Genomic DNA, 111989 nt, shown 5'->3' on the forward strand with positions numbered 1-111989 from the left:
GAGGGTCGCCATTGCGACGCCGCGTGCTCTAAAAACATCCCAAGAGAAAAGAATAGGAACAAAAACGAGAACAAAACATAAACACTTTTTGCAAAACGGCTGTCTAAACCGCCCGTAAATGTATATTAGAGATTGCTGTAAGATATTGATTTTAATGGTGCCCAGGGGCGGAATCGAACCACCGACACTGCGATTTTCAGTCGCATGCTCTACCAACTGAGCTACCTGGGCGCGCGCGAAGCGCGTGGGCAGGCTTATAGAAAGCGCGTCGCCTCTTGTCCAGCGGGGGCGCGCAACTTTTCTCCTTGGCTTGCCGGCGGCCCCCGCATCGCCTAAACCCGCCCCCGGAAAATGGAGGCGTCATGAGCGATATTCGAAGAATCGGCGCGGGTCCGCGCATGAGCAAGGCGGTCGTGCGCGGCAACGCCGTCTATACGGCGGGCCAAGTGGCGGAAAGGACCAAGGGCGGCCCGGTGGCCGATCAGACCCGCGAGATCCTCGGCCTCATCGACGAACTGCTGGCGGAAGCCGGCAGCGACAAGTCGAAAATCCTCTCGGCGACCATCTATCTGAGCGACATCTCCACTTTCGCCGAGATGAATAGCGTCTGGGACGTCTGGGTGGACAAGGAAAACCCGCCCGCTCGCGCCACCGTCGAGGCGAAACTCGTAACGGCCGACTACAAGGTCGAGATCGCCGTCATCGCCGCGAAGTGACGCCGGAGAGGGGGTTGTCCGGATCCCAGGCGTAGCGCAGCGTCTCGAAGCGCATCGCAAGGGCGTCGACGAGGAGGAGGCGACCCACGAGCCCCTCGCCGAAACCGACGATCTCGCGCACGACCTCGAGCGCCATCATCGCCCCGGCGACCCCCGCGAGCGCGCCGAGAATCCCCGCCTCCTCGCAACTCGGCACGGTCCCGGCCGGCGGCGGCTCCGGGAACAGGCAGCGATAGGTGGGGTTGGGCCTGCCGTCCGGCCCGGCCTCGAAGGGGCGCAGCGTCGTCAGCGAAGCGTCGAAGCCGCCGATCGCCGCGGTGACGAGCGGCTTCTGCTCATGAAAACAGGCGTCCGACACGAGATAGCGCGTGGCGAAATTGTCCGAGCCGTCCGCGACGAGGTCATAGCGGGCAACGAGCGCGCGGGCGTTGGCGTCCGTCAGGCGCAGCGGATGCGGTTCAACCCGCACATTCGGATTGAGCCGGGCGATGGCGTCCCTCGCGCTCTCGACCTTCGGACGGCCGACGCCGGGCGTGTCGTGGATCACCTGCCGCTGGAGGTTGGAAAGGGACACGGCGTCGTCGTCCACGACCCCGATGGCGCCCACGCCGGCGGCCGCGAGATATTGCAGGAGGGGCGCGCCGAGCCCGCCGGCGCCGACGACCAGGACTCGCGCGGCCTTCAATTTCTGCTGGCCGGGACCGCCGATTTCGCGCAGCACGAGGTGGCGGGCGTAACGTTCGATCTCCTCAGGCGTGAGGCTCATCCGGTCTCCGGCTCTTGCATTGCGCGACAGGCGCGCGATGCTGCGGCTCGCGCTGATTCGCGCGGCACAGCAGGGCGGCTCATTTCATGACCATAGCGGCTCCGCCGCCCGGTCTCCAGCCGGAGGATTACGAAGAGATCGAGGCGGCCGTCTTGGAGACGGCCCGCGGCCGCTGGTTTCTCGCCGAATATGCGCGGCGTCTGCGCAGCGCCGAGAGCGCGCGCCTGCACGCCGCGCTGGAGCGGCTGGAGAGACGGCTGGAGGCCCGGCAGGCGCCCGCGGACGCTTTCTCCGTCGCCGAGCGTCTGATGGAGCTTTCTTGGTCGCTGCGCGAGCGCGGCGTCGAGGATTTCGTATGCGGCAGGATCGAGGCGCTGGCCCGGGAATTCGACGGCGGCCGCGGCGCGCCACAGGCCGCGCCTCCCGCCGGAACTCTTTGCGACCGACCGGACCTGTTGGCGCGCCACGCCATAACGGTCGAGGCCGCCCCCGTCCAGGCGCCGCAGGCCGAGCCGCCGCGCGCCGCTACGCTGGCCCGTCTTGTTACGATCGCGCCGGAACCGCAGGCGGCTCCGGCGGCCGACCCGCGTCTCGCGCCGCTCTCATGGCTGGACCGGCTGCCGCTTGTCGACCGGCTCGCGCTTTTCTCCTGAGCCGCGCAACGCCTCCATCCCCACGCCGCCGAGCGAGGCGGCCCCGCGCGCATAGGCGATGTTGTCGAGGAACTGGCGCGCGCACGACTCCCAACTGAAGGTCAGCGCATGGGCTCGCGCCGCCTCGCGCGGAATGTCGAGGGCGGCGAGCGCGGCGGCGCGCAGATCTTCGTCGAGCGCGCCGGCGCCGCTCGCGCCCACGACGTCGAGCGGCCCGGTCACGGGAAAGGCCGCCACGGGGAGGCCGCAGGCCATGGCTTCGAGCAGCACCATGCCGAAAGTGTCGGTGCGGCTCGGAAAAACGAAGACATCGGCGGCGGCGTAGAGCGCCGCAAGCTCCGCGGGCGTCTTCACGCCGAGGAAGCGCGCCTCGGGAAAGCGCGCCTCGAGCGCCGCCCGCGCCGGTCCGTCCCCGGCCACGAGCTTCGTCCCCGGCAGGTCGAGCGCAAGAAACGCCTCGAGATTTTTCTCGACCGCCAGCCGTCCGGCGCTGAGGAAGATCGGGCGCGGAAAATCCAGCGGCGCGCGGGCCGCTGGCGAGAAGAGCGCATGGTCGACGCCGCGCGACCACCGCAGCAGTCGGCGAAACCCCCGCGCGTCGAGCTCCCGCGCGAGGCTCGGCGTCGCAACCATGACCCCGGCCCCGGCGTTGTGGAACCGCCGCAGGGCCGCGTAGGAGACGCAGAGCGGCAGGCCGGTGCGCGCCTTCACATATTCCGGGAAGCGCGTGTGAAAGCTCGTGGTGAAGCAGCGGCCGGCGCGCAAGCAGACGGCGCGCGCCGCGAGCCCGATCGGACCTTCGGTCGCGATATGCACATGGTCGTAACCGGCGTCGAGGCGGCGGCGGACCGCGCCGGGCGTGGCGAGCGCAAGGGAAATCTCCCGATACGTCGGCATCGGAAAGGAGACGAAATCCTGCGGCGTCAAAAAGTCAATCTCGGCCCCGAGCTGGCGCGCGGCGGCGGCCATGGATTCCAGCGACCGCACGACCCCATTGACCTGCGGACGCCAGGCGTCGGTCGCGACGAGTATGCGCATCAGGCGGCCGCCGCCCGCGGGGCCGGCGGCGCCGTCACCCGCCGGGACGCCGCCGCTTCGCGCTCCGCCGCCGTGGTGCGCCAGTGGAGAACCTCGAAACTGCCGTCCTCGTGTTCGGCGACCGCCGTGCAGCTTTCGACGAAATCCCCGGTGTTCACATAGAGAACGCCGTCGATCGTCCTGATCGTCGCATGGTGGATATGGCCGCAAACGACGCCGTCGACGCCCCGGCGCCGCGCTTCGTCGGCCAGCGTCTTCTCGTAGTCGCCGATGAAGTTGACGGCGTTCTTGACCTTGTATTTCGCCCAGGCCGACAACGACCAGTAGCCGACGCCGAACAGGCGGCGAGCGTGGTTGAACCAGGCGTTGACGGCGATCGCCGCGTCATAGGCCCAGTCGCCGAGATGGGCGAGCCAGCGGGCGTTGCGCACCACGATGTCGAACTGATCGCCGTGAATGACGAGCATCTTCTTTCCGGCCGCCGTCTCATGCACGGCGTGATCGACGACCTCCACGCCGCCGAAGGTCAGGCCCGTGTATTCGCGCGCGAATTCGTCGTGATTGCCGGGCACATAGATCACCCGCGCGCCCTTGCGGGCCTTTCGCAGCATTTTCTGAACGACGTCATTGTGCGCCTGCGGCCAGTGCCAGCCCTTGCGCAACTTCCAGCCGTCGACGATGTCGCCGACGAGATAGATCGTCTCCGCGTCGTTGTGCCTGAGGAAATCGAGGAGAAGCTCCGCCTGCGCGGCCCTGGCCCCGAGATGCAGGTCAGACAGGAAAATCGTCCGATACCGCCGGGGTTCGACATCCGCCGACGCGGCGGCGGGCATGTTCGCAATCGTGTTTTCGGGCATGGGTTCGAGGCCTCCCCCGTCGACGCCGCCACTGGTTTCAACAGGATTCACGTTGCAATCCGATGACAGGCGGCGTCCGGCCCGGGAGAAAAGAGCCTGTTCGTTTTTTCGAACGAATTCGGTTATTATGCCGCCCGAATCTTGATCGGGAGAGCGGGCGCCGTGGGCGTCGAGGGCAGAGACAAACAGAAGATCCTGGAAGCTGGCGCGCTGGCGCTGTCCGGCCAGCTCGGCGCGACCATCCAGCGGCTGCGCAAAGCCTATAATCTGTCGCTGTCGGAGCTCTCGCAGCAGTCGGGCGTCGCGAAGTCGATCATCAGCCAGATCGAGCGCAACGAAACCAATCCCACGCTCGCGACCATCTGGCGGCTGGCGCAGGCGCTGGACGTGTCGATCGAGCGCGTGCTCCAGACGACGGAGGACGAGCCCTTCCTCGAAAAGACGAGCAAGGCCGACACGCCGATCCTCGTATCCGACGACGGCAAATGCCGTCTCGCGATCATTGGCTGGATCAAGACGGTCGAATGGCTGCAGGCGTACGAACTCTCAGCCGATCCGGGCGGGGTTCTGGAATCCGACCCGCATCAGCGGGGCTCGGTGGAAAGCCTCTCGGTGCGCGAAGGCGAACTCGAGGTCGAGGTCGCGGGGATCAAGGAGACGGTGCGGGCGGGGGAGACCTTGCGCTACCGTTGCGACCGGCCGCACGTGATCCGCAACCTCGGCGGCGCGCAGGCGCAGGCGACCATGGTCTGCATCCTCAAGGCGGCGGTGATGGAATAGGCCGGCGATGAAGGCCGACGGCGAAGACGACGCGCAGCGGCGCCTCTCCCTGCTCACCGCCGCGCTTTACGCCATCGGCGGCGTTCAGGTCGCCTTTTTTCCCTTGTGGCTCGGCGCGCGCGGCCTCACCGGGGCGGAAATCGCGACGGTCCTCGCCGCCTGCCCGGCGATTCGCATTCTCTCCAATCTCCTCGGCGCGCGGCTCGGCGATTTGCGCGGCGACTATGCGCGGCTCATCCTGCTCTACGCCGCCGCCTCGGCCGGGATTTTCGTCGCGCTCGGTTTTGCGCGCGGCTTTTACGTCCTGCTCGCCGGCGCGATCGCGCTCTCTTTCGCCCAGGCGCCGATCTCCGTCCTCAATGACGGGCTCGTTCTGGGCGAAGCGCGCCGGCGGCGCGAGAAGGGGCTGACGCCGCTCAATTTCTCGGCCGTGCGCGGCTGGGGATCGGCCTCCGTGCTCGTCTTCATGCTGGGCAGCGGCCCGATCGCCCGCGCGACGCCCGCGGACGCGCTGATCTGGATCATGACGGCGATCGCGTTTTTCTCGACGATCGCAGGCTTCTTCCTCGTGCGCGGCTTCGAGGCGGGCCGCGCCGTGGAGAAGGAGCCGCCCGCGGCGCCGGGCGCGCCGCTCCAGCGCCCGCTGCTCGTCGCGACGATCATCGCCTGCGCGGCGATGGTTCAGGGCAGTCACGGCTTTCTCACGGTCTTCGCCTCGCTGCATTGGGCGGCGCGGGGCTTCGACGCGACGTTCATCTCTTTCGCCTGGGCGGCGGCCATGGCGGCGGAGGTCGCCTTTTTCCTCGCGGCCGGGCGCTGGTTCGGCGGCGAGACGCGAGCCGCGCCCTTCCTGATGGTCGGCGCGGCGGGCGCGATCCTGCGCTGGGCGATCTATGCGGGCGATCCGCCCGCGTGGGGCGTGGTCGCGGCGCAATTGCTCACGCCGCTCTCGGCGTCCGCGATCGCGCTCGGCGCGGCCTATCTCATCGCAGAACTGGGCGGCAAGGCCTATACGGCGCGGGTCCATGGCTGGCTCGCCGCCGCCAATGGCGCGACGCTCAGCGCGGCGCTCTACGTCTCGGGGCCGCTCGAGGCCGCCTTCGGCCAGCGCGGATATGCCGCCATGGCGGCGATGGCCGGCGTCGGGCTCGCGCTGTCCTTCGTCGTTGCGGCGGCGACGCGCGAGGGCGTCATCAAAAGAGAAGGGCAGACGGCGTCCGCCGCCTGCCCGGAACCGGAAAATACGGCCTGATGGAGCGTCAGGACAGATCGCCCATGTGCTTCTGGGCGTAGAGCTGGACGCCGAGCTGCTTGATCAGCTCCTGCTGCGTCTCGAGAAAGTCGATATGTCCTTCCTCGCTCTTGATGATGCTCTCGAAGAGCTCCATCGACACGCGGTCGTTGACGGAGTCGCAGTAGACCGCCGCCTCGATATACATGGCGCGGGCGTCGATCTCGGTGGCGAGGTCGGCGGCGATGATTTCCTCGACGGTCTGGCCGATGCGCAGCGGATCGAGAACCTGCATGTTGGGGAAGCCCTCGAGGAACAGGATCCGCGCGGCGAAGTGGTCCGCGTGACGCATTTCCTCGATCGATTCTTCACGCCACTTCTTGGCGAGCTCCTTGAAACCCCAATTGTCGAAAATGCGGTAATGCAGCCAATATTGATTGACCGCCGTTAGTTCCGCGCGCAGCCCGCGATTGAGATATTCGATGACCTTCGCGTCGCCGCGCATGTGCAATTCCTTTCCATTGTCGTGATCACGCCGCCAGACCGTCGGCGCGGCAGCTGTCACAATCGCCGCTTCCCGCGCATTCGTCCAGCCTTGACGCCGCATGCTGGTCCACGATCGCGACGATGCTGCGCACGCAGCGCCCGCATTTCGCTTCGCAGCCCATGTTGCGGAAAACCGACGCCACCGACGGCCGATCAGGGCGCGACCGCAGCGTTTCGCGCACATCGCGGTCGGAGAGGACGTTGCAGGAACAGACGATCATCGCTTCGCCTAGTTTGGAAAGATTGCAAACTACCTTTTACTTCAGTAGGTTACAACATTCCCCGAAATTTGCAACCGCGCCTTTGTCGCAGATGCGACATCGGACTGGCCGCGCGGGGCCTTCACGCAAGGGCCGTGCCGAACAGGGGTCCGGCGCGCGCCGCCCAAGACGCGAAAAAGCCGCGGCGCGACGCCGCGGCGGGTTTCTCTCCGCTTGCGCGGGGCGCCTCACCAGCCCCAGCCGCCGCCCCACGGGTTGCCGCCCCAGCCGTAACCGCCGCCCCAGCCGCCGTAGTAGCGGGGACGCCAGCCGTAGCCGCGCCAATAGCCGGGATAACCGTATCCGCCCCAATAGCGAGGCCGTCCATACCCATAACCGTAGCCGCCCCAGTAGCGGCAGCCGTAGGGGCCGCACCAGACCTTCTCGGCCCCTGCGAGCTGGCGCGCGGCGAGGCCGGGATCGGCGCCCGGCAGGGCGCGCGCCGGCAGGACGGCGAAAGCCCAGGCGCCGGCGGCGACGAGCGCGGCGAGGGAGGTTTTGACGGCGGCGTTTGTCATGGCGCATTCTCCGAACCAATTGACGCTGAGGAGAATGACGGTCTCGCCGTGAACCCGCGCTGAAGGCCTCGTTCATCGACCAGCAATGTTTCGAAAGGCGCCCCATGCCCCAGTTCGTCGGCGCGATCGATCAGGGCACGACCAGCACCCGCTTCGTGGTCATCGACGCGGCGGGCGACATCGTCGCCCTCGACCAGCGTGAACACGCGCAGATTTATCCCCGCCCCGGCTGGGTGGAGCACGACGCCCTCGAAATTCTCGACAATGCGCGCGCGGCCATGGCGGGCGCGCTCGCCAAAGCGGGGATTTCGATCCGCGATCTCGCCGCCGTGGGCGTCACGAACCAGCGCGAGACCTGTCTGCTGTGGGACCGCAGGACGGGCGCGCCGCTCCACAACGCCCTTGTCTGGATGGATGTGCGCACGCAGCCGCTGGTCGACCGTTTCTTGGCGGCAGGGGCGGGCGACATCGCGCGCATTGCGACCGGGCTGCCGCTCGCGACCTATTTCTCGGCGCTCAAACTCGTCTGGTTTTTGGAGAACATTCCCGAGGCGCGCGAAAAGGCGGCGCGCGGCGAGGCTCTCTTCGGCACGATCGACAGCTGGCTCCTCTGGAATCTGACAGGCGGACCGAAAGGCGGCCGTCATGTCACGGACGCGACGAACGCCGCGCGCACGCAGCTCATGAATCTCGTGACCCTCGCCTGGGACGAGCAGTTGCTCGCATTGTTCGGCGTCCCGCGCGCCTGCCTTCCGGAGATTCTCTCGTCGAGCGAAATCTACGGCGCGGGCGCCGGCGCGCTTGCGGGCGTCCCGGTCGCCGGCGCGCTCGGCGATCAGCACGCGGCGCTGCTCGGCCAGGCCTGTCTCCAGCCCGGCGACGCCAAGAATACCTATGGCACCGGCTGCTTCCTGCTGATGAACACCGGCGCGACGCCGCATGTCTCGACCGCCGGGCTGCTGACCACGCTCGCCTTCAAGCTCGGAGCGGCGCCGCCGGCTTATGCGCTCGAAGGCTCGGTTGCGATCGCTGGCGCGCTGGTGCAATGGCTGCGGGACAACCTCGGCCTCATCGAGAACAGCCACGAGATCGAGGCGCTGGCCCGCACGGTTCCCGACAATGGCGACGTCTATTTCGTGCCCGCTTTTTCGGGCCTTTACGCGCCGCGCTGGCGCGGCGACGCGCGCGGAATCCTCGCGGGTCTCACGCGCTTCTCCAACAAGGGCCACATCGCCCGCGCGGCGCTCGAAGCCGCCGCCTATCAGACCCGCGAGGTGATCGCGGCGATGGTCGCGGATTCGGGCGTCGCGCTCTCGGAGCTCAAGGTCGACGGCGGCATGGCGGCGAACGATCTGCTCATGCAGTTCCAGGCCGACATTCTCGACGTTCCGGTCGTGCGCCCGCGCCATCTGGAGACGACCGCGCTCGGCGCCGCTTACGCGGCGGGGCTTGCAGTCGGATTCTTCGCGAGTCTCGACGAGGTCGCCGCGCATTGGCGCGCCTCGCGCCGTTTCGCGCCCGCGATGAGGGAGGCCGAGCGCGCGCGGCTCCTCGCGTCCTGGGAGAAGGCGGTGGAGCGGTCGCTGGGCTGGACGGCGTGAGGCGTCGAGCCCATTCCCCGCCCGCTTCGGCGGAAAGCGCTCTAATCAAAATCCACCGTGAGGCCGTGCTTCGCCAACTCCTTCTCGACCGCATCGAGGATTTTCTGCAAATCCTCGATGTCGATCTCCTGATCCTGGTCGGGCGCGTCCCAATGGTCGATCTCGTCGAGCCGGACTACGAAATCCGTATCCTCGCCGGAGTCTTCGTCGGGGGCGCCGGCGTGGATCGTGAGCGTGCGGGCGCCCTGATGAACGCGGATCGCGCCCTCGGTCATCTCAACCTTGATTTTCGCCCGCGCCATATTCGCCTCTTTCAGTCGTCGAAGAGCCCGGCGAGCGCGGCGGCCTTGCGCATCAGCGTGGGCAATCCTTCCTTATCCAGATTTGTCCGCGCCGCCCAGCGGCAATCGGGCGGCGGCGTCTCGACGCTTCCGCTTCGCGCCACGAGAACCGCCGCCGTGAGCGAAAAGTGCGTGAAGACATGCGCGACGGGTTCGGCGAGCGGGCGCCAGCGCGCCGCGCAGGGCGCGAAGCGCGCCCACGCCTCGGGCGCGACGTCCTCGGTGAAGGGCGTCGCGGGAAAGGCGCTCATGCCGCCGAAAAGACCCTCCGGCGGACGGCGGCGCAGCAGCACCTCCTCGCCCCGGCGCAGGATGAAAATGGCGCCCCGCCGCCCTGGCTTTGCCGTCTTCTTCTCCTTGACGGGATAGCGCTCCTGCGCGCCCGCCCGAAAGGCGGCGCAAGCGAAGGAGAGCGGGCAGGCGGCGCAGTTCGGACGCCGCGGCGTGCAGACCGTCGCGCCCAAATCCATCAGCGCCTGTGCGAAGTCGCCCGCGCGGGCGGCGGGCAGCAGCGCCTCGGCCTTTTCGCGGACCAGGGATTTCGCCTGGCGTATCGGCGTCTCGATCGCGTAGAGCCGCGTTATGACGCGCTCCACATTGCCGTCGACCGCGGCGCATGGCGCATCATAGGCGATGGCCGCCACGGCCGCCGCCGTATAGGGGCCGACGCCGGGGAGCGCGCGCAACTCGCTCTCGCGCGCCGGAAAACGGCCGCCGAAGTCGCGCGCGATTCTCTGCGCGCAGGCGTGGAGATTGCGCGCCCGGGCGTAATAGCCGAGCCCAGCCCATTCGGCGAGAACCGCGTCGAGCGGCGCCGCCGCCAGCGCCTCGACAGTCGGCCAGCGCGCGAGAAAGCGCTCGAAATAGCCCCTCACCGTCGCGACGGTCGTCTGCTGGAGCATGATCTCGGAGAGCCAGACGGCGTAAGGATCCGCCCGCACGCCCGGCGGCGCGCGCCAGGGCAGGTCGCGGCGATGCGCGTCGTACCAGGCGAGAAGCGCGGAGGCGCGCTTTCGCCGCTGTGCCGTAGGCTCTATCATGCGCGGGGAGCTTTAGGGCGCGCGGGCGCGCGCAGGCAAGGCAGGAGAGAGCGCCATGGGCTTTTCTGGCGTTTCGCCGCGGACGAAAGGCGTTTTTGCGCGGCCCCTCGCCGAATATGCGCTGCGCCAGATCGACCCGCTGGTCGCCAAACAGGGCTTCGGCGAGGCCTCGCTGCTGATGCGCTGGCGGGAGATCGTGGGCGCCCGCATCGCTGACATTTGCGCGCCGGAAAAGCTGCAATGGCCGCCGCGCGCCCGAAGGGCCGCGCCCGAAAAGCCGCAGGAGCCCGCGACGCTGATTCTGCGCGTCGAGCCCGGCTTCGGCCTCGAGATCCAGCATATGGCGCCGGCGATCGTCGAGCGCGTCAACGCGCATCTGGGCTGGCGTTGCGTTTCCCGCGTGACCTTGCGGCAGCTGCCGCTGACGCGGCGGGAAGAGCGGAAGGCCCCGCGCCCGCCGCGCGTCGATCCCGAGACCCACGCCCGCGCCGAAGCGGCGACCGAAGGCGTCGCCGAGGTATCGCTGCGGGCGGCGCTGGTGCGGCTCGGCGAAAACGCCCTCGCGCCGCGCCCGAAACGCCCGTGAGCGCGCCCGCGTCGCATCGTCTTTCGGGAACGCTTGCAATCCTTCGCGCATGCGAATAATTTCGCCGCGCTTTGGGCCGCCATAGCTCAGTTGGTTAGAGCACCAGATTGTGGATCTGGGGGTCCCCCGTTCGAGCCGGGGTGGCGGTACCATTCATGCGTTGTCGCCGTTGCGCCGTCAGGGTGGGCGCCCCCTGCTTCATCTCTTTTCCGGGTCGATTGACGAATGCGCGCGTCCTCCACGTCGGCGAGACGCCCGCCTGTCGTCTTTCCACTCGACGCGATCGCCCCGGACGCAGATCGGCGAGATCGAAATTTGCAAAGACCGGCGTGAAAGGGCCCGATCGCGCTTCTCGGGCGCCGCCGCAGCCTTCGGTTGTCGGGTCTGGGAACCGGTCGAGGTTTTCCTGGGCGCGCCGCATTTCTCATGCGGCGCAGCGCGACATCCCCTTTTGGACAACTTGGCGCCATCTTTCGATTATGGTTAATTTTCTCTCAACGGTTGCACAGCTGTTGCTGAACAATACCCCGGTGGCGGGAAAAGGAGCCTGAGGCGGAACGTCGGCTCCCGGAGGGGCGACCATGAAACGCAATCGCCAAGATGCTTTTCGAGTTTGCGCCCTGCTGTTCGCGGCGGAAGTCGGGTTCGCGCCGTGTCGAACGCTAGCCCAAACAATGAGCGACGTTCTGCGCCTCGGACAGGAAGCCTCGAAACTCCAGGAGGAGGGCCGTCTACAGGACGCCGAGGCGGCGCTGAAGCAGTCCGTCGCGATCAGCGAACAGGCCCTCGGACCTCGGCATCTCTATATCGCGACCCAACTGAGCAATCTCGCGGCGTTCTACCGGGCGCATGGCGATCCCGCCGAGGCCGAAAGCCTCCTCTTGCGGGCGCTGGAAATTCGACAACGGCTTCTCGGCCCGAACCATCCGGACATCGCGAAGAATCAGAAAGCCCTCGCCCGGCTGAGGGAGGCGGCGGAGGACGGCGCGGCGCGCGCCGCAAACGCCAACCCGGAACAGCTGATCCGCGGGGCGAAGCCGATTCTGGCCGACACGCGCTTCATCGGCGGTCGGTGAGGCGGCTTCCGGCGCACGCCATTTTCGATAGTCGACGCGACTTGTTGCCATTCGTTAAGCAATCGTTAAAGCTATCGCGACGTTTCGGTTGCGTTTCAGGAGAGTGGTCCGTGCACAGGAATTTTCTCGCTTCGTGGGGCCTCGCCGCCGGGACAGTCTGCGTGTCGTCCGCCGCCTTTGCTTACATGGCGGCCATGCCGGTTCCCATTCCCGCGGCCTTCGAACGGCCGATGAGCCCCTATGCGGCCTGCGCCGCCGAGGCGCAGGAGCGGTTTCTTTCGGGCGCGGCCTATGACAGCTTCGTGCGCAAGTGCGGACAGGCGGGGGCGGAAAATCTCTGCAAGGACATCGCGGCCGCCAGAAAAATTCCCGGAAAGGCGCGCACGGCCTTCGCCAGAAAATGCGTGGCGGAAATCGAGGAGGCCGAGCGCTGAGCGCGCGCGGCTCTCTCGGTCCTCATCGGCGGCCTTGCCCGCCGCCGCCCACGAGGCTCGCCAGAAGAACTGAAACGACTCCCGTGATGAATATGCCGTCGAAAGTGCCGGCGCCGCCGATGGACAGGACCGGCGTGCCGAGGCCGTGAAACTTGTCCCAGTTGAGCAGATCGGCGCCGATCAAAACGCCGAGGCTGCCGCCGGCGTAAGCGAGCGGCGCGGCGTTGCGCCAGGAGACGGCGAGCGCGGCGAGCGTCGCGGCGAGCGGGGGCACGAAGACGGGGAGCGCGATGCCGACGCCCCGCACCGGCTCGGCGAGCGCGTGACAAACGGCCGACACGAGGACGGTCGCGACGAGTCCCCTGCCCCAGATCGCGTTTTTCGACAGGAGATAGAGCGACAGCGCCGTCGGAATGAGCGCGCCGCCGACATTGACCGCGAGCACCACGCCGCCCGCAGAGACGATCTTGGGCACGACATAGGGCACGCCGAAATAGACGATGATTTTTTCCGTCACCACGGGTTCGGCCCCGAGCACGGCGATCGGAATGTTGACGTAGCTCCCGAGAAGCGAGGCGAACAGCAGAAAGACCGCCGCCCCTGGACTGACGCCGAGCTGAAGATAGGCGTAACGCAAGACGCGCAGCTGAACGAGAATCAGCAAGGCCGCGAGCGCGCCCGCGAGCAGATAATAGACGGGCGGCGCAAAGGGCAGATAATTCGTATCGCCGATTTGCATGGCGCGTTTTCCTCCCCGGGCAGGGTTACAAGTCCGGCCCCGCATTGAAATATAAGGCGGGGTGCGCCCCGGCGCGCCTGTGGCGCAATCCTTCAACGAGAGTTCGCCCGACCGTGCCGCGCCATTTCGATCCCGCGCTCGTCAATGATCCCTTCGACGACCCCGGTCTTTATGTCGATCTCATCTTCGAGAAGCGCGCCCTGCTGTTCGATCTCGGCGACCTCGGGCGGCTCGCGCCGCGCAAGCTGCTGCGCGTCAGCGACGTCTTCGTCACCCATCGACACATGGATCATTTCGTGGGATTTGACCAGTTCCTGCGGCGCACGCTCGGTCGCGAGAAGACCGTGAGCGTCTATGGCCCGCCCGGCATGATCGACGCGGTCGAACACCAGTTGCGCGCCTACTCGTGGAACCTCATCGCGGATTTCGAGGAGAGCCTCACTTTCCGCGTGACGGAAATGGAGGCCGACGGCCGATCGACCTGCGCGCAATTTTCCGGGCGGCGGCGTTTCGCGCGCGGCGCGGAAGTCGCGCGCCAATGCGCGCGCGGCTGTCTGCTCGAGGAGCCCGGGTTCCGCGTCCGCGCGACGACGCTCGATCACGGCCTTCCGGTCCTCGCCTTCGCGCTGGAGGAGCGCGCCCGGATCAATATCTGGCGCGAAAAGGTCGACGCCATGGGGCTCGCCGTCGGACCCTGGCTCTCGGGGTTCAAGGACGCAATCCTGCGCGGCGCCGACGAGGCGACGCCGATCCCGGTCGCATGGCGCGAGCCGGGACACGCCGGCCCCGCCGCGCTTCCGCTCGGCCGGCTGAAAAACGAGATCATGAAAATCACGGGGGGACGGAAAATCGCTTATGTCGCGGATTGCGCCTTCACAGACGCGAATTGCGAGAACGTCCGAAGCCTCGCGGAAGGCGCCGACATCCTCTTCATCGAGGCGGGATTCCTGCATCAGGATGCGGCGGCCGCCGCCGCGCGGCGTCATCTGACCGCGCGTCAGGCGGGGCTGATCGGACGGCTCGCCGGCGTGAAGCGCCTCGCGCCGTTTCACTTCTCGCCCCGCTACAAAGGACAGGGGCAACTGCTGGAACAGGAAGCGCGCGAAGCCTTTCTGCGCGGCTGACCGCGCCGCGGCTCAGCGCGACGCCTTCGCGTCGAAATCGAAAATCTCCTTCGTGTAGGTCTCATGCACCTCGGAGAAGGGAGTCTGATCGGCGCCGTAAAGAATGGCGCGATGTTCGAATATCTCGTGCGGAATCGCGACCTCGCCCTGGCCCTTCCCCGCATCCGTCTCCGGCGCGCGCAATTCCCATCCCTCCGGCAAGGGCGACCAGCGCGTCTTCGTCTCGAAAGTCCGGCGGAAGGGCTGCAAGGCCTGTACGGCCTTCCCGAAAGGCGTGTCCGTCGTCTCGAGAAGGCGATTCATCTCCGGAGACAGGCGGCCCGGCACATACCAATTGTCGGCCTCGGAGAGCACATGGTCGCCGCAGGACAGTTCGACGCGGCGATATTTGATCTCCCCGGGCGATTCGACCCGCAGCCGTTGACGAGTCTCCTCGCTCGCGGCTTTCTGCGCGCCGGAGACGAGCCGCGCGACGATTTTCGGCGCCGCGGACATTTTGTGCGACGCGCACCAGTTCTCGAGCGTCGCGGTCGCGCTGCGGCTCGCGAGCAGCGAGGCGTTCAGCGTCTGCATCAGCGCAAGGAGTTCGACGCGGGACAAAAAGGCGTCGGGCCAGACCGCGCGCTGCTCTGCCGCTGCGGGAAACGATCCCGGCAAGAACGCGAACGCCGCGACGATCGCTCCAATATGGCCCGTCTTTCTGGACATTTTCCGTTCCGCTCCCTCTATGTCGCCGGACGTTTTCTCGGCCGGCCTACATGGTCATCCAGGCGTTGTAGGACGCCACATGCTCCAGCGCGCCGAAGGTCATCACGACATTCAGGACTTCCGTCAGCAGCGCGACGGCGACGCCGCCGAAGACCCCCAGACCGAAGAAGGTTTTCATGGCCTGTTCCCTTCCGTTTGCGACGGGACGTTACGGCCTTCTCCGCGCCGCCGATGCGCCCCGGCGCACAGCGCGGACCCGCCGCAAGGCGCGGCCGCGCGCTCAAGCGCCTTCCGCAAAAATCGACAGACTTGTGCAAGCGGGAAGCGACCTAGCGATGGTAGAGGCCCGTGAAGGTCACTCCCATGCCGCCGCAGTTTCCATTGTCTTCGACGAGAAGGAACCGGTCGATCCGGCTCATGCGAACGGCGCACTCGCCTTCTTCCGCCCTTTCGTAAGGCTTCGCCCCGCCGTCGACGAAGGCGAGCGGAGCGCGCGGCGCGAGCTTCGACGCAGAGAAGGAGCCGGAGCGGACGTTCTCGCGCGTGACCGCATAGGTCGCCTCGCCCTTGATCGAAAGAAATCCCTCCTTCTCGCGCGCAATCGAAATATCGGCCTGCATCGCTCCGCGGCGGCTGCGCCATTTTCCGAGCCATTCGCCGAGCAGCGGCGCGGCGATCGGCGCGCGGCGCTCGAGCGCCGTGGAAGCGATCCAGCCGTTCGTCTCCGCGTCGGCGGCGTTCACATAGGACACGCAGGCGAAGGCGCCGGCGCTTCGCCCGACGAGAACCACGTCTCCCGGCCGCAGATAGGCCGACCGTTCGCAGGCGGGCGTCGCCGCAGGGCAGTTCTTCTCGTCCGTCTGATTTTTGAGGAAATGAACTTCGCGCTGGGGCGAAATGATCTTCGCGACGGCGACCGGCTTTCCTTTTTCATAATCCAGAGAGGAACAGTCGACCGGCTGTTCTTCCGCGCGGACGGACGCCGCCGTCAACGACATCAACGCCGCCACCGCCGCGCGATTTCTGCACATATGCCTCGCCCCTCGAGCAAATCGCTGCCAGAATGGCCGAGGCGCGACGATCGGGCAAGCGGCGTCTTCCCGACGGGATCAGCGGCTCGCGTCGGACCCGAGAAACAGCGACAGTTGGCCCCCGCGCGGCATTTCGCAGCGCCGCACGACTTCATCGGCCGCGCGACGCGCCGCCGGTTGCCCCGTGACGAGCATCATGCCTCCTCCGGCCAGGACCGAAAAGAGGATCGAATAAATAACCGCATTCGAGACCTGGGGACGGATCATGGGTCCACGTTGGGCGACCGGGCCGCCCGTGGCAACCCACCACATTGACGCACCCGTGCGGCGCATTCGCGCGCTGGCGCGAGATGTGCATAGAACGCGACCCCCGCGCCGGGCGATTCGAGCGAGGAGGCAACTCATGGCGGCAAGATCGAACATCGGCGATCAGGCTCCCGCGAACGCGGAGCCGGCGGCGGCCAAGCTGAAGGGCCGGAACGCGCAAACCTCTGGCGTCGCGGCCATTGCCTCGGAGGCGGACGCGGTCTGGCGGCGCAAGCGACGGGCGGCCTGTCAGATCGATCTCGAGCGCCGCGCCCGCTTTTCGCGCATCGAGCCTCTTTGACCGCCGGGCCTGCGGCGCCTGACTCGTGAGCGCTGCGCGGCCATTTTCTGGGCGCCTGCGGACGCGCTCAATCCAGGATCGCCGTCTCCAGATGCTCGGGCGCGCGGCAGGGCCAGCCGAGTTCGTCCTGAATTCGGCGCCTGAGCGCGTCGGATGCGGCCGGCTCGCCATGCGTGATGAACGTCATGCGCGGCGGACGGCCGAAATTGCGCAGCCAGCGCATGATTTCGTCAGCGTCGGCGTGCGCCGACAGCATGTCGAGATTCTCGACCTCCGCTTCGATCGGCACATATTCGCCGTGCATCTTGACGTTTTTCGCGCCCGCGACCATCGCCGCGCCGCGCGTTCCGGCGGCCTGGAAGCCCGCGAAGAGAATCGTGTTGCGCGGATCCGGCCCGAATTTCTTCAGGTGGTGGAGCACGCGCCCGCCCGTCGCCATGCCGCTGGCGGAGATGATGATCTTCGGCCGGCTGTCCTCGTTCAGCGCCTTGGATTCCTCCACCGTCTCGACATGTTTCGCGACCGACACCGCGCGCCGGCGCTCTTCGTCCGTCAGGCGTTGCCGTTCGTCGGTATGCCGGCAGAACATGTCGCTCGCTTCGATGGCCATCGGACTGTTGAGATAGATCGGCGCCTGGCCGAGACGCCCCGACGATTTCAACCGCTCCAGATAGTAGAGCAGCGTCTGCGCGCGGCCGACGGCGAAGGCTGGAATGACGACCGTTCCGCCGCGCGCGATCGTGCGCTCGATGACGCTGCCGAGCGCCTCCTCGGGAGCGCGGCGCTGATGGGCGCGGTCGCCGTAGGTCGATTCGACGACGAGATAATGCGCGTCTGCGACAGGCTCGGGCGCAATCATCGTCGGATCGTCGTAGCGGCCGAGATCGCCGGAGAAGACGATCTTTCTGCCCTTCCAGTTCAGTTCGACGGACGCCGCGCCCAGAATGTGTCCCGCGCGTCGCAGACGCAGCGTCGGGCCCTCGCGCAGCTCATGGCGGCGATCGAACGCGAGCGACGAAAAGAGCCGCAAGGCGCGTTTCGCGTCGGTCGAATCATAAAGGGGCAACGCCGGCTTGTGCTTGGAGAAGCCGCGGCGATTGGCGTAATCGGCGTCCTGCTCCTGAATGCGCGCCGCGTCGGGAAGAAGGATCGTGCAAAGATCGCGCGTTCCTTTCGAACAATAGATCGGACCGTCGAAGCCGTCGCGCACGAGCGCCGGCGCATAGCCGGAATGATCGAGATGCGCGTGAGTCAAAATCACCGCGGAAATGCTCTTCGGCTTTGCCGGAAACGGCGCCCAGTTGCGCAGGCGCAGATTCTTGAGGCCTTGAAACAGCCCGCAATCGACGAGAATGCGCTCGCCCTTGCTCTCGAGAAGATAACGCGAGCCCGTGACCGTGCCGGCGGCCCCGAGGAAATGAAGCTTCATCGCCGCACTTCCATTTTTGCGCGAGACGAAGGGGATCGCGGCCGCAAACGAAGGCGCGCGCGCGGGGAAGGACTGGCGTCGTCGCGCTGGCCAAAAAAGAGGAGCCGCGAAGCGGCGCCCGCAATTCTTCGGGCGATGAAAGGGGACAACATGGTGAACTCCCGGCGGCGACGGAGAGGAGCTTAACCCGCGCGCGACGGGTTAGAAAACCGCGAAACCGCCCGCCGGATCGTGACTCGACGCAAGCTGAGCCGGGCGGCGCGCCCGCGACGGGGACGTGACCCGCCTGTTCCGCAAAGGACCGAAGGAGCAAAGGTGGCGGCAGGATCGCGCGCGCATTTGCGCTCCCCCGAGGCGTATCCCGGGAGAGCGCGCCGCATTTCTGCCGATGCGCGGGATCCGGACGTCGCCGGACCCGCGCTTTTCTTCTCGCTCTCAGAACTTGGTGCTAGCCCTGTAGCCTTCCGCCGCATCGCCGGGGAAGGGCTGAATCGACTTGATGCAATTGAAAGAGCCGGAAGTCGACATCGTGCCGTTCGGGCCGCAGACGAAGACGCTGTTGATCGTTACGGTTCTCGCGGCCATGCGCCGGGGCGCGCCGCCGCAGGAGGTCGAATCCTTCGCCCTGAACGCGACGCCGCCAATGATACGGAATCCGTAGGCTCCGCTGTTCGCAGCCGTTCCCGGTCCCGGGTTGGTCGGCCGGAAAAAGCTTTGGTAAGTGCCCGGCGTATTGTATTTGGCCTTCAGCGGATATTCGTCGGTGATCGGGCGAGTGGCTCTGAGCCCCGCTGCGGCGGGCAAGTCTCTGCCGTTGACGCCCGTGGGCGGAACGGCGGTGTTCATGTAGAGCGCCACCACCTTCAGGCTAACAAAATCGCCGGCGGCCGTATCGATCGGCGCGGTGATATGCGGATGATTGGCGTGCGCCGGTCCCGGCCCGGCCATGGGGCATTCGCCGTCATCGGCCTTGAGGATCACGTCGACGCCATTGAACGTGTCTTCGAAGGCCGGTTCGCTGCTGAAGCCAACCGTCAAATTGACCGAATTCGTGGACGCCGGAAGCATGCGCGATTCATGGGCGACCGAAGCGGTCATTACGGCCTGCGATACGAGGGCGGACATCACGAGCGTCGGATAAAGAGTCTTTTTCACCTTAACTTCTCCCTTAGTTCGATTCTTATTTGGGCATGCCTCGATTTCATCGGGACACGCCACGACGATCGGCCGACGCCCTCGCGTGATGAGGGCGCGGCAGATTCCTGACGTCGGGCCGACATGGCGCGACAGCCTGAGACTGTTCGATTATTTTCGAGATTGTTCAGAAATCAGCGGCGCATCGGTTCACGAAGCGGCTGATTCGATCGCCGGTCTCAGCCGGCCGGAGGCGCTTGGGCCGACCAGTTGCTGCCCCAGCCTGTTCCAGGATGGATGGAAACGACGTTTGTGAGGGCGACGCCGCCAGCTTCCGGCGGAAGCGGCGCGAACAGATCTATCGCAACCGCGACAAGCGCGGCCAAAAGCCAGGATTGATCAGTGGCGCTCGCCGCGCACGAGAGGCAACATCCGCAGTCGTCGCCTTGATTTTGCGCGGGCGCGTTTTGGCCTTTGTCGCCGAGGCAGTGCTCATGGCTGACGGCGAAGCCCTGTGCGTCGAGGACGATCCCGGCGTCTGCGGTGGCGGCAAACGAGGATTTGACGAATGCTAAACCCTGGAGAAGGACCAGACAAACGATGAGGGCCGCGCGCATTGCGCGGCCAGACTCCCGCCAATTTCGCCCTCTCTCCGCCATAATCCCAACATTATTCGAATTTGTTGCGGTGTCAAACGTGAATCGCAACAAAACGATAATCGAATTCAACGGATTGAAGACGCATCACAAAAAGATGACGCCCCTTGTTATTTCATGCGGAGGCGGCGGGGAATAGTCTCGCAACGCCGGAACCAGCGCCGCCCCGCGAAGGAGCGGCCGTAAATCGTCGCCTTGCGACAGCCCCGCCGCCATTTCGAGCGTCAGCGCATTCCGTGGTCGGGGCGGACGAACCAGTAGAAGAGGCCGATGAATGTGAAGGCCGCGCCGACCCAGGCGACGACGTCGCCGATCATTTCATCCTGCATGCTGCGGCTGAACATGACGATCAGCAGCCCTGCGATGGCGAACCAGAGAGGTCCCTGGCTGCGTTCGTCGGATTTCTGCGGCGCGCGTCTCTTCGACACATTCTGCATGGCGGCGGCTCCCTTTCTCCCGGCGTTCTAGCGCCGACGAATTCAAACCGGATCCTCGTAGCAGGAAAAGGCGCGGGCTCCCGCGCAGCCATCCGCCGTTCGTCGGCGAAATTTCGCCAGTGGCGCAGGACAATGGCGGCGCGCCGGCCGACCGCTATGTCAAATATCGAGGTCGCGATAGACGGCGATTTCGCGTTCGCGCGCGATGCGGGCGTCTTCGCCCGAACGCACGCCGCGCCAGATGTCGAAGGCCATCACGAGCGTCGTGAACAAGCCGGTGATTTTCCCGATGATGAAACCGAAGGGAAAGATCAGACGCTCGAGCGGAACGACGAATTGGCCGCCGAGAAAAATCGCGGCGGCGTTGAGGAAATAGGCGGGGCGATAGAGCGACTTTTCCTTCCAGGCGCTGCGCGCGTAGTGGCGCGAGTTTTTTTTCACCGCCCGATTATATTCCGGATTTGGAAACATGCCGAAGAAGCGCCGCTTCGGCGGAAGCGCGTTGGGCCCGGCGATCAGCGCCCTGAGAAGCGACCGCAACTCCGAATGCGCGACGAGCGCCAGCAGCAGATTGGCGCCGACCAGCGCCAGTTTCAGCTGCGGCAGGGAAATGTAGAGCTGCGCGGCGAGATCGACGAAGAGAAGCTGCGTCGCCGCGTTCAGCACGAAGGCCGAGCGGTGATAGGCGGCGCGATTCATGTTCTGGATCTTCTCGTCGAAGAAAGCCGCGCCCGGCTTCGTCCGCACGAGAATGTGCAGCGTCAGACGCTCCTCTTCGTCGAGCGACATGCGCTTGCCGAGTTCGTCGATCGTCTCCCCGGGCGATGCGCCTTTGGGGATCCTGAACGTCGCCTTGCCGACGAAGGCGGAGATCCTCGACAGCAGCCCGCGCGCCGCCGCGTAATGGGAGGTGACCTGGCCAAGCAAATTTTCAGGCTCCGACGACATGACGCCCTTTCCTCGCGACGCGCGGACGCCCCGCCGCCGGGCGCGATTCAGCGAGTCGCACGAGAATTATGCGGCTTTAAAACGCGTCGGCAAGAGCGGGTCGGAGATCGATACGGCCCTTCGCCCTTCGCTCCTCCGGCGCCGCGAACCCTCACGCCACGCGCGACGCCTTGCGCTCGAAGAACAGCGCCTGGCTGATCGTGGCCTTCACCGTGTCCACCTTGTAGGGTTTGCTGATGAGGAAAGCCGGCTCGGGACGCTCGCCCGTCAGCAGCCGCTCCGGGAACGCCGTGATGAAAATAACGGGGCAGTCGAACTCCTGAAGCAGTTCGTTGACCGCATTGAGGCCCGAGCTGCCGTCGGCGAGCTGGATGTCGGCGAGAATCAGCCCCGGCCGCTTCTCCCTGGCGAGTTCGACGGCTTCCTTGTGGGTGCGCGCGACGCCGATCACCCGATGCCCGAGATCGCCCGCGATGAATTCGATATCCTGCGCGATCAGGGCTTCATCCTCGATGATGAGCACGTCCGTCGCCACGCGCCCTGCAATCTCGCGGCCCGCTTCGGCGATCAGATCCTCGACCTCCGGCGCGGAAAGCGACAGGATGTCGGCGACCTCCTTCGTCGAGAAGGCCTCGACGGTTCGTAGCAGGAACGCCTGCCGCGAACGCGGCGTCAGCAGGCTGACGTTGCGCTGGCCCGGAGACGATTCGTCGTCTGGCGTTTCGTCGACGTTGAGCGAGATGGACGACCAGCAGACCATGAACAGATGGTAGAGGCCGACCTTGGGCGACATGTTCTGCGGGAAAGCGTCGAGATCGGCGACCAGCGCCTCGAGCGTGGCGACGACATAGGCGTCTCCGCTCTTCTGCGATCCGCACAAAGCGCGCGCGAAACGGCGCAGATAGGGGAGATGCGGAGCGATCTCGCGGGAGATGTTCATTGCCACGCCCTATGTCCTTCGAAAATTGTTGCCGGCGTTGAGTCCTACGTTGCGACGGGATAGAAATCCACTCCCTCGCGCCTGGAACGATCGCGGTTCGGCGGAGTTGCATAAACGGGCCCCCGAAGCCGAGGCGAGCCCGTTGCGGCGCTCGACGAGGATGAACCAGGGTTTTCGGGGCGGTTGATGAACCAGGGGAACGAACGCGAGGAAGGAAAGTCGATGCGATCTGCGGGAGTCGGCGAGCCGCCCCGCCTCGCCGACGAGGAGGACGGCGCGGAGTCGGCGCTTCTGGAGCCGCACATCCAGGAACAATTGGGCCGCGTCCTGCGCTCTTTTTGCGACGACCTGATCCACCAGCCAATTCCCGACAAATTCGTCGTGCTGCTCGCCCAGCTCGAAGCCAAACAGCGCGAGAAGAAATGACCGACGCGTCGTTCGGAGAGCTGATGGTGGCGCAGATACCCCATTTGCGCGCCTTCGCCATTTCGCTGTCCGGCTCATATAGCGTCGCGGACGATCTCGTCCAGGACACGCTCGTGAAGGCCTGGTCGCACGCCGACAGTTTCCAGCCGGGAACGAATTTTCGCGCCTGGCTCGTCACCATCCTGCGCAACACCTATTTCTCGCAATATCGCAAGCGTCAGCGCGAGGTTCAGGACAGCGACCATCTCGTCGCCGAGCAGATTCCCGTGAAGGGGGGGCAGGAATCGAACGTGACGATGCGGGACGTGCAGAAGGCGTTGAACCAGCTCGCGCCCGAGCACCGCGAAATCTTGTTGATGATCGGCATCGCGGAACTCTCCTACGAGGAGGCGGCGCAGGCCTGCAACATCGCCGTCGGCACGGTGAAGAGCCGTCTGAACCGCGCGCGCGCGAAGCTCGCGGAACATCTCGGCCTCAATGGCGCGCATGAAATCGGCTACGACCCGACGGTCACCGGCCTCGCCGCGCGCAAGAGCGCGAAAGCGCTCTGAAAGCGTTCGGAATTTGTTCACGAAAATTCGCGCGCCGGCCCGTTTTCCATGGAACATGGCGAAGACCTTGCTGGTTGCAAAATCGGCCCCGGCTTGGGCCCGCTCGGCCGCCCCCGCAGGGCGGAAAGGGGCGTTTGTTCGGAGACAACGGCGTGGCGGGGTAATTCAGGTGCCAGGAAAAAGCCTTGCGCGAATTCTTGTCGGACCGGTCTCGCAGGGGCTTCTCCTTTCCGCCGCCGCTGGCGCCGCGGCAGGGGCCGCGCCGACGCCTCTGGCGGGATGCGGAGTCGGTCCCCAGGCACTGGACCCGATTTCCATCGCTCTGGCGATCGCGCTCGCGGGAACGCTCGCCGCCATCGCCTGGCTGGAGGCCGGGCGCCGCAAGACGATCGCGGCGACGCGTAAGCTCGTGGCGCTGACGCAGCGTCTCGGAGCGGGAGAGGCTCCCGCATGGCGCGCGACCGGCGTCGCGGACGTCGACCGCATCGCGGCAGCGCTCGAGGCGTTCGACCATCGCCTGCGGCGCAAGCGCTCGATGCTGACGCGGCTCAATGAGGAGCTGATCCGAGGCGGCAACGACAGGCCGCGCGGCTTCAACAATCAGCTGCGCGCCATCATCGACGCCCTTCCCGTCGGCGTCCTCGTGGCGGAAGCGCCAAGCGGACGCATTCTCGAAGGCAACAGGGCGCTCGAAGCGATCCGCCGCGGTCCGCTCGTCTATTCCGAGACCGCCTGTCTCGGCGGCCATTGGACCGCCGTGCACGAGAATGGCGAGCCCGTTCAGTCGAGCGAATATCCGCTCGTCCGCGCGCTCTCGGGCGAGGAGCGTCCGGCGCTGGAATGCCGTCACCAGCGCGCCGACGGAACCTGGGGATGGATCAGCATCGTCGGGGCGCCGGTCCGCAACGAACAGGACGAGATCATCGCGGCCATCGTCGCCGTCACGGACATCGACGAAATCAAGTCGGCGGAGGAGCACCGCCGGCACATGAATCTCGAACTTCACCATCGCGTGAACAATTCGCTCGCGATGATCCAGGGCGTGGCCAACATAACCGCGCGCACGGCGACCGACTTCGCCTGTTTCCGCACCGGTTTTTCCGAGCGCATCCAGTGTCTCAGCCGCCTCTCGACGCTGATCGTCAAAAAGTCCTGGGCGCAGACGCCCATGAAGGAGCTGGCGGCGGCGGCGCTCGCCTGCGACTGCGCCGACATGCGCGACAGAATATCGATGTGCGGCGACGACGTGGACTTGCGGTCGGAGGTCGCGCTGGCGCTGGGAATGGCGCTGCACGAACTCTTCTCCAACGCGGCCCATCACGGCGCATTGTCGACGGACGAAGGCGCGGTTTCGGTCGAGTGGCGGGTCACCGACAGCGAGGGACGCTGTCTTCAGGTGAACTGGAAGGAGTCCGGAGGGCCGCCCGTCGAAAACCCGCAGCGGACGGGCGTCGGCCAGTATCTGATGAAATCCGTGCTGGCGCGCCAGTTTTGCGGCGAGATCGACATTTCCTTCGAACCGGTCGGCGTGCGCGCGACGATCAGGGCGGAAATTTGAGCGCGCTCGCGCAAAAGATCAGGCGGCGACGCTTTCCTGCGGGGTCACGCGCAGCGCCGTCACGCGATTTCTGATCTTGCGCATCACCTCGAAACGGAAGCCGTGGAAGGTGAATACCTGCCCGGCCTCGGGAATCGCGCCGGCTTCGTGAATGACGAGGCCGGCGATCGTCGTGGCTTCGTCGTCCGGCAGGCTCCACCCCATGACGCGGTTGAGGTCGCGAACCGGCACGGTTCCGTCCACGAGCACCGAGCCGTCCGGCTGCGGGCGCACGCCCTGCACGGCGAGATCGTGCTCGTCGCGAATGTCGCCGACGATCTCCTCGAGAATGTCCTCCAGAGTGACGAGGCCCATCACCTCGCCGTATTCGTCGACGACGAGCGCGAAATGCGTTTTGCGCTTGAGAAAGGCTTCTAGCTGATCTTCGAGCGTCGTCGCTTCCGGCACGAACCAGGGCGCGAACATCACGTCGTCGATATCGATCTTCGAGGCGTCGCCGCCCGCGGCGTCCAGCGCGCGCAACAAATCTTTCGAATGCAGCACCCCCACGAAATTGTCCGGCCGCTCGCGCCAGAGAGGCAGGCGGGTAAAGGGGGACGAAAGCACCTCGCGCACGATCTGCACCGGCGGCAGGTCGGCGTTGATCGTGCGCATCTTTGTGCGGTGGATCATCACGTCGGCGACATGCAGGACCTGAAGATCGAGGACGCCGCCGAACATGTCGCGCGCGGCGCGTTCGACATTGCCCTCCTCGTGCAGTATGTCGACCGCGCCCTTGAGCTCCTCATAAGGCGACAAGACCGTGCGGCCATGGCCAAGCTCGACGCCCGCGAGCCGCAGGACGGAGCGCACGATCCATTCCACCGCCGCGAGCAAGGGTCCAAAGATCGATACGAAGGGCGTGATGAATTTCGCCACATGAAGCGACATCGCATCGGGATGATTGATCGCCAGCGTTTTCGGCAACACCTCGGCGAAGACCAGCAAAAGGACAGTCATCAGGATCGTCGCGTAGATCGCGCCCTTGTCGCCCGCGATGACGGTGAGAACGCTCGTCGTGAAAGCGGAGCCGCCGATATTGACGAGCGTGTTGCCAAGCAGCAGCGCGGCGATCATGCGGTTGCGCTGGCGCAGCAGGCGATTGACGGCGCCGGCGCGCTTGTCGCCCTCCTTTTCCAGCGTATGCATCCGCGCGTGGGACGCCGCCGTGAGCGCCGTCTCCGAGCCCGAGAAGAAGGCCGAGAGAAAGACGCAAGCGATCACGACCAGAACGTCGGTCCAGTCGAAAGACGCCCCGCCGCCGGATGGGAGTCCGTGCATGCTGGTTACGCCCGCGCCAGTTCGTCATTGAGAAAGGCCAGAACTTCCGCCGGCTCGACCGATTTGGCGATGAAGGCTTCGCCGACGCCGCGCATGAGAATGAAGGTCAGCGCGCCGCCTTCGACCTTCTTGTCCTGATACATGGCGTTGAGGATCGCCCGCGCGTCATCTCTCCAGCCGGGGATTTGACGGATTTCGGTGGGCAGGCCGACGCTCGCGAGATGACGCGCGACCCGCTCGGCGTCCTCTTTCGCGCACAGGCCGAGCCGGTTGGAAAAGCGCGCGGCGCAAGCCATGCCGATGGCGACGCCCTCGCCATGAACGAGGCGCTCGCTGTCATAGCGCGTCAGCAATTCGAAGGCGTGGCCGAAGGTGTGGCCGAGATTGAGCAATGCGCGATCGCCCTGTTCGGTCTCGTCGCGCGCGACGATCGTCGCCTTGGTTTCGCAACTCACCGCGACGGCGCAAATTTGCTCCGCGCGGCTGTGGAACACCGCCTCCGCGTCCGCCTCCAGCCATTCGAAGAAACGCTTGTCGCCGATGAGGCCATATTTCACGACCTCGGCGTAGCCCGCACGGAATTCGCGCAGCGGCAGCGTGCGCAGCACGTCGACGTCAGCGAGCACCAGCGACGGCTGATGGAAGGCGCCGATGAGGTTCTTGCCATAGGCGGAGTTGATCCCTGTCTTGCCGCCCACCGACGAGTCGACCTGCGACAGAAGCGTCGTCGGGATCTGCACGAAGCGCGAGCCGCGCCGCACGCTCGCCGCGACATAACCCGCGAGGTCGCCCACGACGCCGCCGCCGAAGGCGACGATGAGGTCGCGCCGCTCGATCCGCGCCGCAAGAACCTCGTCGCAGACGCGCCCGAAGGTCGCCAGCGACTTCGACGTCTCGCCCGGCGCCACGACGATGGTCGTGGAGCGAACGCCGGCCTTTTTCAGGCTCTCTTCCAGCGTCGGCAGATGCAGCCGCGCGACATTCTCATCCGTGACAATGGCGCAGGCCGCGCCGGGCGCGACTTTCGAAATATGCTCGCCCGCCTCCTCGAGAAGATTGGCGCCGATGAGAATGTCGTAGGAGCGCCCGCCGAGCGCGACATGCACGGTCTCGCGATGGGTCGCGCCCTGATCGGTCTGCGCGCGCTCCAGATGCAAATGGGTCATGGCCTTGGCGAAATCCTTCTTCTGCGCGGCGCGGCGGGTGGCGATGCGCGGCAGCTCGGCGCAGAGCGCGTCGAGCGTATCTTCGACCATCACGTCCTGCGGCTCGTCGCGCGATTCGACGCGCACGTCGGCGAGCTCATAGACGGGCCGGCGCTTCTCGAGGAGCTGGCGCAGCGTTTCCTCGGGGTCGTCGGTGTGCAGCAACGGCCGGTCGTTCTTGCGGCGGACGCGCTTCATCAGCGTCTTCAGATCCGCGTCGAGCCAGATGGAGACGGCGCGTTCGCCGATCCGCTCGCGCGTGCGCGGGTCCATGAATGCGCCGCCGCCCGTGGCCAGCACGATCTGCCCGCCGTTGAGGAGCCGCATGATGACGCGGCGTTCGCCGTCGCGGAAATAGCGCTCGCCATATTTGGCGAAAATTTCCGGAATGGTCATGCCGGCCGCCGCGGCGACGATCTCCGCGTCGGCGTCGACGAAGGGAAGGCCGATGCGGGCGGCTAGGCGCTGGCCGATTGCGCTCTTGCCAGAGCCCATCATGCCGACGAATACGAGGGCGCGGCCGCCGAGCCCCTCGCGGATCGCTGCGATGCGTTCGTCGCCGCCGCCGGGCGTCGGCGCCGGCGTCGCGCCAAGGGTTTGCATCCGAGTCATGGCGGGCAATCTATACTGGCGACGCGCGGATTTCAGCCCCCGTCGACCGCGGCGCGCGACAGGAAGGCCGCCATGAAGGCCGGCAGGCGCGGATCGTCCGGCGCGCCCGGGGGCATCATGTGGACGTCGCAGAGCTCCGGATTCGCCTCGGCGGCGAGAAACCGGCGCACCCGCGCGCGAATCTCCTCGGCCGGGGCGGGCCAGTCGATCCGCCGGATGCAGGCGACGCGCTGGCGGTCGAAGATGACGGTCCAACCCGGCGCGGCCAGCCCTTCTTGCGCGGGAAGGCCCGTCTCCTCGCCGAGTTCGCGCACGAGGCTGCCGTCGAGATCGACCGCCCCGCCCGCGACGACGTCGGAAGGATCCGGCGTGCCGGCGGGAAAATAGCGCTGGCCGGCGGCGGAATGTCCCGGCCCCATCTCGCCCACGAGATAAGCGCCGTCCATCGCCCGCACGGCCGGCATGGCGAAACAATTATAGACGGTTTCGTCCGGCCAGCCGAAGTCGCGCCAGCTCAGGAAGCGCGAGAAGCGGGTCTCGAAAGCGTCGAGCTCGAGGACGCGCCCGCCGTCCCGCGCGACGACCTCGGCGCGGCAGGCAAGCAGAACGGGGCCGTCGTAAAGCGCGGGGTTCTGCGCGCAGCGCGCGGCCCAGTGGCGGTCGATCTCGGACGCCCTTGCCTCGGCGAATCGCCAGCGATGGTCGACGAGGCGGCAATCGAGCCGGTCGACGTCGACGATGCGCGGTTCGATGCTCAAAGAAACAACCTTCCTTCGGCGACGCGCACAACCTGGCCGCCGACCGCGACCCCGGCGAGCGCGCCCTGTTCGACCGACATCCGCAGGGTGATGCGGGACGGACGCCCCATCGCGTAACCCTGTTCGATGAAGAATTCGTGCGCGCCGTCGTCCGGCCGCTCGAACTCGAGCGCGACCGCCGCGAAGGCCGCCGCCGCGGCGCCGGTCGCCGGATCTTCGTCAAAGCCCAGCCCGTGAGCGAACATGCGGGCGTGAACGGCGCTCGCGGGCGCGATCGTCTCGGCCGTGTAGAGGAAGACGCCTACGGCGGCGCCGAGCGCCGCGGCGAAGGCGCCAGGGGCGCGGCGGGCGCGCTCGAGCGCGGCGCGCGACCGAACCGGCGCAAACAGGAAGAGCGGACCTGCGGCGCAAAGCGCGGGCTGATGCGCACCGAAGCCGATGTCGCTGGGCGCGAGCGACAGCGCCTCCGCCAGGGCCGCCGCCTTCGGCGCTCCCGCGACGCGGACAGGGAGGACCGGCAACGCCAGTTCGGCGTAAGCGACGCCGTTTCGTCCCCGCAGCGCCTCGCAGCGCAGCGTCCCGATTTCTTCTTCGAGCGCCACCACGACGCCGTTGCGCGCCAGGACGTCGCCCGCCCGGATTTCCGCAAGCAGCGCGGCGGCGCCGATTGTCGGGTGGCCCGCGAAAGGCAGCTCCCGCGCGGGGGTGAAAATGCGCGCGCGGGCGCTGTGCGCCGGGTCGCGCGGCTCCAACAGAAAGACCGTCTCGCTGAGGTTGAACTCGCGCGCGATCGCCTGCATCTGCACGGGGGTCAGCCGGTCCGCCGCTTCGACCACGGCGAGCGGATTGCCGGCGAAGCGACGGTCGGTGAAGACGTCGAGGAGGTGATAGACGAGGCTGCACGTCACGGAAGCGGTTCAGACCTGCATCTGCAGAAGCGCGACGCTGTCGCGGAACTCGACGAGTTCGACGATCAGCCCGCTTTCGAAACGGACGAAATCCACGAGTTCGACGAGGCCCCGGCGCCCCGTGCCGCGATGGCGCCACTCAACCGTGCGGCGGGCGGCGACGCGCCCCCCGTCGATCACCATGTCCGGCGTGGCGCTGCCGACCTGCTCGAAGTCGACGCCAATCGCCCGAACGATATTGATAAGCGCATCAAGGCCCCGGTGACGGCCGGCGTAGAAGATCGTTCCGCGGTCGCCGACGAATTCGCAAACCACGCCCGGCGCGCACAGGCGGCGAAAGGTTTCGATGTTCGGCCCGCATTGCGAAAAATTCCCCAACTCCATGACCCGGCGCGCAATTTCCTCGCGGCTCAGGCCCGGTCCGGGCGGGTCGATCAATTCTTCGACGCTCTCCCGCAGAGGGTCCGGCGCGCGCGAGATCGCATGATGGTCCAGAAATTCGGTCATCTCGGCGATACGGCCGTTTCGCCAGCGAAGGAAATGCGCCATGTCCATGCGATAGAGCCGACCCGTGCCGCGATGGCGCCATTCGCTGGTCCAGCGGACTGCGGTGCGGTCGCCCTCCACCAGAACGTCCTTCACCTCTGCGTCGAGCGGCTGATAGTCGATGTCCGTGCGCCGCAGGTTTTCGCGCAGCGCGTCCTGGCCGCGCCACTGGCCGGAAGGAAAGACGCGCAATCTTGAACAATTATAACTCAGTTCGACGTCTTCGACGAAGAACTTGAGGATGGCCGGAATGTTTCCGGACATCCGCGTCGCAACGAGTTCGTGAACGCGCCGACGCGCTTCTTTATCGGCAGCCTCGTTCGCCCGCCCGCCCGGTCCGTACATCTCTCGCTCGCCCCGCGAGAGGCGATCCCCCAGCCGTCCAGCTTTCGACGCCAGCGGCGCGTTCCGGATCGTCGCCCAGAACATCCTTCTTATCGATCGACATTATGCGCCAAGCGCCCCGCGTGTCGACAGACTTGTTTCGCCCTCCGTAAAGATACGCGGACATCCTCTCGTGAAAGCGAAGACTGACGCTTGCCGCCGCAGGGAACCGCCGGAACACGCCGGGCGCTCTCGCGGCGCGAGAACGTTAATATTTCAAAGGCATAGAGCGCTCTAATCCTGCGCGCGCCAAAGCGTGACCGTGTCGCGGAACTCGATCAGCTCTACGATCCGGCCATCCTCAAAGCGCACGAAATCAGCCAGTTCGGACATGCCGCTCCGGCCCGTGCCGCGGTGACGCCAGGCGACCTGACGGCGTCCCGCGACCCGGGCGTCCTCGACCAGCACCCCGGAAACGGCGAAGAGCTTCTGTTCGAAATCGACCCGAATCGCGCGAATGACGCCCAGCATCGCCTCGACGCCCTTGTGGCGGCCTGCGTAAGGAACGCGCTGTCGATCGCCGATGAACTCGCAGACCACGTCGGGCGCGCACCATTGGCGGACGAGGTCGAGATCGGGTCCTTCGTCCTCGAAGGACACCAGACTGCGCGCGCGCCGCTCCATCTCTTGGCGGGAAAGGCCCGGCGGGCGCGGCGTCAGCAGACGTTCGAAGTTCGGCGGGCAGGCGCATCCCGGCGGCGCCGGGCAATGCGCATCGAAGAATTCGTGCATCTCCACGACGCGGCCGTTGCTCCAGCGCAGAAAATGCGCCGCGTCGTTGGTGTAGACGCGCCCATTCGAGAGCCCGCGCCAGTCCGCGCGCCATCGCACGACGGCGCGCTCTCCGTCCACGACGACGTCGAGGATTTCATAGTCCTGGGGAAAATAGTTTTCATCCGTGCGGCGAAAGAGGTCGCGCACCGCCGCCGCGCCGGTCCAGACGCGCGGGCCGATGATTCCCTCCCGCCAGGAATGGCAGTGAAGAACGACGCCTGGATCGATAAATCCCGCAAAGCGGTCGTATTGCCGGCGCATCCGGCATTCGAGCATTTCGGCGACGATGAACCGGGTTTCAGGCGCGCTGAGCAAAACTGCGCGGTTCCCATCGCCCGGCATATCCCGCCATCCCTCCCGATGGAAACCGGCGGCGCGCGGCCTTTGGCCGGTCGCGCGCCGCGGCAATGTTCAGTTCCGCTCTTTGTCGACGAGCTTGTTCTTGCCGATCCAGGGCATCATGGCGCGAAGCCGGGCGCCGACCTCTTCGATCGGATGCGCGGCGTTGCGCGCGCGAATCGCCTTGAAGGAGGTCTGGTTGACCTTGTTCTCGAGCATCCAGTCGCGGGTGAATTTGCCGGACTGGATGTCCTCCAGAACGCGCTTCATCTCGGCCTTGGTCTCAGGCGTGACGATCCGCGGGCCGGTGACATATTCGCCATATTCGGCGGTGTTCGACACCGAATAGTTCATGTTGGCGATGCCGCCCTCATAGATGAGGTCGACGATGAGCTTCACCTCGTGGAGGCACTCGAAATAGGCCATCTCGGGGGCGTAGCCCGCCTCGACCAGCGTCTCGAAGCCATTGCGGATCAGCTCGACGAGGCCGCCGCAGAGCACGACCTGCTCGCCGAAGAGATCGGTCTCGCATTCCTCGCGGAAGGTCGTCTCGATGATGCCGGCCTTGCCGCCGCCGATGGCGGACGCATAGGAGAGCGCAATGTCCTTGGCGTTGCCCGAGGCGTCCTGATGGACCGCGACGAGGCAGGGCACGCCGCCGCCCTTGAGATATTCGCCGCGCACCGTGTGGCCGGGGCCCTTGGGGGCGACCATCATCACGTCGAGATCCTTGCGCGGCTCGATGAGGTTGAAGTGGATGTTGAGGCCGTGCGCGAAGAGAAGCGCGGCGCCCTGCTTCAGATTCGGGGCCAGCTCATTGGCGTAGATCTCCCCCTGCAGCTCGTCGGGCGTCAGCATCATGACGACGTCGGCCCATTTGGCGGCCTCCGGCACCGTCATGACCTTGAGGCCCGCCGCTTCCGCCTTGGCGGCGGAGGCGGAGCCGGGACGCAGGGCGACCGCGACGTCCGGAACGCCGCTTTCCTTGAGATTGAGGGCGTGAGCGAAGCCCTGGCTGCCATAGCCGATGATGGCGACCTTCTTGCCCTTGATCAGATTGATGTCGGCGTCGCGGTCGTAATAAACGCGCATTTCCTGTCGTTCCCCTGAGTGTCTGGCGAGTGGCGGATGACGGGACCGCCGGCGTGACGTCATGAATTTCGCAATTTCGCGCGCCCTTTTACGCGGGGCGGCCGTGAAGGTCAAAGGCCGCCGTCGCGCGGCGGCCTTTATTGCGCAATCGACAGGAAAAACTCAGTATTTCGCGACGACCGGCGCGGGCGGCGCCTCTGCGAAACGCCAGTTGAGGCCGAAACGGGTGACGTTCGCCGCGAAACGCCCCGTCGAGAAGGAGCCGGCGAAGGGCGCGGCTCCGAGGCCGACGGCCGGTCCGTTCACGCCGCTCAGGCTCACGAAAAGATATTCGGCCTTGAACGAAAGATTTCTGGTGAGGGCGTATTCCGAGCCGCCGCCGACCGTCCAGCCGGCCTCCGTCCGGGCGCCCGAACCGGAGAAAAGCGCGCCGGCGAACTGCGTTCCGTTCGTCGTGATTTCGCCATAGGCGACGCCCCCCGTCGCATAGGTCAGCGACGAGCCATGGGCATAACCGAGGCGCGCGCGCGTCGTTCCGAACCAGCTCATGCCATTCGGCGTGTCGGTGAAGACGAAGCCGCCCGGGCCGCCGACGGTCGTCGCCTGATGCCAGGCTTTCACGCCGCTCCATTGCGCGTCGGTTTCGAGGCCCAGGACGATCTGGTTTCCGAGCTGGCGGTTGTAGCCCGCCTGGCCGCCCGCGACCGCGCCGGCGATGCGGTTCGACACATAGGTCGAGAAGGCGAGGCCGGGCTGTGCGAAGGCGGTGACGCCGCCCACGGTCCCGCCGGCGTAACCGCCATTGGCGCCGACGTAGAACCCGGTCCAGTCGAGGTCCGGCGGCTGGAAAAACATGGCCATGAGCCCGCCCCCGGAGGGCAGGAGGTCGCCGAGGCCGCCGAAGCGGTAATTCATGCCGCCGCGTACGAGATGCGCCTGCATCAGGCCCGTGGCGAAGGAGCCGGCCAGCGGCGGCAGGGGCGGCGGCGCGACGCCCACGGCGGGCGCGGAGACGCCTGGAAGCTGCAAATAAAGATATTCCGCCCGCGCCGAGAGCCGGCTGGTGAGCGCGAGGTCGAGGCCGGCGCCGGCGGCCCAGCCGACATTGGTCGAACTGGCGTAGCCCGAGGAGATCAGCCCCGCCGCCAGCGCCTGCAGGCCGACGGCGGAAACCTCGCCATAGGCGACGCCGCCCGTCACATAAGGCAAGACGCGGCCGAAAGCGTAGCCCAGACGCCCGCGCGTCGTGCCGAACCATTCGAGGCTCTGGCGCGTATCGGCGTAGGTGAAGAGGAACGGATTGGAGGCGGTGGTCGTCGCCTGATGCGACGATTTGATGTCGCTCCACTGCATGTCGGTCTCGAGACCGAGCACGAAGCCGTTCGCGAACTGATAATCATAACCGATCTGGCCGCCGACGAACCAGCCGCCGCCCTGATCGAAGGTGCGGGCGGCGGTTCCGGCGAAGAGCGGGCTGGCGAGAGCGACATTGGCGTCGTAGACGGCGCCGCCATAGCCCGAATTGTAACCGACGTGGAAACCGGTCCAGGCGAAAACGGGAGCCGGCGGCGGAGCGGGGGGCGGCGGGGCCTTGCGGGACGGGAGATCGGCGGCCTGCGCGGAAAGGGCGAGCGCCGGCGCGAGAGCGCAGGAAAAGACGATTTTCTTCAACATCCGGACGCTCCTTGCCGGGCCTGACCGACGGCCTACAGGCGACAATCGTTCGTCCAGAATGATGAAGGATCGCACAGCGTCAACGCACGGCCCGCCACGCTTGGCGCATTTCTCGCGCCTGTGTCAAATGCGCAACGAATCCGCCCGATTGACGAAAGGTCAGATCGGATCCGGTCCGCGCGAAATGGCCGCGACGCCGGTGCGCGAGACCTCGACGAGGCCGATGGGGCGCATGAGGTCGACGAATTCGTCGATTTTTTCGGGTTTGCCCGTGAGTTCGAAGATGAAGCTCTCGGTCGTCGCATCGACGATTCGCGCGCGGAAAGCCTCGGCGAGTTGCAGCGCGTCATTGCGATTGTCGCCGCGCCCGCGGACCTTGACCATAGCGAGTTCGCGCTCGAGCGAGCGTTTCGTGAGCGTGAGATCCGTCACCTGCCGCACCGGCACGATGCGCTCGAGCTGGTGATGAATCTGTTCGATCGTCTCCGGCGCGCCGGAGGTCACGATGGTGATGCGCGAACGGTGTTCGGCGTGCGCCACCTCGGCGACCGTCAGACTCTCGATGTTGTACCCGCGCCCGGAGAAGAGACCGACGACGCGCGCGAGAACGCCCGGCTCGTTGTCGACGAGAACCGACAGCGTGTGCGTTTCGACTCTGGAGCTGCCGGTCGAGGCGGAATAGGGAGAGGGCGGCGTAGCGGGAGCGTTCATGAGTGTGTCGGCCTGTTCAACGGCGGCCGTCATTGCTTCGCCCTCGGCTCGCAATGACGGCGCAAATTACGGGACGGCGAAGCGCGGTTCGCTCAAACCAGCATCTTGCCCTTTTCGTCGATGATCGCGCCAATGTCGACGCCCGCGTCGTCGGAAAGATCCGCGAGCAGCATGTCGTTGTGCGCCTTGCCCGAGGGGATCATCGGGAAGCAGTTCTCGACCTTGTCCACGACGCAGTCGAAGATCACCGGCCCGTCGTAGTCGAGCATCTCCTGAATGGCCGCGTCGAGGAGCTTGGGGTCCGAGCAGCGAACGCCCTTCGCGCCGAAAGCCTCCGCGAGCTTCACGAAGTCGGGCAGCGCCTCGGAGTAGCTGTGCGAATAGCGCCCGCCGTGCAGCAATTCCTGCCACTGGCGCACCATGCCCATATATTCGTTGTTGAGGATGAAGATCTTCACCGGCAGACGATACTGGATCGCCGTCGACATCTCCTGAATGTTCATCAGGATCGAGGCTTCGCCGGCAATGTCGATCACGAGCGAATTGGGATGGGCGAGCTGCGCGCCGATCGCCGCAGGCAGGCCATAGCCCATCGTGCCGAGGCCGCCCGAGGTCATCCAGCGGTTGGGCTCGTCGAAATGATAATGCTGCGCGGCCCACATCTGATGCTGGCCGACTTCGGTCGTGACATAGACGTCGCGATCCTTCGTGAGCGCGTAGAGACGCTGCACGGCGTATTGCGGCTTGATCGTCGCGTCCGAGTTGCGGAAAGCGAGCGATTTCTTTGCGCGCCATTCGTCGATCTTCGCCCACCAATGGTCGAGCGGCTGCTTGTCGGCGTGCATCGCCTCGGCGCGCCAGGTGCGCACCATGGCTTCGAGCACATGCGCGCAATCGCCGACGATGGCGAGATCGACCTTCACGTTCTTGTTGATCGAGGAGCGGTCGATGTCGATATGGATCTTTTTCGAGCCCGGCGAGAAGGCGTCGAGGCGGCCGGTGATGCGGTCGTCGAAGCGCGCGCCGACGGCGATCATCAGGTCGCAGTCGTGCATGGCGTTGTTGGCCTCGTAGGTGCCATGCATGCCGAGCATGCCGAGCCAGTTCTGGCCCGAGCCCGGATAGGCGCCGAGGCCCATCAAGGTGGACGTGATGGGGAAACCCGTGAGGCTCACGAGTTCGCGCAGCAGCGTCGAGGCCGAGGGGCCGGAATTGATGACGCCGCCGCCCGTATAGAAGATCGGCCGCTTGGCGGCGGCCATCATCTTCACCGCCTCGCGGATCGAGTCCATGTCGGCGTCAAGGCGCGGCTGATAGGTCTTGTGCTGCGCGCCGCGCGGCGGCGTGTAGGTTCCGCGCGCGAATTGCACGTCCTTGGGAATGTCGATCACGACCGGACCCGGACGGCCCGAGGAGGCGACATAAAACGCCTCGTGCAGCACGCGCGGCAGATCCGCGATGTTCTTCACGAGGTAGTTATGCTTCGTGCAGTGGCGCGTGATGCCGACCGTGTCGCATTCCTGAAAGGCGTCGGAGCCGATGAGATGGGTCGGCACCTGCCCGGTGATGCAGACGAGCGGAATCGAATCCATCAGCGCGTCGGTGAGGCCGGTGATGGTGTTCGTGGCGCCGGGGCCGGAGGTGACGAGCAGCACGCCCACCTTGCCCGACGAGCGCGCATAGCCCTCGGCGGCGTGCGCCGCGCCCTGCTCGTGGCGCACGAGAATATGCCGCACCTTTTCCTGATGGAATAGAACGTCGTAGATCGGAAGGACCGCGCCGCCGGGATAGCCGAAGAGTATTTCGACGCCCTGATCCTTCAGAGCCTCGACCACCATTTCCGCGCCTGTCATTTCCTTGGACATGGTCATTTCCGTTCTAGGTCTTTGGCGGGTTCAAGGCCCGCTGCGGGCAACAAAAAAGGCCCACTCGGGGCCTTGGGTCAAGCGCCATAAGCGGAAAGCGGGATCACCCCCGCTCCGGCTCCGGCGCCACATCTACTACGAGAAGACCGCGCATTGCGCCCCGCTTGTTCTTGACGCGGCAGAGGTTACGGGAGGCGGGGGCGAGAATCAAGCGCCTTGCCGGATGACGAGGGGAAGCGCGGCGTCGCGGACGACGATGGTTCTTCAGAGCCCCGCCCTCGCCGCCGCCGCCGCCATCACCCCCTGCACCGCGCCCTCCAGCACGGTCGCCGGATCGGCAGTCTTAGCGGGGTCGAAATGGCCGGAAATCGTCAGCATGGCGACGCCATGGGCCGCGGCCCAGATTTGCAGCGCCACATGCCGCGCGCCCTGCGCCGGGGCGCCCGCCTGCTGCAGCCAGGCGACGACGGCGCGCCACAAAATCTCCAGCGCATGGTCCGCCGCGCCGCCCGCCTGCGGGTCGGCGAGGGTCGCCGCCTGGCCGAACATGGCGGCGTAGAGGCCCGGCTCCTCGCGGGCGAATGTCAGGTAAGCCGCGCACATGGCGTTCATGGCGGACCTCGCGTCCGGACGGCCCTCGTCCCAGGCGGCCTCGATCCGCGCGCCGAAAGTCTCGAAGCCCTGCCGCGCGATCTCCGCGAGCAGCGCGTGGCGGCCCGAGAAATGCCGGTAGGGCGCTGCTGGGGTGACGCCCGCGCGGCGGGCGGCTTCCGTCAGCGTGAGGGCGGCCGGACCGCCCTCGGCAAGAATTTCAATCGCCGCATCGACGAGCGCCTGTTTGAGCGAACCGTGATGATAGCGGCGTTTGACATGCATTGCGGTTCGCTCGAATGCAGGGATTACCCCGCGAGCTTGGCCATCAGCGCGTCGGAGATTTCGAAATTGGCGTAGACGTTCTGCACGTCGTCATTGTCCTCGAGCGTGGAGACGAGCTTGAGGATCTTCTCGCCCGCCTCGTCGTCGACCTTGATCGTGTTCTGCGGCCGCCAAACGAGCGCCGCCTTCTTCGAATCGCCGAACTTCTCTTCGAGCGCCCTGGCGACGTCGCGCAGGCTTTCGACCGAGGTGATGATCTCGTGGCTCTCGTCCGTCGAGGAGACGTCGTCGGCGCCCGCCTCGATCGCGGCCTCCATCATCGCATCCTCGGAGGCGACTTTCTTGTCGAACTCGATGAGGCCGACGCGGTCGAACATGAAGGAGACGGCGCCCGTCTCGGCGAGCGAACCGCCGGCCTTGGTGAAATAGGAGCGCACCTCGCCCGCCGTGCGGTTGCGGTTGTCGGTCAGCGCCTCGACGATGACGGCGACGCCGCCCGGGGCGTAGCCCTCGTAGCGCACCTCGTCGTAATTCTCCGAATCGGCGCCGGAGGCCTTCTTGATCGCGCGGTCGATATTGTCCTTGGGCATGTTCTCGGCCTTGGCGGCGAGAACGGCGGCGCGCAGGCGGGCGTTCATGTTGGGGTCGGGCAGGCCCGCCTTGGCGGCGACGGTGATTTCGCGGGCGAGCTTGGAGAAGAGCTTGGAGCGGATCGCGTCCTGCTTGCCCTTCTTGTGCATGATGTTCTTGAACTGACTATGCCCGGCCATCGTCCTTCGCCCTTTGGTCCTTCTATATTCGCCCCACGTCGGCGTCCGCGCCGTCTATACCCCTGGCCGCACCGGAAATAAAGAAAGGCGCGCGGCATGACCGCCAAAGACGAACACAAGGTTGAAACGCCCGTCCCGGCCGATCCTCTGCGCCGACGCGAGCCGCTGCCCGACGAGCGGCCCAAGCCTACGCATGAAGACCCCGAAGCCGCGCGGCGCGTTGCGGCGCTGCTCTCCAGCCCCTCCTACCGCGAGGCCGATTCGGACATCGATTTCCTCGCCAGCGACGACGCGCGAGGCCCGCGGCTGGAGCTCGACTATCTGAAGGCCGAACTGCTGCTGCGTCGGCACGGCGTGACCGACGCCATCGTGGTGTTCGGCTCGACCCGCATCGTCGAGCCCCGGGCGGCGCAGGCGCGGCTCGACGAAGCCCGGGCCGAAGCCGCCGCGCGGCCCGGCGACCAAGAGGCCGCCCGGCGCGCGCGGGTCGCGGAGCGGATCGCGGAAAAATCGCGTTACTACGACGTCGCCCGCGAATTCGGCCGAATCGTCGGCGCGGCCGACGCACGCGACGGCGGACGCCGCCTCGCCATCGTCACCGGCGGCGGACCTGGCGTCATGGAAGCGGCGAACCGCGGCGCTTTCGACGCGGGCGCGGAAACGGTCGGGCTCAACATCGCCCTGCCGCGCGAGCAGTTTCCCAACCCCTACATCACGCCGGCGCTCTGCTTCCGCTTTCATTACTTCGCGATGCGCAAGCTGCACTTCATGCTGCGCGCCCGAGCGCTCGTCGCCTTCCCCGGCGGCTACGGAACCCTCGACGAAGTCTTCGAGACCCTGACACTTGTGCAGACCCGCGTGATGAAGCCGGTGCCGATCGTTCTCGTCGGCGAGGCGTATTGGCGGCGCGTCTTTGATGCGGACTTCCTGGTCGAGGAGGGAACGATCGCGCCCGAGGACCGCGCGCTGTTCTGGTTCGCCGAGACCGCGCAGGAGATTTGGGACGGCATTGTGCGCTGGCGCGAAAAGGCTGGAGAGCCGCCGATCTAGAAGGGGCGGCCGCGGAACGCCGTGCGCCGCGGCGCGAAAGTTTCGCAGCGCCGTCATTGCAACGCCGCAAAGGGCCTCCTATGTCTCAAAGCGCGCGGCTGCAGCGCCGCCGATTTTTCACTCGGAGGTCATATCATGAGCTGGCTCAAGGGAATCGTGGGCGGCGTCATCGGCGCGGAAGCGCTCTCCCTCATCAAGGCGTATGTGGAAAAGGAAGGCGGGCTCGACGCGGTCGTGAAGAAATTCCAGGACGGCGGCTACAAGAAACAGGTCGAATCCTGGATCTCGACGGGCCAGAATCAGGCGATCAGCGCCATTGAGGTCGGGCAGGCGATCGGCATAGAGAAGGTCAAGAAGCTGGCCGAGGCGACGGGCGTCGACGTGAACAAGGCCCGCGAACTCCTCGCCGAATATCTGCCGATCGCGATCGACAAGGCGACCCCGGAAGGCAAGCTTCCGGCACCCGAGAAGGACGAAACGACAAAGACCGGCTAATGAAGCTTCCGCCGTCGCGCAAACCAGGAGCCGCCGGCCGGGCCGGCGGCTTTTCCGTTGCGCGGCTGCGCGGGACCGTCGCAGCCGGTTTTCCGGTCGACTTGCCTTGCGAAGCTCGATTCAGTAAGCGGTCACTGGACAGTTTCGACAAGGAAGATTGATGACCAAGCGCGCGCTGGTGACGGGCGTCACGGGGCAGGACGGAGCCTATCTGTCGCAGTTTCTGCTCGACAAGGGCTATGAGGTGCACGGCGTCGTCCGCCGTTCCTCGCACCGCGGAGTGGAGGACCACCGGCTCCGCTGGCTGGGAATCAGCGGCAGGGTGCATCTGCACGACGCCGACCTGATCGACCTGTCCAGCCTGCTGCGAACCGTCGGGGACGTCCGGCCGGACGAGATCTACAATCTCGCGGCGCAATCCTACGTCGCCTCTTCCTGGCGCCAGCCGGTGCTCACGGCCAACGTCACCGCCGTCGGCGTGACGAACGTGCTCGAGGCCATGCGCCTCGGCGCGCCCGGCGCGCGCTTCTATCAGGCGTCGTCCTCCGAGATGTACGGGCTCATCCAGGAGCCGATGCAGAGCGAGAAGACGCCCTTCTATCCGCGCTCGCCTTACGCCGTCGCCAAGCTTTATGGCCACTGGATCACGGTCAATTATCGCGAAAGCTTCGGCCTTCACGCCTCCTCGGGCATTCTCTTCAATCACGAGAGCCCGCTGCGCGGCGTGGAGTTCGTGACCAGAAAGGTCACCTACGGCGTCGCCCAGATCAAGCTCGGCCTGGCGAAGGAGCTGCGCCTCGGCAACATCGACGCCAAGCGCGACTGGGGTCACGCCAAGGACTATGTGCGGGCGATGTGGCTGATGCTGCAGCAGGAAAAGCCCGACGACTATGTCGTCGCCACCGGCGTCACGACGACCGTGCGCGACATGTGCCGCATCGCCTTCGACCACGCCGGCCTCGACATGGAGAAACATCTCGTCATCGATCCGGCCTTCTACCGCCCGGCGGAAGTCGACGTGCTGCTCGGCGACTCGACGAAGGCGCGCAAGGTTCTGGGGTGGAAGCCCGAGATCGATCTCGATCAGATGATTCGCGAAATGGTCGACGCCGACCTCGAACGGTTGCGGCGCGAAGCCTGACGCGAAAGGCGCGGCGAATGGCGGCCTATGAGCGCATTCTCCTGACGGGTGGAACCGGCTTCGTCGGCTCCCATCTCGCCGCCGCGCTGAGTCTCGCCTTTCCGGACGCCCGGCGCGTCATGCTGTCCCGGCCGGGCGAGCCGGGCGCGCATCCGGCCTTCGAGCAGGCGGTCGCCGACATTCTGGACGAACAAGCGGTCGAGCGGCTCGTCGCCGAGCTTCGCCCCGATCTGGTCGCCCATCTCGCCGGACAGGCGTCGATCGGAGAAGCCGCCCGAACGGCCGAGCCGACTTGGCGGGTCAATTTCCACGGCGCCTTCAGCCTCGGCGCGGCGGTCGCCCGCCATGCGCCGGAGGCGGCGGTGTTGTTCAGCTCGACGGCCGCCGCCTATGGCGCGAGCTTTCGCGACGGCGTGCTGACCGAGGAGGCGCCGCTGCGTCCCATGGACGTCTACAGCCGCTCGAAGGCCGCCGCCGAGACCGCGCTCGCCGATCTGCTCGGCCCGCGCGCCCGCCTCGTCGTCGCCCGGCCGGTCAACCATTCCGGGCCGGGGCAGCGCAGCCGCAATTTCGTCCTCTCCTCCTTCGCGGCGCAGATCGCGGCGATCGAGGCTGGAAAGGCCGAACCGCGTTTGAAGGTCGGCGATCTGTCCAAGGCCCGCGACTTTCTCGACGTGCGCGACGTCGTCGACGCCTATATGCGCCTGATCCTGAAAACGCCGGACCTGCCCGGCGGCGTCTCGACCTTCAATATCGCCAGCGGAGAGGCGCGCGCCATCGGTTCGCTGCTCGAGGAATTGCGCGCCCTGTCGCGGGCGTCCTTCGTAGTCGAGACCGATCCGAAACTGCTGCGGCCCTCGGCGACGGACATCGCCAGCGTCGCCTGCGACGCCTCGAAACTCACGGCCGCGACGGGCTGGCGGCCGCGCTTCCCGCTTCGCGACATGCTGCGATCGCTGCTCGACGAATGGCGGGCGGCGCAAGCGGACGGGCGGGCATGAGCGGCGATCCGGCGCCGGAAAGGGACGCGGCGGCCGAACGCATCCGGCTGCTCGAATTCCAGCTCGATCATCTGCGCGCGGAGCTTCTGCATCTGACGCATGAGCGCTACCGGATGATCTATTCGGTCTCCGGCCACATCTACCGATTTTTGCGTCCGATCGAGCAGCGTCTCGCCGACGCCGGCGCGACGGTCGCCGCCCGGTTCCGGCCCGGCGCGGCGCAGACGCCGCCGCCCGAGGCCGCGCCCGCGCCGTCCGCGCCCCTGCGGACGGCGCTGCCCGCCCGGCGACTGCTCATCGACGTCACCGGCACGGCGAAGCGGGACGCCGGCACCGGGATCCAGCGCGTGGTGAAGGAAGTCGTGCGCGCCTGCGCGGGCGCCGCCTTCGACATTCCCGTTCTCGCCGCGCGCTGCGAAGACGGCCGCGTCTACACGGCGCACGCCTTCACGGCCGCTTTGGGCGGGGCCGAGACGGGGCCGGACCGGGAAATCGCCGTCGGGGCCGGCGACCGTTTCCTGATGCTGTCCGACAGCTGGAACGCTTTCGAGACGCTGGCGCCGGTCTTCGGCCGCATCCGCGCCGAGGGCGGCGAGATCGTCAGCTGCGTTTTCGACCTGATCCCCGAGCTTTATCCGCACGCCTGCCATGAGGCGACGGTGCCGCGCTATCGGGCCTGGCTGCGCAAGGCGCTCGTCGAGAGCGACGCCTTCCTCGCCATTTCGCGCACCGTCGCCGAGGAGCTCGCGGACTATGTCGCCGCGAGCGGCCTGCCGCATCGGCCGGGGTTGAAGATCGGCTGGTTTCATTGCGGCGCGGACCTCGCCGTCCCCGCGACCCAGGCGCCGCGGGAAAAGATCGCCGCGGCGGTCCGGGGGCCCTCGCCCGCCTTTCTGATGGTCGGCACGATCGAGCCGCGCAAGGGCCATCGCGTGGCGCTCGACGCCTTCGACGCCCTCTGGGCCGGCGGGATGGACGCCCGGCTCGTCGTCGTCGGACGGCGCGGCTGGTTCGAGGAAGCGATCGTCGCCGCAATGCAGGGTCATCGCGAATTCGGCAAGCGGCTCTTCTGGTTCGACGACGTCGACGACGGCGAACTGTCCTATCTCTACGATCGCGCCGGCGCCCTGATCTTTCCCTCTTACGCCGAGGGCTTCGGCCTGCCGATCGTCGAGGCGGCGCTGCGCGGGCGCCCGGTGATTTGCAGCGACATCCCGGTTTTTCGGGAGGTCGGACGCGAGGGCGCGGCGTATTTCCGCGTCAACGACCCATCCGCTCTCGCCGCGGCGATCCAGGACTTTCTCTCCGGCGCGCGACAGGCCGATCCGTCGCGGACGCTGCGCGCCTCCTGGGCCGACGCCGCGCGCCGCATCGTCGAGGTCGTGGCGCGCGATGAATGGCTGCGTCGCCTGCCCTAAAAGCGTGCTGCGTCGCAGCATTCGGCTTCAGCCGGGGATTGTTTCCGCGCGGCGCCAAAGCATGTTAGAGAAGCGGCAATCGGTCGCGGACATTCCGGTCGCTTCCCCAAGCGGCGGTGTCGCGGCTTTTCGCTTGTTTCGCGGGCCCCTCGCGGGCGCCGCCGACCTGGGGACAGACAATCAATGGCGCTCAATATTCCATTCGTGAACGATCCGACGCCCAGAACCTTCCTGAAGATGCTCAATCTGGAGGCGTCGCAGCTTTCACTTCCCGAATCCCAGAACCTGATGAAGGGCGCGCTCGCGGCCTATGTCGTGCTGCAGGCCGGCGCGCAGTTTTTCTCGCATTCGCTCGTCGTCAGCATCTTCTACGGCCTTGCGAGCGCGGGCGTTCTCTATGGCGCGACATTCTATTTGCTGCGCTATCTTCAGCAGGAGCAGAAGTTTGTCAAAACGCTCAGCGCGCTCGCCGTCATGGGCGCCGTGGCGGCCCTCGCCTACATTATCTTGCATCTGATCGTCGGCGTCGCCCTGCCGCCGCCGCTCCCGACCGAGAGGCTCGCCCGCTTCCTGCTCTTCCCGATCATCGTCTGGACGGCGTTCATGTACGCGTTCCTGTTCCGCCATGTGTCGCTGCGGCCGATTCCGGCCTTCGTCACGGCGTCGCTTTACGTGATCGCGATCGAAGTGGTGCTCTCCGCGATCAAGTTCTGAGCCGCGAGCCGCTCGGGGCCCATATCGCGAATTTCGGGAAGCGGCGTCCGCGAAGCGGGCGCCGTTTTTCTTTACGCGCCGGACGCCGCCTAAAGATTGTCGAAACCATGGTCGCGAATTAAGCGCGCATTAAGCATGATCGCTCATTCTTCCTTCATTCCCGCGCCGCGCCCCCGCGCCGGCCGGCGCCCGAGCAAGGAAGACAGCAATGGTTCGCCCGTTTTTGCGCGCCCGCGCGACGATCGCCACCGCGCTTTTCGGCGCGTTTCTCGCGCCCGCGACGCAGGCCGCCGACATGCCGCTCCCGATAGAGGCGCCGCCGCCGCTCGAAGGTCCGGTGGAATGGGGCTCCAACTGGTATTTGCGCGGTCAAGTCGGCGCGGCGGACCAGAACATCTCCACGATCGACGGCATGCGCCTGCAGACGAGCTGGCCGTCCAACTGGACGCTGGGAATTGGCGGCGGCTACAAATTCAACGACTGGTTCCGCGCCGATCTGACCATCGATTATCAAAAGCTCTGGTCGCGCAGCGGCGTGCAGCCGTCGATGCCCTGCTTTATCGTGACGGGCGGCGGCGGAGGCGGCGTCATCAGCAATGGCGTAATGCCCTTCACCTGCGCGCCGACCGTCAACAACAACAACGAGTCGATCTCGTTCTTGGCCAATCTCTATCTCGATCTTGGAAACTTCGGCGGCTTCACGCCCTACATCGGCGCCGGCGCCGGCGCGAATGTGCTGATCCAGCGCCATTACGTCGCCTGGACGCCGGCGCTCTATCCCTACGGCCTCTCTGTCACGCACAATGGCGATCATGTGAGCTTCGCCTATGCGGCCATGGCGGGCGTCAGCTACGACCTCGACGAACACTGGAAGATCGACCTCGGTTACCGCTGGGTCAACCTCGGCCGCATCCAGGGATATGACATCTTCAACAACCGCGTCTCGCGCGATCTTATCAGCAACCAGTTGCGGCTGGGCTTCCGCTACATGATCGACTGAGGCGGGCGTCGCACGCGGGTTCCGCCGCTCTAGGCGCGCGGCGGCGGCGATGTTAAACAACCGGCCGGCCGGCCCTCGGGCCCGGCCGGATTTCATTTTCGCGCGCCGCGCGCCTCATCCGGATCGCCGCCTCATGACTTCTCTCGATGTTCTCGGTATCGGCAACGCCATCGTCGACACAATTTCCCGCGCCGAGGACGATTTTCTTGCCGCCAATGGACTCGCCAAGGGCTCCATGGCTCTCGTGGACGAGGCGCGCGCGGCCGCGCTCTATGAGAAAATGGGGCCGACGACCGTCATTTCCGGCGGCTCCGCCGCCAACACCATGGCGGGCCTCGCAGGACTCGGCGCCAAGGCGGGCTTCGTCGGCAAGGTGAAGGATGACGAGGCGGGCCGCGAATTCACCCACGACATCCGCAAGGCGGGCGTGGCCTTCGACACGCCGGCCGCGACGGACGGGGCCGCCACCGCGCGCTGCCTCATCTTCGTGACGCCGGACGGCCAGCGCACGATGAACACTTTTCTCGGCGCCTGTCAGGCGCTCGCGCCCTCGGACATCGACGAGGCGCGGGTCGCGGAGGCCAAGGTGCTCTACATGGAGGGCTATCTGTGGGATCCGCCGGGCGCCAAGGAAGCCTTTCTGAAAGCCGCCAGGGTCTCCCGCGCCCATGGCCGCAAGGTGGCGCTCACCTTGTCCGACTCCTTCTGCGTCGACCGCTATCGCGGCGAATTCCTCGCGCTCATTCGCGAACGCGTCGTCGACATCGTCTTCGCCAATGAGAGCGAACTGCATTCGCTTTACGAAACCGCCGATTTTGACACGGCGCTCACGGCGTTGCGCGCGGAGAAAGATCTGCTCGGCGTCGTGACGCGCTCGGAGAAGGGCTGCGTCGTGGCGAATGGCGACAGCCTGATTTCGGCGCCGGCCTTTCCGGTCGAGGAAGTCGTCGACACGACGGGCGCGGGCGACCTCTTCGCGGCCGGCTTCCTCGCGGGCTATGCGAAAGGGCTGCCGCACGAGAAGAGCGCCGCGCTCGGCGCGCTGGCGGCGGCCGAAATCATCTCGCATGTCGGCGCGCGTCCACAGAAGGATTTGCTGCAGCTCGCTCGAGACAACGGCCTGCTGGCCTGAACGAAGCCACTATTGGGAGGAAACAGGATGCGCGCTTTCACCAAGGCTGTCGTCGCGGCGTTCGCCGCCGCCGCTTGCGCCGCCGCCATTGCGCCGGCGGCCGTTTGCGCTCAGGAGACGACGCTCACCGCGAGCGGCCTCAAATACACCGACGTCAAGGTCGGCGCAGGCGCGGAGGCGAAGCCCGGCAAAACCGTGTCCGTCCATTACACGGGCTGGCTCTACAACAACGGCCAGAAGGGCAAGAAATTCGACAGCTCGCGCGACCGCGGCGAGCCTTTCGACTTTCCGCTCGGCGGCGGCCAGGTCATCCCGGGCTGGGACGAAGGCGTCGCGGGCATGAAGGTCGGCGGCAAGCGCACGCTGATCATTCCCCCGGCGCTCGGCTATGGCGCGGCCGGCGCCGGCGGCGTCATTCCGCCCGGCGCGACGCTTCTCTTCGACGTCGAGCTGCTGGGCGTGAAGTAAGGCGCGCCGGCCAACCTCGCGGACGGTTGACAAAGCAACGCCTCGTACGACTAAAGTGCATCAGGCGATGGGGTTCGCCTTGTAACCGCCCTTGGGGCTGATGACTCCTGCGATCGTCTGCATGGCGGGAGTCTGCATGAAACCTTTTTCTACGTCCAAAATCTGTCCGTTGATTTCAGGCGCCGGCGAAAAGCCTGTCAACGCCGCCCTGGCGCCCGTCGTCGCGGGAGGCGCGCAATGACTCCGATCTGGGCGCAAGTCGCTTTCGTTTTCGCGCTCGCCCTCGGCGCGAGCGTTCTGGCCAGCCGTTTCCGTCTCTCCACGGCTTTGGTGGAAATCCTCGTCGGCCTCGGCGCGCGCGCCGTGCTCGGCCTTGCCGGCTATGAGACGTTCTTCGCCGTCCAGGAGCCCTGGGTGAAGACGCTCGCCGGAATCGGCGCGATTCTGCTCACCTTCCTCGCCGGCGCCGAACTCGATCCGGACGTCTTCAAGCGGCAATGGAAAGAGGCCGCCGCCATCGGCATGGCGAGCTTCCTCATCCCCTCCGTCGCCTGCTGGGCGGCGGCGCATTATCTCCTCGGCTGGGACTCTTCGCCCGCCCTGCTCGCCGGCATCGCGCTCGCCGCCACGTCCGTCGCCGTCGTCTATACGGTGATGATGGAGTATGGCTTCAACCGGACGGATTACGGCAAGACCATCCTCGCCGCCTGCTTCATCACGGATCTCGGCACCGTCGTCACGCTCGGCCTGGTGTTTTCGCCCTTCACCTGGAAGACGCTCCTCTTCGTCGCGGCGCTCGGGGGAGCCTTCGTTTACCTGCCGAAAATCGTCCCGCTCGCCTTCGCGCGCTTCGGCGGCCGGCCCTCGGAATTTGAGGCGAAGTTCCTGCTCCTCGCGCTGATGGGGCTTGGCGCGCTGGCCACCTGGGCAGGGAGCGAGGCGGTGCTGCCGGCTTATCTCGTCGGCATGGCGCTGGCCGGAACCGTCGGCCGCGACGCCGCGCTGATCAAGCGGCTGCGCGCCATCACGATCGGCCTGCTCACGCCCTTCTATTTCATCCGCGCCGGCTATTTCGTCTCGCTGCCGGCCGTCGTCATGGCGCCTGTCGGCGTGATCGTCTTCGTCGCAGCGGAGATGTCGAGCAAGATCGTGAGCGTCTATCCGGTCGCGCGCGCCTTCCGGTCGCCGCACAAGGACGCGATGTACACGACGCTGCTGATGGCGTCGGGCCTGACATTTGGCACCATATCCGCGCTTTTCGGCCTCTCCAACAAGATCATCGACGAGGCCCAATATTCGACGCTCGTCGCCGCCATCATCGGCACGGCGGTGATTCCGACGCTCATCGCCAACAAATACTTCCTGCCGCGGCATCATCTGCCGAAGGATGAGGCCGCCGAAACGGAGGCGCTGGAGACGTCCGAAACGCGTTCCTGAGGCGCGTCAGGGCTGCTCCATCAGCTCCTCCGCCTCAAGTTCCTCGAGGGTCGGAGCCGGCTCCGGCTTGACGGCCGGCGGCGCCGGCCGCGCGAGCCAGACGACAGCCGCGAGCACAAGGAAGACGCTCGCGCCAAAAAGAAAAGCGTCGCCGAGGCCGAGCAGCAACGCCTGCTGGCGAACAAGGCGGGCGACCTGCGCGCGGGCGGCCGCTTCGCTCATGCCGGTCGCCTGAAGCTTGTCCATGAGCTGGGGCAGCAAATCCAGCGAGGGAAACCGGCGGCCGCCAAGCTGGTCCGCCAGCCCAAGCTGGTGGAATGGCGTGCGGCGAAACTGCATGACGCCCTGCCAGGTGATGCCGAAGGCCCCGAAGGCAGTGCGCAACATCGCGAGCTCCTCCGCCGCGCGGACGAGCTTGGGGCCGCTCAGCCCTTGCACGGCGATCGCTGCGGGCGGCGCGAAGAAGGTCGCGAGGAACAGGCCGAAAAACAGCATCGGCGTGGCGATCTGATCGAAATAAGCGATTTTGTCGTATTTCGCGAGCCATGTCAGCGTGATCGCAAATCCGACGAAATTCAGCGACGCCAGATAGCGAAGATCGACTTGTTTAACCAGGAGGTGCACCACTGAAATGAGCGGCACGGCGAAAATGGCCATGAGGAGATAGACAGCCCCCGCGAGCGAGGACGTATAACCGAGGAGCAACTGAAGCTGCCCGACGAAAACCGACAGCGTGCCCTGTATGACGAGAAACCCGGCCACCGAGCAAAAGGTCGCGACGGCGTAATTGCGATGGCCGAAAAGGCGGATGTCGATCACGGGGTGCCGTTCGCCGAGTTCCCAAACGATAAAGACCGGCAGCGTCACGACCACAATGACGAGAAGGAGCGTCAACAGGGGCGAGCCGAACCAGTCGAAATCATTGCCCATGTTCAGGATGGTCTGAAAACAGATCAGCACGGTCGCAATCAGGAAAAACCCGATTGCGTCGAATCGCGTCACGCGCGGCTTAACCCCGCGGCCATAGAGCAGCGCGCCGACCACGCCGGCGATCGGCAGGCCGAGAATGACGTTCGAATAGAACAGCATCCGCCAATTGACATATTCGGCCCAGAAGCCGCCCATGAAAACGCCGAGCGTGAAGGGCGCCATGCTGAGCACGGCCCACCAAGCGACGCCGTAAGTCCTATATTTCTCGGGAATTTCGCCGAGAGCCAGGGCCTGCCCCACAGGCAGGATGACGCCGCCCGCAAGGCCAAGGGCGATCCGCATCGGCACGAAGAACCAGATCGTTTCGCTCGACGCGCAGGCGATAGAGAAGATCGCATAGACGACGAAAGCAGCAGGGTAGACGCGATGATCGCCGAAACGCGCCGAGAGCCAGCGCGCCAGCGGCAAGCCGAGCACGATGCCCATCATATGGTCGGTCGTGCCCCAGGTGCCATAACTCGGCGTCACGCCCTGGAGGCTGCCGGCCGCATAGGGAGCCAGCACCGTATAGCCCGGCACGTTGGAGAGCGCGATGACATTGCCGACCGCCAGCGCCAGATTGAAGAGCAGAAAGCGCCAGCCCGTCAGCTTTTCGTCCGCGAAGGCCGTCATGCGCCAGTCTCACGAAACCCGCAGAATACGGAGCCGCGAATCGATTCTGGAACATGGATGCGAATCAAGGCGGACTCCCGACGTGCGGATGCGAGCAGGAGTCATCGGCCCCAAGGGCGGTTACAAGGCGAACCCCATCGCCTGAAAAAATTCTAGACAAGGGGCGCGCCGCCTTGTCAACCGGCCGCGGGGCGATCCGTCGTTTTTTCGCGCGGCATGCGGCGTTGTGGCCTCTTTTGGGGTCTTCCCCGATGGCGCCGGAAGGGTCATCATCGTCGCATGGCGGGCGGCTGGCTTCGCAGTTGCTGGCGGCAAGGCCGAGCTTCTCTCCCCGCCGGACCACTCGGATCAATTGCTGCTCATGACAAAACCCAATTGGCGGGCGGACCCGGACGCGGTCGCGGCGATCGTCGCGGCCCGCCACGGCGATCCTTTCGCGCTGCTCGGCCTGCACGAGACGGCGGCGGGCTATGTGATTCGCGCCTTCGTTCCCGGCGCCGAGACAGTGTCGGCCCAGACGCCCGAGGGGCGCCGCCTCGCCTCTCTCGAGCGCGTTCATCCCGAGGGTTTTTTCGAAGGCCTGACGCCATTGTCCTCCCGCGCGCCCTACCGCCTCGCCGCCGCCGGCGGCGGCGCCGAATGGACCTTCGCGGACCCTTACGCCTTCCCGCCCTATCTCGGCCCGCTCGACGACTACCTCCTCGTCGAGGGCGCGCACCAAAGGCTCTACGAGCGGCTCGGCGCCCATGCCGTGTCCCATGAGGGAGTCGAGGGAACGAATTTCGCCGTCTGGGCGCCCAACGCCCGGCGGGTTTCGGTCGTCGGCGATTTCAACCAGTGGGACGGCCGGCGCGCGCAAATGCGCAAGCGCGTCGACAGCGGCGTCTGGGAGATTTTCATCCCCGGCGCCGGCGCCGGCGCCGTCTATAAATTCGAGATCGTCGGGCGCGACGGCGATCTCCTGCCGCTCAAGGCCGACCCCTTCGGCTTCGAGGCGGAGTTGCGCCCCTCCACGGCCTCCGTCGTCGCCTCGACGGCGCCTTACGAATGGGGCGACGCCGTTCACATGCGCACGCGCGCCGAATGCGATCCGCGTCGCGCGCCCATGTCGATCTACGAGGTTCACCTGCCCTCCTGGCGCAAGGCGGAGGGCTGGCGCTTTCTCAGCTACGACGAACTCGCTGATCAGTTGATCCCCTATGTCGCGGACATGGGCTTCACCCATATCGAGCTTCTGCCGGTCAACGAGCATCCGCTCGACGCCTCCTGGGGCTATCAGCCCATTGGCCTCTTCGCGCCGACGCGCCGCCATGGCGATTCGTATGGCTTCAAGCGCTTCGTCGACCACGCCCATCAAGCGGGCCTCGGCGTCATTCTCGACTGGGTGCCGGCGCATTTCCCGACCGACGAACACGGCCTCGCCCGCTTCGACGGCGGGCCGCTCTACGAACATCCCGACCCGCGCCGCGGCTTCCATCCCGACTGGAACACGGCGATCTACGACTACGGCCGCCGCGAGGTGGCGAATTTCCTTATCGCCAGCGCGCTCTTCTGGCTCGACCGCTTCCATATCGACGGGCTGCGCGTCGACGCCGTCGCCTCCATGCTCTACCTCGATTACTCGCGGAAGGCGGGGGAATGGGCGCCGAACCCAGACGGCTCCAACGACAACCGTGACGCCGTCGCCTTTCTGCGGAAATTCAACGAACTCGTCTATGGGCTCTATCCGGGCGTCGTGACCATCGCCGAGGAATCGACCTCCTGGGGCGGCGTGACGCGGCCAACCGACGCGGGCGGGCTCGGCTTTGGCTTCAAATGGAACATGGGCTGGATGAACGACACGCTGCGCTACATGTCGTCCGATCCCGTCTATCGCAAATGGCGGCACAACGAGCTGACCTTCGGCCTCCTCTACGCCTTCGCGGAGAATTTCGTTCTGCCGCTCTCGCATGACGAAGTCGTGCACGGCAAAGGCGCGATCGTATCGAAAATGCCGGGCGACGAGTGGCGGCGCTTTGCGGGCGCGCGCGCCTATTATGGCTTCATGTGGGGCCATCCGGGCAAGAAGCTTCTTTTCATGGGCCAGGAGTTCGGCCAGACGAGCGAATGGAATTACGCCGCCGAACTGGACTGGCGGCTTCTCGATTACGCACCGCATCGCGGCCTGAAACACTTCGTGCGCGATCTGAATCGCCTCTATCGCAGCCGCGAGGCGCTCCACACGCGCGACTGCGAGAGCGACGGGTTCGAATGGATCGTCGTCGACGACGCCGACAGCTCCGTCTTCGCCTTCGCCCGCTATGGCGCGGACCGCTCGAAGGCGGTCGTGGTCGTGTCGAACTTCACGCCCGTGCCGCGCCGCGCCTATCGGCTCGGCCTGCCCCGCGCCGGTCGCTGGCGGGAAATCCTCAATTCCGACGCGACGGCCTATGGCGGCTCCGGGGTGGGGAACCTCGGCGCGATCGAGGCGCGCGCGCAAGGTTTCGCTGGCTTTCCCGCGAGCGCGGACATTCAAGTCCCGCCGCTCGCCACTTTGTTCTTCGAATTCGAAAGCGATGGTCTACAATGAATGTCGAATCGCATCTGACGCGGACAGGATGTGACTGATGGCCGCCTATGACAACGCGCCGCTCGCGCGCTACGCCATGGCCTATGTTCTCGCCGGCGGCCGCGGCTCGCGGCTCATGGAGTTGACCGATCGGCGCGCCAAGCCGGCGGTCTATTTCGGCGGAAAATCCCGCATCATCGACTTCGCGCTGTCGAACGCGCTCAACTCCGGCATCCGCCGCATCTGCGTGGCGACGCAATACAAGGCGCACAGCCTCATCCGCCATTTGCAGCGCGGCTGGAGCTTTTTCCGCACCGAACGCAACGAGAGCTTCGACATTCTTCCCGCAAGCCAGCGCGTGTCCGAAGATCACTGGTATCTCGGCACGGCCGACGCCGTCTTCCAGAACCTCGACATCATCGAAAGCTACGATCCGAAATATATCGTGCTGCTTGCGGGCGATCACGTCTACAAGATGGATTACGAGCCGATGCTCCAGCAGCATGTGGATCAGGGCGCTGACGTCACCATCGGCTGCCTCGAAGTCCCGCGCGCCGAGGCGTCGGGCTTTGGCGTGATGCACGTCGACGGCCACGACCGCATCATCTCTTTCGTCGAAAAGCCCAAGGACCCGCCCGCCATGCCTCATCGGCCCGACCGCGCGCTGGTGAGCATGGGGATCTATGTCTTCGAGGCGAGGTTCCTTTACGACCAGTTGCGGCGCGACGCCCTCGACGCGGGCTCCACACATGATTTTGGCAAGGACATCATCCCCTATATCGTGAAGCACGGCAAAGCGGTCGCGCATCACTTCTCGCGCTCCTGCGTGCGCGCGGCGAGCGAACAGCACGCCTATTGGCGCGACGTTGGAACGGTGGACGCCTATTGGGCGGCGAATATCGACCTCACCGATTTCGTGCCGCAGCTCGATCTCTATGACCGCAACTGGCCGATCTGGACCTATGCGGAAATCACGCCGCCCGCGAAATTCGTGCACGACCAGGTCGGGCGCCGCGGACAGGCGCTCTCGTCGCTGGTCTCCGGCGGCTGCATCGTTTCGGGCTCGACCCTGCGGCGCTCCCTCCTTTTCACGGGCGTTCGCGTCAACTCCTACGCCACGGTCGAAAACGCCGTGATCCTTCCCTATGTCGACGTCGGCCGTTCGGCGAGATTGACGAATGTCGTCGTCGACCGCGGCGTGCGCATCCCCCAGGGCCTCGTCGTCGGCGAGGACCCCGAACTCGACGCTAAGCGCTTCCGCCGCAGCGAACAGGGCGTTTGCCTCATCACGCAGCCGATGATCGACAGGCTGGCGATATGACGCGCCTTCGCGTTCTCGCCGTCGCCTCCGAAATGGCGCCGCTCGTCAAGACCGGCGGTCTCGCCGACGTCGTGGGCGCGCTGCCTGCGGCGCTCGCCGCGCAGGACGTCGAAACGCGCACGCTCATTCCCGGCTATCCGGAAGTTCTCGCCGCGCTTGGCCATGGCCAGACGGTCCTTTCCTTCGACGATCTCTTCGGCGGCCCGGCCTGGATCCACGCCGGCCGCTTCGAGGGCGCGCATGTTTATGCGCTCGTTGCGCCGCATCTCTATGCGCGCGAAGGCGGTCCCTATTCGGACAAGGAGGGCGTCGATTATCCCGACAATGCGTTCCGCTTCGCCGCGCTCGCCTGGGCGGGCGCGCAGATCGCGCAAGGCGCGGTCGCGAAATATGCGCCGGACGTTCTGCATGCGCACGACTGGCAGGCGGCGCTGGCGCCCGCCTATCTGCATTATAGCGGCAAGCCGCGCCCGGCGACCGTCGTGACGGTGCACAACATCGCCTTCCAGGGCCAATATGCGAAGGAATTGCTCGACGCGCTGCGCCTGCCGGCCGAGTCCTTCCACATGGAGGGCGTCGAGTATTACGGCGCCATCGGCTTTCTCAAGGCCGGCCTGCAATTGTGCGACCGCATCGCCACCGTTTCGCCGAGCTATGCGCTGGAGATCGAGACCGGTGAATTCGGCATGGGCCTCGACGGGCTGCTGCGCGCGCGCGCCGAGGTCGTGAGCGGCATTCTCAACGGCGTCGACGAAACGATCTGGAACCCGGCGAAGGACGCCCGCATCGCGGCGCCCTATGACGTGACGAAGCTCGCCGCGCGCGGCAAGAACAAGGCGGCGCTTCAACGCCGCATGGGCCTCGCGCAAGACCCGGACGCCTTTTTGCTCGGCGTCGTCAGCCGCATGTCGTGGCAGAAGGGCCATGACATGATGCTTGCCGCGCTGCCCGCGCTCATGTCGCGGCATGCCCAATTCGCGCTGATCGGCGCGGGCGACAAACATCTCGAGGAGGCGTTTCTCGCCGCGCAGGACGCCTATCCCGGCCGCATCGCCGTGACGATCGGCTACAGCGAGGACATGGCGCATCTCATTCAGGCGGGCGCCGACGCTTTCCTCGTTCCATCGCGTTTCGAACCTTGCGGCCTCACCCAGCTTTACGCCTTGCGCTACGGGGCCGTGCCGATCGTTTCGCGGGTCGGAGGTCTGAGGGACACGATCATCGACGCCAATGAAATGGCGATCCAGGCCGGCGTTGCGACCGGCTTCCAGTTTTCACCGCCGACGGCCGAGGCGCTCGCCATCGCGCTCAGACAGGCGGAGCATCTCTTCAGGGACAAGGAAAATTGGCGCAAACTGCAATTGAACGGCATGAAGACCGACGTTTCCTGGCGTCATCCCGCCGAACGCTACGCCGCGCTCTATCGCGAGGCGATCGCGGCGCGCGCGTGACTGGCTGCGCATGATCCGCGTCTCGGCGGGCGCGCCGGAGCCGCTCGGCGTCACGCTCGACGAAACGGGCGCCAATGTCGCGGTCTATTCCGCTCATGCGGATGAAATCCACCTATGCCTATTCGACGTGGAAGGCGCCGAAACCGCGCGCATCCGTCTTCCCGCGCGCAGCGGAAACGTGTTTCACGGTCGCGTCGAGGGCGTGCGGGAAGGCCAGCGCTACGGCTTTCGCGCCTATGGCCCGAACGCCCCGCAGGACGGCCATCGCTTCAATGGCGCGAAGCTGCTCGTCGATCCCTGCGCGCTCGCGCTCGACCGCCCGCTCTCCTTGCACAAGAGCATGTTCGCGCATGGCGAGAACGAACACGAAGACAGCGCGCCTTTCGTCGCGAAATGCGTGATGACGCGCCCACAAGCGGCGGCGCCGTCGCGACCCTGTCATGCCTGGGGCGAGACGATCGTCTACGAACTGCACGTCAAGGGCTTCACCGCCGCGCATCCCGACATTCCGGAGGAATTGCGCGGAACCTTCGCCGGCCTAGCGCATGACGCGTCCATCGCGCATTTCAGGAAAATCGGCGTCACGGCGCTGGAGCTTCTGCCCTGCGCGGCCTGGATCGACGAACGGCATCTGCCGGCTTTGGGACTGTCGAATTACTGGGGCTACAACCCCATCGCCATGATGGCGCCCGATCCGCGCCTCGCGCCCGGCGGCTGGCGCGAAATCCGCGATTGCGTCGCGGCGCTGCATGAAGCGGGGCTCGAAGTCATTCTCGACGTCGTCTTCAATCACACCGGCGAGAGCGACGAATGGGGACCGACGGCGTCGCTGCGCGGTCTCGACAACGCGAGTTACTATCGCCTTCAGGAAGACCGCGCGCGTTACGTGAACGACGCGGGCTGCGGCAATTGTCTCGCCTTCGATCGCGCGCCCGTCGTGCGCCTCGCCATGGACGCGCTGCGCGCCTTCGCGATCTATGGCGGCGTCGACGGATTCCGTTTCGATCTCGCGACGACGCTCGCGCGCGCGCCGTCGGGTTTCGACGCGAACGCGCCATTCCTCGCGGCGCTGCTGCAAGACCCTGTCCTGCGCGAACTGAAGCTCATCGCCGAACCCTGGGATATCGGCCAGGGCGGCTATCGGCTCGGGGGCTTTCCATGGCCTTTCGCGGAATGGAACGACCGTTATCGCGACGCGGCGCGCCGCTTTTGGCGTGGCGACGCGGCGGGCGTCGCGGAACTTGCGACGCGCGTCGCCGGGTCGCAGGATTTTTTCGCGCGCCGTAGCCCTTCCCGCAGCATAAATTTCATCACGTCCCACGACGGCTTCACGTTGCGCGATCTCGTTTCCTATGCGCGCAAGCGCAACGAGGCGAATGGCGAGGACAATCGCGACGGAACGAACGACAATCTTTCCTGGAACAATGGCGCGGAAGGCGAGACGGAGGACTCCGCGATCCGCGCCGTCCGCGCGCAAGACCAGCGCAATCTTCTCGCGACGCTGATCTTCTCGCGCGGCACGCCCATGCTCGCCATGGGCGCGGAGCTCGGCCACACGCAGAAGGGCAACAACAACGCCTACGCGCAGGACAATGAAACGAGCTGGCTCGACTGGGCGCGCGCGGACCGCGATCTGATCGAAACGGCGGCGCGGCTCGTCGCCTTGCGCAAGGCGCATCCGGCGCTCCGCGACGACCGTTTTCTCGACGGCGGGACGTCCGACGCGACATCGCCGCGCGACGTCGACTGGCTGAGAGCCGATGGCGCGCCCATGCGCGAGGAGGACTGGCGCGACATGACGGCGACGACTCTGATCGCCGCGCTCCATGCGCAAGACGATCGCGTTCTCGTCATTCTCCATCGCGGCTCCGAGCCTCTCGACGTAACGCCGCCCGGAGCGCGCGAGGGATATGAATGGCGCGTCGCCTTCGATTCGTCGCAAGTCGCTGCGAGCGGCTCAGTCGGCGACGCGATCGGCGTTCCCGCGCGGGCTGTTCTCCTGCTTGTCGAAGAAAAGAACCCCGCGCGGCGCGCGTCGCATGGCGTCGACGACGCGCTGCTCGCTCGGCTCTCGGAAGCTGGCGGCGTGTCGACCCGCTGGCATGACGTCGAAGGCGTCGCGCACGACGTCCCGCGCGAGACGCTCCTCGCGCTGCTCGGACGTTTGGGCCTGCCGGCGCGAACGCGCGCCGAGGCGCAAGACAGCCTCGCGCGTCTCGCGGGGACGCGCGACCGCCGGACGCTGCCGCAGCATCTCGTCGCGCGCGCGGGCGAAGCAGGCATGCTGCGCATCTTCGCAGCCGACGGCTGCGCGCCCGCGCGGTTGATCCTCTCAGACGAAGACGGACGCGACGCGGCGATCGTCCTGTCCAATTTGGTCCCCGCCGCATGGCGCGGCGCGGACGGGCGCGACTGCCGCGGCTATCGCGCGCGGCTCCCGGCGCTCCCAGCCGGGCGGTTCCGGCTGCGAACGGAAAAAGGCGATGCGGTCTGCCGTCTTCTCGTGTCGCCGGGCGCGTGCCATTCGCCAGAGCCCGAGACGCGGGCCTTCGGTCTTTCGGCGCAGCTCTATTCCCTTCGCCGGGACGGCGATCAGGGGATCGGCGATTTCACGACGCTCGCACGGCTCGGCGTTGCAAGCGCAGAAGCCGGGGCGGCGCTCGTCGCGATCAATCCGCTTCATGCGCTCTTCCCGCTCGATCGTTCGCGCGCGAGCCCCTATTATCCCTCGGACCGGCGCTTTCTCGACCCGATTTACGCCGATCTCGCCGTTCTTCCCGGCGCCGGCTTCGACGAGGCGGCCGCGCGCGCGCTGTCGGCGGCGAAAGCGGTCGACTATCCGTCCGTCCATGCGCTCAAACGGCGCGCTTTCGAAACCGCCTTCGCAGCCTTCGACGCGCTCGCGCGAGAACGGCCCGACGCGGCGCCGGTCGCCGATTTCACGCAATTCGTCGCGGAAGGCGGGGCCGCGCTGACCCGCTTCGCGCTGTTCGAAGCAATCGGCGAGACGCGGGGCGGCGAGACCTGGCGCAACTGGCCGGCGGACCTGCGGGACGCGCGGCCCGAGGCGCTCGCGGCCTTCGCGCGCCAGAATGCGTCGCGGCTGCGCTTCCATTGTTTCCTGCAATGGGTCGCGGACCGGCAGCTGGCGGGCGCGGCGTCGGCCGCGCGACGGGCGGGCTTGTCGCAGGGTTTTTGCCGCGACCTCGCCGTGGGCGCGGCGCCGGACGGGGCGGAAAGCTGGAGCAAGGCGACGCGCCTCGTCGAGGGGTTTTCGATCGGCGCGCCGCCTGATCCCTTCAGCCGCGACGGCCAGAACTGGGGCCTGCCCGCGCCCGATCCGCTCGCGGTCGAGGCGGACGGCGGCGCCGATTTCGGCGAGCTGCTGCGCGCCAACATGCGTCACGCCGGCGCGCTGCGCATCGATCACGTCATGGGGCTCGCGCGCCTCTTTCTCGCGCCCGAGGGCGAGAAGGCGCGCATGGGCGCCTATGTGTCCTATCCGCTCGACGCGCTGCTGGCGCAACTCGCGATCGAGAGCCGGCGCGCGCAGTGCCTCGTCGTCGGCGAAGATCTCGGCACGCTGCCCTGGGGCTTTCGCGAGAAGCTCGACGACGCCAATGTGCTCAGTTATCGCGTCGTCTGGTTCGAGCGCGCGGGGGCGGACTTCCTTCCCCCGTCGCGCTATCCGGCGAAGGCGATGGCCTGCGTCTCGACGCATGATCTCCCGACGCTCGAAGGCTGGTGGGGCGGCGCCGACATAGACGAAAAGGAAGCGCTCGGGCTTCTCGATCGCGACAGCGCCGCCGCCGGGCGCAGCGCGCGCGAGGCTGACAAGCGCGCGCTCCTCGACGCCCTGCGCGCCGAAGACCTCGCCGGCGCGCTGGCGGCGGACGCGCCCTTCCACGACGCCCTGGCCCGGGCGCTGCACGCTTTCGCGGCGCGCGCGCCATCGCTCTTCGCCGTCGCGCAGCTCGACGACCTCGCGGGGGAGCGGACCGCGGTCAATCTTCCTGGCACCGACCGCGAACGGCCCAACTGGCGCCGCAAGCTGGATCCATCCGTCGACGCCCTTTTCGCGACGCCCCGCGCGGCGGCGATCGTCTCCGGCCTTCGCCGCATTCTGGTCCAGATTGCGGCGGCATAGTCCGCGGCGGTCCATAAACGCGCAGGCGCGCATGACAGTCTCGGGCGAGCGCAATCGAACTGGCGACGGGCGGCGACGCGCCGTCGGCGCGGCGCTGCTGGCCGCCGCCTTCGCCGCCCGCGCGCAAGCCGAACCCGCGCCCTCGTCCGTCGATCTCGACGCGCGGCGTCTCGAACTGCGCGGCGTCGAGGATACGATGAGCGCCGCGCAGGAACGCGCCCGCAAGCTCGAGCAGGAGGCGGCCGCCCACGCCGCCGTGCGCGAAAACCTCAACAGGACGCTGCTGGATGCGACCCGCAAGCTCCAGGATACGGAAGAAACCGCCGCGCGGATCGAGGAACGGATCGAGACGCTCGGCGAGCGCGAGCGCGGCGTCGTCGCCTCTCTCGAGGGCCGGCGGGAGCTGATCGTGGAGGTGCTGATGATCTTGCAGCGCATGGGCAGGCGCCCGCCGCCTGCGCTGCTCGCCCGCCCGCAGGATATTCTCGACGCGGTGCGCGCCTCGCTTGCGCTGGGCGACGTGCTGCCCCAGATGCGGGCGGAGGCGCAGGCTCTGCAAAGCGACCTCGCCGAACTGGTGCGGCTGCGCGAAGACGCGCGACGGGAACAGGAGCGCCTCTCGAAGGAAAAAACCGCGCTTGCCGAACAGCGCGAGCGGCTCGGCGTTCTCATCGCGAACCGGCAGGAGGCGCAGGCCGCGGCCGAGACGGCGATGCAGGCCGAAGCCGAACGCGCCCAGAAACTCGCCCGGCAGGCGACGAGCCTGAAAGATCTCATCAGCCGCATGGAGGCCGAGAGCGAGGCCGCCCGCAACGCCGCCGACGCCGCCCGCAAGGCGGAGGAGGCGCGCGCCGCCGCGCAGGCGAAGCTCTCCGAGGAACAGCGCCGCAAGGCTCTCGCCGCCCCGTTCAGGGACGCGGCGCGCCTCGCCCCGGCGGCCGCCTTCGCGGATCTCAAAGGAAAGCTGCCCTTTCCCGTCGCGGGGGGCGTGATCAAGCGCTTCGGCGCGCCGGACGGCTATGGCGGCAAGGAGAAGGGCCTGTCCATCAGCGCGCGCGAAAATGGCGTCGTCGTCGCCCCCTGCGACGGTTGGATCGCCTTTTCAGGCCCTTATCGCACTTATGGTCAACTCTTGATCATCAATGCCGGCGGCGGCTATTATGTCGTCTTGGCCGGCATGAGTCGCACCAATGTGAACGTCGGACAATTCGTCCTGGCGGGTGAGCCGGTCGCCAGCATGGGAGACGGAGCCGTAAAGACGGCGGCGACCATCGCGATCGGCGCGAAGCAACCCATTTTGTATGTCGAGTTCCGCAAGGACGGAACTTCGATCGACTCGAGCCCATGGTGGGCGAAGTCAGACAGTCGGAAGGTCGGCGGATGATTCGCAAAACTGCTCTACTTGCTACCGGAATCGCCATCGGCGCCGGATGCGCGACGCTTGGACAGCAGGCCCGCGCGCTCATCGGCTCGCCAGCGGCGGCCGCCACCGCCGACACTTACAAGTATCTTAGCCTTTTCGGGGATGTGTTCGACAAGGTCCGCGCCGACTACGTCGAAAAGCCGGACGAGCAGAAGCTCGTCGAAAACGCCATCAACGGCATGCTCACCTCGCTCGATCCGCATTCGAGCTACCTCGACGCCAAGGGCTTCAAGGACATGCGGACCCAGACCGAGGGCAAGTTCGGCGGTCTGGGCATCGAAGTTACGCAGGAAGACGGCCTCGTGAAGGTGGTGACGCCGATCGACGACACCCCCGCCTCCCGCGCGGGCATCATGTCGGGCGACCTCATTGGCGCCATCGACGACGAGAGCGTGCAGGGCATGACGCTCAACCAGGCCGTCGACAAGATGCGCGGCCAGATCAACACGCCCGTCAGACTCACCATCTACCGCGGCAAGGACAAGGAAAAGATCGAGGTCAAGCTGACCCGCGCCGAGATCCACATCAAGTCGGTGCGCTCGCGCGTGCAGGACGGCGACATCGCCTACGTCCGCATCTCGCAATTCAATGAGGAGACGGCGGAAGGCCTGCGCAACGCGATGGCGAAGGCGCAGCAGGAGATTCCGGCGGACAAGTTCAAGGGCTACATCATCGACCTGCGCAACAATCCGGGCGGCTTGCTCGACCAGTCGATCCAGGTGGTGAACGCCTTCATCGACAAGGGCGAAATCGTCTCGACGCGCGGCCGCAACGCCGACGAGACGCAGCGCTACAACGCGCGCCCGGGCGATCTCTCCAAGGGCAAGCCGGTCGTCGTGCTCATCAACGGCGGCTCCGCCTCGGCCTCCGAGATCGTCGCCGGCGCGCTGCAGGACCACAAGCGCGCGACGCTGATCGGCACGCGCTCCTTCGGCAAGGGCTCGGTGCAGACCATCATCCCGCTCGGCGGATCCAACGGCGCGCTGCGGCTCACCACGGCGCGCTACTATACGCCGTCGGGTCGCTCGATCCAGGCCAAGGGCATCGACCCCGACATCGTCATCCTTCAGGACGTGCCGGACGAGCTGAAGGGCAAAGACGACACCAAGGGCGAGGCCTCGCTCAAGGGCCACCTCAAGAACGGCGAGGACGAAAAGAGCGGCTCGCAGGCCTATGTCCCGCCGGACGAGAAGAAGGACAAGCAGCTCATCGCCGCCGTCGAGCTGCTGCACGGCAAGTCCAAGGCGCAGATCATGGCCGAGCAGACCAAGGAAGTCGCCAAGGACTCGACAAAGGCCCCGACCAAGGCCAATTAGTGGGCGGGGCGGACAAGGCTCCTGATAAGCGGGCGCCGCTCGACACAGCGGCGTCCGTTTTCGTTCAGCTTCCGGGCCGGATCAGATGCCGAACATTCTCGACTACGCCAATCCGACGCGCTTTCTCAATTTCGCGCGCATCGTCCTGCCCTGGCTCTCGGGCCTCACGCTCGTTCTGCTCACGATCGGGCTTTATGGCGCCTTCGCCGCTCCGCCGGATTATCAGCAGGGCGAGACCGTGCGGATCATGTACATCCACGTGCCCTCGGCCTGGCTCGCGATCTTCGCTTACGTCGTGATGACCTCGGCTTCGCTCGGCGTGCTGGTCTGGAAACATCCGCTCGCGGACGCCGCGCAAAAGACCGCCGCGACGCTCGGCGCCGCCTTCACCTTCGTCTGCCTCGTCACGGGCTCGCTGTGGGGCAAGCCCATGTGGGGAGCCTATTGGGTGTGGGACGCGCGGCTCACCTCCATGCTGGTGCTGTTCCTTCTTTATCTCGGCCTCATCGCGGTCCGGCAGACGATGGACGACACGCCGCGCGGCGCCCGCGTCGCCTCGATCATGACTCTCGTGGGCGCGATCGACATTCCAATCATCAAATATTCGGTCGACTGGTGGAACACGCTGCATCAGCCGGCTTCCGTCTTCCGCATCGGCGGGCCGACGATCTCGGGCTCCATGCTCTGGCCGCTGCTCGTGATGGCGCTCGCCGCGACGCTGCTCTTCCTCACCCTGCATTTCATGGCGATCCGTAACGAGATCCTTAGACGGCGTCTCGCGCGCCTCTCGCTGCAGGCGTTGCAGGAAGCCGCGCGCGACGAGGGAGTCGAAACCCCGACGCTGGAGGCCGCGCAATGAGCGAACATGCGTCTTTCGTGGCGCTCGCCTATGCGATCGCCTTTCTCACGATCGGCGGGGTCGCCGCCCGCATCCTTCTCGACCATCGCCGCCTGAAGGCGGAGCTTGCCCGCTTCGCCGCCAAGGGACAAAGCGACGAGGGAGGCGCGGCGTGAGCGAGCCCGTTGCCGCGCCGGGGCGCTCGCCGCTGCGTTTCCTGCCGCTCGTCCTGTTCGCGCTGCTCGCCGCGCTGTTTCTCGTCCGCCTCTTCTCGGGCGACGCGTCGCGCATTCCCTCCGCGCTGATCGGCAAGCCCGCGCCAGATTTCGAACTCCCGGCGCTCGCCGGCCTAGAGAATACGCCGGGCTTTTCGACCGGCGACCTTCGCAACGGCCATGTCAGCGTCGTGAACATTTTCGCGAGCTGGTGCGCGCCCTGCCGGCAGGAGCACCCTGTGCTGATGGCGCTCGCCAAGGACGAGACGCTGAAGGCCAAGGGCGTGGAAATCTATGGCCTCTCCTACAAAGACGAAGCCGCCAATGCGCTCGGCTTTCTCCAGGAAGAAGGAAATCCCTTCCGGCGCGTTGGAGTCGACCCGGCGGGCCGTACGGCCATCGATTTCGGCGTCTATGGCGTGCCCGAAACTTTCGTAATCAAGGGCGACGGGACGATCGCCTATAAGTTCATCGGCCCGCTGACGCCGTCGAGCGTCGCCACAACGCTCGCGCCCGAGATCGAAAAGGCGATGTCGGCCCCGGGGGACGCCGCCAAAAAATAGTCGGGGGACAGCGGCTTTTTTGTCAAAGCCATCCCGTCGGATCGTCGATAGGGCGTCCGTCTATGGCGCGGATCAGTCCGCGGATGATCCGGAACAGGCTCCACAAGCCCAGCGCGATCAGCGTCATGACGCCGATGCCGACGACCGACAGGGGTATGGAGAGCGCCACGCCGATCAGCGTAATCCAGAAGGTGCGGATGGCGGACGTTGCATGCGACTCGTAAGGAGTGCCCGCCAGATCGTCACGCTTCACGTAAGCAATGATCACGCCGACTATTTCGGTGAAGGCGAGCGAGAAGACGGACGCCAGGAAAAGCGCCCAGATAATGATCGCCCAGGTTTTCGGGCTCGCGCTGGACGAGTCGGTCAGGCTCATTGAACAAACTCCCAAGCCGTTCGCTCCGCGCGTCGCCACTGACCGAGGCCGTGACGCTCGATTATATCCATTAACCTAATTTCGGAAACGGCAAAGTGAAGCGGCGGAATCGCGGCTGGCTGCGCGATAGGCGGCTCCTCGCCGATTTTTCCGCCCGCGAGGGGCGGCGTCGCGCGCATGTCCGGGGCGCGACAGCAAACAAAAAGCCGGCAACGAAACGAGCCGTCAGCCGCGGGGCGGCAATCGGCCGCTCTCTCGATAGGACTTCATGCCCTTCTGAAACTCGACGCCCACGAAGCTCTGTCGGCGCCACACCACATGCGCGGCGTGCTTGGCCGCGCCGACGTGCAGCACGAAATCGTCAGGCAGCGGGACCTGGCTTTCGAGCTTCGCGCCCGTGCTCGAAATGTCGATGATGCGGCAGGGGATCGCGGGATCCATTCCGCCCGGATCCGCCCAGGTCTCCGCGTAGGATTTCAGACGGGCGGCCTCCCGCCTGTCTTCGGCCGAAGGGATCTTGTTGGCGGTTCTCTGGAGAAAGGGAGCGGACATGGTCGTCTCGGCGAAGCGCCGGATTTCGGCGCATTTGCAGCCTAGTCCGACACAGGTTGACGATTTCTCACCGCGAATCGGAAAAAACGACATTCTCCCTTCGCCTTAAGCCGCCCTGAGGAACAACCCGACCGTCAGCGCCGCGCCAATCGCGATGATGAAGATGCGCAGAATTCTCTCGTCGATATGGTGAATGAGATGCGCGCCGGCGACCCCCCCGACCGTCGCGCCCACGGCCGTGACAAGCGCCTGCGGCCAGTGCAGATCGGGCGAGAAGAGAAAGATCGCGACGGCCGAGGCGTTCATCACGCCGGCGAGCACGTTTTTCGTCGCGCTCGCGATGCGGACCGCCTGCCCGGCCATCGTCAGCGCCGCGACCATGAGAAACCCCACGCCGCCGCCGAAATAACCGCCATAGACGGCGATGAGAAACTGCGCGAATCCCGCGCCGCCGGGCGAGAGATGGCCATGCGTCTCGCCGGGCTTGCGGAGGAAGCTGCCCCACGCGAAGAGACCCGTCGCAAAGAGCACGAGCCAGGGAACCAGCCGGGCGAAGACGCCGCGCGGCGTTTCGAGCAGGATGACGGCGCCGATCGCCCCGCCGACGATGCTGATGACGAAAAGTCCGCGCAGGCTCATCGAACCGACGCCCGCCGCGAGGCGGCGGCCGGTCCATCCCGTCGCGAGCTGGGCGGGAAACAGCGCGACGCAGGAGGTGATGTTCGCGGCGAGCGCGTCCATGCCGGTGAACATCAACGTCGGCAGGATGAGAAAGGAGCCGCCGCCGGCAAGCGCGTTCTGGGCGCCCGCCCACAGGGAGACGGCGAACAGGAGAAGATAGGCCATGCGCGCCTATGTCAGGTCGCGAACCTCTGCGCAAGCGTCAGGTTCGACCCGCGGCGCGGATCGACAGCCCGTCGGCGATCAGGCGAACCAGCGCCTCGAGCTGCGCGTCCAGCGCTTCGGGCGGCGTCGCGGCGATTTTTTCCTCGAGGCCGAGCGCGACGACGCCGTGAACGGCCGAAAACAGCGTGCGAGCGAGGCGCGCGCGCTCCTCGGCCCTTTCGTTCGGCAAAAGCTCGGCGAGCGGCGCCTCGAGGCGGCGAAAGAGCGCGTTGCGAACCTCCGCATACCAGTCCGGCACCGCCCCGCCCGTCGAGAGACGGTGCTCGAACAGCGCCCGCCAGCTCGGCTCTTCGCGGCGCGCGAACTCGAGATAGGCGCGCGCGAGAGCGAGCAGCGCTTCCGAGGGCGCCGCGCCTCGCAGAGCCGCGTCGAGGGACTGCGCCAGCCGTTCCAGCGTCGAGAGATTGACGCGCAGGATCAGCTCGTCCAGATCGTCGAAAGCCGTGTAGATCGCCCCCAGGGCGCATCCGGCCTCCGCGGCGAGGTCGCGGGCCTTCAGGCCCGTGAGGCCCTTCCCAGCGATGGTGCGGCCCGCCACGTCCAGCAGACGCTCCCGCAATCGCACCCGGCGCTGCGCGCCGGCTTCCGTTCTCGTCTCGCTCACGGCGATCCCCTGTTTCGCGCGTCCCAAGTTCCGCGCGACGACGGGGCCGCGGCGCAGACGACGGACTGTCTCTGTCGATCAAACCGCCGGGCCGGCCGACTGTTCCAAGTCGGGGTCGGTAAACCATGATTCGGAACGGCGTTCAATAATTGTATTGAACAAAGTTCAGTCCTGCGGTAAGCAGCCATTGTGAACTGTGTTCACTATTGGAGGCTCTTATGTTCAAGACCGTCGTCACCCTTCTGCGCGGACGCGCTTACGAGGCGGAGGAACGCCTCGCGGATCGCCACGCGCTGTCGCTTCTCGATCAGCAGATGCGCGACGCGGCGTTCGCCGTCGACCGCGCCAAAAAGGCGCTTGCGATCGCCATCGCCCAGGACAGGGCCGAGGCTCAAAAGCTCGCCGCCGCCCGCAGTCGGATCGCGGAACTCGAAGCCCGCGCGGTCGAGGCGCTCAGGGCCGGACGCGACGATCTGGCGCAGAAGGCCGCCGAGACCATCGCCGCCCTGGAAGGCGACGCGCAGGCGGCCGAGAAGGCCTGCGCTATTTTCGCGGCTGAAATCGCCAAGCTCGAGCGGCATGTCCAAAGTCAGACCGCGAGGCTCGCGGAACTCGAACGCGGCCGGCGCATCGCCCGCGCGGCGCACGCGGTGCGCGTCGCCCGGCGCGGCCGGCTGGAGGAAGCGCCCTGTCATCAGTCGACGCTGTCCGAAGCCGAGGCGACGCTCGCCCGGCTGCGCGAACGGCAGACGGAAGCCTGCGCGGCCGAGGCGGCGCTCGACGCGCTCGAGGCCGAGCCATGCGCCGAAAATCTCAACGAGACGCTCGCCGATGCGGGTTTCGGCCCGCCGGTCAAGCCGCGCCCCGCCGACGTCCTCGCCCGCCTGAAGGAAAAGGCCGGCGCCTCTTCGTGACCGTCCGGAAATCTCCAACCCCGCCAGAAAGGAAGTAACGGAAATGTCCGCTCAAGCCATCAAACACTCATCCGCCTTCGTCTCCTTCTCGTACATCGCCTTCGGCCTGTCGCTACTGATGCTCTTCGGCGGCATATTCCTCATGCCGATCGACTACTGGATGAAGGGCTTTCTCGCCATGGGGGTGGTGATGCTGGTGCAGTCTTGCATCGTGCTCGCCAAGACGGTCCGCGATAATGTCGAGGCGGAAAAGCTCCTCAACCGCATCGAGGACGCGAAAACCGAGCGCCTCCTCATGGACGTCTCGAAAGCCGCGTAACGCAGCGCCCCTATTTTCCCGCATCGGCCGGCGTCTTGACCGATCCTTAATCAGCGTCGATCAATTGTCGACGGCCCAGCATTTCGGACCATTGTCATGTCGCAGTCGCTTCTGGCCACGCGCCGCTTCGCGCCCCTGTTCTGGCGTCAGTTCTTCGCGGCCTTCAACGACAATTTCCTCAAAAACTCGCTCGTCCTGCTCATTCTCGCGCAGATCGGCGGCGAGACGGGCGCCTCGCTCGTAACGCTCGCAGGCGCGGTGTTCATCGCGCCTTTCTTCCTGCTCTCGGGAATTGCGGGCGAGATGGCGGACAAATTCGACAAGGCGGCGATCGCGCGCCGTCTGAGCCTCGCGGAAATCGGCGTCGCCGCCCTCTCCGCGGCGGGCTTCTATTTCTCCGACGTGCCCACGCTATTCGCAGCGCTCTTTCTCTTCGGCGTCACCGGGGCGCTCTTCGGACCAGTGAAATACGGCATCCTGCCCGATCATCTGACGCGCGAGGAACTGCCGGCCGGAAACGCCCTCGTTGAAAGCGCGACCTTCGTCGCCATTCTCGCAGGCACCATCGCGGGCGGCTTGGCCATGCAGGAGCATGGCGACCATTTCGGGGCGCTCGCCTTCGCGGGCGGGGTCATGGCCACAGCGCTCGCGAGCTACGCCGCCGCCTGGCTCATCCCTTCGACGGCGCGCGCCGCGCCGGCTCTGAAGATCGACGCCAACATCTTCCGATCGACATTCAAGCTGCTGAGGGCGTTGCGCGCCGAACCGGCGCTACGCCGGCTGACGACGGTCACGAGCCTTTTCTGGCTCTACGGCTCCATCGCCATGTCGCTGATGCCGCCGCTCGTCACCCATTCGCTTCATGGCGCCGAGAGCGTCGTGACGCTCCACCTTGCGATTTTCGCCGTCGCCATCGGCGTCGGCTCCGGCCTCGCGGCCTTTCTGCTCAAGGGCCGCATCGTTCTGCTGCCCGCCGCGATCGGCGCCGCGATCATCGCCCTCGCCTCCGCCGATCTCGGCATAGCGGAACTCTTTCGCGGGGCGGGGCCCGCCGCGGCCGAGCTCGACGTCGCGGCCTATTTCGAACAGCCCGGCGCGCTGCGCGTCTCGATCGACCTCGCGCTGCTCGCGCTCGCTGGCGGCCTGATGATCGTCCCGGCCTTCGCCGCCATACAGGCGCAGAGCCCCGCCGAACAGCGCGCTCGCATGATCGCGGCGGTCAATGTCCACAACGCCGCGTTCATGGCGCTCGGCGGGCTGGGCGTCGCCCTGCTGCAAAGCAAGGGCGCAACGCTGGCGCAGCTCTTCCTCGGCATGGGCGCCGTCGCCTTTCTTTCCGCCGTCTGGATTCGCAAGGCGGTCGTCACGAATCCGCTGCTCGATCTCGTCTCGATCTTCTTTCGCGCCTTCTACCGGCTGGAGACGAAGGGAATCGAGAATTTCGACAAGGCTGGCCCGAATCCGATCGTCGCGCTCAACCATGTGAGCTTCCTCGACGCGGCGGCGATTCTCTCCGTCCTTCCGAGGGAGCCCGTTTTCGCCATCGACGTGGGCATTTCGCAACGCTGGTGGGTGAAGCCCTTCCTGAAGGTCACGCGCGCCATTCCGCTCGATCCCTCGAAGCCGCTCGGCACGCGCACGCTGGTCAACGCCGTGAAGGCGGGCGATCCGCTGGTGATTTTTCCCGAAGGGCGCCTCACCGTCACCGGCAGCCTGATGAAAGTCTATGACGGCGCCGGCCTCATCGCCGAGAAATCGGGCGCGATGGTCGTGCCGGTGAAGATCGACGGCCCCGAGGCCACCATCTTCTCGCGCCTCACGCGCGAACAGGCGCGCCGTCGCTGGTTCCCCAAATTCACGCTCACGGTGCAGGAGCCCGTGCGCCTCACGGTCGACGAGGAGCTGAAAGGCAAGGCGCGGCGCATGGCGGCCGGCGCGGCGCTTTATCAGATCATGTCGGACCTCGTCTTCCGCACGACGAAGACCGACGAGACGATTTTCGAGGCGACGGTGCGCGCGGCGGACAAACATGGCTTTTCGCGCGTCGCGCTGGAAGACCCGCTCACCGGCAAGCTCGCCTACCGCAGGATTCTCATTGGCGCGCGCGCGCTCGGCGAAAAAATCGCGAAGATCGGCGCGCCTGGCGACGCCGTCGGCGTCATGCTGCCCAACGCCAACGCCGCGGGCGTGGCCTTCCTCGCCGTCACGTCGGCGGGCCGCGTTCCGGCGATGATCAATTTCACCGCCGGGGCGACGAATATTCTCTCGGGCTGCGAAGCGGCGAAGGTCCAGACCATACTGACCTCGCGCGCCTTCATCGAGAAAGGCAAGCTCGACAAGCTCGCGGAGGCTTTGGAACAGAAGACGACGCTCGTCTATCTCGAAGACATGCGCGCGAGCGTCACGCTCCTCGACAAGCTGCGGGCCATGCTGACGTTCAAGAAGCCGGTCGCGGCGCGCGGGCCCGACGACATGGCGGTGGTGCTGTTCACCTCCGGCTCCGAAGGCGCGCCGAAGGGCGTCGCGCTCTCCCACCGCAACATGCTGGCGAACGCCGCGCAGGCGGCGGCGCGCATCGACTTCGGCCGGCAGGACAAGGTCTTCAACGTGCTGCCGGTGTTCCATTGCTTCGGGCTGACGATCGGCTTCATGCTGCCGCTCATCTCCGGCGTGCCGGTCTATTTCTACCCCTCGCCGCTGCACTACCGCATCGTCCCGGAGCTGATCTATGGCGTGAACGCGACCATCTTCTTTGGCACCGACACTTTCCTCGCAGGCTATGCGCGCAGCGCGCATCCCTACGACTTCCGTTCGATTCGCTATGTCGTCGCGGGCGCGGAGCCCGTGAAACAGTCGACGCGCGACGTCTGGTGCGAAAAATTCGGCATCCGCATTCTCGAAGGCTATGGCGTCACGGAGACGGCGCCGGTGCTCGCGCTCAATACGCCGATGTTCAACAAATTCGGCACGGTCGGCCGCCTGATGCCGGGCGTCGATCACAAGCTCGAACCCGTTCCAGGCGTGGAGGAGGGCGGGCGGCTCCTGGTGCGCGGCCCCAATGTGATGATGGGCTATCTCAGGGCCGACAACCCGGGCGTGCTGCAACCGCCGGAAGACGGCTGGCACGACACGGGCGACATCGTCGCGATCGACGCGCAGGGCTTCGTGACGATCAAGGGCCGGGCCAAGCGCTTCGCCAAGATTGGCGGCGAAATGGTTTCGCTCGCGGCGATCGAGCAGCTCGCCGCGGAACTGTGGCCCAAGGCGCTCTCCGCCGCAGCGACCGAAATCGACCCGCGCAAGGGCGAGCGCATCGTTCTCGTCACCCAGCAGAAGGACGCGACGCGGGCCGACTTCATGGCCTACGCCAAATCGAAAGGCGCCTCGGACCTCGCGATCCCGGCGGAGGTTTTGTATGTCGAGCGCATTCCGCTGCTCGGCTCCGGCAAGCTCGACTTCTCGGGCGTCACGAAGATGGTGCGCGACCGCAACCGCTACATGGGCGGCGGCCCGCGCCTGCCCAACGGCGTGCTCGGGCGGATCGACGGGAGCGCGGCGATCTCGGCGTGACGCCATTGCGACGCACGCGACCTCGGGCGCGCGTCTTCACCCCTGCGCTCCGGCGCGATCCGTCATTGACCAAGGAATCGGATGGTTCTATTCTCTTACGGTTTTTGATCGACGTTTCGTTTTGAATAGGTGTTTTCATGCAATCTATCCGGCTAGCGATGTCGCTGTTTTTTTCTCTCGGAGTCGTGGACGCAGCCTCGGCGCGCAGTTTCCTTCTCACCATCTACAACGATGGATATTCTTGTCCGAGCAATTGCGATGCGCATGTCGTATTTCATCCCTCGGAAAATGGAACTCGCTACGCATTCTCGCCCGAAAGCTCCCGTTCGGCGCCAGGCAAGTGCGAGGCGAATAAGCCCTGTCGCATCTGTTTTTCAGAGAGCGACGCTTCCTGCATGACCGTGACCTATCGGCGGGCCGGCCCCGAGCGGGGCCGGTTCGATTTCACGCCAGCGTTTTACGAAGAGAATTGCGGCAAATCGGACATCCCCCGTCAGTTGGCGGACACATGCAGGTCATTCGAAAGCCGCTACAAGCGCTACACGACGGATCACGTCTATTGCTTGGAGCAACCCGATCATCCTAAATGCCGGAACGTCATCGCAGCGGCAAAGGCGGGTCGCAACGAAGACGAGGCGCTGTGGAGCGAATGCCGAAGCTTGGGGCAGGACGTCTTCAACAAAAAATACTCCGGTGAGCGAAACAAACAACGCTCGGAAGAATGCGCCTACGAGAAATATGGGACCGGCGGCCCAAATCGGCTGGGCCAGCGGTGGCGCCGCTTGAAGCCCGCGGCGTGCTGGCCGGACACCTATGTCGGCCGTGACGGGCTCGATTGCTGTGGTTCGGGCAAAATGGCGCTGGGCGGACTCGGCGGCGAGTGCTCGAAATATCTCGTCGACAAATAGCAGGCCGCCTAGCCGCTCGATCACCCCCAGAACGGCCGCAGCCTCTTCAGCCGCTTCTCGCTCTTGCGCGCGTGCGCCGCGCCCGCCTGCGCCGCATGGGCGAACCAGCCGCGCACGAAGCCGGAGGCGCGTAGAGCGGCGGAGCCCTCGGCGTCGATTTCGTCGAGCAGTGCGTTCGCCATTTCCATGTCGTTGAAGGCGCCGAGCCCGTCCTGCAGCTCGGCAAGCGCCGCCGAATAATCGGCGGCGTCCTCGACGTGCGAAAACAGGCTCTCGAAGAATTCGGCCCCGTAGCGCGCCTTTTTCAGCGCAATGCGCGCCGCGTGCCGCTCTTCGGGCGAGAGTTTCGCGAGCCCCGACGCCCTCTTCAGCACGCGCTTGCGCAGCCGCGTCAGCGCCTTCGCCGCGAAGCCGCGCGCGGAGCCCGCGTCCCGCGCGCCCTCGGCGGCGGTCCAGTCCCGTCTCGCGACGGCCTTTCGCAAATCCTCGACGAAGCTTTTCGTCTGCGAATCGTCGAGCGCCTCGCGCGCGGCCCGATAGGCTGTCGCGCGGCGAAGCTCGACGGCGTCGAGCAGCGCATAAAAACCGGGTTCGTCGGCGAGCGCGGCGCCGGGTCCGTCGGCGATCATCTCGCGGAAGACGTCCCAATCCCGGGCGCCGCCCAGAACGCCCGCGAGCGTTTTCGCACGCTCGCGCGCCGCCTCGAGCGCCGGTCCCGACAATGCCTCGCGAAAAAGCCCGATCGCCGCGCGCAGACGCCGCAGCGCCACCCGCATCTGATGCACGGCCTCCGCGTCGTCGCTCGCGCGAAATGCGGGGAAATTGGCCTCGAAATGATCGAGCGCGGCGGAAAAGACGCAAACCGCGGCGTCCTCCACGGAGTCGCCCTTTAAAAGCGCGACCGGTTTTGCTTTTCGCGCTTTTGAGGGCGCCGGCGGATCGACGCGCCGCAGGACGGCGCTCCCGTTCGCCCCCGCTTTTGAATTCTGGTTCGAAGCTGTCATGACGGCGCCTCTATAGCTTGCGGCCGGAGGCTGACGTCATCCGATTGTCACAATCAAGAGTAGACCGCGCCCGCACTTGATTATCGCGCCCGCCCCTGCTTTATCGCGGCGCAACATCAACCTCGCAGGCAGGAGAACCGCCCATGTCCGTCTGGCCCGTCTATGGCAAAATCACCGGCCCGATCGTGCTGATCGGTTTCGGCTCCATCGGGCGCGGCATCCTGCCCCTGATCGAGCGCCATTTCGAATTCGACAAGGATCGTTTCACGGTCATCGATCCCGTCGATACGCATCGTCGCCTGCTCGACGAACGCGGGATCGCCTTTCTGAAGGAAAAGCTCACCCCTCAGAACTACCGCGAGGTGCTGACGCCGCTGCTCACGAGGGGCGGCGGACAGGGGTTCGTCGTCAATCTTTCGGTCGATGTCTCGTCGCTCGCCATCATGCAGCTCGCGCGCGAGCTCAAATGCCTCTACGTCGACACGGTCGTCGAGCCCTGGCCGGGCTTCTATTTCGACAAGTCGATGGGCAACGAGGCGCGCACCAATTACGCGCTGCGCGAGACGGTTCTCGAAGAGCGCCGCAAAAATCCGGGCGGCTCCACCGCCGTCTCCTGCGTCGGCGCCAATCCGGGCATGGTGTCGTGGTTCGTGAAACAGGCGCTGGTGAATATCGCGAAGGATACGGGCGCCTTCGACAAGGAGCCGGAGACGCGCGCGGAATGGGGCCTGCTCGCGCAGAAGCTCGGCGTTAAGGGAATCCACATCGCCGAGCGCGACACCCAGCGCGCCCGCAACCCAAAGCCGCTCAACGTCTTCGTCAACACATGGTCGGTCGAGGGCTTCGTCTCGGAGGGCATGCAGCCTGCCGAACTCGGCTGGGGCACGCATGAGAAGGCGCTGCCCGACATCGGCCGGACCCACCCGACCGGCTGCGGCGCGGCGATCTATCTGCTTTCGCCCGGCGCCAATACGCGCGTGCGGACCTGGTGCCCGACGCCCGGCGCGCAGTTCGGCTTCCTCGTCACGCACAATGAGTCGATCTCGATCGCGGATTACTTCACTGTGCGCGACGCCGCCGGCAAGGCCGTCTATCGCCCCACCTGCCATTACGCCTATCACCCCGCCAACGACGCCGTGCTGTCGCTCCACGAGATGTTCGGCGCCGCGGGACGGATGCAGCCGGAATGGAAGATTCTAGACGAGCAGGAAATCGTCGACGGAATCGACGAACTCGGCGTGCTCGTCTACGGGCACGCGAAGAACGCCTATTGGTTCGGCTCGCAGCTGTCGATCGAGGAGACGCGCGACCTCGCGCCCTATCAGAACGCGACGGGCTTGCAGGTTTCTTCCGCCGCCCTCGCCGGCATGGTCTGGGCGCTGGAGAATCCGGAGGCCGGCATCGTCGAGGCGGACGAAGTGGACTACAAGCGCTGCCTCGAGGTGCAGCTTCCCTATCTCGGTCCGGTGAAGGGCTATTACACCGACTGGACGCCGCTGACCGACCGCCCCGGCCTCTTCCCCGAGGACATCGACGAGAGCGATCCCTGGCAGTTCCGGAACATTCTCGTGCGCTGAGGCGCGCGGATTCGCAAAGGGATCAAGGCGGCGCCGATGCGCCGCCTCTTTTTTTGCGCGGCGCGCGCTTGCCGCCAGCGCGCCGGCGCACGAAGTTCCGGGCGATCGGCGATGGACGCGAAAACCCGGGAAACGCAGGCGATGATGCGCGTGCTCGTTACAGGCGCGACGGGACGCACCGGCGCCCTCGCGCTGAAAAAGCTGCGCGCCCGGCCCCGCGACTTCGAGGCCCTCGGCTTCGCGCGCGCGCCCGGGAAGGCGATCGAACTCTTCGGGAGCCCGGACGGTTTCTTCTTCGGCGACGTGAGGAAGCCCGAAACGTTCGCGCCCGCGCTCAGGGGCGTCGACGCGCTCGTCATTCTGTCGAGCTCCACCCCGCGCCCGAAGGGCGCCCCGCGGCCGGGCGGCAAGCTGGAATTCGAATTTGCGCCGGGCGGCGCGCCACGGGAGGTCGTCTATCTCGGCGGGACGGCGCTGGTCGAGGCGGCGCGCGCCGCCGGCGTCGGCCATATCGTTCTCGTCGGCTCCATGGGCGGCACGATCGAGGATCACCCGCTCAATCGGCTCGGCTGCGGCGACGTCCTCGTCTGGAAGCGCAGGCTCGAAGCCTTTCTGATCGATTCGGGCGTCGCCTACACGATCCTGCGGCCCGGCGGGCTCGTCGACGCGCCGGGCGGCCGGCGGGAGCTTCTCGTGGGAAAGGACGACGCCTTCATCAAGGCGCCGGTCGAGGGCGTCCCGCGCGCGATCCCCCGCGCCGACGTCGCGGAAGTCGTCGTCCAGGCCCTGCTCTCGCCCAATGCGCGCAACAAGGCTTTCGACCTCATCTCCAAGCCGGAAGAACTGTCCGCCGCGCCGACGACGGATTTCGAGGCCCTGTTCGCAAAAACGACGCCGGGTCTCTGATCGCCCGCTTGCGCGCGCGTTAAATGTTCTTTATCTGTTCTGTATTCGCGCTATGTTCCGCCCTGGCGGGTCGAGCCGGGGCGGGGCGCCATGTCCCCGAAGCGCGACGGACGGGAGGCCAGCCGCGGGCCGGCCTCCCTTCGAAATGTGCTGGAGGTCGTCATGGATCGTTTGGCGGAAGCATCGACGGCGATGCAGGCGAAGGCCGGGGCGCTCATCGACGCCGAGCGGCGGCGCGGGCGCGGCGCGATCTCGCGGCGCGGGGGGCGTTTCGAGCGGGAACAGCGCGAGGCGACGGATGACGGCTGGGGATCGCTCGAGGGCCTCGACGCGCTGAAGACGACGATCCATGTCGAGAAGCCGCGCTCGATCATCACGAAAAACGATTCGCCGGACATTTCCTTCGACCGCTCGATCAATCCCTATCGCGGCTGCGAGCATGGCTGCGTCTACTGCTTCGCCCGGCCTACGCACGCCTATATGGGCCTCTCCCCCGGCCTCGATTTCGAGACGGAGATTTTCGTGAAGGAGGGGGCGGCGCAAATTCTTGAGCGCGACTTGTCGGCGCCGAACTATGCGCCGAAGCCGATCGCGATCGGAACCAACACCGACCCCTACCAGCCTAGCGAGAAGCGCCATCGCGTGATGCGGTCGATTCTCGAAACTCTGGCGCGCGCCCGCCATCCGGTCGCGATCGTCACCAAATCCGCGCTGGTGCTGCGCGATCTCGATCTCCTCGCCCCGATGGCGGCGCAGGGGCTCGCGAAAGTGGCGCTCTCCGTCACGACGCTCGACCCGCGCCTCGCCCGGCTCATGGAGCCGCGCGCGGCGACGCCGGAGCGCCGCCTCGACGCGATGGAAAAACTCGCCGCGGCGGGCGTTCCCGTGGCGGTGATGACCGCGCCGGTCATTCCTTCGATCAACGACCACGAGATCGAGGCGATCCTTGCCCGCGCCCGCGCCGCCGGCGCGCGCGAAGCCGGCTACATCATGTTGCGCCTGCCGCTCGAATTACGCGATCTTTTCAGCGAATGGCTCGTCGCCAATTTCCCGGACAAGGCGCGGCGCGCGCTGTCGCTCGTGCGGTCGACGCGCGGGGGGAAAGCCTATGACGCGAGTTTCGGCAAGCGCATGACGGGAGACGGACCCTACGCCTGGATGATCGGCCGGCGATTCGAAATCGCCGCGCGGCGGCTCGGATTCGCGCAATCCGCGACGCGGCTGCGAACCGACCTGTTCGAGCCGCCGCGGCGCGGCCCGCAACAGCTCGCGCTGTTTTGACGCCCGCAGACCGCCCCAGCAAAATCCATTCAGGCGGCGCGCCGAAGCGTGTATAGGGCCCTAAGCATCCTCACCCCGGGAAGGGCCCGCGTCGGCCATCCCCGAAAACGCGCGTCATGGGACCGGACTTCCGCCTCGAAAGCCGATTGCGGCGCCTCGGCGTCTGGCCCGTCGCAGGCGTCGACGAAGTCGGTCGCGGACCGCTCGCGGGCCCTGTCGCCGCCGCGGCGGTGATTCTCGATCCCGCGCGCCTGCCGGCGGGCCTCGACGATTCCAAAGTCCTGAGCCAGAGGGAGCGCGAGGCCGCTTTCGAGCGCATCCTGCAAGGCGCCTGCGCGGTCGCGGTCGCTTTCGTCACGCCCGCCGAAATCGATGCGATGAACATCCGGCAGGCGACGTTGGCCGCCATGACGCGCGCGGTCGCCGGACTGTCGATCGCGCCGAAATTCGCGCTCGTCGACGGCTCCGATCCCCCGCGGCTCTCCTGCCCTTGCCGCGCCATCGTCAAGGGCGACGCCTCGACGCTGTCCATCGCCGCCGCCTCCATCGTCGCGAAGGTCGCCCGCGACGCGATGATGCGACGCCTCGACTCGCAATATCCTGGCTATGGCTTTCGCGCCAATGTGGGCTACGGGGCGCGCGCGCATCTCGACGCCCTGCGCGCGCTCGGCCCCACGCCCGCGCATCGCCTGAGTTTCTCGCCGCTCAAGCGCCGCCCCGCGGACGCTGATTGACTGTTAAGTTTGTTTTTTCATTAAGATTTCCGTTCGAAAAAGAGACGCCTCCCCAAACCCCTCCTATACGCGGCTTTTACTTCGTTCCGGCATTCTCGCGCGTGTTGTTAGCGTATGTGGTGTCGAGTGAATGAGTAGCGCGCGCGTCGGGGCGGCCCGCCTCACAACCCGGATAAAGGTCACGCGTACCGGGTCTTCCAACGCAGGGCCGCTCCGCGCGCCGCCAGCTCGAAACGCCATCCTCCAAGGGGATTGCGTCGAGCTGATGCGGGGTCTGTCGCCGGAAACCGTCGATCTCGTCTTCGCCGATCCGCCCTATAATCTCCAGCTCGCCACCAAGCTGACGCGCCCGGACCAGAGCCTCGTCGACGCCGTCGACGACGACTGGGACAAGTTCGCCGATTTCGCCGCCTATGACGCTTTCACGCGAGACTGGCTGTCCGCCGCGCGCCGCGTGATGAAGCCTTCGGCGACGATCTTCGTCATCGGCTCCTACCACAACATCTTTCGCGTCGGCGCGATCATGCAGGATCTCGGATTCTGGATCCTCAACGACATCGTCTGGCGCAAGAACAACCCGATGCCGAATTTCCGCGGCCGCCGCTTCACCAACGCCCATGAGACGATGATCTGGGCGGCGCGCGACGCCGGCGCGAAAAGCTACACCTTCAACTACGAAGCGCTGAAGGCCGGCAATGAAGATTGCCAGATGCGGTCCGACTGGCTCCTGCCGATCTGCACCGGGGCGGAGCGGCTGAAAGACTCGCAAGGCCGCAAGGCGCATCCCACGCAAAAGCCCGAAACGCTGCTCGCGCGGGTCATACTCTCAGCGTCCAATCCCGGAGATCTCGTGCTCGATCCCTTCTTCGGCACAGGGACGACGGGCGCCGTCGCCAAGCGTCTGCGCCGCGACTATCTCGGGCTCGAACGCGAATCCGCCTATGCCCGGGCCGCCGCGGCGCGCATCGCGCAGGTCGAGCCGCTCCCAGAAGAAGCCGTCGCCGCCGCGCCGTCCAAACGCGCAGAGCCGCGCATCGCTTTTGCGAGCCTTGTCGAAGCGGGACTGATCGCGCCCGGCGCCGCGCTCACCGACGCGAAGAAGCGGCATACCGCCTTCGTGCGCGCCGATGGAACGCTGTCGTTGTCGGGCTTCGTCGGTTCGATCCACAAGATCGGCGCGCTGGCGCAGGGCCTGCCCGCCTGCAACGGCTGGACCTTCTGGCATTTCGAGGAAAACGGCCGCCTTGCGCCGATCGACGCCTTGCGCGCTCAGGCGCGCGAACGCTTGAGTGAGGCGGCGGAATAAAAGAGCGGCGTCCAACAAAAAACCCGGACAGCCCGGATGCGGCCCTTCCGAGTTTTTTTCGTTTGGCGGCGCGCTCGGCGGTCAGGCGAGGAAGCCGCCGTAAAAGCCCACGAGCAGCACGACGCCGATGAAGGCGCGATAGGCGACGAAGGGCCAGGCCGAGAAGCGCTCCAGAATCCGCAGCAGGCCCCAGATCGCCGCGAAAGCGGAGATCGAGGCGATGAAAAGCCCGAGCGTCAGCACCGACCAGCCGTGGAAGTCGAGCTGCGCCTTGTGCAGCTCCCAAAGCTCCTTCAATCCCGCGAGCGCGATCGCCGGCAGGCCGAGCAGGAAGGAGAAACGCGCCGCTTCCTCGCGTTTCAGATCGAGGAAGAGGGCGGCGGTGAGCGTGGACCCGGAACGCGACACGCCGGGTATGAGCGCGCCGACCTGCGCGAAACCGACGATCATCGCGTCCTTGAGGCTCACATGGTCGAGCGTGCGCGTGTGATTGCAGTAAAGCTCCGCGATCGCGAGCAGCGCCGCCATCACGATGCAGGAAATGCCGACGACGGGCAGCGAGCGCAGCGGCGAGCCGCAGGTATTGAGCGTATGCGACAGCAGGACGCCCGCGATCCCGATCGGGATCGTCGCAAGGCCGATCCACATCACGAAGCGAAACGACCAGTCGCTGAAATCGCGCCGTTTGATCGCGGCGATCGAGCCGACCGCGAGCGTCCGGATGTCGCTCCAGAAATAGCTGATCACGGCGGCGAGCGCCGCGAGCTGCATGGCGGCGGAAAAGGCCGAACCGGGATCCTTCCAGCCGAGCAGCGCGGGCACGATGCGCATGTGCGCCGTGGAGGAAATCGGCAGAAGCTCGGTAATCCCCTGGACGACGCCGAGCGCCGCGACTTTCATATAGCCGAGGTCCACGAAACCCGTATCGAGACCATTGGTGCAAGCCGTCGCCATTTTATCTCCCGCCGGATGCTGGCGCGCGCGGCCGGCGCGCGGCGCTTCACGGAATTTCGACCATGCGCGGATTTGGTTAATGGAGATGAAACGCGTCGCAAAAGCGGCGGGCGCGGGGGCCTCGCCGTCCCGCGCCCCTTTTCGCGCCCTGGGACCCAGATCGTCAGGCGACGCTGTTTTCGATGATCCTGGCGAGGTCGGTCATGATAACGTTGAGGTCGTAGTTCTTGGGCGTATAGACCGCGGCGACGCCCGACTCGAGCAGCAGTTTCTCGTCCGCCGGCGGGATGATGCCGCCGACGACGAGCGGCGCCGAGACGCCTTCCTCCTTCATCAAACGCATCACTTCATGCGCGAGCGTGACATGCGAGCCCGAGAGGATCGAGAGGCCGATGCAGTGCACGCCCTCCTTCTTCGCCGTCTCCACGAGTTCTGCCGGCGTCGAGCGGATGCCGGCGTAGATCACGTCGAAGCCCGCGTCGCGCGCGCGCACGGCGATCTGCTCCGCGCCGTTGGAGTGGCCGTCGAGGCCCGGCTTGCCGACGAGGAACTTGGCGCGGGCGCCGATCTTGTGGGAGACGCGCTCCACCTCGCCGCGCACCTTGTCGAGCTGGCCGCCGACTTGGCGGGCCGTCGAGGAGACCCCCGTCGGCGCGCGATATTCGCCGAAGATCCCGCGCAGCACATTGCCCCATTCGCCGGTCGTGACGCCGGCCTTTGCGGCGGCGATGGACGGCTCCACCATGTTGCGGCCTTCCCTGGCGGCGCGGGCGAGTTCCTCGACAGCGGCCTGCGCGGCCTTGTTGTCGCGGCTCTCGCGCCAAGCCCTGAGGCGCGCGATCTGATCCGCCTCGACCCCCTCCGGCACCACCATGATGGCGTCGCCGCCCGAGGCGAGGGGCGAGGGTTCCGTGCTCGTGAACTTGTTGACGCCGACGACGACCTGCTCGCCCGCCTCGATCGCCTCGAGGCGCGCGGTGTTCGACTCGACGAGCTTCGATTTCATATAGCCGATCTCGACCGCGGCGGCCGCGCCGCCGAGTTCGTCGATCCTCTTCAGCTCGGCCATGGCCTCGGCCTTCAGCTCCGCGACCTTGCGGGCGATCTCGGGATTTCCATCGAAAATGTCGCCATATTCGAGCAGGTCCGTTTCATAGGCCATGATCTGCTGCATGCGCAGCGACCATTGCTGATCCCACGGACGCGGCAGGCCCAGCGCCTCGTTCCAGGCGGGCAGCTGCACGGCGCGGGCGCGGGCGTTCTTGGAGAGAACGACGGCCAGCATCTCGATCAGGATGCGGTAGACGTTGTTTTCCGGCTGCTGCTCGGTGAGGCCGAGCGAATTGACCTGCACGCCATAGCGGAAGCGGCGAAGCTTCTCGTCCTTCACGCCATAGCGGTCGCGGGTGATCTCATCCCACAGCTCCGTGAAGGCGCGCATCTTCGAGACTTCGGTGATGAAGCGCATGCCGGCGTTGACGAAGAAGGAGATGCGGCCGACGACCTGCGCGAATTCCTCTTCCGAAAGCCCTGCGGCCTTGACGCCGTCGAGAATGGCCACCGCCGTCGCCAGCGCATAGGCGAGCTCCTGCGCCGGCGTCGCGCCTGCTTCCTGCAGATGATAGGAGCAGACGTTCATCGGATTGAACTTGGGACATTCCTTCGTCGTGAAGAGAATGAGATCCTGCGTGAGGCGCAGGGACTGCTTCGGCGGGAAGACATAGGAGCCGCGCGAAAGATATTCCTTGATGATGTCGTTTTGCGTCGTGCCCTGAAGCTTCGCGCGCGGGACGCCCTGCTCTTCGGCCGCGGCGATGTAGAGCGCCATCAGCCACACGGCGGTGGCGTTGATGGTCATCGACGTGTTCATCTCGCCGAGCGGGATGCCGTCGAAGAGAGTGCGCATGTCGCCGAGATGCGAGACGGGGACGCCGACCTTGCCCACCTCGCCGCGCGAGAGAATGTGGTCGCTGTCGTAGCCGGTCTGGGTCGGCAGGTCGAAGGCGATGGAAAGACCCGTCTGACCCTTGGCGAGGTTGGAGCGGTAGAGACGGTTCGACGCCGCGGCGGTCGAGTGACCGGCGTAGGTGCGAAACATCCAGGGCTTGTCGCGGCCATTGGTCCGGCTCTTCTCGGCAGGCGTGTCGGTCATCGGGCTCCTCCTCGGTTCGCTGCGATAGCACAGCCCGATGTTTTGACAAGTGAGGCCGTCGTCGCGGCCGGCCCTTGCGCGGGCGCGCCGGATTGGCCTTCGCTCGCGCCGGGCGCGACGCGACGGCCGGCCATCGGTAAAACCTGCGGGACCTATCGAAATTTTCGCCCTATGCCGCGCGTCGCCAGGCCACTATAAGATCGGCCGGTTATATGCGCTGCAACCAGGCGGGGTCTCCGGGGGCGTCTAACGCCGCGCCGACGTCTCCCCGCCCGTCCAAGTCTATGGAGCGGAGGGAGCTTTACCTTGAGCGAGAAGAAAGACCTTTACGAGATGGGCGAAATCCCGCCGCTCGGCCATGTTCCCAAGAACATGTACGCCTGGGCGATCCGTAAGGAGCGTCACGGCCCGCCGGAGACGGCGATGCAGCTCGAGGTTCTCCCGACCTGGGATCTCGACAGCCACGACGTGCTCGTTCTCGTGATGGCGGCCGGCGTCAACTACAATGGCGTCTGGGCTTCGCTCGGCGAGCCCATCTCCCCGCTCGACGGCCACAAGAATCCCTATCACATCTGCGGGTCCGACGCCTCCGGCATTGTCTGGGCGGTCGGCTCCAAGGTGAAGCGCTGGAAGGTGGGCGACGAGGTCATTATCCACTGCAATCAGGACGATGGGGACGACGAGGAGTGCAACGGCGGCGATCCGATGTTCTCGCCCTCGCAGCGCATCTGGGGCTATGAGACGCCGGACGGCTCCTTCGCCCAGTTCTGCCGCGCGCAGGACCGCCAGCTCATGGAGCGCCCCAAGCACCTCTCCTGGGAAGAGGCGGCCTGCTATACGCTGACGCTCGCCACCGCCTATCGCATGCTCTTCGGCCATGAGCCGCACGAGCTGAAGCCCGGCCACAATGTGCTGGTCTGGGGCGCTTCGGGCGGCCTCGGCGTCTTCGCCGTGCAGCTCTGCGCGGCCTCGGGCGCCAACGCCATCGGCGTGATTTCGGACGAATCCAAGCGCGATTACGTCATGTCGCTCGGCGCCAAGGGCGTGATCAACCGAAAGGACTTCAAGTGCTGGGGCCAATTGCCGAAGGTCAATTCGCCGGAATTCCACGAATGGACCAAGGAAGCCCGCAGGTTCGGCAAGGCGATCTGGGACATCACCGGCAAGAAAGACGTCGACATCGTCTTCGAGCACCCCGGCGAGTCGACTTTCCCGGTCTCCTGCCTCGTCGCCAAGCGCGGCGGCATGGTGGTGTTCTGCGCCGGCACGACGGGCTTCAACCTCACCTTCGACGCCCGCTATGTCTGGATGCGCCAGAAGCGCATCCAGGGTTCGCATTTCGCGCATCTCAAGCAGGCCTCGGCCGCGAACCAGTTCGTGCTCGACCGCCGCATCGACCCCTGCATGTCGGAGGTCTTCGCCTGGGACAAGATTCCGGAAGCGCACATGAAGATGTGGCGCAACGAACATGCGCCCGGCAACATGGCCGTGCTGGTCATGTCGCCGGAGCCCGGCCTGCACACGGTCGAGGACGTGGTCGAGTCCTACAATAAGAAAAAATGAGCGGATTCGCTCGCTGACTTGAGGCGGCGCGCCGGGAAACCGGCGCGCCGTTTTCCTTTCCCGCGCCGCCGGCCCGAGGCGGACGCATGAGGATTGACGCGTCGCCTGTCACGATGCAGCCTGCGCGCCTTTCTCACACCGGCGCCCTGCGCGCGGCCGCGCGCGGCGCAGCAGCAAAGTGCGGCGATGCTGGAAGCGCGCGATCTCACCAAGTTTTATCCGGGCGCGAACGCGCCCGCGCTCGACCGGCTCAATCTCACGGTCGAACCGGGGGAGGCTCTCTGTCTGCTCGGCCCCAACGGGGCGGGCAAAACCACCACCGTCAACCTCTTCCTCGGCTTTCTCGAGCCGACCGAGGGGCAGGCGCTGGTTTGCGGAATCGACTCCGCGAAGGACCCCCGCTCGGCGCCCGCGCGAGGCTCGCCTACATCCCCGAAACGGTGATGCTCTACGGCGCGCTGACGGGGCTCGAAAATCTCGCCTATTTCACGGAACTTTCCGGCGCTCCGGCCCCCGCCGCCGAGCTGCTCTCCCAGCTCGCCGCGGCGGGACTCCCGAAGGAGGACGCGATGCGCCCGGTGCGCGCCTATTCCAAGGGATGCGCCAGAAAGTCGGCGTCGCCATCGCGCTCGCCCGGCGCGCGAGGAGGTCCGCCTCGGCGAGCGAAAGCTCGGCAAGGGAGACTCGTCATCATCGCAACCCGGTGCCTGCACCGGCTCGAGACCTTTGTGGGAGGGATTCCCACGGCTTCGACCCCGACCGCTTCGCGCCCGAGAGAGCCAGGGCGCGCCACCGCTGCGCCTATCTGCCCTTCGGCGCCGGGCCGCGTATCTTCATCGGCATGAGCTTCCCGATGCTGGAGATGATCACCGTGCTGGCGACGCTGGTGCGCGCCTTCCGCCTGCGGCCGGTGGAGGGGTTCAGGCCGGACATCCAGCCGAATATCTCGAACCGGCCAAGGCATGGGCTGCCGTTGAAGGTGGAGGCGGGCTGAATAGGGCAAAGGCGGCGCGAGCTGTTTGGCCCTCTCTTGATTGGGAGGCCATGGACTGGTGGTTAATGACTAACGATGGGTTGTTGAAGGGAGGCAAGATGGTTAGGACATTAAGGCTCAAGCCTTGATGCCTCATCGCTTTTGGTCCAGTGAACCAATCAGTTGCAAGGAGAGTTGAGAATGTCTTTGTCCCCTCGCGGCATGAGTATACAAGAGGCATATCGGCTCTATGCAGACAATAAGCTAACAGTGAATAGACGATATCAACGAAAGCTTGTTTGGTCGGAATCTGAAAAACGTCATCTTATCGACTCGATTGAGAAGGAATTGCCAATTCCTCTTTTCATGCTGGCGAAAAACAAGGGTGGCACGTCCGAAACATTCGAGATTATAGACGGCATGCAGCGCCTAAACGCTATATTCTCGTTTATCGAACATCAGTTCGTGGACGAACGAGATAAATGCTTTGATATTGAGCAATTTGCACGTGCGAAGCTGGTTCGTGATGCGGGGGTATTTTCTGAGTACCCCGAAAATGTTTCGAGGCTCACGCCTGAGGAGTGCGCAAAATTTCTTGAATATCAGCTGGCTGTAACGATTGATACCGAAGGAAATGAAGAAAGAATTAATGAAATATTCGGAAGGATAAATAGTGGTGGCCGGCAGCTCAGCCCCCAAGAGCAACGACAGGCAGGTCTAGTATCTGACTTTTCTGAAGTCGTAAGAAGGTTGGCGCTTGAGCTCAGGGGTGACTCGTCACCCGATATCCTGCTTCTCAACAAAATGCCCGAGGTCAGCTTCAACGCCCCAAAAGAACGGCAACGCTACGGAATTGATGCCGCTGATGTTTTTTGGTGCAAACACGGAATTATTCCCGCCAATGACCTAGCTCGCAGCGAAGATGAGCAAATAATATCTGACGTTGCGATCTCTATTTTGAAGGGATCGCCACTGAATGCTAGCCGAGAAGTATTCGATCTATATTTTGACCGAGATTCAGAAGAGTTCAAAAATAACGGAACGGCTTTAGTAGCTTATGGCGTTGATCGCCTAAAGAACGAGATTATAGCCACAATCGGCGCAATTCGATCTGTTTTTGAAACAGGAGAATTTTTATCTTTTCGTAATTGTGTGCATAATGAGCCGAAAAATCCGGCAAGAACTACGTTCTTTGCAACCTTCATGGCTTTCCATGACCTTATGTTTAAGCATGGTATGTTCCCAGATAATCTTGAAGGTATCAGGTCAGCTCTTACTAATGTTCAGAAAGACATGATCCGTTCTGCGCACTACTCCACCACGCAGGATCGTGAGAGGAACATCGCCGTCGTTACAGGCCTAATTCAAAAGCACTTTGTAAAAAAGGATGTGGCGGTCTTTGGTTCAGCGCACGCTCTCGTCGTTGAGCTAGAGAATTCCTTGCGGCGGGCTCGGTATGAAGCTAGCAGATACGAGTTCAAAATCGGAGTTTGCGAACTAAGCGCTACTCCCTCCTTGGACAGCTCAATGTATAGCAAATTAGCGAGGACTGCTGCCGCTATCGCCAACACGAACCCGCAAATAGACGGCTTCATTTATCTCGGGGTTGCAGACAAGGATAGCGCGGCCAGCCGGGTAAGAGCGCTCTTCAACACTCAGCCGATCAAAATCGGTGATGTTTATTTTGTTGGACTGGCCCATGATCTATCAATACTCAAGTTAGATCTTGAAAAATATATGAAGCAGTTGATTCACGAAATAAAGCGGCTTCCGTTATCCGAGCCGCTGAGGACCCAGATCACGACAACGATTGACCACGCTGAGTATCAAGGCCGCCCATTCATTCGCATGCGGGTGCCCGGCCAAAGCGATCTTTCAAGCTATAATGGAGCCTTCCCCATTAGGAAGAACTCAGAAACCGTTGACATGACAACGGCAGAAGCTTTGGCTCAGTCGAAACTGTTCAAATAGTTAGCTAACCGGGGCATCCCCGCGCATCTCGGTCGGCTACTAACCCTTGGGCGTCCTGTTGCGTCGCAGCCAAAATGGCGGCATGTAGGGCGCAAATTTTCCACAGCCCGCAACGGGCCTCATTCCCGGTAGGAAGCTCCATGACCGCAGCCGTCGCGATGAAACTCGAACCCGCAAGCTGGCTCTCCGACGCCAGGGAGGCGCTCGGCTCCGTCGAGGCGCTCTATAATGATGCGCTCGCGAGCGTGCGCGCCCGCGTCACGAAAGACGGCAAGCTGTCAAACGAGCTGATCGAAGCCGACCAGCACGCCGCCCACGGCCTCGCCTGGTTCGCGACCTACGTTCAGGGCCTGAAAGAGCTCATCGACTACGCCGAGCGCCTGCAGGGCGAAGGCGCCTATGGCGAGACGGAAGAGCTTCTGAACCAGATCGGCTACGCCGAGTTGCTCGCCCAGGTCTATGGCGGCATTCCGATGAGCCAGGGCGAGTTCGTCCGACTCTCGGATTTCGGCCTCTCCGCCCAGCAGATAGCCGCGAAGCGCCCAGCCGCGGTCGACCGCCTGATCCTCTCCGGCAATACGCCGGCGAACCGCGCCCGCCTCGCCGAACTCATCGATCATCACGCGGCGGCCGAGACCATCGGCGCTTCGGGCCTCGACGAGACGCTGGAGGCCATCCGCAGCGAGATGCGCAAATTCGCGGCCGACCATGTCGTGCCCTACGCGCAGGAATGGCACGCGAAGAATGAATATATTCCGCTCGATGTCATCTCCGGCCTCGCCGAGCTCGGCGTCTTCGGCCTCACCATCCCGGAGGAATACGGCGGCTCGGGCATGGGCAAGATCGCCATGTGCGTCGTCTCCGAGGAGCTGTCGCGCGCCTATATCGGCGTCGGCTCGCTCGGCACGCGCTCCGAGATCGCGGGCGAGCTGATCCTCGTCGGCGGCACGGAGAACCAGAAAAACAAGTATCTGCCGAAGATCGCCTCGGGTGAAATCCTGCCGACCGCCGTCTTCACCGAGCCCAATAACGGCTCCGATCTCGCGGGTCTGCGCACCCGCGCCGTGCGAGAGGGCGACGTCTACAAGGTTACCGGCAACAAGACCTGGATCACCCATCCGGTCCGCGCCGACATCATGACCCTGCTGGCGCGCACCAATCCGAACGAGAAGGGCTATAAGGGCCTTTCCATGTTCATCGCGGAGAAGCCGCGCGGCACGGACGAGAATCCCTTCCCGGCCAAGGGCATGACGGGCGGCGAGATCGAGGTGCTCGGCTATCGCGGCATGAAGGAGTTCGAGATCGGCTTCGACAATTTCGAAGTGCCGGCCGCAAATCTCCTCGGCGGCGAAGAGGGCAAAGGCTTCAAGCAACTCATGGAGACCTTCGAATCCGCCCGCATCCAGACCGCCGCGCGCGCGCTGGGCGTCGCGCAATGCGCGCTGGACCTCGGCCTGAAATACGCCAAGGAGCGCATCCAGTTCGGCAAGCCGCTCTTCGCCTTCCCGCGCGTCTTCAACAAGATCGTGTCGATGGCGGTGGAGATCCACATCGCCCGTCAGATCACCTATTTCGCGGCGCGCGAGAAGGACGCCGGCAAGCGCTGCGACCTCGAGGCCGGCATGTCCAAGCTGCTTGGCGCCCGCGTCGCCTGGGCGGCGGCGGACAACGCCCTGCAGATCCATGGCGGCAATGGTTTCGCGCTGGAATATCCGGTCTCCCGCGTCCTCTGCGACGCCCGCATCCTCAACATCTTCGAGGGCGCTGCGGAGATTCAGGCGCAGGTCATCGCGCGCCGCCTGCTGGAGGGCTGACAAGCCCGCAAAATCGCCTCGCTTGCGATCTCGGGGGCCCTTTTGGGCCCCCTTTTTTGTTCGCAACCCGACGATTGCGACGCTTTTTTCGTCCGCGGCGCCCAATCTTTCCGCAATGCGGCGATATGGCGCAGAGCGCTGTTATTCTTTGGGATCGTTGTCGGCGCCATGATTTATTTAACACTGGCGAAAGCTTCTCAGCGCAGTGTATGTTGCATCGCACAAACAGCGCGACGGACATGCGCCAGAAATGGTTTGTCCACGAAGGCGCAAGGTTTTTCCTGCACCCTCGCCGCGATCCAAGGAGGTCTAGATGATGGAAGGGATCAAGCAGTATCTGCAGGATTGGTCGGACGCCTGCGAATACGCCAATGAATGCGCGCCCGACCTGTCCTTTTTCGGCAATGGCGAACCCTTTACGGCGCTGCTGTTTATTGCCGCCGTCTGCGGCGCGGCATGGGCGATCAACGAGGCCCGCATCCGGCGGCGCGCCGCGTCCCCGCCGGCCGCCGAGACGCCCGTCGGCGGCGAGCTGAAACCCTTCGTCGAGAAGATGAAACAGACGCCGCCGAACGCGGAAAAGCTCGCCGCCTGATCGACAACGCCGAGCCGGACGGCGCGTCCTTTCGACGCGCCGCGGCTACGCTTGCTCTCCCCTCGTTCGCTCGCCAAATCTGAGGCGTGAGCTTTTCTGAGCGAGGATCGCTATGAGCGCAGTTGCTGTCCATAATGGCGCGTGGGTTCTCGTCGGCGACGGCCGGCGCGCGCTGTTCTTTTCCAACCAAGGCGACGCGGAAATTCTCGATCTGCGCGTGATCGAGACGCGCATCGAGGAAAATCCCCCGGCCCGCGAGCAGGGTTCCGACGCCCCAGGGCGCGCTTTCGCCTCCGCCGGGTCACATGCCCGCAGTTCCATGGGCAATGTCGACTGGCACGAACTCGAAGAGGAGCGCTTCGCCCGGTCGATGGCCGATCGCATCAACGCGGCGGCGGAGAGCGGCGAGATGAAGGAGATCGTGATCGTCGCGCCGCCCAAGACGCTCGGCGAAATCCGCAAGGATCTGTCGGCGAAGGCGCAGGGAAAGGTCGCCGGCGAACTCGCCAAGGATCTCACCAAGCATCCGCTTCCCGAAATCGAGAAGGCCCTCGCGCTGAAAACGACCTAATCTTCGCCGCGGGCGAGAAGGTCTGGCCGTCTCGCCCGTGTGATCTTCACGGCCTCGTCGCGCCGCCATCTGGCGATTTTGGCGTGGTCGCCCGAGAGCAGAACGGGCGGTATCTCCCGGCCTTCGAAGTCGCGGGGGCGCGTGTAATGGGGATATTCGAGGAGTCCCTGCTCGAAGCTCTCCTCCTCTCCCGACAATTCCTCGCCCATCACGCCTGGCAGAAGCCGCACGCAAGCGTCCATCAGGGCGAGCGCGGCGATCTCGCCGCCGGACAGGATGTAGTCGCCGATCGAGACCTCCTCGAGGCCCCGCGCGGCGATCACGCGCTCGTCGACGCCCTCGAAACGGGCGCAGAGGATGACCGCCCCCGGCCCCTCGGCGAGCGCCCGCACCCGCCGTTGCGTCAGCGGGGCCCCGCGCGGCGACATGAGGAGGCGCGGCCGCAGATCGCCGGCCGGCGCCGCCGCGTCGAGCGCCGCCGCCAGCACGTCGGCGCGCATCACCATGCCCGGCCCGCCGCCTGCGGGCGTATCGTCCACCGCGCGATGGCGGCCGATCCCGTGCGCGCGAATCTGCCTCGCCTCCAGCGCCCAGACGCCCCGCGCGAGCGCGTCGCCCGCAAGCGAGAAGCCGAGCGGGCCGGGAAACATTTCGGGAAAAAGGGTGAGGAGGGTCGCGCGCCACATGCCGGCGGTTATGGCACGGCGGCGCAGCGAGGGGCTACCCCTTCGCGTCTTCGGCCGCGTCGCCCTCGACCTCTTCCGGCGGAACGATCACCACGCGACCTTCCCCAAGGCTCACCACCGGCGCGACCGCCTTGGTGAAGGGAAACATCAGCGTGTCGCCGCCCCCGGCGGGCGCGACTTCAAGAATGTCGCCCGCGCCGAAATTGCGCACGGCGACGACGACGCCGATCGCGGCGCCCTCGCGCGTTTCCGCGCGCAAGCCAACGAGGTCGGCGAGATAAAATTCGTCCTCGTCCTGCGTGGCGGGGAGCTTGTCTCGGGAAATGTAAAGCTCGACCCCTCGCAGGGCCTCGGCGCCGGCGCGGTCGCTCACGCCCTCGACGCGGGCGACGAGCATGTCCTTGCCCTGGGGGCGCAGGGAGAGAAGCCTGAAGGTCTTGACGCCGCCCTTGTCCGTGAGCGGGCCATAGGAGCCGATCGCCAAGGGATCGCCCGTGTAGCTTTGCAGGCGGATTTCGCCGCGCACGCCATGCGGCGCCCCGAAACGGCCGAGCAGTACAAGGTTGTTCTTGGTCATGCCTGGGGCGGTTTGGCCCCCTCCCCAACCCTCCCCCGCTGCGCGGGAGAGGGAGTTAAACCGTCGCCTTCATAGGGAAGGCCGGTCGCGAGCGTCCCCTCTCCCGCGCAGCGGGGGAGGGACAGGGAGGGGGAAAAACCCGAGCCTTACTCAGCAGCGGCGGCGGCTTCGGCCGCGGCGGCGGCGCGCTCCTGCGCCTTCTTCTTCGGCTGGGCCTTCTGGGGGTTGTTGCGGGCCTCGCGCTTCAGCACGCCGGCGGCGTCGAGAAGGCGCGCCACGCGGTCGGTCGGCTGCGCGCCCTTGGCGAGCCAGTCCCTGGCCTTCTCCGTGTCGAGCACGACGCGGTCCGCCGCATCCTTGGCCTTCAACGGGTCGAAGGTGCCGAGTTTCTCGATGTAGCGGCCGTCGCGGGGGGAGCGCGAGTCAGCGACGACGACGCGATAGAAGGGGCGCTTCTTGGCGCCGCCGCGGGCGAGACGAATCTTGAGAGACATGTCAGGTTCCTTGTGATCTTTCGGGTTACTTTTTCTTTCCGAACGGGTTGAGCCCGCTCAGCAGTCCGCCGCCGAGCCCCCGAAGGTTCGGCTTCGCGAGGAGATCGGCCGGGGGAGCGGCCGGAATGCCGGGCGCGCCGGGGGCGGCGCCGAGCTTCTCCTGCAACTTCTGCAACTCCTCCTGCGAGGGCATCTCCATGCCCTTGGGGCCGAGGCCCATCATCTGCGCGGCCCGGCCCATGAGTCCGCCGCGCTTGCCGGCGCCGAAGGACTTCATGAGGTCGGCCATCTGGCGATGCTGCTTGAGGAGCTTGTTGACGTCCTCGACCTTCATGCCGGAGCCGGCGGCGATGCGCTTCTTGCGCGAGGCCTTGAGAAGGTCGGGATTGCGGCGCTCCTGCGGCGTCATCGACAGGATGATCGCCCGCTGGCGCCTGATGAGATTCTCGTCGAGATTGGCCTTGGCGAGCTGGTCTTTCATCTTCGCAACGCCGGGCAGAAGGCCCATGATGCCGCCGATGCCGCCGAGCTTCTCGACCTGCGCGAGCTGATCGCAGAGATCCTGAAGATCGAACTTTCCCTTGGCCATGCGCGCGGCGGCCTTGCGGGCCTCTTCCGCGTCTATGGCGGCCGCGGCCTTCTCGACGAGGGCGACGATGTCGCCCATGCCGAGGATGCGGTTCGCGATGCGGCTCGGCGAAAACTCGTCGAGCGCCTCCATCTTCTCTCCGACGCCGATGAGCTTGATCGGCTTGCCGGTGACGTAACGCATGGAGAGCGCCGCGCCGCCGCGGCCGTCGCCGTCCATACGCGTCAGCACGATGCCCGTGAGGCCCACGCGCTCATCGAAGTTCTTGGCGAGATTGACCGCGTCCTGACCCGTCAGCGCGTCGGCGACGAGGAGTGTTTCATGCGGTTCGGCGTAGGACTTGATGTCCGCCATCTCCTGCATGAGCGGTTCGTCGATGTGCGTGCGGCCGGCGGTGTCGAGCAGCACAACGTCGTAGCCCTGAAGGCGCGCCGCCTCCATGGCCCGGCGCGCGATCTGGAGCGGCGTCTGGTTCGGCACGATGGGCAGCGTGTCGACCTCAACCTGACGGCCGAGCACGGCGAGCTGCTCCTGCGCGGCCGGGCGCTTGACGTCGAGCGAGGCCATGAGCACGCGCTTGTCGTGACGCTCCTTCAGGCGCTTGGCGATCTTGGCGGTGGTCGTCGTCTTGCCGGCGCCCTGAAGGCCGACCATCATGATGGCGACGGGCGGCTTGGCCGCCAGATCAATCGGCTCCGCCGTCTCGCCCAGCGTCTCGATCAGCACGTCGTTGACGATCTTGACGACCATCTGGCCGGGCGAGACCGACTTGATGACATTGGCGCCCACCGCGCGGTCGCGCACCTTGTCCGCGAAGGACCGCACAACGTCGAGCGCGACGTCCGCCTCGAGCAGCGCCCGGCGGATTTCGCGCAGCGCCTCGTTGACGTCGTTCTCGTTCAGCGAGCCGCGCTTTGTTATGCGGTCGAATACCGCGGAGAGCTTGTCGGAAAGGCTCTCGAACATGTCTTCTCTCCCGCGGCGGGAGGCTTTTCGCCCGCGCCGCTCCAAAGCAAAATGCGCCCGGGGGCGCATCGCGCTGCCGGGCGTTGGCCTGCCGCCTCGCGGGACGGCTGGGCTGATGATCGGACTTCTCTTTCGAGATTGGCCAGCTTTTTAGGAGCCAATCGCGCCGCCTGTCAATGGCGGCGCGATTGGCGGCCCGCTCGCGCAGAGCCAAAGCGAGGCGCGCTCCGCCCAAGCGCCGCCGTCAGAACCCGTAGATCTTCGCGAAATCGGCGTCCTTCGCCGCAACCTGCTTGGCGAGGTCGACGACGACCTTGCACTGTTTCCAGGTGGCGTCGTCCTGCATCTTGCCGTCGATCATCACGGCGCCGGTGCCGTCGGGCATGGCCTCCAGCACCTTCTTGGCGAAGGCGACCTCGTCCGGATCGGGGGAGAAGACGCGCTTGGCGATGTCGATCTGGGTTGGATGCAACGACCAGGCGCCCGCGCAGCCGAGCAGAAAGGCGTTGCGGAACTGGACCTCGCAGGCCGCCGGGTCCGAGAAATCGCCAAAGGGGCCATAAAAGGCCTTGACGCCCGCCGAGGCGCAGGCGTCGACCATCTTGGCGATGGTGTAGTGCCAGAGATCCTGCTGGAAGGCGGCGCGCGGCGCGTCGCCCTGCGGGTCGGCGATGACCTTGTATTCCGGGTGGCCGCCGCCGACGCGGGTCGTCTTCATGGCGCGCGAGGCCGCGAGGTCCGCCGGCCCGAGCGAGATGCCGTGCATGCGGGGCGAGGCGGCGGCGATGGCGTCGACATTCTTGACGCCCTCCGCCGTCTCCAGAATGGCGTGGATGAGAATGGGCTTCTTGACGCCGTTCTTCGCCTCGAGCTGGGCGAGGAGCTGGTCGAGATAGGCGATGTCCCAGGGGCCTTCGACCTTGGGCAGCATGACGACGTCGAGCTTGTCGCCCACGGCGCCGACGATCTCAATCATGTCGTCGAGCGCCCAGGGGCTGTTCAGCGCGTTCATGCGGGTCCAGAGGCCCGTCGCGCCGAAATCCGTGTTTTTCGCCATCTCGATGAAGCCCTTGCGCGCCGCTTCCTTGGCGTCGGCGGGAATGGCGTCCTCGAGATTGCCGAGGACGACGTCCACCTGCCTGGCGATGTCCGGCACCTTGGCGCGGAATTTTTCGAGATGCGGCGGCACGAAATGGATCATGCGCTCGACCCTCACCGGCAGCTCGCGATAGGGAGCCGGCGCGCCGATGGCCAGCGGACGGTAGAACTGATTGGGCAGTTTCATGCAGGAAAGCTCCGGTCGCGCGCGTTCCCGTCAGAAGCAAAACGGCCCTGCGGCCTCGGGGACGCGGAAAAGACGGGTCGAGCTAGCGCAGACCGGGCGGAATGGCAATGGCGGGGCGCGCGACGGAGCGTCTCACGGACACGTCGTCTTCACCACGATCCCGTCCTGATAGCGGAAATATTCGAGGCAGGACTGCTCGCCGACGAGCGCCGGGCGTTTGCCGATCTCAGCGGCCTTGAGGAAGTCCAGGACAGTCGTGCGGCCCTTGCCGTCCCAATCCATCTCCGCCCAGCCGTAACCCGCCCGCCAGGCGGAAAAAACCCGCATTCCGAAGAAGAAAGCGGGGATGGCGAGCACGGCGATGAGGCTCGTGACGATGAGGCGGCGCCGGGCGAAGGGCGAGGACATGAGAGGCTCCCTGCGGTTGTGACGACATCATAGCCGCTCGCGTGCGGCGGCGCACTTCGATCGGGAGGCGTTTTCGGCGATAGTCGATGCGAGCCCACGTTTTCGAGGCCGACATTGCAACAAGACGACGCGACGCCCGCCAGCCTCCTCGCGCGCTGGCGCGCCACTCCTCTCTATGCGCGCATTCTCGCCGCCGTGGCGCTCGGCCTCGCGGCGGGCGCGGCGCTCGGACCGGAGGCGGCGCCGCTCGCCCTGCCCGCCAGGCTCGTGCTGCGCATTCTCGGCGCGCTGGCGCCGCCGCTGATCCTGCTCGCCATCGTGCAGGCCCTGATGCGGGCGCATCTCGGCGGCCGGCAGGCGCTGCGTCTCGCGACGCTGCTCCTCGTGAACACGCTCGTCGCGATCGGGATTGGACTTCTCGTCGCCAATGTCGTCCAGCCCGGACGCTGGTCGGCGGCCGCGCCGGCGCCGGCGCCCGCCGAAAAGGCGGCGGAAGCGCTCGATCCGCTCGCGCAGATTTTCGAGAGCGTTCCGAAAAGCATTCTGGGGCCCTTTTCCGACAACGGCGCCGTGATGGGCGTCATCTTCATCGCGGTCGCCTTCGGAATCGCGCTGAGAAGCGTCAGGGATCACGAGGTCCGCAGGGTCGAGGATCTCGTCCGCGTCGCGCTCGCGAGCCTCGTTGAGATCCTGCACTGGATCATCGACTTCGTGCCGCTCGCCGTTTTCGGCATTGTCGCGAGCATCGTCGGCGCAAAGGGCTTTCACGACTTCGTCGCGCTGGGCGGCTTCGTGCTCGCCGTCCTGATCGGGCTCGCGCTTCAGTCCGCCTATTATCTGACGCGGGTGCGGCTTCAATCCTGGGTGCGGCCGCTCGACCTTCTGCGCGGAACCCGCGACGCGCTGACCATGGCCTTTTCCACCGGCAGTTCGACGGCGACCATGCCGGTCACCTACGCCTGCCTGCGCGAAAAAGTGGGGTTGCGCGAACAATCGGCGAGCATGGGCGCGCTCGTGGGGTCGAATTTCAACAATGACGGCACGGCGCTTTACGAAGCCATGTCGGCGCTCTTCGTCGCGCAACTTCTCGGGATGCAGTTGACGCTGGGTCAGCAGTTCATGGTGGCGGCGACGTCCGTCGTCGCCTCGGTCGGCGCGGCCGGCATTCCGGAGGCGGGCCTCGTGACCATGACCATGGTGTTCAAGGCCGTGGCGCTGCCAACGGATTACATCGCCATGCTGCTGACCGTGGACTGGTTTCTGGACCGCGCACGCACAGCGGTGAACGTCATGGGCGACGTGACGGTGAGCTGCCTGCTGGATGGGAAGACCCGAGAAGACGAAACCAGAAGTTAGCGCTGCGTTACGCCAGCCGCGCCGATCAATGCGCCGTCTTTGGACTTATGCGGCACAAACAGGGTCCGAATCAGCGACGCTTGATTTGCGCGGCCTGCGCGTGAAAAAAAGCTAATGGAAAAAGAGGAAAACCGATGAGCGAGGCGGCGGCGACAGCGAAGATCCTGTGGCGGGGGGCGCGCATGAAATGTCCGCGCTGCGGCGAGGGACGCATCTTCAAAAGCTATCTGACGCGCGACGACGCCTGCCCCCATTGCCGGGAGAGCTTCGAGGGACTCGACGCCGACGACGGGCCGGCCTGGCTCACCATCGGCCTCGTCGCCCATATCGTCGTGCCGCTGCTGATCTTTCTGGAGCGGGGGGAATTGCTGCCCTACTGGCAAGAGGCGGGCATACTCGTCGTCGTGACGGTCGTCGCCGCGCTGGCGTTGCTGCCGCTGGCGAAGGGGTTCTTCGTCGCGGCCCTCTGGCTCGTCAATCGAAAGAGCGCCTGAGGGCCCGCCGCGATCACCCCTTCCTGAAAGGCTTCACCTCGGTCAGCGTCCATTCCGCCGTCTTCTCGCGGCAGGCGGCGCCTTGCAGCTTTTCGACCGATTCCCCAGCCGAGACGTCCGCGAGGAAGGCGCGGCAAATTTTGCCGTCAAGCGGATAGGCCTGACCGACGGGCGTAAAGGAGCCCTTCGCGCCGGATTGCGGATTGTCCCAATTGACGCTGGCGCCGCTCCCCTGCGGATCGAGCGCCGTGCTCATCGCGGCGGTCGCGCGGCGGAGATCCTCGCCGTCGAGATGGCTCGAAAGCCGGGGCGCCGGCCGCGCGATGGATCCGGTCACGTCTTCGGGCGCGCCCTTCCACATGTCCGAGGACGAGGAAGACATCGGGATGGCGATCGAGCAGCCGGAGAGCGAACACGCGAGCATCGCCCAAAATGCGCCGGCAAGCGGGATTTGAGCCAGAACGCCGTCGCCTATATGTCTGTTACTCGAGAACTGCAATTCGCCACCTTCGAACGCGACGCGCCCCGCGGGGCGCTCGAGAGGAGATTTTCGCGTGAACGCGTTAACGCCGGGTGACTTTGTCGAAGCCGCCGAGCCTTTCGCATTGTTCGGACAATGGTTCGAGGAAGCCAGCAAGAAAGAACTCAACGATCCCGAGGCCATGGCGATCGCGACCGTCGACCCCGACGGTCTGCCCGACGCGCGCATGGTGCTGCTCAAGGAGTGGAGCGCCAACGGATTCGTCTTCTACACCAACGCCGAGAGCGCGAAGGGCCGGCAGCTGCTCGCCAATATGAAGGCGGCGGCGCTCTTTCACTGGAAGTCGCTGCGCCGGCAGGTGCGGCTGCGCGGCCCCGTCGAGCCCGTGAGCGACGCCGAGTCCGACGCCTATTACGCCAGCCGCCCGCGCGACTCGCGGATCGGCGCCTGGGCCAGCCAGCAGTCGCGCCCGCTCGAAAGCCGCTTCGCGCTGGAAAAGGCCGTCGCCCAATACGCCGCGAAATACGCCGTCGGCGACATTCCGCGTCCGCCCTACTGGCGTGGCTTCCGCATCACGCCGGTCGCCATGGAGTTCTGGCAGGACCGTCCCTTTCGCCTGCACGACCGCGTGCGCTTCTACCGCGACGCGCCCGGCGGCGACTGGCGCAAGGAGCGGCTCTACCCATGAGGCGCGCGGCGGGCGCGGCCGTTCTCGCGAGCGCCCTGCTGCTCTCCGGCGCGGCCGGGGCGCAGGGCATTTTCGACCTCTTCGGCCCCGACCGGCCGGAACGGCGCGCCGCCGCCCCGCGCCCGGCGCGCAAAGCGGAGAAGGCCGAGAAGAAGCGGCAGGAGCCGAAGGCCGCCAAACAGGCCGCCGCACGGGAGGGACGCAAGCGCGACGGCGCGAAGGGTGAAAAAGCGGCGGCCGGGTCGGCGGCTCCCGCCGCCGAGGCGCCCCCGCCGCCCTACGAGCCCCAGCTCGCGCGTCTCTCGGAAGTGATGGGCGCGCTCGCCTTTTTGCGCGACCTCTGCGGCGACAAGGATGGCGACGACTGGCGCGGCGAGATGGCCGCGCTGCTCGACGCCGAGGCGCCGGACGGCCCGCGCCGGGAGAAATTCGTCGCCGCCTTCAACCGCGGCTTCCGCAGCTACGAACTCGCCTACCGGACCTGCACCCCCAACGCCCGAACGGCGACGGCCCGCTATCTGGACGAGGCCGCGAAAATTTCGCGGGACGTCACCTATCGCTTTGGCAGTCCGTAAGATTCTTTTCAAGACTGAATTAACCTTTTGGCAAGAGACGGGTCGCAAGGCGCAAAAGGCTTGTCTAGACTATTTCTCATGACGCAACTGACTATCGCCTCTTTCGACGAGAGCGGCGGCGAGCAACACCGCGCCGCCCTCGCTTATGTGACCGAAGCTTTCGCCGAAGCGATCCTCGCGGGAATCGAGAGCGATTCCTTCGCTCAGGCGGCGCTGGCGGCCGCCCTGCGCGAGCTGGTCGCGACCTATGGCGAGGAGACGGTCGCGAGCCTGGCGGAGGCGTTGCCCGGCCGCATCCGAACCGGCGAATTCACCTTCGCCGCGCGCCATTGAGGCGCCGTTGACGGGGCCGGCGCAAAAGACGACTGACTTTTGCGCGGAAATCGGGCAGAAAAGCCCGGCGTAACGGCGCGGCGGGCGAATTTTTGCGCAGGCCCGCGCGCATATCGGCCCGGCGGAACGGACGCCGCCCCGGATACGACATGTCCCGCACAATCCTCTGTCTCGCTCGCCACGGCGAGACGAACTGGAACATCGAGCGACGCTTCCAGGGCCAGTTCGACATCGCGCTCAACGCGCGCGGCCGCGCCCAGGCGCAGGCGCTGGCCCGCGAACTCGAATCCGCCCACTTCGACCGCGTCTATTCGAGCGACCTGAGGCGCGCGCTGAACACCGCCGCGCCCATCGCCGAAGCGCGGGGGCTCGCGGTGCGGGCGACGCCGCGGCTGCGCGAGAAGGACGACGGCGCCTGGCAGGGCCATACCCACGCCGAGGTCCAGGTCAAATACGCCGACACCTATCGCTTCTACCTGACCCGTCAGCCGGATTTCGCCGCGCCGGAGGGCGAGACGCTGGAGGAATTTTCCCGCCGCATCCGCTCGGTCCTGACCGACATCGCGAAGGAAAGCGCCGGGCTGACCGTGCTCGTCGTCGCCCACGCCGGCGTGCTCGACATCGCCTGGCGCATGGCGACCGGCAAGTCCCTGAGCGACAAGCGCGAGCATCCCGTGCTCAACGCCACGCCGAATTGGATCGCTTATGAAGACGGCGAATGGTCGCTCGTGAGCTGGGCGCGGCCCGACGGGCGCCCCGAGATCGCGGCCCCTTGGGACGGGCTGACCCTGCCGCGCCGGGAAGCGGCCCGCGCGCTGATCGTGAACCCGAAAGGCGAGGCGCTGCTCATGCGATACGCCGGCGGGCTCTCGCCGCATTTCCTCGCGCTCGGCCATCATCATTTCTGGGCGACGCCGGGCGGCGCGCTGAAGGAAGGCGAAAGCTTCGAGGCGGCGCTGCGCCGCGAGGTGCGGGAGGAAACGGGATTGATCGTCGCCGGCGATCCGGGACCGGTCGTCGCCACGCGCGAATTCCCCATGGAGCTCGGCGACGACTGGCAGCAGGCGGTCGAGCGCTATTACCTCATCCGCGCGGAAGAATTCTCCCCCACGCCGCAAAACCTCACCCCGGAGGAGAAACTCCACACGCTCGGCTGGCGCTGGTGGTCGGCGGACGAGATCGCCGCCTCGCAGGAGCTGATCTTCCCCGAGGGCCTCGAGGCGCTTCTGCGCAAATCGGTCGCACAGGGCTGAAGTCCGCGCCCGGCGCTCACGCCTCCTTGCGCGCCGCCTTTAGCTCGGCGATCTGCGCCTCGAAGCCGGCGATCATGGCCCTGTGGCTGTCGATGACCTTCGCACGCGCCTCGGGGTCTTTCGGAAGCCCTTTCCCCGTCTCGAGAAATTCGACGTAGTGGCGCACGGATTTCATGACCGCCTTCGTTTCCTGAATGGCGGATTCGATGTCCTTCTTTTCCTGCTTTGACAAGACGACCCCCTTGAAGCAATCGCCCGGCGCAGGGGCGTCGGGACTCGGAAGCCTCGCACGCCTCGCGCCTCCGTCCAACATTAAGGGAACGGCGCGGGCGAAAGTTCCCGCCATGGGGCCGCGGGCATCGAGAAAGAGCCCCGGCCGCGTCGAATTCCGGCTGCGCCGGCGCTTGCGTCAGGCCGGCGCTTCTCCCACATACTAGCCCAGACATCTGCGCCCGCGCCGATTCCGGGCGGGCGCTTTCATGGGCTGATTGGACGAAAATGCGCGACCCTTACGACGTACTCGGCGTTTCCAGATCGGCGAGCGCGGCCGACATCAAGAAGGCCTACCGCCAGCTCGCGAAAAAATATCATCCCGACCGCAACAAGGACGACGCGAAGGCCAAGGAGCGCTTCGCGGAGATCAACACGGCCTATGAAATCGTCGGCGACGAAAAGAAAAAGGCGCAATTCGACCGCGGCGAAATCGGACCCGACGGCAAGCCGCGCGGCTTCGAGGGCTTCGGCGCCGGGCCGGGCGGCTTCACGCGCGGCTGGCGCGCGACGGGCGCGGGGCCGGGCGGCGAGCAGCATTTCGAATTCAATTTCGGCGGCGGACCGGGCGGCGGGGCCGGCGCCTTCGATCCGAGCGACCTGTTCGCCGATCTCTTCGGCGGACGCGGGCGGCGGGCGCAAGCCGCGCCGACGCGCGGCGACGACGTCGCCGCGACCGCGACCGTGCCCCTCGAAACCGTTGCGAGAGGCGGCTCCGCGCGCGTGATCCTGCCCTCCGGCCGCACGCTCGAGGTGAAAATTCCGGCGGGCGTCGAGGACGGCCAGCAGATTCGCCTGCGCGGCCAAGGCCAGCCGGGACTGCGCGGCGGCGAGCCGGGGGACGCCCTCGTGACGGTGAAGGTCGCCGCCCACCCTTATTTCAAGCTCGACGGGCGCGACCTGCGGCTCGACCTGCCGGTCGCGATCTACGAGGCGGCGCTCGGCGCCAGGGTGCAGACGCCGACGCTCGACGGCAAGGTGGAGCTCGCGATTCCGGCACGGTCGAACGGCGGCCGAATCCTGCGGCTGCGTGGCCGAGGACTGCCGGCGACCGACGGCAAGCCCGCGGGCGACCTCTATGTGACGCTCAGGATCATGCTGCCGGAGGAGCCGGACGCCGATTTCGACGCGAAGATGCGCGACCTGCGGGATCGTCACGGCTACGACCCACGGCGGAAGATGGGGTAATGGCCGGGATGGCTTGACCCGCGCCCGTTTCCGCGCGACTTGAGGGCCAAAGTCCACGGAGCCGCGACGAGAGCCATGACAGACGCCGTCGAAACCCGCCTGCCCGATCCCGTTTCCGCCGAACCTGCGCCGCGCAAGAAAACCTGCGCCGTGCGCATCGGCAAAGGGCCCGGCGCCGTGACGGTGGGGGGCGGCGCGCCCATCGTCGTGCAGTCCATGACCAACACCGACACGGCCGACGTCGACTCGACGGTGACGCAGGTTCTGGCGCTGGCGCAGCAGGGGTCGGAGCTGGTGCGCATCACCGTCGACCGCGACGAGGCCGCGGCGGCCGTGCCGCATATTTTCGAAAAACTGGCGAAGAAGGGCTGCCACGTCCCGCTTGTCGGCGACTTTCATTATATCGGCCACAAGCTGCTGGCCGATCACCCGGCCTGCGCCGAAGCGCTCGCCAAATATCGCATCAATCCGGGCAATGTCGGCTTCAAGGACAAGAAGGACAAGCAGTTCGCCACGATCGTCGAGCTGGCGGCGAAGCATGACAAGGCCGTGCGCATCGGCGCTAATTGGGGCTCGCTCGATCAGGAGCTGCTGACGCATCTCATGGACGTCAACGCGGCCTCCGACCGCCCGATCGACGCCCGCGCCGTGACGCGCGAGGCGCTGGCGCGCTCGGCGCTGATCTCGGCCGCGCGGGCCGAGGAAATCGGCCTGAAGAAGGACCGCATCGTCATTTCAGCGAAAGTCTCGGCGGTTCAGGATCTCATCGCCGTCTATCGCATGCTCGCCGCGCGCAGCGACTACGCGCTGCATCTCGGCCTCACCGAAGCCGGCATGGGCTCCAAGGGAATTGTCGCCTCCGCCTCGGCGCTCGGCGTGCTGCTGCAGGACGGCATTGGCGACACGATCCGCGTCTCGCTGACGCCCGAGCCCGGCGGCGACCGTACGCTCGAAGTGAAGGTCGCGCAGGAAATCCTTCAGACCATGGGCTTTCGCACCTTCGTGCCGCTCGTCGCCGCCTGCCCCGGCTGCGGCCGCACGACCTCGACCGTGTTCCAGGAACTCGCGCGCGACATTCAGGAGCACATCCGCGAGCGCATGCCGGTGTGGCGCGCGCAATATCCGGGCGTCGAGACGCTCAATGTCGCGGTGATGGGCTGCATCGTGAACGGCCCCGGCGAATCGAAACACGCCGATATCGGCATTTCGCTCCCCGGCACGGGCGAAACCCCGGCGGCGCCGGTCTTCATCGACGGCAAGAAGGCGATGACGCTGCGCGGCGAGGGCATCGCGGAAGAATTCACCCGCATCGTCGACGAGTATGTCGCGCGCCGCTATGGCGGCGCGAAGGAAGGCGAGGCGGCGGAATAAGCCCCCTCCCCAGCCCTCCCCCGCTTCGCGGGAGAGGGACAGGGAGGAGGGCGCTTCGGGTCAGCCCAAAGAACCCGACGCCGCGCGCAAGTCGCGCCACGCCGTGGGCTTCAGGCCCGGACTTTTCAAAATCGAATCGAGACTGTTGAACACGAAGGCGCGCGCCGCATGCGCGCCGCATTGGGCCTCGAACGCCCTGCCGCGCAGCTTCGCCACCGTCTCGTTCGTCGCCAGCAGCGCCCGCGCCGGCGCCTCGCCGAAAAGCAGCAGAACCTCGGGCCGCGCCAGCTCGACATGGCGGCGCGCGAAGGGCGCGAAGACCGCCAATTGCTGTGGCGTCATCGACATCACGCCGGGCGGCCGCCAGGGCGAGACGTAAGCCAGATAAGCGCTCTCGCGGGAGCGCCCGATCGCCTTCAGCATATTGTCGAGCAGCCGCGCCTGATCGCCGCAAAAGGCGTCGCCCGTCGATTCCTCCGCGACGCCCGGCGCGCCGTCCAGGACCATGAGCGGGGCGCCGGGGGTTCCGGCGGCGAACAGGAAATGCTGCGCCATCTCGCGGAAGGGCGCGTGCGGGAAATTGGCGAGCGCCGCCGCGAGCTCTGCAAGCGTATCAGCGCCCGTCGCCGCCTGTTCCGCGGCGCGCGCGGCGTCGTCGGCCGCGGCGATGGCGGCAACGGGGCGCGGGCGGGCGGCGGGCGCCGGCGCCGGCGCGCGAGGTGCGAGCGGGGGAGCCGCGACAGGCGCCTCCACCCGCCTCAGGCTTTCGGCGTAGCGATCATGCGGCGTCTCGTCGAGCGCGAGATCGACGCCGCTCTCAACATACCAGTCGAGAAGCGCAAGGAGCGCGGCGCGCGTTTCGGGCGGGTGAGCGAGGGCCATGAACAGAGATTAACGCACCCGTCCCTCGAGGGCGAGGCGGCGGATCAACAGCAGCGAAACGCCCGCCCGCCGCCGGCGCCGAAGCGGGCGTTCTCCCGCGCTCGGAAAAACTCCGCGCGCGACATGATGTTTCGATCCTCATGCTTCGCGCGCATATGCGCGACATAGGCGTCGTAATCGCCCTGCCCGACCATCAGCCGCGCGCCGTCGCGCAGCTTTGTCGCGAGCTTGGAAAGATCAAGCCGGAAGTTACGCTCCTGCGGGCAGCAATTCATCTTCGCTCTCCCGCGTGGTGACGACGTCGCTCGCGCGCGCGGCGCGAATGGATTTGATCGCGAAGCCGAGGATGGACAGAACCAGCGCGATGTAGATCGCGCAGAGGCTCGCGTCGACATAGTCGTTGAAAATCACGCGATGCATCTCCTCGACCGTCTTCGCCGGCGCCGCCAATTGCCCCTTGTCGAGCGCGGCCGCGAATTTCGTGGCGTGGGCGAGGAACCCGATCTTCGGATCGTCGTGGAAAATCTTCTCAAGCCCCGCCGTCATGGTGCAGACGTAAAGCCATGTCGTGGGAATGATCGCGACGAAGGCGTAGCGCTCTCGCTTCATCCGAAAGAGCACGACCGTGCAAAGCGTCAGCGCCATGGCCGCGAGCATCTGGTTGGCGATGCCGAAAAGCGGCCAGAGCGTGTTGATGCCGCCCAGCGGATCGATGACACCCTGATAGAGAAAATAGCCCCAGCCCGTGACGGCGATGGCGGTCGCGGCGAGATTCGGCCCCCAGGCCTGCGTATTGCGGAAGGCGGGCACGAATGTGCCGACGAGATCCTGAATCATGAAGCGCGCGACGCGCGTGCCGGCGTCGATCGTCGTGAGAATGAACAACGCTTCGAACAGGATGGCGAAGTGATACCAGAAGGACATGGCGGTCGCGCCGCCAATGACCTGGGAGAGGATATGCGCCATGCCGACGGCGAGCGTCGGCGCGCCGCCGGTGCGCGAGAGAATGGTCTTCTCGCCGACGTCATGCGCGACGCCCGACAGCGTCTCCGGCGTCACGGCGAAACCCCATGATGAAATGGCCGTCGCGGCCGCCTCGGGCGTCGCGCCGATCACCGCGGGCGCGCTGTTCATGGCGAAATAGACGCCGGGCTCGAGGCAGGTCGCGGCGATGAGCGCCATGATCGCGACGAAGCTCTCCATCAGCATCGCGCCATAGCCGATGAAGCGCGTCTGCGTTTCGTCGGCGATCATCTTGGGCGTCGTGCCGGAGGAAACGAGCGCATGAAAGCCCGACACCGCGCCGCAGGCGATGGTGATGAAGAGGAAGGGGAAGACGCTGCCCGCGAAGACGGGCCCCGTGCCGTCGATGAAGCGGCTCACCGGCGGCATTTGCAGATCGGGCCAGACGATGAAGATGCCGAGCGCGAGCGACAGGATCGTGCCGATCTTGAGAAAGGTGGAAAGATAATCGCGCGGCGCGAGCAGCAGCCACACGGGCAGCACGGAGGCGACGAAGCCGTAAGCGATGAGCATGAAGGCGAGCGTCTCGCCCTTATAGGCGAAGAGCGGCGCCAGCGTCGCGCTCTCGGCGACATTGCGGCCGAAGGCGATGCTGGCGATGAGCAGCACGAATCCGATGACCGACATTTCGCCGATGCGGCCAGGGCGCAGATAGCGTCCATAGACGCCCATGAACACCGCGATGGGCAGCGTCGCGAAGACCGTGAAGGAGCCCCACGGACTGTCGGCGAGCGCCTTCACGACCACGAGCGCCAGCACCGCGAGGAGGATGATCATGATGGAGAGAATGCCCACCATGGCGATGACGCCGGGGACATGGCCCATCTCGGTCTTGATGAGATCGCCGAGCGAGCGCCCGTCGCGCCGCGTCGAGATGAAGAGGACAAGAAAATCCTGCACCGCGCCGGCGAGGATGACGCCCGTCAGCAGCCAGAGCGTTCCCGGCAGATAGCCCATCTGCGCGGCGAGCACGGGGCCGACGAGCGGACCCGCGCCGGCGATGGCCGCGAAGTGATGGCCGAAGAGCACCCATTTGTCGGTGGGGACGTAATCCAGCCCGTCATTGCGCCGATGCGCGGGCGTGCGCCGATTGGCGTCGAGGCCGAGCACCGTGTCGGCGATGAAGCGCGAATAGAAGCGATAGCCGATGGCGTACACGCTGACCGCGGCGGTCACGAGCCACATGGCGTTGACCGGCTCGCCCCGCGCGGCGGCGAGCGTATAGAGCGCGAAGAGAGCAAGGAAGAAGACGAGCGCCCAAGGGGCGAGTGAAAGCGGCGAGTGTGGGCGGCTCTGCATCGGATCTCTCGGGCGGGCGCCTGCGAGTCGCGCGAAGGTCGCGATCCCGGGCGGCGGCTTGACGAAGGGGCAGATTAGGAGAGCGCTTCTTCCGCTTCAACCGCGCCGGACGCAAAAAGAAACGGCGCGCCCCGGCAAGGGCGCGCCGCAAATTTCACGAAGCCGTCGGGGCTCACTGCGCCTCGTCGCCCTGGTGGCTGCCGCCCTCGTCGACAGTTCCCCGGCGCTGATCGTTGTTGCCGCCGCCATTGTCCCAATCGTGGTCGTCCGCGAAGGCGGAGCCGACGGACGCGAACATGGCGAGAAGAAAACACAGGATGAGGGACTTTTTCATTGCATTTCTCCGTTGTCGACCGCGAAGGACGCTCTTGCGCCTTCGGGAATTAGGACCGCGCGATCGCGCGGGAGAAGCCGGTGGGCTCAGACGCTCTCCGGCGGGCTTTCGTCATTCGGACAGGCGCAGCTTGCCGAGGCCGATGCCGATCGTCGAAAAGGCGGCGTTCAACTGGCTCGCGTTTTCCACGGCGAAGTAATGGCTCTCGTTCGTGGCGCAGCTTTTCATGAGATCGAGTCCTTGCTGGTCGATCGGGTCCGTCGGCGTCGAAAAGCCGATCGTGAAGACTTCGACGCCGGCCGCCTTGGCGTTGGCGCAGGCCTGAAGCGTGAGCTCGTCTTGCGCCTCGCGCGACTTGGAGAGATAGCTCTGGCTGGAATTCCTCGCCGCGGTCAGCTGGGTCTGGTAGTCGACGCGATCGCCGGCGCGACCATCGGGCAGGCGCAGGTTCTTTGCGCCATTGTAGGTGTAATAGCCGAGCGCTTCGTAATCCGAACCAACGACCGTATTGGGATAGGCGCCCCAATTGTTGAAGCCGTCGGTCATGAACACCATGATCTTGCGGTTGTTCTGCGCGTTGTAGGCGCGGCCGTCGCCGAAAGGCCCATTCGGGGAAATCGTGCGCCAGCCCCACATGAAGCCTTCATGCAGATTGGTGTTGCCGTTGGCCACGAGCTGATTGATCTTGTTGTTGATCGCTGTCTGCGAAGCGGTTAGCGGCATCAGCGTCTGCGTCGACGGATCGGGGCAGAAGGCGCTGGGTCCGAAAAACGCCGTCGGACCATAGCTGCCGGTCCTCGACGCTGTCGGCAAATATTTGCAGGCGCGCGACAGGCTGTTCCAGCCGCCGGAAGCGGTGTCCGAGCACGTATAGGTCGTGACATTTTTTCCGCCGACCTTTGTCGTCACGCCGCCATTGTCGTCGATGTAATTGTTGTTGTTGTAGCCAGTCGGCTCGTCGGGCGCGAGATAGGGCACGAACAGCGTCTCGGGATCGGACGACGCGGGCGTGAAATCCTGCACATTCTTCGGATAGACTGGCGCTTCGAAGCAGCCGCGCCAGTCCATGGCGGCGTTACGCTGTTTCAGCTTGTTGAAAATATCGAAGCGATTGGTGAAGCCGACGGCGTTGGCGGCCGACTTGCCGCCGAAAGCGATCCAGTGCTGCGAATTGTCGCCGTTGAGATCAATCCATGACAGCGAACGGTTCGACGACACGGCCGGATCGACCGCGACGACCGCGCCTGCAAAAGGGGTGATCGAGAATTCGACCTTGCCAGGCGCCCGCGTGAACATCGTCGCGACGAAGCTCGTCGCGGCGCTTTTCAACGCGGCGAGTTTCGTCGTGCCGCTGGTGCTGCCGGACATGGAGCCGGAATTGTCGACGACGAGAGCGATTTCGAACGTCGTATTCGGATCGAGCCCGCCCGCGAGATTGGCGCAGGCCCGCGCATTGGAGGTCAGCGTCGGAAGTCCGGTCAGCCGCAGGAAAGACGTCGACATCTGGGTTTGCGAGGTCGCGCAGAAGGTCTGCTTGTCGGCGGCGATCGACGCCGCGGTGACCTGCGCGGACGACATGCCGGGCTGCGACTGCAGGGCGACCTGCATTTGCGCGAGCGCCTGCGCATCCGTCGTCTGCGTCGTCAGCTTCGAGGCGACCCTGAGAGCGGCCGCGTCGGTCGCTTTCTGAAGGTTGCTGCGCATTTGCGCCACGCGCGAGAAATCGACGCCGGCCCCGGCGAGCAGCATCACCGGAAGGAATGTCAGGCCAAAGATGATTCCAACCGTGCCGGAGCAGTCGGTGTGAAAGAAAGGCGCTGAGCGCAGCTTGTGCATGAACTTTTTCGTCATCTCGATAAACTCCACCGCCAGTCTCCCGCCGCGAAGCGACGACGGTTTGCGACCATCCGACAAATGCTAGTCGTCGTCATTTGAAATCAGTTTCGATTTGAATGGAATCTCGACCGAACGGCATGGTGATCGGGTTCTGAATCGGTTCGACGCATTTTTCGCAGCGTTTTAAGCGCTTTTTAGGAATCGACGGCGGCGCCGTCCGAGATATCGACGCCGCGTGATCGCCAAGCCGGCAATCGCGCTCGTCTTTTTCAGGGCGCCGATTTCCGCGCGCCGCGCATTCACTGCGGCGCAATCCGTAAACCATATTCGCGCGCGGCGTTCGGCGATGAGCCCGCAGGCGTCTGTATTGCATCCTCGGCGCCTTTTTCCCGGGCCTCACAATCAGACTTGATCGCGGCTCATCGCCGTGCAAAGCGAACGGGCGCCCGAAACGGCGCCCGGAAACCATCGTATTCTTGCGGCCGCGTCGTCTATTGAAACACGCGCACGGTGCGCGTCGCGCCGAAGGGCCGGACGCCCAGATCTCCGCAGCCGTCGATCGCGAGATAGGAGTCGCCGATGAAGGTCAGCGTGTCCGCGATCAGATGCGAGCATTTGCCGCTTGCGCTGTTTCCGCCGGAGAAGCGAACGTCCGCTTCGGGAAGATAGATCGCGCCCGTGATGTCCTGACTAGCCCCCCCGTTCAGTTTGAACGCCTGACCTGTCGGCATGGCGCGGTCGCCGTAGAGAACGACCCCGCCGATTCCGCCGGTCGCCGCGGCCTTCGCCGGCGTCGGCGCCTTGAGCGAGACGCGCGCGCCGCCGTTGATCGTCAGCGTCGGCCAGTTGCCGCCCGTGCTGGAGGTGAAGACGATCGTGACATCCTCGCCGGTCAGCTTCGCCTGGCCGTTGATCGTAAAGGCGCCGCGATCCATCACATAGAGACCGGGCTTCAGTTTGACCTCGGCGTTCGAATTCACCGAGAACCCGTTGCAATAGACGCCGGGATTCAACTCGTCGTTGACGGAGGTTGAATAGTTGTTTTTCGTACAGGCGGAAAACGCCGGAACCTCGATGTCGAGATAGGGGTCGTCCGTGCGCGGCTGCCCTTCGAGAACGCCCTGGGAAGCGTGAATCTTGTTGATTCCCCGCACATGGCCATGCACCGCGATGCGATGCGCCCAGAGCTCCGCGCTGCCGCTCACGTCGAGCGCCTGGCTCGAGGCGGAATTGCCATAAATGTTGCAATTGTTGAGAACCACGTCGGCGTGGCCGTTGTACCAGACGGCGTTGACCGCGGATTCGTTGAGCGACAACACGCAGCCGCCGCCGCCCGCCTTGACGTTCGCGGCGCTCGCCGTCGCGCTGGCCGACACGTTGATATTGTCGAAATGCGCGAATTTCATCACCGACGTCGCAACCGTCCCCGTCGCGGAGACGCGGAAGCGATCCGTCGCGGGCTCCGTCTCCGCGACCGAGACGGCGTAGCGCTGCGCCGCAGCGCCGAGCTTCGCGTTGACAATGTTGGCGGCGATCTGCTGGCGGGCCGTCTGGGTGAGCCCGGGCGCGCTCTGCGCCACGGCGATCGACGCCGAGTCGACGGCGCTCTGAAGCCGGGTGCGCAAGGCGGCCGCGTTTCGATAATCGATCGCCATGCCCATCATCAACATGGCCGGAATGAACGACAGGCCGAAAATGACGCCGACCGTGCCCGACCTGTCGCTATGGAATCCGGCGCGGCGATGCGCGTTGCGAACTGAATCGTGAGCCAACATATCCCCCTCCGGCAAATCCGCGACGCTATTGGCGCGCGTCGTGGCAAATCCAATGGGGCGATTTAGAGAGATCCCGTTTACGATTGAAACGGAGAAGGACTCGCGTAGTCAGCGAATATTGAAACGAACCGGGATGTTTCGAGTTTTGTTTTAGGCGTTATTTAATCAAGACGCCCCGCAATCGACGACAGGCGCGACGCGCGCCTTTCTCATTTTCGCGTCAAACAGATGACTTTCCGGCCTGCCGTCGCAGGGCCCGGTTTCAGGTCGGAACGTTCTTCTTTCGGCGAAAAAATCCGGTAACCATAAAGGAATCGGACAAGAAATTGCTAAGGTTGCCGCCGGCGATGCGCGCAAGGCGCACCGCCGGCGCAGAGTTAATCATTCCGCCGCGAGAGCGGCCGGCTCGTAATTGAGGATCGGCGCGAGCCAGCGCTCGACCTCCGACACCGCCATGCCCTTGCGGCGCGCATAATCCTCGACCTGATCGCGCTCGACCTTCGCAACGCCGAAATAATGCGCCTGCGGATGGCCGATATAGAGCCCGCTGACCGAGGCCGCGGGGGTCATGGCGTAGCTTTCCGTGAGCTTCACGCCGGTGCGCTTTTCGACGTCGAGCAGACGGAAGAGCGTCTCCTTCTCCGTATGGTCGGGCTGGGCGGGATAACCGGGCGCGGGGCGGATGCCGGCGTAAGGCTCGGCGATCAGATCCTCCGGCCGGAAGGCCTCGTCCCGGCCATAGCCCCAGAACTCGCGGCGCACACGCTCGTGCATCCTTTCGGCGAAGGCTTCGGCGATCCGGTCGGCGAGCGCCTTCACCATGATCGAGCCGTAGTCGTCATTGGCGCGGGCGTAGCGGGCGGATATTTTCTCCTCCTCGGCGCCCGCGGTGACGACGAAGGCGCCGACATAATCCGCCTTGCCGCTCTCCTTCGGCGCGACGAAATCGGCGAGCGCAATATTCGCCTTGCCGTCGCGCTTGCCGAGCTGCTGGCGCAGCGTGAAGAAGGTCGCCAGCCGCTCGTTGCGCGACTCGCCCGTATAAAGCGCGATGTCGTCGCCCACGCTATTGGCGGGCCAGAAGCCGATGACGGCCTTCGGCGTGAACCAGCGCTCCTCCACGATGCGCTTCAGCATCGCCTGCGCGTCGTCGAAGAGACGGCGCGCCGCCTCGCCCTTTTCCGGATCGTCGAGCAGCGCCGGATAGCGGCCCTTGAATTCCCATGTCTGGAAGAAGGGCGTCCAGTCGATGTACGGAACGAGTTCCGCAACGTCGTAGCTCGCGAAGGCGCGAGCGCCCATGAAGCCCGGCTTCGTCGGCTCATAGGCCGCCCAGTCGATCTTGTAGGCGTTCTTTCGCGCGGTCTCGATCGAAACGCGCTGCTTGTCCGCCTGCGCGCGCGCGTGAGCCTCCGCAACGCGCTCATATTCGGCGCGCGTCTCCGCAATGTAGTCGCCGCGCGTCCGCTCCGAGACGAGCGCCTGCGCCACGCCCACGGCGCGGCTCGCGTCCGTCACATAGACCGCCTGTCCGCGGCGATAATTGGGGCTGATCTTCACCGCCGTATGCACGCGGCTCGTCGTCGCGCCGCCGATGAGCAGCGGCACGTCGAGGCCTTCGCGCTCGAGTTCCGATGCGACGAAACACATTTCATCGAGCGAGGGCGTGATGAGCCCGGAGAGGCCGATAAGATCGACCTTCTCTTTCTTTGCGGCTTCGAGAATCTTCGCGCAGGGCGTCATGACGCCGAGATCGATGACCTCGAAATTGTTGCAGCCCAGCACCACGCCGACAATGTTCTTGCCGATGTCGTGCACGTCGCCCTTCACCGTGGCGAGCAGGATCTTGCCGGCGGAGGAGCGCTCGCTCTTGTCCGCCTCCATGAACGGCATGAGATAAGCGACCGCCTGCTTCATCACGCGGGCGGATTTGACGACCTGCGGCAGGAACATCTTGCCCTGTCCGAAGAGATCGCCGACGACATTCATGCCGTCCATCAACGGGCCCTCGATGACGTCGAGCGGGCGCGTCGAGCGCTGGCGCGCCTCCTCGACGTCGATCTCGATATAATCGGTGATGCCGTTGACGAGCGCATGTTCGAGACGCTTCTCGACGCTCTGTTCACGCCAGGCCGCGTCCTTCTCTTGCGCCTTGGCGCCGCCGCCCTTGAACTTCTCCGCCGCCTCGACGAGGCGCTCGGTCGCGTCCTTGCGACGGTTCAACACGACGTCTTCGCAGAGTTCGCGCAGCTCCGGGTCGATCTTCTCATAAACGGCGAGCTGGCCGGCGTTGACGATGCCCATATCCATGCCCGCTTGAATGGCGTGATACAGGAACACGGAATGCATCGCCTCGCGCACGGGCTCGTTGCCGCGGAAGGAGAAGGAGAGGTTCGACACGCCGCCAGAGACATGTGCGTAAGGCAGATCG

Annotated in this window: 110 protein-coding genes, 2 tRNA genes and 2 riboswitches (1 of these 114 running past the window's edge); of the genes, 57 read left to right on the forward strand and 55 right to left on the reverse strand. The window is 66.0% G+C overall.

Going from position 1 to position 111989, the window contains the following annotated elements:
* Positions 1-155: 155 nt before the first annotated feature.
* Positions 156-231 (reverse strand) — tRNA-Phe (locus ACV959_RS00005).
* A 131-nt stretch (positions 232-362) separates the two neighbouring features.
* Here ACV959_RS00005 and ACV959_RS00010 point away from each other — a divergent pair.
* The gene (locus ACV959_RS00010; protein ID WP_475737888.1) at positions 363-716 is read left to right on the forward strand and encodes a RidA family protein; all 354 of its coding nucleotides are present in this window, start codon (positions 363-365) and stop codon (positions 714-716) included.
* On the opposite strand, the gene ACV959_RS00015 is transcribed toward ACV959_RS00010, so the two are convergent.
* Positions 700-1482: a HesA/MoeB/ThiF family protein gene (locus ACV959_RS00015; RefSeq protein ID WP_475737889.1), complete on the reverse strand. Its 783-nt coding sequence runs from the start codon at positions 1480-1482 to the stop codon at positions 700-702. The genes ACV959_RS00010 and ACV959_RS00015 overlap by 17 nt on opposite strands.
* Before the next feature lie 86 nt (positions 1483-1568).
* Here ACV959_RS00015 and ACV959_RS00020 point away from each other — a divergent pair, with 86 nt between their 5' ends.
* Positions 1569-2135: a hypothetical protein gene (locus ACV959_RS00020; RefSeq protein WP_475737890.1), complete on the forward strand. Its 567-nt coding sequence runs from the start codon at positions 1569-1571 to the stop codon at positions 2133-2135.
* On the opposite strand, the gene ACV959_RS00025 is transcribed toward ACV959_RS00020, so the two are convergent.
* Both ACV959_RS00025 and ACV959_RS00030 read right to left on the reverse strand, forming a co-directional pair.
* Positions 2085-3173: a glycosyltransferase family 4 protein gene (locus ACV959_RS00025; RefSeq protein WP_475737891.1), complete on the reverse strand. Its 1089-nt coding sequence runs from the start codon at positions 3171-3173 to the stop codon at positions 2085-2087. The two genes, ACV959_RS00020 and ACV959_RS00025, sit on opposite strands and share 51 nt — an antisense overlap.
* Entirely contained in the window at positions 3173-4030 is an 858-nt protein-coding gene (locus ACV959_RS00030) for a UDP-2,3-diacylglucosamine diphosphatase (protein WP_475737892.1), read from the reverse strand. Before ACV959_RS00030 ends, ACV959_RS00025 begins: the two co-directional genes overlap by 1 nt.
* 162 nt (positions 4031-4192) lie before the next feature.
* Here ACV959_RS00030 and ACV959_RS00035 point away from each other — a divergent pair, with 162 nt between their 5' ends.
* Both ACV959_RS00035 and ACV959_RS00040 read left to right on the forward strand, forming a co-directional pair.
* Positions 4193-4810, forward strand: a complete 618-nt coding sequence (locus ACV959_RS00035) for a helix-turn-helix domain-containing protein (protein WP_475737893.1) — start codon at positions 4193-4195, stop codon at positions 4808-4810.
* Between the two features lie 7 nt (positions 4811-4817).
* A complete protein-coding gene (locus ACV959_RS00040; protein WP_475737894.1) occupies positions 4818-6062 on the forward strand; it encodes an MFS transporter in 1245 nt (414 codons plus the stop codon).
* 7 nt (positions 6063-6069) lie between these two features.
* Here the strand turns inward: ACV959_RS00040 and bfr are convergent, their stop codons facing one another.
* From bfr to ACV959_RS00055, 3 genes are all read right to left on the reverse strand, one after another.
* A complete protein-coding gene (bfr, locus tag ACV959_RS00045) occupies positions 6070-6546 on the reverse strand; it encodes a bacterioferritin (protein WP_475737895.1) in 477 nt (158 codons plus the stop codon).
* Positions 6547-6571: 25 nt separating this feature from the next.
* Entirely contained in the window at positions 6572-6808 is a 237-nt protein-coding gene (locus tag ACV959_RS00050) for a (2Fe-2S)-binding protein (RefSeq protein ID WP_475737896.1), read from the reverse strand.
* Between the two features lie 227 nt (positions 6809-7035).
* Positions 7036-7365: a hypothetical protein gene (locus ACV959_RS00055; protein ID WP_475737897.1), complete on the reverse strand. Its 330-nt coding sequence runs from the start codon at positions 7363-7365 to the stop codon at positions 7036-7038.
* 104 nt (positions 7366-7469) lie between these two features.
* On the opposite strand from ACV959_RS00055, the gene glpK reads away from it, so the two are divergent.
* Positions 7470-8966: a glycerol kinase GlpK gene (gene glpK, locus ACV959_RS00060; RefSeq protein ID WP_475737898.1), complete on the forward strand. Its 1497-nt coding sequence runs from the start codon at positions 7470-7472 to the stop codon at positions 8964-8966.
* Positions 8967-9007: 41 nt separating this feature from the next.
* Here glpK and ACV959_RS00065 read toward each other — a convergent pair whose 3' ends face one another.
* Together ACV959_RS00065 and mutY are read right to left on the reverse strand one after the other, a co-directional pair.
* Positions 9008-9268, reverse strand: a complete 261-nt coding sequence (locus tag ACV959_RS00065) for an Imm74 family immunity protein (RefSeq protein ID WP_475737899.1) — start codon at positions 9266-9268, stop codon at positions 9008-9010.
* An 11-nt stretch (positions 9269-9279) separates the two neighbouring features.
* A complete protein-coding gene (gene mutY, locus ACV959_RS00070) occupies positions 9280-10347 on the reverse strand; it encodes an A/G-specific adenine glycosylase (RefSeq protein WP_475737900.1) in 1068 nt (355 codons plus the stop codon).
* Positions 10348-10402: 55 nt separating this feature from the next.
* On the opposite strand from mutY, the gene ACV959_RS00075 reads away from it, so the two are divergent.
* The 4 genes from ACV959_RS00075 (at position 10403) to ACV959_RS00090 (ending at position 12443) form a co-directional block, all read left to right on the forward strand.
* Complete coding sequence (locus ACV959_RS00075) at positions 10403-10933, forward strand: DUF721 domain-containing protein (RefSeq protein ID WP_475737901.1); 531 nt, start codon at positions 10403-10405, stop codon at positions 10931-10933.
* Positions 10934-11008: 75 nt separating this feature from the next.
* Positions 11009-11085 (forward strand) — tRNA-His (locus tag ACV959_RS00080).
* A 522-nt stretch (positions 11086-11607) separates the two neighbouring features.
* The gene (locus ACV959_RS00085) at positions 11608-12009 is read left to right on the forward strand and encodes a tetratricopeptide repeat protein (protein WP_475737902.1); all 402 of its coding nucleotides are present in this window, start codon (positions 11608-11610) and stop codon (positions 12007-12009) included.
* Positions 12010-12119: 110 nt separating this feature from the next.
* Positions 12120-12443 carry a hypothetical protein gene (locus tag ACV959_RS00090; RefSeq protein WP_475737903.1) on the forward strand — a complete coding sequence of 108 codons (324 nt, stop codon included), beginning with the start codon at positions 12120-12122 and terminating at the stop codon, positions 12441-12443.
* 22 nt (positions 12444-12465) lie between these two features.
* Here the strand turns inward: ACV959_RS00090 and ACV959_RS00095 are convergent, their stop codons facing one another.
* Positions 12466-13182, reverse strand: a complete 717-nt coding sequence (locus ACV959_RS00095; protein WP_475737904.1) for a DUF1614 domain-containing protein — start codon at positions 13180-13182, stop codon at positions 12466-12468.
* Positions 13183-13295: 113 nt separating this feature from the next.
* On the opposite strand from ACV959_RS00095, the gene ACV959_RS00100 reads away from it, so the two are divergent.
* On the forward strand, positions 13296-14306 hold the full coding sequence (locus tag ACV959_RS00100; RefSeq protein WP_475737905.1) for a ribonuclease Z: 1011 nt from the start codon (positions 13296-13298) through the stop codon (positions 14304-14306).
* A gap of 12 nt (positions 14307-14318) precedes the next feature.
* Here ACV959_RS00100 and ACV959_RS00105 read toward each other — a convergent pair whose 3' ends face one another.
* From ACV959_RS00105 to ACV959_RS00115, 3 genes are all read right to left on the reverse strand, one after another.
* On the reverse strand, positions 14319-15014 hold the full coding sequence (locus ACV959_RS00105) for a hypothetical protein (protein ID WP_475737906.1): 696 nt from the start codon (positions 15012-15014) through the stop codon (positions 14319-14321).
* Positions 15015-15060: 46 nt separating this feature from the next.
* Positions 15061-15192 (reverse strand): hypothetical protein, encoded by a 132-nt coding sequence (locus ACV959_RS00110; RefSeq protein WP_475737907.1) that lies wholly within the window; start codon positions 15190-15192, stop codon positions 15061-15063.
* A gap of 151 nt (positions 15193-15343) precedes the next feature.
* Positions 15344-16045, reverse strand: coding sequence for a hypothetical protein (locus ACV959_RS00115; protein WP_475737908.1), 702 nt, complete (start codon positions 16043-16045; stop codon positions 15344-15346).
* A gap of 403 nt (positions 16046-16448) precedes the next feature.
* Here ACV959_RS00115 and ACV959_RS00120 point away from each other — a divergent pair, with 403 nt between their 5' ends.
* Positions 16449-16652 carry a hypothetical protein gene (locus ACV959_RS00120; protein ID WP_475737909.1) on the forward strand — a complete coding sequence of 68 codons (204 nt, stop codon included), beginning with the start codon at positions 16449-16451 and terminating at the stop codon, positions 16650-16652.
* Positions 16653-16719: 67 nt separating this feature from the next.
* Here the strand turns inward: ACV959_RS00120 and ACV959_RS00125 are convergent, their stop codons facing one another.
* The 6 genes from ACV959_RS00125 to ACV959_RS00150 all read right to left on the reverse strand — a co-directional run bounded on the left by ACV959_RS00125 (position 16720) and on the right by ACV959_RS00150 (position 22196).
* A complete protein-coding gene (locus tag ACV959_RS00125; protein WP_475737910.1) occupies positions 16720-18081 on the reverse strand; it encodes an MBL fold metallo-hydrolase RNA specificity domain-containing protein in 1362 nt (453 codons plus the stop codon).
* A gap of 435 nt (positions 18082-18516) precedes the next feature.
* A complete protein-coding gene (locus ACV959_RS00130; RefSeq protein ID WP_475737911.1) occupies positions 18517-19236 on the reverse strand; it encodes a hypothetical protein in 720 nt (239 codons plus the stop codon).
* Positions 19237-19454: 218 nt separating this feature from the next.
* Positions 19455-19832 carry a hypothetical protein gene (locus tag ACV959_RS00135; RefSeq protein WP_475737912.1) on the reverse strand — a complete coding sequence of 126 codons (378 nt, stop codon included), beginning with the start codon at positions 19830-19832 and terminating at the stop codon, positions 19455-19457.
* Positions 19833-20095: 263 nt separating this feature from the next.
* Positions 20096-20308 carry a hypothetical protein gene (locus ACV959_RS00140; protein ID WP_475737913.1) on the reverse strand — a complete coding sequence of 71 codons (213 nt, stop codon included), beginning with the start codon at positions 20306-20308 and terminating at the stop codon, positions 20096-20098.
* A 159-nt stretch (positions 20309-20467) separates the two neighbouring features.
* Entirely contained in the window at positions 20468-21256 is a 789-nt protein-coding gene (locus tag ACV959_RS00145) for a hypothetical protein (RefSeq protein WP_475737914.1), read from the reverse strand.
* Between the two features lie 151 nt (positions 21257-21407).
* Positions 21408-22196, reverse strand: coding sequence for a response regulator (locus tag ACV959_RS00150; RefSeq protein WP_475737915.1), 789 nt, complete (start codon positions 22194-22196; stop codon positions 21408-21410).
* Between the two features lie 222 nt (positions 22197-22418).
* Between ACV959_RS00150 and ACV959_RS00155 the strand changes: the two genes are divergently transcribed.
* The 3 genes from ACV959_RS00155 to ACV959_RS00165 all read left to right on the forward strand — a co-directional run bounded on the left by ACV959_RS00155 (position 22419) and on the right by ACV959_RS00165 (position 24731).
* Entirely contained in the window at positions 22419-22622 is a 204-nt protein-coding gene (locus tag ACV959_RS00155; RefSeq protein WP_475737916.1) for a NepR family anti-sigma factor, read from the forward strand.
* The gene (locus ACV959_RS00160; RefSeq protein ID WP_475737917.1) at positions 22619-23173 is read left to right on the forward strand and encodes a sigma-70 family RNA polymerase sigma factor; all 555 of its coding nucleotides are present in this window, start codon (positions 22619-22621) and stop codon (positions 23171-23173) included. Before ACV959_RS00155 ends, ACV959_RS00160 begins: the two co-directional genes overlap by 4 nt.
* A 169-nt stretch (positions 23174-23342) precedes the next feature.
* Positions 23343-24731 (forward strand): HWE histidine kinase domain-containing protein, encoded by a 1389-nt coding sequence (locus ACV959_RS00165; protein ID WP_475737918.1) that lies wholly within the window; start codon positions 23343-23345, stop codon positions 24729-24731.
* An 18-nt stretch (positions 24732-24749) separates the two neighbouring features.
* Here the strand turns inward: ACV959_RS00165 and ACV959_RS00170 are convergent, their stop codons facing one another.
* The 12 genes from ACV959_RS00170 to ACV959_RS00225 form a co-directional block, all read right to left on the reverse strand.
* A complete protein-coding gene (locus ACV959_RS00170) occupies positions 24750-26051 on the reverse strand; it encodes an HlyC/CorC family transporter (RefSeq protein ID WP_475737919.1) in 1302 nt (433 codons plus the stop codon).
* A 5-nt stretch (positions 26052-26056) separates the two neighbouring features.
* Positions 26057-27868, reverse strand: a complete 1812-nt coding sequence (gene aroB, locus ACV959_RS00175) for a 3-dehydroquinate synthase (RefSeq protein ID WP_475737920.1) — start codon at positions 27866-27868, stop codon at positions 26057-26059.
* Between the two features lie 32 nt (positions 27869-27900).
* Complete coding sequence (locus ACV959_RS00180; protein WP_475737921.1) at positions 27901-28626, reverse strand: NUDIX hydrolase; 726 nt, start codon at positions 28624-28626, stop codon at positions 27901-27903.
* Complete coding sequence (locus ACV959_RS00185) at positions 28623-29534, reverse strand: PhzF family phenazine biosynthesis protein (RefSeq protein ID WP_475737922.1); 912 nt, start codon at positions 29532-29534, stop codon at positions 28623-28625. Before ACV959_RS00185 ends, ACV959_RS00180 begins: the two co-directional genes overlap by 4 nt.
* Positions 29535-29543: 9 nt before the next feature.
* Complete coding sequence (locus tag ACV959_RS00190) at positions 29544-30425, reverse strand: nuclear transport factor 2 family protein (protein WP_475739714.1); 882 nt, start codon at positions 30423-30425, stop codon at positions 29544-29546.
* A gap of 273 nt (positions 30426-30698) precedes the next feature.
* Positions 30699-31580 (reverse strand): nuclear transport factor 2 family protein, encoded by an 882-nt coding sequence (locus ACV959_RS00195; RefSeq protein ID WP_475737923.1) that lies wholly within the window; start codon positions 31578-31580, stop codon positions 30699-30701.
* A gap of 69 nt (positions 31581-31649) precedes the next feature.
* Positions 31650-32669: a ketol-acid reductoisomerase gene (ilvC, locus tag ACV959_RS00200; RefSeq protein ID WP_475737924.1), complete on the reverse strand. Its 1020-nt coding sequence runs from the start codon at positions 32667-32669 to the stop codon at positions 31650-31652.
* Positions 32670-32831: 162 nt separating this feature from the next.
* Positions 32832-34343, reverse strand: coding sequence for an outer membrane protein (locus tag ACV959_RS00205; protein ID WP_475737925.1), 1512 nt, complete (start codon positions 34341-34343; stop codon positions 32832-32834).
* A gap of 159 nt (positions 34344-34502) precedes the next feature.
* Positions 34503-35054, reverse strand: a complete 552-nt coding sequence (ilvN, locus tag ACV959_RS00210) for an acetolactate synthase small subunit (RefSeq protein WP_475739716.1) — start codon at positions 35052-35054, stop codon at positions 34503-34505.
* A gap of 92 nt (positions 35055-35146) precedes the next feature.
* Positions 35147-36919, reverse strand: a complete 1773-nt coding sequence (locus ACV959_RS00215) for an acetolactate synthase 3 large subunit (RefSeq protein ID WP_475737927.1) — start codon at positions 36917-36919, stop codon at positions 35147-35149.
* Between the two features lie 264 nt (positions 36920-37183).
* A complete protein-coding gene (locus tag ACV959_RS00220; protein WP_475737928.1) occupies positions 37184-37795 on the reverse strand; it encodes a TetR/AcrR family transcriptional regulator in 612 nt (203 codons plus the stop codon).
* Between the two features lie 23 nt (positions 37796-37818).
* Positions 37819-38565 (reverse strand): YebC/PmpR family DNA-binding transcriptional regulator, encoded by a 747-nt coding sequence (locus ACV959_RS00225; protein WP_475737929.1) that lies wholly within the window; start codon positions 38563-38565, stop codon positions 37819-37821.
* Between the two features lie 96 nt (positions 38566-38661).
* Here ACV959_RS00225 and ACV959_RS00230 point away from each other — a divergent pair, with 96 nt between their 5' ends.
* The 10 genes from ACV959_RS00230 to ACV959_RS00275 all read left to right on the forward strand — a co-directional run bounded on the left by ACV959_RS00230 (position 38662) and on the right by ACV959_RS00275 (position 48421).
* Positions 38662-39615 (forward strand): LOG family protein, encoded by a 954-nt coding sequence (locus ACV959_RS00230; protein WP_475737930.1) that lies wholly within the window; start codon positions 38662-38664, stop codon positions 39613-39615.
* A 21-nt stretch (positions 39616-39636) separates the two neighbouring features.
* Positions 39637-40110: a YidB family protein gene (locus ACV959_RS00235; RefSeq protein WP_475737931.1), complete on the forward strand. Its 474-nt coding sequence runs from the start codon at positions 39637-39639 to the stop codon at positions 40108-40110.
* A gap of 160 nt (positions 40111-40270) precedes the next feature.
* Entirely contained in the window at positions 40271-41251 is a 981-nt protein-coding gene (gene gmd / locus ACV959_RS00240; RefSeq protein WP_475737932.1) for a GDP-mannose 4,6-dehydratase, read from the forward strand.
* A 17-nt stretch (positions 41252-41268) separates the two neighbouring features.
* On the forward strand, positions 41269-42252 hold the full coding sequence (locus ACV959_RS00245; protein WP_475737933.1) for a GDP-mannose 4,6-dehydratase: 984 nt from the start codon (positions 41269-41271) through the stop codon (positions 42250-42252).
* Positions 42249-43670: a glycosyltransferase family 4 protein gene (locus tag ACV959_RS00250; protein WP_475737934.1), complete on the forward strand. Its 1422-nt coding sequence runs from the start codon at positions 42249-42251 to the stop codon at positions 43668-43670. The genes ACV959_RS00245 and ACV959_RS00250 overlap by 4 nt, the downstream gene beginning before the upstream one ends.
* A 183-nt stretch (positions 43671-43853) precedes the next feature.
* Entirely contained in the window at positions 43854-44384 is a 531-nt protein-coding gene (locus ACV959_RS00255; RefSeq protein ID WP_475737935.1) for a hypothetical protein, read from the forward strand.
* A gap of 208 nt (positions 44385-44592) precedes the next feature.
* Positions 44593-45384, forward strand: coding sequence for an outer membrane protein (locus ACV959_RS00260; RefSeq protein WP_475737936.1), 792 nt, complete (start codon positions 44593-44595; stop codon positions 45382-45384).
* Between the two features lie 133 nt (positions 45385-45517).
* Positions 45518-46516, forward strand: coding sequence for an adenosine kinase (locus tag ACV959_RS00265; RefSeq protein ID WP_475737937.1), 999 nt, complete (start codon positions 45518-45520; stop codon positions 46514-46516).
* A 27-nt stretch (positions 46517-46543) separates the two neighbouring features.
* Complete coding sequence (locus ACV959_RS00270) at positions 46544-46984, forward strand: FKBP-type peptidyl-prolyl cis-trans isomerase (protein WP_475737938.1); 441 nt, start codon at positions 46544-46546, stop codon at positions 46982-46984.
* Between the two features lie 54 nt (positions 46985-47038).
* Positions 47039-47101: riboswitch (Fluoride riboswitch) on the forward strand.
* A gap of 120 nt (positions 47102-47221) precedes the next feature.
* Positions 47222-48421 carry a cation:proton antiporter gene (locus ACV959_RS00275; RefSeq protein ID WP_475737939.1) on the forward strand — a complete coding sequence of 400 codons (1200 nt, stop codon included), beginning with the start codon at positions 47222-47224 and terminating at the stop codon, positions 48419-48421.
* A 6-nt stretch (positions 48422-48427) separates the two neighbouring features.
* Here ACV959_RS00275 and ACV959_RS00280 read toward each other — a convergent pair whose 3' ends face one another.
* A complete protein-coding gene (locus ACV959_RS00280; protein ID WP_475737940.1) occupies positions 48428-50023 on the reverse strand; it encodes an MFS transporter in 1596 nt (531 codons plus the stop codon).
* Positions 50024-50111: 88 nt separating this feature from the next.
* Positions 50112-50174, reverse strand: a riboswitch (Fluoride riboswitch).
* Between the two features lie 210 nt (positions 50175-50384).
* On the opposite strand from ACV959_RS00280, the gene glgB reads away from it, so the two are divergent.
* The 9 genes from glgB to ACV959_RS00325 all read left to right on the forward strand — a co-directional run bounded on the left by glgB (position 50385) and on the right by ACV959_RS00325 (position 63845).
* A complete protein-coding gene (glgB, locus tag ACV959_RS00285) occupies positions 50385-52592 on the forward strand; it encodes a 1,4-alpha-glucan branching protein GlgB (protein WP_475739717.1) in 2208 nt (735 codons plus the stop codon).
* A gap of 37 nt (positions 52593-52629) precedes the next feature.
* Positions 52630-53892, forward strand: a complete 1263-nt coding sequence (gene glgC / locus ACV959_RS00290; protein ID WP_475737941.1) for a glucose-1-phosphate adenylyltransferase — start codon at positions 52630-52632, stop codon at positions 53890-53892.
* The gene (glgA, locus tag ACV959_RS00295; RefSeq protein ID WP_475737942.1) at positions 53889-55343 is read left to right on the forward strand and encodes a glycogen synthase GlgA; all 1455 of its coding nucleotides are present in this window, start codon (positions 53889-53891) and stop codon (positions 55341-55343) included. Before glgC ends, glgA begins: the two co-directional genes overlap by 4 nt.
* Before the next feature lie 10 nt (positions 55344-55353).
* The gene (glgX, locus tag ACV959_RS00300; protein WP_475737943.1) at positions 55354-59490 is read left to right on the forward strand and encodes a glycogen debranching protein GlgX; all 4137 of its coding nucleotides are present in this window, start codon (positions 55354-55356) and stop codon (positions 59488-59490) included.
* Positions 59491-59521: 31 nt separating this feature from the next.
* Positions 59522-60874 carry a murein hydrolase activator EnvC family protein gene (locus ACV959_RS00305; protein ID WP_475737944.1) on the forward strand — a complete coding sequence of 451 codons (1353 nt, stop codon included), beginning with the start codon at positions 59522-59524 and terminating at the stop codon, positions 60872-60874.
* Positions 60871-62229 carry a S41 family peptidase gene (locus tag ACV959_RS00310; RefSeq protein ID WP_475737945.1) on the forward strand — a complete coding sequence of 453 codons (1359 nt, stop codon included), beginning with the start codon at positions 60871-60873 and terminating at the stop codon, positions 62227-62229. The genes ACV959_RS00305 and ACV959_RS00310 overlap by 4 nt, the downstream gene beginning before the upstream one ends.
* Positions 62230-62314: 85 nt before the next feature.
* Positions 62315-63088 (forward strand): heme ABC transporter permease, encoded by a 774-nt coding sequence (locus ACV959_RS00315; RefSeq protein WP_475737946.1) that lies wholly within the window; start codon positions 62315-62317, stop codon positions 63086-63088.
* Positions 63085-63243, forward strand: a complete 159-nt coding sequence (gene ccmD / locus ACV959_RS00320; protein WP_475737947.1) for a heme exporter protein CcmD — start codon at positions 63085-63087, stop codon at positions 63241-63243. The genes ACV959_RS00315 and ccmD overlap by 4 nt, the downstream gene beginning before the upstream one ends.
* Positions 63240-63845 (forward strand): DsbE family thiol:disulfide interchange protein, encoded by a 606-nt coding sequence (locus tag ACV959_RS00325; protein WP_475737948.1) that lies wholly within the window; start codon positions 63240-63242, stop codon positions 63843-63845. The genes ccmD and ACV959_RS00325 overlap by 4 nt, the downstream gene beginning before the upstream one ends.
* A gap of 22 nt (positions 63846-63867) precedes the next feature.
* Here the strand turns inward: ACV959_RS00325 and ACV959_RS00330 are convergent, their stop codons facing one another.
* From ACV959_RS00330 to ACV959_RS00345, 4 genes are all read right to left on the reverse strand, one after another.
* Complete coding sequence (locus ACV959_RS00330) at positions 63868-64221, reverse strand: DUF4870 family protein (RefSeq protein ID WP_475737949.1); 354 nt, start codon at positions 64219-64221, stop codon at positions 63868-63870.
* 225 nt (positions 64222-64446) lie between these two features.
* A complete protein-coding gene (locus ACV959_RS00335; protein WP_475737950.1) occupies positions 64447-64773 on the reverse strand; it encodes a PilZ domain-containing protein in 327 nt (108 codons plus the stop codon).
* A 105-nt stretch (positions 64774-64878) separates the two neighbouring features.
* Positions 64879-65619 carry a sulfite exporter TauE/SafE family protein gene (locus ACV959_RS00340; RefSeq protein ID WP_475737951.1) on the reverse strand — a complete coding sequence of 247 codons (741 nt, stop codon included), beginning with the start codon at positions 65617-65619 and terminating at the stop codon, positions 64879-64881.
* A gap of 37 nt (positions 65620-65656) precedes the next feature.
* A complete protein-coding gene (locus tag ACV959_RS00345) occupies positions 65657-66283 on the reverse strand; it encodes a TetR/AcrR family transcriptional regulator (RefSeq protein WP_475737952.1) in 627 nt (208 codons plus the stop codon).
* Between the two features lie 218 nt (positions 66284-66501).
* On the opposite strand from ACV959_RS00345, the gene ACV959_RS00350 reads away from it, so the two are divergent.
* The 4 genes from ACV959_RS00350 to ACV959_RS00365 all read left to right on the forward strand — a co-directional run bounded on the left by ACV959_RS00350 (position 66502) and on the right by ACV959_RS00365 (position 71994).
* A complete protein-coding gene (locus tag ACV959_RS00350; RefSeq protein ID WP_475737953.1) occupies positions 66502-67197 on the forward strand; it encodes a PspA/IM30 family protein in 696 nt (231 codons plus the stop codon).
* A gap of 43 nt (positions 67198-67240) precedes the next feature.
* Positions 67241-67516, forward strand: a complete 276-nt coding sequence (locus tag ACV959_RS00355) for a YiaA/YiaB family inner membrane protein (protein WP_475737954.1) — start codon at positions 67241-67243, stop codon at positions 67514-67516.
* 96 nt (positions 67517-67612) lie between these two features.
* Entirely contained in the window at positions 67613-71086 is a 3474-nt protein-coding gene (locus ACV959_RS00360) for an acyl-[ACP]--phospholipid O-acyltransferase (protein ID WP_475737955.1), read from the forward strand.
* Between the two features lie 395 nt (positions 71087-71481).
* Positions 71482-71994 (forward strand): hypothetical protein, encoded by a 513-nt coding sequence (locus tag ACV959_RS00365; protein ID WP_475737956.1) that lies wholly within the window; start codon positions 71482-71484, stop codon positions 71992-71994.
* A 20-nt stretch (positions 71995-72014) separates the two neighbouring features.
* On the opposite strand, the gene ACV959_RS00370 is transcribed toward ACV959_RS00365, so the two are convergent.
* The gene (locus tag ACV959_RS00370) at positions 72015-72872 is read right to left on the reverse strand and encodes a CHAD domain-containing protein (protein WP_475737957.1); all 858 of its coding nucleotides are present in this window, start codon (positions 72870-72872) and stop codon (positions 72015-72017) included.
* A 269-nt stretch (positions 72873-73141) separates the two neighbouring features.
* Between ACV959_RS00370 and ACV959_RS00375 the strand changes: the two genes are divergently transcribed.
* From ACV959_RS00375 to ACV959_RS00395, 5 genes are all read left to right on the forward strand, one after another.
* A complete protein-coding gene (locus tag ACV959_RS00375) occupies positions 73142-74575 on the forward strand; it encodes a homospermidine synthase (protein ID WP_475737958.1) in 1434 nt (477 codons plus the stop codon).
* Between the two features lie 111 nt (positions 74576-74686).
* The gene (locus ACV959_RS00380) at positions 74687-75481 is read left to right on the forward strand and encodes an SDR family oxidoreductase (protein ID WP_475737959.1); all 795 of its coding nucleotides are present in this window, start codon (positions 74687-74689) and stop codon (positions 75479-75481) included.
* Positions 75482-75643: 162 nt separating this feature from the next.
* Complete coding sequence (locus ACV959_RS00385) at positions 75644-76762, forward strand: PA0069 family radical SAM protein (protein ID WP_475739718.1); 1119 nt, start codon at positions 75644-75646, stop codon at positions 76760-76762.
* A 116-nt stretch (positions 76763-76878) separates the two neighbouring features.
* Positions 76879-77496, forward strand: a complete 618-nt coding sequence (locus ACV959_RS00390; RefSeq protein WP_475737960.1) for a ribonuclease HII — start codon at positions 76879-76881, stop codon at positions 77494-77496.
* A gap of 130 nt (positions 77497-77626) precedes the next feature.
* A complete protein-coding gene (locus ACV959_RS00395; protein ID WP_475737961.1) occupies positions 77627-78802 on the forward strand; it encodes a DNA methyltransferase in 1176 nt (391 codons plus the stop codon).
* Between the two features lie 81 nt (positions 78803-78883).
* On the opposite strand, the gene uppP is transcribed toward ACV959_RS00395, so the two are convergent.
* Positions 78884-79756 (reverse strand): undecaprenyl-diphosphatase UppP, encoded by an 873-nt coding sequence (uppP, locus tag ACV959_RS00400; RefSeq protein WP_475737962.1) that lies wholly within the window; start codon positions 79754-79756, stop codon positions 78884-78886.
* A 163-nt stretch (positions 79757-79919) separates the two neighbouring features.
* Positions 79920-81908, reverse strand: a complete 1989-nt coding sequence (locus tag ACV959_RS00405; protein WP_475737963.1) for a protein meaA — start codon at positions 81906-81908, stop codon at positions 79920-79922.
* A 333-nt stretch (positions 81909-82241) separates the two neighbouring features.
* On the opposite strand from ACV959_RS00405, the gene ccrA reads away from it, so the two are divergent.
* The 7 genes from ccrA to ACV959_RS00440 all read left to right on the forward strand — a co-directional run bounded on the left by ccrA (position 82242) and on the right by ACV959_RS00440 (position 89395).
* Positions 82242-83471, forward strand: a complete 1230-nt coding sequence (gene ccrA / locus ACV959_RS00410; RefSeq protein ID WP_475739719.1) for a crotonyl-CoA carboxylase/reductase — start codon at positions 82242-82244, stop codon at positions 83469-83471.
* 186 nt (positions 83472-83657) lie between these two features.
* Positions 83658-83915 (forward strand): ATP-binding cassette domain-containing protein, encoded by a 258-nt coding sequence (locus ACV959_RS00415; RefSeq protein WP_475737964.1) that lies wholly within the window; start codon positions 83658-83660, stop codon positions 83913-83915.
* A 259-nt stretch (positions 83916-84174) separates the two neighbouring features.
* Positions 84175-84465 (forward strand): cytochrome P450, encoded by a 291-nt coding sequence (locus tag ACV959_RS00420; RefSeq protein ID WP_475737965.1) that lies wholly within the window; start codon positions 84175-84177, stop codon positions 84463-84465.
* Positions 84466-84645: 180 nt separating this feature from the next.
* Entirely contained in the window at positions 84646-86415 is a 1770-nt protein-coding gene (locus tag ACV959_RS00425; RefSeq protein ID WP_475737966.1) for a GmrSD restriction endonuclease domain-containing protein, read from the forward strand.
* Between the two features lie 140 nt (positions 86416-86555).
* Complete coding sequence (locus tag ACV959_RS00430; RefSeq protein WP_475737967.1) at positions 86556-88229, forward strand: acyl-CoA dehydrogenase family protein; 1674 nt, start codon at positions 86556-86558, stop codon at positions 88227-88229.
* A 313-nt stretch (positions 88230-88542) separates the two neighbouring features.
* On the forward strand, positions 88543-88824 hold the full coding sequence (locus tag ACV959_RS00435) for a hypothetical protein (protein WP_475737968.1): 282 nt from the start codon (positions 88543-88545) through the stop codon (positions 88822-88824).
* A 112-nt stretch (positions 88825-88936) separates the two neighbouring features.
* Positions 88937-89395 carry a baeRF12 domain-containing protein gene (locus ACV959_RS00440; RefSeq protein WP_475737969.1) on the forward strand — a complete coding sequence of 153 codons (459 nt, stop codon included), beginning with the start codon at positions 88937-88939 and terminating at the stop codon, positions 89393-89395.
* Here ACV959_RS00440 and trmD read toward each other — a convergent pair.
* The 6 genes from trmD to ACV959_RS00470 all read right to left on the reverse strand — a co-directional run bounded on the left by trmD (position 89392) and on the right by ACV959_RS00470 (position 94400).
* Entirely contained in the window at positions 89392-90081 is a 690-nt protein-coding gene (gene trmD, locus ACV959_RS00445; RefSeq protein ID WP_475737970.1) for a tRNA (guanosine(37)-N1)-methyltransferase TrmD, read from the reverse strand. The genes ACV959_RS00440 and trmD overlap by 4 nt on opposite strands.
* 34 nt (positions 90082-90115) lie before the next feature.
* Positions 90116-90658 carry a ribosome maturation factor RimM gene (gene rimM / locus ACV959_RS00450; RefSeq protein ID WP_475737971.1) on the reverse strand — a complete coding sequence of 181 codons (543 nt, stop codon included), beginning with the start codon at positions 90656-90658 and terminating at the stop codon, positions 90116-90118.
* A gap of 146 nt (positions 90659-90804) precedes the next feature.
* Entirely contained in the window at positions 90805-91152 is a 348-nt protein-coding gene (gene rpsP, locus ACV959_RS00455) for a 30S ribosomal protein S16 (protein WP_475737972.1), read from the reverse strand.
* Between the two features lie 25 nt (positions 91153-91177).
* Entirely contained in the window at positions 91178-92707 is a 1530-nt protein-coding gene (gene ffh, locus ACV959_RS00460) for a signal recognition particle protein (RefSeq protein WP_475737973.1), read from the reverse strand.
* 244 nt (positions 92708-92951) lie between these two features.
* Entirely contained in the window at positions 92952-93992 is a 1041-nt protein-coding gene (locus ACV959_RS00465; protein WP_475737974.1) for an HpcH/HpaI aldolase/citrate lyase family protein, read from the reverse strand.
* Between the two features lie 132 nt (positions 93993-94124).
* Positions 94125-94400, reverse strand: coding sequence for a hypothetical protein (locus ACV959_RS00470; RefSeq protein ID WP_475737975.1), 276 nt, complete (start codon positions 94398-94400; stop codon positions 94125-94127).
* 114 nt (positions 94401-94514) lie between these two features.
* On the opposite strand from ACV959_RS00470, the gene ACV959_RS00475 reads away from it, so the two are divergent.
* Together ACV959_RS00475 and ACV959_RS00480 are read left to right on the forward strand one after the other, a co-directional pair.
* Positions 94515-95756: a dicarboxylate/amino acid:cation symporter gene (locus tag ACV959_RS00475; RefSeq protein ID WP_475737976.1), complete on the forward strand. Its 1242-nt coding sequence runs from the start codon at positions 94515-94517 to the stop codon at positions 95754-95756.
* Between the two features lie 134 nt (positions 95757-95890).
* Complete coding sequence (locus ACV959_RS00480) at positions 95891-96250, forward strand: DUF983 domain-containing protein (RefSeq protein ID WP_475737977.1); 360 nt, start codon at positions 95891-95893, stop codon at positions 96248-96250.
* Between the two features lie 13 nt (positions 96251-96263).
* On the opposite strand, the gene ACV959_RS00485 is transcribed toward ACV959_RS00480, so the two are convergent.
* Positions 96264-96674 (reverse strand): RT0821/Lpp0805 family surface protein, encoded by a 411-nt coding sequence (locus ACV959_RS00485; RefSeq protein ID WP_475737978.1) that lies wholly within the window; start codon positions 96672-96674, stop codon positions 96264-96266.
* Between the two features lie 130 nt (positions 96675-96804).
* Here ACV959_RS00485 and pdxH point away from each other — a divergent pair, with 130 nt between their 5' ends.
* From pdxH to ACV959_RS00505, 4 genes are all read left to right on the forward strand, one after another.
* Positions 96805-97419 (forward strand): pyridoxamine 5'-phosphate oxidase, encoded by a 615-nt coding sequence (pdxH, locus tag ACV959_RS00490; protein ID WP_475737979.1) that lies wholly within the window; start codon positions 96805-96807, stop codon positions 97417-97419.
* Positions 97416-97994, forward strand: a complete 579-nt coding sequence (locus tag ACV959_RS00495; RefSeq protein ID WP_475737980.1) for a TIGR02301 family protein — start codon at positions 97416-97418, stop codon at positions 97992-97994. Before pdxH ends, ACV959_RS00495 begins: the two co-directional genes overlap by 4 nt.
* Before the next feature lie 78 nt (positions 97995-98072).
* Positions 98073-98327 (forward strand): hypothetical protein, encoded by a 255-nt coding sequence (locus ACV959_RS00500; RefSeq protein WP_475737981.1) that lies wholly within the window; start codon positions 98073-98075, stop codon positions 98325-98327.
* 149 nt (positions 98328-98476) lie between these two features.
* Positions 98477-99580, forward strand: coding sequence for a histidine phosphatase family protein (locus tag ACV959_RS00505; protein WP_475737982.1), 1104 nt, complete (start codon positions 98477-98479; stop codon positions 99578-99580).
* Between the two features lie 16 nt (positions 99581-99596).
* Here the strand turns inward: ACV959_RS00505 and ACV959_RS00510 are convergent, their stop codons facing one another.
* Positions 99597-99812 carry a hypothetical protein gene (locus ACV959_RS00510; RefSeq protein ID WP_475737983.1) on the reverse strand — a complete coding sequence of 72 codons (216 nt, stop codon included), beginning with the start codon at positions 99810-99812 and terminating at the stop codon, positions 99597-99599.
* 266 nt (positions 99813-100078) lie between these two features.
* Between ACV959_RS00510 and ACV959_RS00515 the strand changes: the two genes are divergently transcribed.
* Positions 100079-101038 carry a DnaJ C-terminal domain-containing protein gene (locus tag ACV959_RS00515; RefSeq protein WP_475737984.1) on the forward strand — a complete coding sequence of 320 codons (960 nt, stop codon included), beginning with the start codon at positions 100079-100081 and terminating at the stop codon, positions 101036-101038.
* 75 nt (positions 101039-101113) lie between these two features.
* A complete protein-coding gene (ispG, locus tag ACV959_RS00520; protein WP_475737985.1) occupies positions 101114-102409 on the forward strand; it encodes a flavodoxin-dependent (E)-4-hydroxy-3-methylbut-2-enyl-diphosphate synthase in 1296 nt (431 codons plus the stop codon).
* Positions 102410-102469: 60 nt separating this feature from the next.
* Here the strand turns inward: ispG and ACV959_RS00525 are convergent, their stop codons facing one another.
* The 8 genes from ACV959_RS00525 to metH form a co-directional block, all read right to left on the reverse strand.
* Complete coding sequence (locus ACV959_RS00525; protein WP_475737986.1) at positions 102470-103291, reverse strand: uracil-DNA glycosylase; 822 nt, start codon at positions 103289-103291, stop codon at positions 102470-102472.
* A 44-nt stretch (positions 103292-103335) separates the two neighbouring features.
* A complete protein-coding gene (locus ACV959_RS00530; protein ID WP_475737987.1) occupies positions 103336-103566 on the reverse strand; it encodes a YbdD/YjiX family protein in 231 nt (76 codons plus the stop codon).
* Complete coding sequence (locus ACV959_RS00535) at positions 103541-105613, reverse strand: carbon starvation CstA family protein (RefSeq protein ID WP_475737988.1); 2073 nt, start codon at positions 105611-105613, stop codon at positions 103541-103543. Before ACV959_RS00535 ends, ACV959_RS00530 begins: the two co-directional genes overlap by 26 nt.
* Before the next feature lie 172 nt (positions 105614-105785).
* Entirely contained in the window at positions 105786-105947 is a 162-nt protein-coding gene (locus tag ACV959_RS00540; protein WP_475737989.1) for a hypothetical protein, read from the reverse strand.
* A 111-nt stretch (positions 105948-106058) separates the two neighbouring features.
* On the reverse strand, positions 106059-107798 hold the full coding sequence (locus tag ACV959_RS00545; protein ID WP_475737990.1) for a TadE/TadG family type IV pilus assembly protein: 1740 nt from the start codon (positions 107796-107798) through the stop codon (positions 106059-106061).
* A gap of 76 nt (positions 107799-107874) precedes the next feature.
* Positions 107875-108156, reverse strand: a complete 282-nt coding sequence (locus tag ACV959_RS00550; protein ID WP_475737991.1) for a hypothetical protein — start codon at positions 108154-108156, stop codon at positions 107875-107877.
* Between the two features lie 118 nt (positions 108157-108274).
* Positions 108275-109558, reverse strand: a complete 1284-nt coding sequence (locus ACV959_RS00555) for a TadE/TadG family type IV pilus assembly protein (protein ID WP_475737992.1) — start codon at positions 109556-109558, stop codon at positions 108275-108277.
* Positions 109559-109939: 381 nt separating this feature from the next.
* Positions 109940-111989, reverse strand: the 3' portion of a protein-coding gene (gene metH / locus ACV959_RS00560) for a methionine synthase (RefSeq protein ID WP_475737993.1). The gene runs 1670 nt beyond the window's last position; 2050 of the gene's 3720 nt are visible here — the last part of the coding sequence; the start codon falls outside the window, past its right edge; it ends in the stop codon at positions 109940-109942.

The organism is Methylocystis sp. Se48 (assembly GCF_056269425.1).

Bases quoted from the DNA above. Each gene is read 5' to 3' on its own strand.
- ACV959_RS00120 (WP_475737909.1), top strand. From the start codon at position 16,449: ATGGCGGCAAGATCGAACATCGGCGATCAGGCTCCCGCGAACGCGGAG.
- uppP (WP_475737962.1), bottom strand. From the start codon at position 79,756: ATGGCGACGGCTTGCACCAATGGTCTCGATACGGGTTTCGTGGACCTC.
- ACV959_RS00535 (WP_475737988.1), bottom strand. From the start codon at position 105,613: ATGCAGAGCCGCCCACACTCGCCGCTTTCACTCGCCCCTTGGGCGCTC.
- glpK (WP_475737898.1), top strand. From the start codon at position 7,470: ATGCCCCAGTTCGTCGGCGCGATCGATCAGGGCACGACCAGCACCCGC.
- ACV959_RS00505 (WP_475737982.1), top strand. From the start codon at position 98,477: ATGTCCCGCACAATCCTCTGTCTCGCTCGCCACGGCGAGACGAACTGG.
- ispG (WP_475737985.1), top strand. From the start codon at position 101,114: ATGACAGACGCCGTCGAAACCCGCCTGCCCGATCCCGTTTCCGCCGAA.
- ACV959_RS00105 (WP_475737906.1), bottom strand. From the start codon at position 15,014: ATGTCCAGAAAGACGGGCCATATTGGAGCGATCGTCGCGGCGTTCGCG.
- ACV959_RS00405 (WP_475737963.1), bottom strand. From the start codon at position 81,908: ATGACCGACACGCCTGCCGAGAAGAGCCGGACCAATGGCCGCGACAAG.
- ACV959_RS00550 (WP_475737991.1), bottom strand. From the start codon at position 108,156: ATGCAATACAGACGCCTGCGGGCTCATCGCCGAACGCCGCGCGCGAAT.
- ACV959_RS00230 (WP_475737930.1), top strand. From the start codon at position 38,662: ATGACCGCCAAAGACGAACACAAGGTTGAAACGCCCGTCCCGGCCGAT.
- rimM (WP_475737971.1), bottom strand. From the start codon at position 90,658: ATGACCAAGAACAACCTTGTACTGCTCGGCCGTTTCGGGGCGCCGCAT.
- ACV959_RS00310 (WP_475737945.1), top strand. From the start codon at position 60,871: ATGATTCGCAAAACTGCTCTACTTGCTACCGGAATCGCCATCGGCGCC.
- ACV959_RS00530 (WP_475737987.1), bottom strand. From the start codon at position 103,566: ATGAATTGCTGCCCGCAGGAGCGTAACTTCCGGCTTGATCTTTCCAAG.
- ACV959_RS00055 (WP_475737897.1), bottom strand. From the start codon at position 7,365: ATGACAAACGCCGCCGTCAAAACCTCCCTCGCCGCGCTCGTCGCCGCC.
- ACV959_RS00555 (WP_475737992.1), bottom strand. From the start codon at position 109,558: ATGTTGGCTCACGATTCAGTTCGCAACGCGCATCGCCGCGCCGGATTC.
- ACV959_RS00500 (WP_475737981.1), top strand. From the start codon at position 98,073: ATGACGCAACTGACTATCGCCTCTTTCGACGAGAGCGGCGGCGAGCAA.
- ACV959_RS00030 (WP_475737892.1), bottom strand. From the start codon at position 4,030: ATGCCCGAAAACACGATTGCGAACATGCCCGCCGCCGCGTCGGCGGAT.
- ACV959_RS00125 (WP_475737910.1), bottom strand. From the start codon at position 18,081: ATGAAGCTTCATTTCCTCGGGGCCGCCGGCACGGTCACGGGCTCGCGT.
- ACV959_RS00115 (WP_475737908.1), bottom strand. From the start codon at position 16,045: ATGTGCAGAAATCGCGCGGCGGTGGCGGCGTTGATGTCGTTGACGGCG.
- ACV959_RS00220 (WP_475737928.1), bottom strand. From the start codon at position 37,795: ATGCATGTCAAACGCCGCTATCATCACGGTTCGCTCAAACAGGCGCTC.
- rpsP (WP_475737972.1), bottom strand. From the start codon at position 91,152: ATGTCTCTCAAGATTCGTCTCGCCCGCGGCGGCGCCAAGAAGCGCCCC.
- ACV959_RS00430 (WP_475737967.1), top strand. From the start codon at position 86,556: ATGACCGCAGCCGTCGCGATGAAACTCGAACCCGCAAGCTGGCTCTCC.
- ilvN (WP_475739716.1), bottom strand. From the start codon at position 35,054: ATGAACGCTCCCGCTACGCCGCCCTCTCCCTATTCCGCCTCGACCGGC.
- ACV959_RS00215 (WP_475737927.1), bottom strand. From the start codon at position 36,919: ATGTCCAAGGAAATGACAGGCGCGGAAATGGTGGTCGAGGCTCTGAAG.
- gmd (WP_475737932.1), top strand. From the start codon at position 40,271: ATGACCAAGCGCGCGCTGGTGACGGGCGTCACGGGGCAGGACGGAGCC.
- ACV959_RS00040 (WP_475737894.1), top strand. From the start codon at position 4,818: ATGAAGGCCGACGGCGAAGACGACGCGCAGCGGCGCCTCTCCCTGCTC.
- ACV959_RS00380 (WP_475737959.1), top strand. From the start codon at position 74,687: ATGGACGCGAAAACCCGGGAAACGCAGGCGATGATGCGCGTGCTCGTT.
- ACV959_RS00515 (WP_475737984.1), top strand. From the start codon at position 100,079: ATGCGCGACCCTTACGACGTACTCGGCGTTTCCAGATCGGCGAGCGCG.
- ACV959_RS00415 (WP_475737964.1), top strand. From the start codon at position 83,658: ATGCTGGAAGCGCGCGATCTCACCAAGTTTTATCCGGGCGCGAACGCG.
- ACV959_RS00245 (WP_475737933.1), top strand. From the start codon at position 41,269: ATGGCGGCCTATGAGCGCATTCTCCTGACGGGTGGAACCGGCTTCGTC.
- ffh (WP_475737973.1), bottom strand. From the start codon at position 92,707: ATGTTCGAGAGCCTTTCCGACAAGCTCTCCGCGGTATTCGACCGCATA.
- ACV959_RS00190 (WP_475739714.1), bottom strand. From the start codon at position 30,425: ATGTACGGACCGGGCGGGCGGGCGAACGAGGCTGCCGATAAAGAAGCG.
- ACV959_RS00480 (WP_475737977.1), top strand. From the start codon at position 95,891: ATGAGCGAGGCGGCGGCGACAGCGAAGATCCTGTGGCGGGGGGCGCGC.
- ACV959_RS00250 (WP_475737934.1), top strand. From the start codon at position 42,249: ATGAGCGGCGATCCGGCGCCGGAAAGGGACGCGGCGGCCGAACGCATC.
- ilvC (WP_475737924.1), bottom strand. From the start codon at position 32,669: ATGCGCGTTTATTACGACCGCGACGCCGACATCAATCTGATCAAGGGC.
- ccrA (WP_475739719.1), top strand. From the start codon at position 82,242: ATGGGCGAAATCCCGCCGCTCGGCCATGTTCCCAAGAACATGTACGCC.
- ACV959_RS00330 (WP_475737949.1), bottom strand. From the start codon at position 64,221: ATGAGCCTGACCGACTCGTCCAGCGCGAGCCCGAAAACCTGGGCGATC.
- ACV959_RS00160 (WP_475737917.1), top strand. From the start codon at position 22,619: ATGACCGACGCGTCGTTCGGAGAGCTGATGGTGGCGCAGATACCCCAT.
- ACV959_RS00470 (WP_475737975.1), bottom strand. From the start codon at position 94,400: ATGTCCTCGCCCTTCGCCCGGCGCCGCCTCATCGTCACGAGCCTCATC.
- ACV959_RS00065 (WP_475737899.1), bottom strand. From the start codon at position 9,268: ATGGCGCGGGCGAAAATCAAGGTTGAGATGACCGAGGGCGCGATCCGC.
- ACV959_RS00205 (WP_475737925.1), bottom strand. From the start codon at position 34,343: ATGTTGAAGAAAATCGTCTTTTCCTGCGCTCTCGCGCCGGCGCTCGCC.
- ACV959_RS00375 (WP_475737958.1), top strand. From the start codon at position 73,142: ATGTCCGTCTGGCCCGTCTATGGCAAAATCACCGGCCCGATCGTGCTG.
- glgC (WP_475737941.1), top strand. From the start codon at position 52,630: ATGGCCGCCTATGACAACGCGCCGCTCGCGCGCTACGCCATGGCCTAT.
- ACV959_RS00050 (WP_475737896.1), bottom strand. From the start codon at position 6,808: ATGATCGTCTGTTCCTGCAACGTCCTCTCCGACCGCGATGTGCGCGAA.
- ACV959_RS00440 (WP_475737969.1), top strand. From the start codon at position 88,937: ATGAGCGCAGTTGCTGTCCATAATGGCGCGTGGGTTCTCGTCGGCGAC.
- ACV959_RS00350 (WP_475737953.1), top strand. From the start codon at position 66,502: ATGTTCAAGACCGTCGTCACCCTTCTGCGCGGACGCGCTTACGAGGCG.
- bfr (WP_475737895.1), bottom strand. From the start codon at position 6,546: ATGCGCGGCGACGCGAAGGTCATCGAATATCTCAATCGCGGGCTGCGC.
- ACV959_RS00435 (WP_475737968.1), top strand. From the start codon at position 88,543: ATGATGGAAGGGATCAAGCAGTATCTGCAGGATTGGTCGGACGCCTGC.
- ACV959_RS00140 (WP_475737913.1), bottom strand. From the start codon at position 20,308: ATGCAGAATGTGTCGAAGAGACGCGCGCCGCAGAAATCCGACGAACGC.
- ACV959_RS00315 (WP_475737946.1), top strand. From the start codon at position 62,315: ATGCCGAACATTCTCGACTACGCCAATCCGACGCGCTTTCTCAATTTC.
- ACV959_RS00540 (WP_475737989.1), bottom strand. From the start codon at position 105,947: ATGAAAAAGTCCCTCATCCTGTGTTTTCTTCTCGCCATGTTCGCGTCC.
- ccmD (WP_475737947.1), top strand. From the start codon at position 63,085: ATGAGCGAACATGCGTCTTTCGTGGCGCTCGCCTATGCGATCGCCTTT.
- ACV959_RS00170 (WP_475737919.1), bottom strand. From the start codon at position 26,051: ATGCACGGACTCCCATCCGGCGGCGGGGCGTCTTTCGACTGGACCGAC.
- ACV959_RS00425 (WP_475737966.1), top strand. From the start codon at position 84,646: ATGTCTTTGTCCCCTCGCGGCATGAGTATACAAGAGGCATATCGGCTC.
- ACV959_RS00085 (WP_475737902.1), top strand. From the start codon at position 11,608: ATGAGCGACGTTCTGCGCCTCGGACAGGAAGCCTCGAAACTCCAGGAG.
- glgA (WP_475737942.1), top strand. From the start codon at position 53,889: ATGACGCGCCTTCGCGTTCTCGCCGTCGCCTCCGAAATGGCGCCGCTC.
- ACV959_RS00010 (WP_475737888.1), top strand. From the start codon at position 363: ATGAGCGATATTCGAAGAATCGGCGCGGGTCCGCGCATGAGCAAGGCG.
- ACV959_RS00025 (WP_475737891.1), bottom strand. From the start codon at position 3,173: ATGCGCATACTCGTCGCGACCGACGCCTGGCGTCCGCAGGTCAATGGG.
- ACV959_RS00390 (WP_475737960.1), top strand. From the start codon at position 76,879: ATGGGACCGGACTTCCGCCTCGAAAGCCGATTGCGGCGCCTCGGCGTC.
- ACV959_RS00020 (WP_475737890.1), top strand. From the start codon at position 1,569: ATGACCATAGCGGCTCCGCCGCCCGGTCTCCAGCCGGAGGATTACGAA.
- ACV959_RS00365 (WP_475737956.1), top strand. From the start codon at position 71,482: ATGACCGTGACCTATCGGCGGGCCGGCCCCGAGCGGGGCCGGTTCGAT.
- ACV959_RS00135 (WP_475737912.1), bottom strand. From the start codon at position 19,832: ATGCGCGCGGCCCTCATCGTTTGTCTGGTCCTTCTCCAGGGTTTAGCA.
- ACV959_RS00075 (WP_475737901.1), top strand. From the start codon at position 10,403: ATGGGCTTTTCTGGCGTTTCGCCGCGGACGAAAGGCGTTTTTGCGCGG.
- ACV959_RS00095 (WP_475737904.1), bottom strand. From the start codon at position 13,182: ATGCAAATCGGCGATACGAATTATCTGCCCTTTGCGCCGCCCGTCTAT.
- ACV959_RS00275 (WP_475737939.1), top strand. From the start codon at position 47,222: ATGACTCCGATCTGGGCGCAAGTCGCTTTCGTTTTCGCGCTCGCCCTC.
- aroB (WP_475737920.1), bottom strand. From the start codon at position 27,868: ATGACTCGGATGCAAACCCTTGGCGCGACGCCGGCGCCGACGCCCGGC.
- ACV959_RS00150 (WP_475737915.1), bottom strand. From the start codon at position 22,196: ATGAACATCTCCCGCGAGATCGCTCCGCATCTCCCCTATCTGCGCCGT.
- ACV959_RS00260 (WP_475737936.1), top strand. From the start codon at position 44,593: ATGGTTCGCCCGTTTTTGCGCGCCCGCGCGACGATCGCCACCGCGCTT.
- ACV959_RS00525 (WP_475737986.1), bottom strand. From the start codon at position 103,291: ATGGCCCTCGCTCACCCGCCCGAAACGCGCGCCGCGCTCCTTGCGCTT.
- ACV959_RS00485 (WP_475737978.1), bottom strand. From the start codon at position 96,674: ATGCTCGCGTGTTCGCTCTCCGGCTGCTCGATCGCCATCCCGATGTCT.
- ACV959_RS00015 (WP_475737889.1), bottom strand. From the start codon at position 1,482: ATGAGCCTCACGCCTGAGGAGATCGAACGTTACGCCCGCCACCTCGTG.
- glgX (WP_475737943.1), top strand. From the start codon at position 55,354: ATGATCCGCGTCTCGGCGGGCGCGCCGGAGCCGCTCGGCGTCACGCTC.
- ACV959_RS00335 (WP_475737950.1), bottom strand. From the start codon at position 64,773: ATGTCCGCTCCCTTTCTCCAGAGAACCGCCAACAAGATCCCTTCGGCC.
- ACV959_RS00495 (WP_475737980.1), top strand. From the start codon at position 97,416: ATGAGGCGCGCGGCGGGCGCGGCCGTTCTCGCGAGCGCCCTGCTGCTC.
- glgB (WP_475739717.1), top strand. From the start codon at position 50,385: ATGACAAAACCCAATTGGCGGGCGGACCCGGACGCGGTCGCGGCGATC.
- ACV959_RS00280 (WP_475737940.1), bottom strand. From the start codon at position 50,023: ATGACGGCCTTCGCGGACGAAAAGCTGACGGGCTGGCGCTTTCTGCTC.
- ACV959_RS00465 (WP_475737974.1), bottom strand. From the start codon at position 93,992: ATGAAACTGCCCAATCAGTTCTACCGTCCGCTGGCCATCGGCGCGCCG.
- mutY (WP_475737900.1), bottom strand. From the start codon at position 10,347: ATGATAGAGCCTACGGCACAGCGGCGAAAGCGCGCCTCCGCGCTTCTC.
- ACV959_RS00355 (WP_475737954.1), top strand. From the start codon at position 67,241: ATGTCCGCTCAAGCCATCAAACACTCATCCGCCTTCGTCTCCTTCTCG.
- ACV959_RS00145 (WP_475737914.1), bottom strand. From the start codon at position 21,256: ATGTCGTCGGAGCCTGAAAATTTGCTTGGCCAGGTCACCTCCCATTAC.
- ACV959_RS00110 (WP_475737907.1), bottom strand. From the start codon at position 15,192: ATGAAAACCTTCTTCGGTCTGGGGGTCTTCGGCGGCGTCGCCGTCGCG.
- ACV959_RS00305 (WP_475737944.1), top strand. From the start codon at position 59,522: ATGACAGTCTCGGGCGAGCGCAATCGAACTGGCGACGGGCGGCGACGC.
- ACV959_RS00195 (WP_475737923.1), bottom strand. From the start codon at position 31,580: ATGCCGGGCGATGGGAACCGCGCAGTTTTGCTCAGCGCGCCTGAAACC.
- ACV959_RS00225 (WP_475737929.1), bottom strand. From the start codon at position 38,565: ATGGCCGGGCATAGTCAGTTCAAGAACATCATGCACAAGAAGGGCAAG.
- trmD (WP_475737970.1), bottom strand. From the start codon at position 90,081: ATGTGGCGCGCGACCCTCCTCACCCTTTTTCCCGAAATGTTTCCCGGC.
- ACV959_RS00270 (WP_475737938.1), top strand. From the start codon at position 46,544: ATGCGCGCTTTCACCAAGGCTGTCGTCGCGGCGTTCGCCGCCGCCGCT.
- ACV959_RS00265 (WP_475737937.1), top strand. From the start codon at position 45,518: ATGACTTCTCTCGATGTTCTCGGTATCGGCAACGCCATCGTCGACACA.
- ACV959_RS00385 (WP_475739718.1), top strand. From the start codon at position 75,644: ATGGATCGTTTGGCGGAAGCATCGACGGCGATGCAGGCGAAGGCCGGG.
- ACV959_RS00395 (WP_475737961.1), top strand. From the start codon at position 77,627: ATGAGTAGCGCGCGCGTCGGGGCGGCCCGCCTCACAACCCGGATAAAG.
- ACV959_RS00340 (WP_475737951.1), bottom strand. From the start codon at position 65,619: ATGGCCTATCTTCTCCTGTTCGCCGTCTCCCTGTGGGCGGGCGCCCAG.
- ACV959_RS00545 (WP_475737990.1), bottom strand. From the start codon at position 107,798: ATGACGAAAAAGTTCATGCACAAGCTGCGCTCAGCGCCTTTCTTTCAC.
- ACV959_RS00360 (WP_475737955.1), top strand. From the start codon at position 67,613: ATGTCGCAGTCGCTTCTGGCCACGCGCCGCTTCGCGCCCCTGTTCTGG.
- ACV959_RS00155 (WP_475737916.1), top strand. From the start codon at position 22,419: ATGCGATCTGCGGGAGTCGGCGAGCCGCCCCGCCTCGCCGACGAGGAG.
- ACV959_RS00255 (WP_475737935.1), top strand. From the start codon at position 43,854: ATGGCGCTCAATATTCCATTCGTGAACGATCCGACGCCCAGAACCTTC.